At 43.1% G+C, this 115343-nt stretch carries 118 protein-coding genes, 4 pseudogenes and 1 riboswitch (1 of these 123 running past the window's edge); of the genes and pseudogenes, 33 read left to right on the forward strand and 89 right to left on the reverse strand.

Features of this window, described 5'->3' with window-relative positions:
* Positions 1 to 259: 259 nt before the first annotated feature.
* A complete protein-coding gene (locus BLT29_RS04505) occupies positions 260 to 613 on the reverse strand; it encodes a HesB/IscA family protein (protein ID WP_090775140.1) in 354 nt (117 codons plus the stop codon).
* A gap of 197 nt (positions 614 to 810) precedes the next feature.
* Here BLT29_RS04505 and mqnE point away from each other — a divergent pair, with 197 nt between their 5' ends.
* Complete coding sequence (gene mqnE, locus BLT29_RS04510) at positions 811 to 1908, forward strand: aminofutalosine synthase MqnE (RefSeq protein ID WP_090775141.1); 1098 nt, start codon at positions 811 to 813, stop codon at positions 1906 to 1908.
* Between the two features lie 34 nt (positions 1909 to 1942).
* Here the strand turns inward: mqnE and dapF are convergent, their stop codons facing one another.
* From dapF to BLT29_RS04525, 3 genes are read right to left on the reverse strand one after another with little or no spacing between them, the layout of a single operon-like run.
* A complete protein-coding gene (dapF, locus tag BLT29_RS04515; RefSeq protein WP_090775142.1) occupies positions 1943 to 2791 on the reverse strand; it encodes a diaminopimelate epimerase in 849 nt (282 codons plus the stop codon).
* Between the two features lie 7 nt (positions 2792 to 2798).
* On the reverse strand, positions 2799 to 3038 hold the full coding sequence (locus BLT29_RS04520; RefSeq protein ID WP_090775143.1) for a hypothetical protein: 240 nt from the start codon (positions 3036 to 3038) through the stop codon (positions 2799 to 2801).
* A 24-nt stretch (positions 3039 to 3062) separates the two neighbouring features.
* Positions 3063 to 3299 carry a YuzB family protein gene (locus tag BLT29_RS04525; protein ID WP_090775144.1) on the reverse strand — a complete coding sequence of 79 codons (237 nt, stop codon included), beginning with the start codon at positions 3297 to 3299 and terminating at the stop codon, positions 3063 to 3065.
* Between the two features lie 278 nt (positions 3300 to 3577).
* Between BLT29_RS04525 and BLT29_RS04530 the strand changes: the two genes are divergently transcribed.
* Positions 3578 to 4645, forward strand: coding sequence for an NAD(P)/FAD-dependent oxidoreductase (locus BLT29_RS04530; protein ID WP_090775145.1), 1068 nt, complete (start codon positions 3578 to 3580; stop codon positions 4643 to 4645).
* A gap of 6 nt (positions 4646 to 4651) precedes the next feature.
* On the opposite strand, the gene BLT29_RS04535 is transcribed toward BLT29_RS04530, so the two are convergent.
* On the reverse strand, positions 4652 to 4960 hold the full coding sequence (locus BLT29_RS04535) for a DUF1462 family protein (RefSeq protein WP_090775146.1): 309 nt from the start codon (positions 4958 to 4960) through the stop codon (positions 4652 to 4654).
* 137 nt (positions 4961 to 5097) lie between these two features.
* Here BLT29_RS04535 and BLT29_RS04540 point away from each other — a divergent pair, with 137 nt between their 5' ends.
* The gene (locus tag BLT29_RS04540) at positions 5098 to 5337 is read left to right on the forward strand and encodes a NifU family protein (RefSeq protein ID WP_090775147.1); all 240 of its coding nucleotides are present in this window, start codon (positions 5098 to 5100) and stop codon (positions 5335 to 5337) included.
* Between the two features lie 54 nt (positions 5338 to 5391).
* Here the strand turns inward: BLT29_RS04540 and BLT29_RS04545 are convergent, their stop codons facing one another.
* Together BLT29_RS04545 and yutH are read right to left on the reverse strand one after the other, a co-directional pair.
* Positions 5392 to 5964 (reverse strand): DUF2238 domain-containing protein, encoded by a 573-nt coding sequence (locus BLT29_RS04545; RefSeq protein WP_141769847.1) that lies wholly within the window; start codon positions 5962 to 5964, stop codon positions 5392 to 5394.
* 57 nt (positions 5965 to 6021) lie between these two features.
* Complete coding sequence (gene yutH, locus BLT29_RS04550) at positions 6022 to 7062, reverse strand: spore coat putative kinase YutH (protein ID WP_176763804.1); 1041 nt, start codon at positions 7060 to 7062, stop codon at positions 6022 to 6024.
* 112 nt (positions 7063 to 7174) lie between these two features.
* Between yutH and BLT29_RS04555 the strand changes: the two genes are divergently transcribed.
* Entirely contained in the window at positions 7175 to 7663 is a 489-nt protein-coding gene (locus BLT29_RS04555) for a phosphatidylglycerophosphatase A family protein (RefSeq protein ID WP_090775150.1), read from the forward strand.
* 91 nt (positions 7664 to 7754) lie between these two features.
* Here the strand turns inward: BLT29_RS04555 and BLT29_RS04560 are convergent, their stop codons facing one another.
* The 10 genes from BLT29_RS04560 to BLT29_RS04600 form a co-directional block, all read right to left on the reverse strand.
* The gene (locus BLT29_RS04560) at positions 7755 to 8891 is read right to left on the reverse strand and encodes a dicarboxylate/amino acid:cation symporter (RefSeq protein WP_090775151.1); all 1137 of its coding nucleotides are present in this window, start codon (positions 8889 to 8891) and stop codon (positions 7755 to 7757) included.
* Between the two features lie 52 nt (positions 8892 to 8943).
* The gene (locus BLT29_RS13285) at positions 8944 to 9102 is read right to left on the reverse strand and encodes a hypothetical protein (RefSeq protein WP_176763805.1); all 159 of its coding nucleotides are present in this window, start codon (positions 9100 to 9102) and stop codon (positions 8944 to 8946) included.
* A 127-nt stretch (positions 9103 to 9229) separates the two neighbouring features.
* Positions 9230 to 10627, reverse strand: a complete 1398-nt coding sequence (gene sufB / locus BLT29_RS04565) for a Fe-S cluster assembly protein SufB (RefSeq protein WP_090775152.1) — start codon at positions 10625 to 10627, stop codon at positions 9230 to 9232.
* 49 nt (positions 10628 to 10676) lie between these two features.
* Positions 10677 to 11111, reverse strand: a complete 435-nt coding sequence (sufU, locus tag BLT29_RS04570) for a Fe-S cluster assembly sulfur transfer protein SufU (protein WP_090775153.1) — start codon at positions 11109 to 11111, stop codon at positions 10677 to 10679.
* Positions 11098 to 12321 carry a cysteine desulfurase gene (locus tag BLT29_RS04575; protein WP_090775154.1) on the reverse strand — a complete coding sequence of 408 codons (1224 nt, stop codon included), beginning with the start codon at positions 12319 to 12321 and terminating at the stop codon, positions 11098 to 11100. The genes sufU and BLT29_RS04575 overlap by 14 nt, the downstream gene beginning before the upstream one ends.
* Positions 12318 to 13628: a Fe-S cluster assembly protein SufD gene (sufD, locus tag BLT29_RS04580; protein WP_090775155.1), complete on the reverse strand. Its 1311-nt coding sequence runs from the start codon at positions 13626 to 13628 to the stop codon at positions 12318 to 12320. The genes BLT29_RS04575 and sufD overlap by 4 nt, the downstream gene beginning before the upstream one ends.
* Positions 13629 to 13666: 38 nt before the next feature.
* Complete coding sequence (gene sufC, locus BLT29_RS04585; RefSeq protein WP_090775156.1) at positions 13667 to 14446, reverse strand: Fe-S cluster assembly ATPase SufC; 780 nt, start codon at positions 14444 to 14446, stop codon at positions 13667 to 13669.
* A 204-nt stretch (positions 14447 to 14650) separates the two neighbouring features.
* The gene (locus tag BLT29_RS04590; protein WP_090775157.1) at positions 14651 to 15973 is read right to left on the reverse strand and encodes a CitMHS family transporter; all 1323 of its coding nucleotides are present in this window, start codon (positions 15971 to 15973) and stop codon (positions 14651 to 14653) included.
* A gap of 133 nt (positions 15974 to 16106) precedes the next feature.
* Complete coding sequence (locus BLT29_RS04595; protein ID WP_090775158.1) at positions 16107 to 16667, reverse strand: GNAT family N-acetyltransferase; 561 nt, start codon at positions 16665 to 16667, stop codon at positions 16107 to 16109.
* A gap of 567 nt (positions 16668 to 17234) precedes the next feature.
* On the reverse strand, positions 17235 to 18128 hold the full coding sequence (locus tag BLT29_RS04600) for a LysR family transcriptional regulator (protein ID WP_090775159.1): 894 nt from the start codon (positions 18126 to 18128) through the stop codon (positions 17235 to 17237).
* Positions 18129 to 18245: 117 nt separating this feature from the next.
* On the opposite strand from BLT29_RS04600, the gene hpaI reads away from it, so the two are divergent.
* The 6 genes from hpaI to BLT29_RS04630 are packed head-to-tail and all read left to right on the forward strand — an operon-like array spanning position 18246 to position 25134.
* A complete protein-coding gene (hpaI, locus tag BLT29_RS04605) occupies positions 18246 to 19169 on the forward strand; it encodes a 2,4-dihydroxyhept-2-ene-1,7-dioic acid aldolase (protein ID WP_090775160.1) in 924 nt (307 codons plus the stop codon).
* Positions 19170 to 19187: 18 nt separating this feature from the next.
* On the forward strand, positions 19188 to 20705 hold the full coding sequence (hpaE, locus tag BLT29_RS04610; protein WP_090775161.1) for a 5-carboxymethyl-2-hydroxymuconate semialdehyde dehydrogenase: 1518 nt from the start codon (positions 19188 to 19190) through the stop codon (positions 20703 to 20705).
* An 11-nt stretch (positions 20706 to 20716) separates the two neighbouring features.
* Positions 20717 to 22195, forward strand: coding sequence for a 4-hydroxyphenylacetate 3-monooxygenase, oxygenase component (gene hpaB, locus BLT29_RS04615; protein WP_090775162.1), 1479 nt, complete (start codon positions 20717 to 20719; stop codon positions 22193 to 22195).
* Complete coding sequence (gene hpaD / locus BLT29_RS04620) at positions 22195 to 23178, forward strand: 3,4-dihydroxyphenylacetate 2,3-dioxygenase (RefSeq protein WP_090775371.1); 984 nt, start codon at positions 22195 to 22197, stop codon at positions 23176 to 23178. Before hpaB ends, hpaD begins: the two co-directional genes overlap by 1 nt.
* 36 nt (positions 23179 to 23214) lie before the next feature.
* A complete protein-coding gene (locus tag BLT29_RS04625) occupies positions 23215 to 24663 on the forward strand; it encodes an aldehyde dehydrogenase family protein (protein ID WP_090775163.1) in 1449 nt (482 codons plus the stop codon).
* A gap of 15 nt (positions 24664 to 24678) precedes the next feature.
* Positions 24679 to 25134 carry a flavin reductase family protein gene (locus BLT29_RS04630; RefSeq protein ID WP_090775164.1) on the forward strand — a complete coding sequence of 152 codons (456 nt, stop codon included), beginning with the start codon at positions 24679 to 24681 and terminating at the stop codon, positions 25132 to 25134.
* A gap of 100 nt (positions 25135 to 25234) precedes the next feature.
* Here BLT29_RS04630 and BLT29_RS04635 read toward each other — a convergent pair whose 3' ends face one another.
* The 13 genes from BLT29_RS04635 to BLT29_RS04695 all read right to left on the reverse strand — a co-directional run bounded on the left by BLT29_RS04635 (position 25235) and on the right by BLT29_RS04695 (position 38009).
* Positions 25235 to 25792: a MepB family protein gene (locus BLT29_RS04635; RefSeq protein WP_090775165.1), complete on the reverse strand. Its 558-nt coding sequence runs from the start codon at positions 25790 to 25792 to the stop codon at positions 25235 to 25237.
* Positions 25793 to 25804: 12 nt separating this feature from the next.
* Positions 25805 to 26197, reverse strand: coding sequence for a 5-carboxymethyl-2-hydroxymuconate Delta-isomerase (locus BLT29_RS04640; protein WP_090775166.1), 393 nt, complete (start codon positions 26195 to 26197; stop codon positions 25805 to 25807).
* Positions 26198 to 26209: 12 nt separating this feature from the next.
* Positions 26210 to 26971, reverse strand: a complete 762-nt coding sequence (locus BLT29_RS04645; RefSeq protein WP_090775167.1) for a fumarylacetoacetate hydrolase family protein — start codon at positions 26969 to 26971, stop codon at positions 26210 to 26212.
* The gene (locus tag BLT29_RS04650) at positions 26971 to 27732 is read right to left on the reverse strand and encodes a fumarylacetoacetate hydrolase family protein (RefSeq protein ID WP_090775168.1); all 762 of its coding nucleotides are present in this window, start codon (positions 27730 to 27732) and stop codon (positions 26971 to 26973) included. The genes BLT29_RS04645 and BLT29_RS04650 overlap by 1 nt, the downstream gene beginning before the upstream one ends.
* Before the next feature lie 82 nt (positions 27733 to 27814).
* A complete protein-coding gene (locus BLT29_RS04655; RefSeq protein WP_090775169.1) occupies positions 27815 to 28633 on the reverse strand; it encodes a MetQ/NlpA family ABC transporter substrate-binding protein in 819 nt (272 codons plus the stop codon).
* 12 nt (positions 28634 to 28645) lie between these two features.
* On the reverse strand, positions 28646 to 29302 hold the full coding sequence (locus tag BLT29_RS04660; RefSeq protein WP_090775170.1) for a methionine ABC transporter permease: 657 nt from the start codon (positions 29300 to 29302) through the stop codon (positions 28646 to 28648).
* Positions 29295 to 30320 (reverse strand): methionine ABC transporter ATP-binding protein, encoded by a 1026-nt coding sequence (locus BLT29_RS04665; RefSeq protein ID WP_090775171.1) that lies wholly within the window; start codon positions 30318 to 30320, stop codon positions 29295 to 29297. The genes BLT29_RS04660 and BLT29_RS04665 overlap by 8 nt, the downstream gene beginning before the upstream one ends.
* A 62-nt stretch (positions 30321 to 30382) precedes the next feature.
* Positions 30383 to 30490: riboswitch (SAM riboswitch) on the reverse strand.
* Positions 30491 to 30563: 73 nt separating this feature from the next.
* On the reverse strand, positions 30564 to 30953 hold the full coding sequence (gene gcvH / locus BLT29_RS04670) for a glycine cleavage system protein GcvH (protein WP_090775172.1): 390 nt from the start codon (positions 30951 to 30953) through the stop codon (positions 30564 to 30566).
* A gap of 115 nt (positions 30954 to 31068) precedes the next feature.
* Positions 31069 to 31437 (reverse strand): arsenate reductase family protein, encoded by a 369-nt coding sequence (locus BLT29_RS04675; protein WP_090775173.1) that lies wholly within the window; start codon positions 31435 to 31437, stop codon positions 31069 to 31071.
* A 25-nt stretch (positions 31438 to 31462) separates the two neighbouring features.
* Positions 31463 to 32422: an alpha/beta hydrolase gene (locus BLT29_RS04680; protein WP_090775174.1), complete on the reverse strand. Its 960-nt coding sequence runs from the start codon at positions 32420 to 32422 to the stop codon at positions 31463 to 31465.
* 173 nt (positions 32423 to 32595) lie between these two features.
* Positions 32596 to 34380, reverse strand: coding sequence for an acyl-CoA dehydrogenase FadE (locus BLT29_RS04685; protein WP_090775175.1), 1785 nt, complete (start codon positions 34378 to 34380; stop codon positions 32596 to 32598).
* Positions 34381 to 34441: 61 nt separating this feature from the next.
* Positions 34442 to 35620, reverse strand: a complete 1179-nt coding sequence (locus BLT29_RS04690) for an acetyl-CoA C-acetyltransferase (protein WP_090775176.1) — start codon at positions 35618 to 35620, stop codon at positions 34442 to 34444.
* A gap of 22 nt (positions 35621 to 35642) precedes the next feature.
* Positions 35643 to 38009: a 3-hydroxyacyl-CoA dehydrogenase/enoyl-CoA hydratase family protein gene (locus BLT29_RS04695; RefSeq protein ID WP_090775177.1), complete on the reverse strand. Its 2367-nt coding sequence runs from the start codon at positions 38007 to 38009 to the stop codon at positions 35643 to 35645.
* A gap of 243 nt (positions 38010 to 38252) precedes the next feature.
* Here BLT29_RS04695 and BLT29_RS04700 point away from each other — a divergent pair, with 243 nt between their 5' ends.
* Positions 38253 to 38534 carry a hypothetical protein gene (locus tag BLT29_RS04700; protein WP_437182624.1) on the forward strand — a complete coding sequence of 94 codons (282 nt, stop codon included), beginning with the start codon at positions 38253 to 38255 and terminating at the stop codon, positions 38532 to 38534.
* A 16-nt stretch (positions 38535 to 38550) separates the two neighbouring features.
* Entirely contained in the window at positions 38551 to 38877 is a 327-nt protein-coding gene (locus BLT29_RS04705) for a spore coat protein (protein ID WP_176763806.1), read from the forward strand.
* A 160-nt stretch (positions 38878 to 39037) separates the two neighbouring features.
* Here BLT29_RS04705 and BLT29_RS04710 read toward each other — a convergent pair whose 3' ends face one another.
* From BLT29_RS04710 to BLT29_RS04730, 5 genes are all read right to left on the reverse strand, one after another.
* Entirely contained in the window at positions 39038 to 39544 is a 507-nt protein-coding gene (locus BLT29_RS04710) for a ferritin (protein ID WP_090775178.1), read from the reverse strand.
* 110 nt (positions 39545 to 39654) lie between these two features.
* The gene (locus BLT29_RS04715) at positions 39655 to 39942 is read right to left on the reverse strand and encodes an RNA polymerase alpha subunit C-terminal domain-containing protein (RefSeq protein WP_090775179.1); all 288 of its coding nucleotides are present in this window, start codon (positions 39940 to 39942) and stop codon (positions 39655 to 39657) included.
* A 2-nt stretch (positions 39943 to 39944) separates the two neighbouring features.
* Positions 39945 to 40355, reverse strand: a complete 411-nt coding sequence (locus tag BLT29_RS04720) for a group-specific protein (protein ID WP_245701085.1) — start codon at positions 40353 to 40355, stop codon at positions 39945 to 39947.
* 15 nt (positions 40356 to 40370) lie between these two features.
* Entirely contained in the window at positions 40371 to 41300 is a 930-nt protein-coding gene (gene glsA, locus BLT29_RS04725) for a glutaminase A (RefSeq protein ID WP_090775180.1), read from the reverse strand.
* A gap of 104 nt (positions 41301 to 41404) precedes the next feature.
* A complete protein-coding gene (locus tag BLT29_RS04730; protein ID WP_090775181.1) occupies positions 41405 to 41908 on the reverse strand; it encodes a helix-turn-helix domain-containing protein in 504 nt (167 codons plus the stop codon).
* A gap of 129 nt (positions 41909 to 42037) precedes the next feature.
* Here BLT29_RS04730 and BLT29_RS04735 point away from each other — a divergent pair, with 129 nt between their 5' ends.
* A complete protein-coding gene (locus BLT29_RS04735) occupies positions 42038 to 42496 on the forward strand; it encodes an NUDIX hydrolase (RefSeq protein ID WP_090775182.1) in 459 nt (152 codons plus the stop codon).
* 20 nt (positions 42497 to 42516) lie between these two features.
* Here the strand turns inward: BLT29_RS04735 and BLT29_RS14010 are convergent, their stop codons facing one another.
* From BLT29_RS14010 to BLT29_RS04750, 3 genes are all read right to left on the reverse strand, one after another.
* The gene (locus BLT29_RS14010; protein WP_367576280.1) at positions 42517 to 43422 is read right to left on the reverse strand and encodes a nucleotidyltransferase family protein; all 906 of its coding nucleotides are present in this window, start codon (positions 43420 to 43422) and stop codon (positions 42517 to 42519) included.
* A gap of 134 nt (positions 43423 to 43556) precedes the next feature.
* Positions 43557 to 46682 carry an MMPL family transporter gene (locus tag BLT29_RS04745; protein ID WP_090775184.1) on the reverse strand — a complete coding sequence of 1042 codons (3126 nt, stop codon included), beginning with the start codon at positions 46680 to 46682 and terminating at the stop codon, positions 43557 to 43559.
* Positions 46683 to 46711: 29 nt separating this feature from the next.
* Positions 46712 to 47272 (reverse strand): TetR/AcrR family transcriptional regulator, encoded by a 561-nt coding sequence (locus tag BLT29_RS04750; RefSeq protein WP_245701087.1) that lies wholly within the window; start codon positions 47270 to 47272, stop codon positions 46712 to 46714.
* A gap of 224 nt (positions 47273 to 47496) precedes the next feature.
* Between BLT29_RS04750 and BLT29_RS04755 the strand changes: the two genes are divergently transcribed.
* On the forward strand, positions 47497 to 50184 hold the full coding sequence (locus BLT29_RS04755; protein WP_176763807.1) for a collagenase: 2688 nt from the start codon (positions 47497 to 47499) through the stop codon (positions 50182 to 50184).
* Positions 50185 to 50308: 124 nt separating this feature from the next.
* Here BLT29_RS04755 and BLT29_RS04760 read toward each other — a convergent pair whose 3' ends face one another.
* Both BLT29_RS04760 and BLT29_RS04765 read right to left on the reverse strand, forming a co-directional pair.
* On the reverse strand, positions 50309 to 50854 hold the full coding sequence (locus BLT29_RS04760) for a putative glycolipid-binding domain-containing protein (RefSeq protein WP_176763808.1): 546 nt from the start codon (positions 50852 to 50854) through the stop codon (positions 50309 to 50311).
* An 81-nt stretch (positions 50855 to 50935) separates the two neighbouring features.
* Positions 50936 to 52756, reverse strand: a complete 1821-nt coding sequence (locus BLT29_RS04765) for a DNA ligase D (protein ID WP_090775187.1) — start codon at positions 52754 to 52756, stop codon at positions 50936 to 50938.
* A gap of 105 nt (positions 52757 to 52861) precedes the next feature.
* Between BLT29_RS04765 and ku the strand changes: the two genes are divergently transcribed.
* Together ku and BLT29_RS04775 are read left to right on the forward strand one after the other, a co-directional pair.
* Entirely contained in the window at positions 52862 to 53680 is an 819-nt protein-coding gene (ku, locus tag BLT29_RS04770) for a non-homologous end joining protein Ku (protein ID WP_090775188.1), read from the forward strand.
* Positions 53681 to 53727: 47 nt separating this feature from the next.
* Positions 53728 to 54063 (forward strand): annotated as a pseudogene (locus tag BLT29_RS04775) (IS3 family transposase); the annotation flags it as partial.
* On the opposite strand, the pseudogene BLT29_RS13620 reads toward BLT29_RS04775, so the two are convergent.
* The 8 genes and pseudogenes from BLT29_RS13620 to BLT29_RS04810 all read right to left on the reverse strand — a co-directional run.
* Positions 54056 to 54213: pseudogene (locus tag BLT29_RS13620) on the reverse strand (IS5/IS1182 family transposase); the annotation flags it as partial. The pseudogenes BLT29_RS04775 and BLT29_RS13620 sit on opposite strands and share 8 nt — an antisense overlap.
* Positions 54214 to 54369: 156 nt before the next feature.
* Positions 54370 to 54840 (reverse strand): hypothetical protein, encoded by a 471-nt coding sequence (locus BLT29_RS04780; RefSeq protein ID WP_090775190.1) that lies wholly within the window; start codon positions 54838 to 54840, stop codon positions 54370 to 54372.
* 35 nt (positions 54841 to 54875) lie between these two features.
* Positions 54876 to 55985 carry an amidase domain-containing protein gene (locus BLT29_RS04785; RefSeq protein WP_090775191.1) on the reverse strand — a complete coding sequence of 370 codons (1110 nt, stop codon included), beginning with the start codon at positions 55983 to 55985 and terminating at the stop codon, positions 54876 to 54878.
* A 376-nt stretch (positions 55986 to 56361) separates the two neighbouring features.
* Positions 56362 to 56547, reverse strand: a complete 186-nt coding sequence (locus tag BLT29_RS13070) for a hypothetical protein (protein WP_141769848.1) — start codon at positions 56545 to 56547, stop codon at positions 56362 to 56364.
* 1069 nt (positions 56548 to 57616) lie between these two features.
* A complete protein-coding gene (locus BLT29_RS04795) occupies positions 57617 to 60577 on the reverse strand; it encodes a type III restriction-modification system endonuclease (protein ID WP_090775192.1) in 2961 nt (986 codons plus the stop codon).
* A 16-nt stretch (positions 60578 to 60593) separates the two neighbouring features.
* On the reverse strand, positions 60594 to 62477 hold the full coding sequence (locus tag BLT29_RS04800) for a site-specific DNA-methyltransferase (protein WP_090775193.1): 1884 nt from the start codon (positions 62475 to 62477) through the stop codon (positions 60594 to 60596).
* Positions 62470 to 62701 (reverse strand): annotated as a pseudogene (locus BLT29_RS04805) (helix-turn-helix domain-containing protein). Before BLT29_RS04805 ends, BLT29_RS04800 begins: the two are co-directional and overlap by 8 nt.
* A 164-nt stretch (positions 62702 to 62865) precedes the next feature.
* Positions 62866 to 63603 (reverse strand): alpha/beta fold hydrolase, encoded by a 738-nt coding sequence (locus tag BLT29_RS04810; protein ID WP_090775194.1) that lies wholly within the window; start codon positions 63601 to 63603, stop codon positions 62866 to 62868.
* A gap of 164 nt (positions 63604 to 63767) precedes the next feature.
* On the opposite strand from BLT29_RS04810, the gene BLT29_RS04815 reads away from it, so the two are divergent.
* Positions 63768 to 64175 carry a hypothetical protein gene (locus tag BLT29_RS04815; RefSeq protein ID WP_090775195.1) on the forward strand — a complete coding sequence of 136 codons (408 nt, stop codon included), beginning with the start codon at positions 63768 to 63770 and terminating at the stop codon, positions 64173 to 64175.
* A 38-nt stretch (positions 64176 to 64213) separates the two neighbouring features.
* Here the strand turns inward: BLT29_RS04815 and BLT29_RS04820 are convergent, their stop codons facing one another.
* The 5 genes from BLT29_RS04820 to BLT29_RS04835 form a co-directional block, all read right to left on the reverse strand.
* Positions 64214 to 65173, reverse strand: coding sequence for a hypothetical protein (locus tag BLT29_RS04820; protein ID WP_090775196.1), 960 nt, complete (start codon positions 65171 to 65173; stop codon positions 64214 to 64216).
* A gap of 49 nt (positions 65174 to 65222) precedes the next feature.
* Positions 65223 to 66035: a hypothetical protein gene (locus BLT29_RS04825; protein ID WP_141769849.1), complete on the reverse strand. Its 813-nt coding sequence runs from the start codon at positions 66033 to 66035 to the stop codon at positions 65223 to 65225.
* Between the two features lie 252 nt (positions 66036 to 66287).
* Positions 66288 to 67325 (reverse strand): hypothetical protein, encoded by a 1038-nt coding sequence (locus tag BLT29_RS04830; RefSeq protein ID WP_090775198.1) that lies wholly within the window; start codon positions 67323 to 67325, stop codon positions 66288 to 66290.
* A 248-nt stretch (positions 67326 to 67573) separates the two neighbouring features.
* Entirely contained in the window at positions 67574 to 67750 is a 177-nt protein-coding gene (locus BLT29_RS13290; protein ID WP_176763809.1) for a hypothetical protein, read from the reverse strand.
* A gap of 133 nt (positions 67751 to 67883) precedes the next feature.
* Positions 67884 to 68339 carry a hypothetical protein gene (locus BLT29_RS04835; RefSeq protein ID WP_090775199.1) on the reverse strand — a complete coding sequence of 152 codons (456 nt, stop codon included), beginning with the start codon at positions 68337 to 68339 and terminating at the stop codon, positions 67884 to 67886.
* Positions 68340 to 68524: 185 nt separating this feature from the next.
* Here BLT29_RS04835 and BLT29_RS04840 point away from each other — a divergent pair, with 185 nt between their 5' ends.
* Complete coding sequence (locus tag BLT29_RS04840; RefSeq protein ID WP_090775200.1) at positions 68525 to 68812, forward strand: DUF7447 family protein; 288 nt, start codon at positions 68525 to 68527, stop codon at positions 68810 to 68812.
* Between the two features lie 75 nt (positions 68813 to 68887).
* Here BLT29_RS04840 and BLT29_RS04845 read toward each other — a convergent pair whose 3' ends face one another.
* The gene (locus tag BLT29_RS04845) at positions 68888 to 69289 is read right to left on the reverse strand and encodes a hypothetical protein (RefSeq protein WP_090775201.1); all 402 of its coding nucleotides are present in this window, start codon (positions 69287 to 69289) and stop codon (positions 68888 to 68890) included.
* A gap of 184 nt (positions 69290 to 69473) precedes the next feature.
* Between BLT29_RS04845 and BLT29_RS04850 the strand changes: the two genes are divergently transcribed.
* From BLT29_RS04850 to BLT29_RS04865, 4 genes are all read left to right on the forward strand, one after another.
* Positions 69474 to 69755 (forward strand): DUF7447 family protein, encoded by a 282-nt coding sequence (locus tag BLT29_RS04850; RefSeq protein ID WP_090775202.1) that lies wholly within the window; start codon positions 69474 to 69476, stop codon positions 69753 to 69755.
* Positions 69756 to 69891: 136 nt separating this feature from the next.
* Entirely contained in the window at positions 69892 to 70197 is a 306-nt protein-coding gene (locus tag BLT29_RS04855) for a DUF7447 family protein (protein WP_090775203.1), read from the forward strand.
* A 137-nt stretch (positions 70198 to 70334) separates the two neighbouring features.
* Positions 70335 to 70622: a DUF7447 family protein gene (locus BLT29_RS04860; RefSeq protein WP_090775204.1), complete on the forward strand. Its 288-nt coding sequence runs from the start codon at positions 70335 to 70337 to the stop codon at positions 70620 to 70622.
* A 43-nt stretch (positions 70623 to 70665) separates the two neighbouring features.
* Positions 70666 to 70893, forward strand: a complete 228-nt coding sequence (locus BLT29_RS04865) for a hypothetical protein (RefSeq protein WP_090775205.1) — start codon at positions 70666 to 70668, stop codon at positions 70891 to 70893.
* Between the two features lie 12 nt (positions 70894 to 70905).
* Here the strand turns inward: BLT29_RS04865 and BLT29_RS04870 are convergent, their stop codons facing one another.
* From BLT29_RS04870 to BLT29_RS04880, 3 genes are all read right to left on the reverse strand, one after another.
* Entirely contained in the window at positions 70906 to 71349 is a 444-nt protein-coding gene (locus BLT29_RS04870; RefSeq protein ID WP_090775206.1) for a hypothetical protein, read from the reverse strand.
* Between the two features lie 135 nt (positions 71350 to 71484).
* Positions 71485 to 71856 (reverse strand): hypothetical protein, encoded by a 372-nt coding sequence (locus BLT29_RS04875; protein ID WP_090775207.1) that lies wholly within the window; start codon positions 71854 to 71856, stop codon positions 71485 to 71487.
* Between the two features lie 141 nt (positions 71857 to 71997).
* Positions 71998 to 72726, reverse strand: a complete 729-nt coding sequence (locus BLT29_RS04880) for an N-6 DNA methylase (protein ID WP_245701090.1) — start codon at positions 72724 to 72726, stop codon at positions 71998 to 72000.
* 174 nt (positions 72727 to 72900) lie between these two features.
* Here BLT29_RS04880 and BLT29_RS04885 point away from each other — a divergent pair, with 174 nt between their 5' ends.
* From BLT29_RS04885 to BLT29_RS13850, 4 genes are all read left to right on the forward strand, one after another.
* Positions 72901 to 73299, forward strand: a complete 399-nt coding sequence (locus tag BLT29_RS04885; protein WP_090775208.1) for a DUF3846 domain-containing protein — start codon at positions 72901 to 72903, stop codon at positions 73297 to 73299.
* Between the two features lie 141 nt (positions 73300 to 73440).
* Positions 73441 to 73815, forward strand: coding sequence for a hypothetical protein (locus tag BLT29_RS04890; protein ID WP_090775209.1), 375 nt, complete (start codon positions 73441 to 73443; stop codon positions 73813 to 73815).
* A gap of 119 nt (positions 73816 to 73934) precedes the next feature.
* A complete protein-coding gene (locus BLT29_RS04895; protein ID WP_090775210.1) occupies positions 73935 to 74336 on the forward strand; it encodes a DUF3846 domain-containing protein in 402 nt (133 codons plus the stop codon).
* A gap of 303 nt (positions 74337 to 74639) precedes the next feature.
* Positions 74640 to 74774 carry a hypothetical protein gene (locus tag BLT29_RS13850; protein WP_281241403.1) on the forward strand — a complete coding sequence of 45 codons (135 nt, stop codon included), beginning with the start codon at positions 74640 to 74642 and terminating at the stop codon, positions 74772 to 74774.
* Between the two features lie 142 nt (positions 74775 to 74916).
* On the opposite strand, the gene BLT29_RS04900 is transcribed toward BLT29_RS13850, so the two are convergent.
* The gene (locus BLT29_RS04900) at positions 74917 to 76056 is read right to left on the reverse strand and encodes an AimR family lysis-lysogeny pheromone receptor (RefSeq protein ID WP_090775211.1); all 1140 of its coding nucleotides are present in this window, start codon (positions 76054 to 76056) and stop codon (positions 74917 to 74919) included.
* A gap of 135 nt (positions 76057 to 76191) precedes the next feature.
* Positions 76192 to 76989, reverse strand: coding sequence for a hypothetical protein (locus tag BLT29_RS04905; protein WP_141769850.1), 798 nt, complete (start codon positions 76987 to 76989; stop codon positions 76192 to 76194).
* Between the two features lie 1290 nt (positions 76990 to 78279).
* On the opposite strand from BLT29_RS04905, the gene BLT29_RS13295 reads away from it, so the two are divergent.
* Positions 78280 to 78453 (forward strand): hypothetical protein, encoded by a 174-nt coding sequence (locus BLT29_RS13295; RefSeq protein WP_176763810.1) that lies wholly within the window; start codon positions 78280 to 78282, stop codon positions 78451 to 78453.
* Between the two features lie 243 nt (positions 78454 to 78696).
* Here BLT29_RS13295 and BLT29_RS04910 read toward each other — a convergent pair whose 3' ends face one another.
* The 12 genes from BLT29_RS04910 to BLT29_RS04960 all read right to left on the reverse strand — a co-directional run bounded on the left by BLT29_RS04910 (position 78697) and on the right by BLT29_RS04960 (position 90000).
* Entirely contained in the window at positions 78697 to 79275 is a 579-nt protein-coding gene (locus BLT29_RS04910) for a YIP1 family protein (RefSeq protein ID WP_090775213.1), read from the reverse strand.
* A gap of 48 nt (positions 79276 to 79323) precedes the next feature.
* Positions 79324 to 79992 (reverse strand): hypothetical protein, encoded by a 669-nt coding sequence (locus tag BLT29_RS04915; protein WP_090775214.1) that lies wholly within the window; start codon positions 79990 to 79992, stop codon positions 79324 to 79326.
* 50 nt (positions 79993 to 80042) lie between these two features.
* On the reverse strand, positions 80043 to 80192 hold the full coding sequence (locus BLT29_RS14015; protein WP_367576281.1) for a DUF4176 domain-containing protein: 150 nt from the start codon (positions 80190 to 80192) through the stop codon (positions 80043 to 80045).
* A 150-nt stretch (positions 80193 to 80342) separates the two neighbouring features.
* Positions 80343 to 80651, reverse strand: a complete 309-nt coding sequence (locus BLT29_RS04920) for a DUF4176 domain-containing protein (RefSeq protein WP_090775215.1) — start codon at positions 80649 to 80651, stop codon at positions 80343 to 80345.
* Positions 80652 to 80778: 127 nt separating this feature from the next.
* Positions 80779 to 81132, reverse strand: a complete 354-nt coding sequence (locus tag BLT29_RS04925; protein WP_090775216.1) for a hypothetical protein — start codon at positions 81130 to 81132, stop codon at positions 80779 to 80781.
* Between the two features lie 40 nt (positions 81133 to 81172).
* Positions 81173 to 82738, reverse strand: a complete 1566-nt coding sequence (locus BLT29_RS04930; protein WP_176763812.1) for a T7SS effector LXG polymorphic toxin — start codon at positions 82736 to 82738, stop codon at positions 81173 to 81175.
* Between the two features lie 14 nt (positions 82739 to 82752).
* A complete protein-coding gene (locus tag BLT29_RS04935) occupies positions 82753 to 83028 on the reverse strand; it encodes a DUF5344 family protein (protein WP_090775218.1) in 276 nt (91 codons plus the stop codon).
* Between the two features lie 12 nt (positions 83029 to 83040).
* Positions 83041 to 83427: a YwqH-like family protein gene (locus BLT29_RS04940; protein ID WP_090775219.1), complete on the reverse strand. Its 387-nt coding sequence runs from the start codon at positions 83425 to 83427 to the stop codon at positions 83041 to 83043.
* 152 nt (positions 83428 to 83579) lie between these two features.
* Positions 83580 to 88064, reverse strand: coding sequence for a type VII secretion protein EssC (gene essC, locus BLT29_RS04945; protein ID WP_090775220.1), 4485 nt, complete (start codon positions 88062 to 88064; stop codon positions 83580 to 83582).
* Entirely contained in the window at positions 88061 to 89386 is a 1326-nt protein-coding gene (gene essB / locus BLT29_RS04950; RefSeq protein ID WP_090775221.1) for a type VII secretion protein EssB, read from the reverse strand. Before essB ends, essC begins: the two co-directional genes overlap by 4 nt.
* Positions 89387 to 89404: 18 nt before the next feature.
* Entirely contained in the window at positions 89405 to 89644 is a 240-nt protein-coding gene (gene yukD, locus BLT29_RS04955; RefSeq protein WP_090775222.1) for an ESX secretion system protein YukD, read from the reverse strand.
* A 62-nt stretch (positions 89645 to 89706) separates the two neighbouring features.
* Positions 89707 to 90000: a WXG100 family type VII secretion target gene (locus BLT29_RS04960; protein ID WP_176763813.1), complete on the reverse strand. Its 294-nt coding sequence runs from the start codon at positions 89998 to 90000 to the stop codon at positions 89707 to 89709.
* A 263-nt stretch (positions 90001 to 90263) separates the two neighbouring features.
* Between BLT29_RS04960 and esaA the strand changes: the two genes are divergently transcribed.
* Together esaA and BLT29_RS04970 are read left to right on the forward strand one after the other, a co-directional pair.
* Complete coding sequence (gene esaA / locus BLT29_RS04965) at positions 90264 to 93254, forward strand: type VII secretion protein EsaA (protein WP_090775224.1); 2991 nt, start codon at positions 90264 to 90266, stop codon at positions 93252 to 93254.
* Positions 93244 to 93705 carry a type VII secretion EssA family protein gene (locus BLT29_RS04970; protein ID WP_090775225.1) on the forward strand — a complete coding sequence of 154 codons (462 nt, stop codon included), beginning with the start codon at positions 93244 to 93246 and terminating at the stop codon, positions 93703 to 93705. The genes esaA and BLT29_RS04970 overlap by 11 nt, the downstream gene beginning before the upstream one ends.
* A gap of 126 nt (positions 93706 to 93831) precedes the next feature.
* On the opposite strand, the gene BLT29_RS04975 is transcribed toward BLT29_RS04970, so the two are convergent.
* Positions 93832 to 94179, reverse strand: coding sequence for a hypothetical protein (locus BLT29_RS04975; protein WP_090775226.1), 348 nt, complete (start codon positions 94177 to 94179; stop codon positions 93832 to 93834).
* Positions 94180 to 94323: 144 nt separating this feature from the next.
* Here BLT29_RS04975 and BLT29_RS13300 point away from each other — a divergent pair.
* Positions 94324 to 94515 (forward strand): annotated as a pseudogene (locus BLT29_RS13300) (type VII secretion EssA family protein); the annotation flags it as partial.
* Between the two features lie 200 nt (positions 94516 to 94715).
* Here the strand turns inward: BLT29_RS13300 and BLT29_RS04980 are convergent.
* Complete coding sequence (locus BLT29_RS04980) at positions 94716 to 95891, reverse strand: AimR family lysis-lysogeny pheromone receptor (RefSeq protein ID WP_090775227.1); 1176 nt, start codon at positions 95889 to 95891, stop codon at positions 94716 to 94718.
* A gap of 183 nt (positions 95892 to 96074) precedes the next feature.
* Between BLT29_RS04980 and BLT29_RS04985 the strand changes: the two genes are divergently transcribed.
* Together BLT29_RS04985 and BLT29_RS04990 are read left to right on the forward strand one after the other, a co-directional pair.
* Positions 96075 to 96905 (forward strand): hypothetical protein, encoded by an 831-nt coding sequence (locus tag BLT29_RS04985; RefSeq protein WP_090775228.1) that lies wholly within the window; start codon positions 96075 to 96077, stop codon positions 96903 to 96905.
* A gap of 115 nt (positions 96906 to 97020) precedes the next feature.
* Positions 97021 to 98310 carry a S41 family peptidase gene (locus tag BLT29_RS04990; protein WP_090775229.1) on the forward strand — a complete coding sequence of 430 codons (1290 nt, stop codon included), beginning with the start codon at positions 97021 to 97023 and terminating at the stop codon, positions 98308 to 98310.
* Positions 98311 to 98511: 201 nt separating this feature from the next.
* Here BLT29_RS04990 and BLT29_RS04995 read toward each other — a convergent pair whose 3' ends face one another.
* The 5 genes from BLT29_RS04995 to BLT29_RS05015 form a co-directional block, all read right to left on the reverse strand.
* Complete coding sequence (locus BLT29_RS04995) at positions 98512 to 98694, reverse strand: hypothetical protein (protein WP_090775230.1); 183 nt, start codon at positions 98692 to 98694, stop codon at positions 98512 to 98514.
* 67 nt (positions 98695 to 98761) lie between these two features.
* Positions 98762 to 99997, reverse strand: coding sequence for an MFS transporter (locus BLT29_RS05000; RefSeq protein ID WP_090775231.1), 1236 nt, complete (start codon positions 99995 to 99997; stop codon positions 98762 to 98764).
* Positions 99994 to 100833, reverse strand: coding sequence for a lysophospholipid acyltransferase family protein (locus tag BLT29_RS05005; protein WP_090775232.1), 840 nt, complete (start codon positions 100831 to 100833; stop codon positions 99994 to 99996). The genes BLT29_RS05000 and BLT29_RS05005 overlap by 4 nt, the downstream gene beginning before the upstream one ends.
* Positions 100812 to 102236 carry a radical SAM/SPASM domain-containing protein gene (locus BLT29_RS05010; protein ID WP_245701092.1) on the reverse strand — a complete coding sequence of 475 codons (1425 nt, stop codon included), beginning with the start codon at positions 102234 to 102236 and terminating at the stop codon, positions 100812 to 100814. Before BLT29_RS05010 ends, BLT29_RS05005 begins: the two co-directional genes overlap by 22 nt.
* 480 nt (positions 102237 to 102716) lie before the next feature.
* Positions 102717 to 103466 (reverse strand): helix-turn-helix transcriptional regulator, encoded by a 750-nt coding sequence (locus tag BLT29_RS05015; RefSeq protein ID WP_090775233.1) that lies wholly within the window; start codon positions 103464 to 103466, stop codon positions 102717 to 102719.
* A 366-nt stretch (positions 103467 to 103832) separates the two neighbouring features.
* Between BLT29_RS05015 and BLT29_RS05020 the strand changes: the two genes are divergently transcribed.
* Positions 103833 to 105008, forward strand: coding sequence for an AimR family lysis-lysogeny pheromone receptor (locus BLT29_RS05020; RefSeq protein ID WP_090775234.1), 1176 nt, complete (start codon positions 103833 to 103835; stop codon positions 105006 to 105008).
* Between the two features lie 269 nt (positions 105009 to 105277).
* Here the strand turns inward: BLT29_RS05020 and BLT29_RS05025 are convergent, their stop codons facing one another.
* The 11 genes from BLT29_RS05025 to BLT29_RS05075 all read right to left on the reverse strand — a co-directional run.
* Positions 105278 to 105568 (reverse strand): peptidoglycan-binding domain-containing protein, encoded by a 291-nt coding sequence (locus BLT29_RS05025; protein WP_090775235.1) that lies wholly within the window; start codon positions 105566 to 105568, stop codon positions 105278 to 105280.
* Between the two features lie 19 nt (positions 105569 to 105587).
* A complete protein-coding gene (locus tag BLT29_RS13625; protein WP_245701094.1) occupies positions 105588 to 106445 on the reverse strand; it encodes an N-acetylmuramoyl-L-alanine amidase in 858 nt (285 codons plus the stop codon).
* A complete protein-coding gene (locus tag BLT29_RS05035) occupies positions 106445 to 106834 on the reverse strand; it encodes a phage holin family protein (protein WP_090775236.1) in 390 nt (129 codons plus the stop codon). Before BLT29_RS05035 ends, BLT29_RS13625 begins: the two co-directional genes overlap by 1 nt.
* A gap of 66 nt (positions 106835 to 106900) precedes the next feature.
* Positions 106901 to 107104: a hypothetical protein gene (locus BLT29_RS05040; protein WP_090775237.1), complete on the reverse strand. Its 204-nt coding sequence runs from the start codon at positions 107102 to 107104 to the stop codon at positions 106901 to 106903.
* A 5-nt stretch (positions 107105 to 107109) separates the two neighbouring features.
* Positions 107110 to 109764, reverse strand: coding sequence for a phage tail spike protein (locus tag BLT29_RS05045; RefSeq protein ID WP_090775238.1), 2655 nt, complete (start codon positions 109762 to 109764; stop codon positions 107110 to 107112).
* 17 nt (positions 109765 to 109781) lie between these two features.
* The gene (locus BLT29_RS05050) at positions 109782 to 110564 is read right to left on the reverse strand and encodes a distal tail protein Dit (RefSeq protein WP_176763815.1); all 783 of its coding nucleotides are present in this window, start codon (positions 110562 to 110564) and stop codon (positions 109782 to 109784) included.
* Positions 110565 to 110568: 4 nt separating this feature from the next.
* Complete coding sequence (locus BLT29_RS05055; protein ID WP_176763816.1) at positions 110569 to 113592, reverse strand: tape measure protein; 3024 nt, start codon at positions 113590 to 113592, stop codon at positions 110569 to 110571.
* A 1-nt stretch (position 113593) separates the two neighbouring features.
* On the reverse strand, positions 113594 to 113830 hold the full coding sequence (locus BLT29_RS13310; protein ID WP_176763817.1) for a hypothetical protein: 237 nt from the start codon (positions 113828 to 113830) through the stop codon (positions 113594 to 113596).
* Between the two features lie 134 nt (positions 113831 to 113964).
* On the reverse strand, positions 113965 to 114327 hold the full coding sequence (locus BLT29_RS05065; RefSeq protein ID WP_090775242.1) for a tail assembly chaperone: 363 nt from the start codon (positions 114325 to 114327) through the stop codon (positions 113965 to 113967).
* A 74-nt stretch (positions 114328 to 114401) separates the two neighbouring features.
* Positions 114402 to 114989 (reverse strand): head fiber protein, encoded by a 588-nt coding sequence (locus BLT29_RS05070; protein ID WP_090775243.1) that lies wholly within the window; start codon positions 114987 to 114989, stop codon positions 114402 to 114404.
* Positions 114986 to 115343 carry the 3' portion of a phage major tail protein, TP901-1 family gene (locus BLT29_RS05075; RefSeq protein WP_090775244.1) on the reverse strand. 221 nt of this gene lie beyond the right edge of the window, so the window shows 358 of its 579 coding nt (coding positions 222–579); the start codon falls outside the window, past its right edge; the stop codon is at positions 114986 to 114988. The genes BLT29_RS05070 and BLT29_RS05075 overlap by 4 nt, the downstream gene beginning before the upstream one ends.

Below are 115343 nucleotides of genomic sequence, written 5' to 3' on the forward strand. Positions count from 1 at the left end.
TTTAACAGAGTGGGCGATTTTTTTGTGTTTTTTTGTTTGAAAAACAGAAAAAGCTGTCCTAAAGGTCATTTTTTACGACCTTTTGGGACAGCCCCTTGTTTATTAGCCGTTTTTTTTACAACATATGTGACCGTTGTTCACTTTGATTCAAGAGCTGTTTTTAGCGCTCGTATTTCCTCTAGTATCACACCTGTCTGCCCGTCTGTCTCACTAAAAACACCTTGCCCACAACTGGACAAGGTGCTCCAAAATCCCTTCCTCAACACTCTTCCGGCGTTCCCTCGTTCGTCGCCGTCCGAAAAGATGAGCCACAACCGCAATTGGCAATCGCATTCGGGTTATCAATTGTAAACCCGCCGCCCATCATGTTTTGCTTATAGTCAATAACAAGGCCATTCACAATCGGTGTACTTTCTTTATCGACCAAGACGCCAAGCCCATCTATTTCCATATACGTATCTTCTTCGTTACGCGTCTCATCAAAACCCATGCTATATGAAAGTCCGGAACAGCCCCCGCCTTTCACGCCGATACGGAGCATCAATTGTTCATTTCCTTCGTCTTCCTTCATCGCTTGAATATGCCCAAGCGCACTTTCTGTAATGGTAATCATTCTTTACACCTCCATCAATTCATTCTCCTTCCAGTATAAACGACTTTCGTCCAGTCACTCAAGCTTTGCGATCGACAAGGATAAAGGAAGTGTTTTAGACAATTCTCTTCTTTTCGCCACAATTTTGTAGTATAATGGATCGGGAGTATTGTCATATAGACAGATGGAATCTTGGAGGAGGAAGGGGACTGCCGAATATGAGTGTACTACTGGCAGATACAGCACTAACAGACATTAAAGACAAAGTTCTCGCCGGTGAGCGTCTGACGATTGCCGACGGTTTAACCTTATATGAAACACCGGATTTACTTGGTGTGGCTCAACTCGCCAACATTGTAAATGAACGTAAAAATGGACAAAACGTCTATTTTATTGAAAACTTATATATCAATCCAACCAATGTATGCGAAGCAAATTGTAGTTTCTGTGGCTTTAAACGCAAGCCTGGTGAAGAAGGCGCCTACACGATGGATGAGGAAGCGTTATTAAAATATATCTCTGATCGTTGGAATGATAACATCCGCGAATTCCACATTGTGGGCGGACACAATCATGAAGTTGGCTTTGATTACTACGTTAATACCGTTAAAATATTGAAAAAGCATTATCCGCATGTCACCGTCAAAGCTTACACCGGTGCTGAAATTGAATTCTTTTCGCGCTTAGCAGGCATTTCAATGAAAGAAGTCATCCAAACGCTCATGGATGCTGGCTTGTCTACATTGACTGGGGGCGGGGCAGAAATTTTAACAGAACGTTATCGGGCAATCATGAGTCCCGACAAAGCGTCAACAGATCAGTGGCTTGAAGCACATGAAACAGCGCACAACCTCGGCTTACGGACGCATTCGACGATGCTATATGGTTCAGTTGAAACAAAAGAAGAGCGACTCATTCATATGGCGCGCGTGCGCGAACTACAAGACCGCACGAATGGTTTTATGGTGTTTATCCCACTCGCGATGCAACCGAAAAATGTGAAAGCTGGCCTCAACCGTCGCACATCGGCTTACGATGACATGCGTACGATTGCCATTGCCCGCTTAATGCTTGATAACTTTGATCACATTAAAGCGTACTGGATTAACATTGGTGTACAACTGACACAAATGGCGCTCACATTCGGTTCAAGTGACATTCATGGCACATTGATTGAAGAACGCATCTCGCACTCGGTCGGGGCACTGACGTCAATGGGGATCACCCGCAAAGAATTGATTCATATGATCAAGAGTGCCGGGAAAATTCCCGTTGAGCGCGACACGTTCTATAACGTTATTAAGAAATATGAGTAAATAAAAAAACACCGCCTGAGCGGTGTTTTTGTAGTTACATATGCGCTTCTCCTGTACAAATATACGCTGCTGGCCCTTGCATATGAACGGTCCCGTCGACCGCCCATGTAATTGTGAGATCTCCACCTGGTAAATGTACGCATACCGGTTCTCCCTGCTTTGTATGACCGTTCAACACACCAGCGACAACGGCCGCACACGCGCCGGTCCCACATGCTTCCGTCATACCCGAACCCCGCTCCCAGACACGGAAACGATATTCAGTTGACGATAACACCTCGACAAACTCGACATTGACCCCGTCTGGAAAGCGTTCATCCGTAGATAGTGCCTTGCCAAACGTTGCGACAGGGGCCGGCTCGACGTCTGGCACGAATAACACTGCGTGTGGATTGCCCATCGAGACAGCGGTGATCCATGCTGTTTCTCCACCAACAGAGATCTCCTCATTCACTACGGATTCCTTTCCCTCTCCAAGCATAGGAATTGCATTGCGCGCGAGCACCGGCGTCCCCATATTGACTGTCACTGTTTCCACAATACGAGTCTCATTGATATGAACAGTGACTGAAACAATTCCACCAAGTGTCTCTATACAAAACTTTTCCGCTGACACGAGGCCATGTTCAAAACTATACTTTGCCACGCAGCGCAAACCATTGCCACAGTTTTTCGCTTCTGATCCATCAAGATTAAAAATGCGCATCCGCACGTCCGCCCGCTCAGATGGACCTATTAAAATGAGGCCATCACTACCGATGCCGGTATTCCGGTTTGACAAGTTGATCGCGAGTGTACGAAGCGATTCCTCTTCTAACACTTCTTCAAACAAATTAACATAAATATAGCTGTTACCGAGCCCATGCATTTTTGTAAACTTCATCTTTTCCTCACTTCCGTAACGGCTCATCTGCCCAAAAGTAATCATCGTCTGCTTCTAAAATCGGGAAAATGGCATGACAACATGGCATGACCCATTCCACTTTCTTTTGTTCCTTCATTCTCTCTAGTTGACGCGAACCAATTTGCGTCAGTACCTGCTCTTGCCCACAATAGGGACAAGCAGACACGTAAATGTCTTTTCCAGATACTTCATAAGGCCATGTATGGCTGAATGGTAAGACGGTCACCACCCATCGCTCCCTCCGCTTCCCTTAAAATAACGGGTTCTCTTCAATATGTTGATAAATATTTTTGACAAGTTCTTCTGGCGTCTCACCTGACACATAATCACCATTTACAAGTGCAAAATAATCACACGCACATGTACCACAATGATTTAGACAACCATACTCAATAATATCAAGATTTGGGTCACGTTCTAGCACTTCCATTGCGTCATGGGCTCCGCTAGCCAAATTACTGACACAAAACTCTATAATTGGTCTCATCTTTCTTTCACCTCAAAAATTATGCTACGCTGTCTGTCGTCTAAAGTCAATCTTTGTCGTCCTCCCCAATCACCAAGCAAATGTTTCCGTAACAAAACGTTCGAAAATGGTTGTGGAACGGTTATGAAATCGGTATAATCAAAACTGACTAGGGTAATTCCCTTTATCAGAAAGCGCTCTTATAAAAACATGCGATTTTCCTATACATTTACACATGCTATTGACATCACTTTTCCTCATCACCTTAAGGGCAATTTTACATAAAAGGAGACTTTTTCATGAAAAAACTCGTCGTTCTCGGTGCTGGCTACGGAGGCATGCGCATTTTACAACGCCTGCTGCCCAATGACCTGCCTAAGGATTGGGAAATTATTTTAATCGATCAATTACCTTATCACTGCTTAAAAACCGAATACTATGCGCTCGCCGCCGGAACCGCTACAGATCAACATTTACGTGTGCCTCTCCCAAAAGACGACCGTCTCACTGTGAAATATGCAACGGTCACAAATATTTCTCTTGCTGATCACATCGTAACGGTTGAAAAGGGGGAACAAATCTCGTTCGACAAACTCGTTATAGGGCTTGGCTGCACGGATAATTTCCATGGCGTTCAAGGTGCTGATCTTTATGCTCATAGCATTCAAACGATGGGTGCGACCCGTAAAACGTATGAATTACTAAGTAACGTCCGACCAGAAGGGACGGTTTCCATCGTTGGTGGCGGACTAAGTGGGGTAGAATTGGCGAGCGAACTGCGCGAAAGCCGCCCTGATTTAACGATTCGTCTTTTTGATCGTGGTGAATCGATTTTGTCTGTGTTTCCTAAAAAACTAAGTGAATATGTACAAAGTTGGTTTATTGAACACGGCGTCGATGTGAAAAACAATGCCAACATTACAAAAGTCGAACCAGGTGCCATTTATAATCACAATGAACGCATTGAAACCGATGCCGTCATTTGGACAGCTGGCGTACAACCAGTTGAGATCGTTCGTGCCCTCGATGTAGAAAAAGATCGATCTGGCCGTGTCATCTTAACCCCACAGCATTTCATACCGGGTCATCCTGATGTCTTTGTTGTCGGCGACTGTGCAAGCTTACCTTATGCCCCAAGCGCACAGCTTGCTGAAGGACAAGCAGAACAAATCGTCACCATTTTAAAGCTTCAATGGAAGGACGACACATTACCGGAAAAGATGCCACAAATTAAACTAAAAGGCGTACTCGGTTCACTTGGCAAAAAGCACGGATTTGGTATGATGGGCGATCGTCCACTCACAGGGCGTGTCCCACGCTTATTAAAAAGTGGCGTGCTTTGGATGTACAAATATCATTCTGGTTGATCCATCTCACAGCGAAAGGGCCGCTATTTTTTCCGTAATCACTTTCAAACTTGGGTTCCCTTCCGCAACTACGTCGCCATTTAACACAACGAGTGGATATATATACTCATCGTTTAAAATCTTCATTGCCCACATCTGATCTTCATCCGTGCTAGGACTGTCAATATCAACATAGCGGAAAACAAGCGGTAGTTCAGGAAACTTTCTCCAGAGGGCCGCCTCTAACCACGTCTTTGTCTCTTGCGATGACGGCATCTGTACACAGCCAGGACAAGGGCGATTGGCACCGTAAACCGTCACAGAGATTCTCTTCATATGGCTCACACCTTTCCTCCACTTAGCGTACACGACCTAAGTGAGTAAGTGCAACTATTACGCTTACAAGTCTTCTGCATGGATTTTTTTGCGCTGGGCGATTATAATGGAAGGAGATAAGAAAGGAGAGATGTCCAATGACCACCGGTGCAGATGTCATCGAACAAGTCCAAGAAGTCCTTGATAAACTTCGTCCATTTTTGCTTCGTGATGGCGGAGACGTAGAACTTGTAGATGTAGAGGACGGCATTGTAAAAGTACGACTGCTTGGCGCATGCGGATCTTGTCCGAGCTCAACGATCACACTAAAAGCAGGTATTGAACGGGCACTACTTGAAGAAGTTCCGGGCATTATTGAGATCGAACAAGTTTTTTAAACACATATATTTAAAGCGCGCTTCTGCTCTGAGAAAGCGCGCTTTTTCTCATCTTTACCGCTCGCACCGTAGTTTTACCCACACCCAGACAGCAATGATCAAGCTACCAAACATATTAAAAATTAAATCCACCATTGTATCAAAGTTATCGTCTTGCAATGTCATGTCAAACCATTCATCGCAAACAAATTCAAAAACTTCCCAAATGACTGCACCAAGAGCACCAAAAGAGAGTACAAACAAACATACAAAGAAAGGTGCTATGCTCACGCCACCCGAACGGTGCGTAAAGTATTTGTACAGATAGAAAGCCACAATAGGCAATAAAACCCCACTCATGAAGTGAAGCCATTTATCCCACCAACCGATCAAGTCGTACCATTCCATAATGGGTCCGAGATATTGTGAACCAAACACGAATGCAAGATAAAAAATCACTAGCCATAAAGGGAGATAAAACCTCGCTAGCCATCCAAGTAATGGTGGCATTAATCCGCTGATGACCCCAGATAAAGCGATGAGCACTTTGTCACCACTGCCATCCATGGCATAATAAATTGCTACAATGCCCATCAGTACCATATATAGTCCGCATACAACCCACATTTTAATCATCTTTGTTTTCATCATAACCCCCCAACAACATACTCTCCTCACTATGCACGTAAACAAGCAAATATACACCTATCTCCTAGGTAACCAGTCTAACTTCGGCAACGTACTTCTCTGCTTCACACGTGCCTCCTCAGCCAATTCTGCAAGTAGCTGTTCATTTCCCTTTTCTGTGTCCAACAATACTTTGAAATCCTCGGCAATGCCTCCCCGCTCTTCCGGTACTTGCGCACGATAATAATCCTCAATAATCTCAAAATAATGTAACGGAAATAATAAGCGCGCGTAGAGCAAATGCCATGTGAAGGGTGTCAATGGTTGCTGTTCTTCATACCCATTCAAAAAAGTAAATATTGGTGCAACTGTATACGATTGTGGATCGTCTTTCCTTGTACTACGAATCCACTCTGCCAAATCTCGTGCTGGATGGTCAAATAAAAAAGATGTTGGCGGTTTAATGACATCTCCACGTTCAGACATATACAACCATGTCCGATCGTTAAAACGATAATGACTAATTGTACCAGCATCTAAAGGAGATCTATATAAATCTAACTGCGCATCCACAGCAAATTGAATGGCATTTTCAGCAAGCCCCATGAAATAAGGATACGTATATAAAAATAATTCATCAATCTCCGTTTGTGGTCCTCTTGAAAATACAGTAACATACCATTCTTCTAGTTGTTCTAAGCGCTTCTCCCATAACGCTGGCCAATCGTTCACTGCAAGGTCTTGAAAGTGACTTGCTCCTTGTTGTCCACGCAAATGCCAGCCACGCAACTCACGTCCTAGATCAGCCACTGATTGGATCTTTGTGCCACGCCATCCACCCCCGTCAACATTTGGCAATGGAAACAAATACACATCTTGACCATCCACAAGTGCAGACAATTGTTCTGTTCGTGTTGGATGTAACGTTAACACAGACGGATCGCCTGCTTGATACATATACGTTGAAAATCTGACCATATCACTTTCTTCACAAATACACTCTTCCTTAGGCATGAGCAAGTACGGCTGATCATTTGCCGTGAAACCTTCATAATCACCTACGTAAAAACGGTCTTCACAGTACAATTTATAGAAGTCATAAACATTACGTTCTAGCAATGATTGTCCCTCCCCGCACAAACCTGTTATGATTAGTGTATGATGACCCATTCGCATAAAATGTATGTTTCTACCGTAGACTAAAAGAAAAATGCACTTGAGGAGGAAATTCATGACTTACGATGCAGTTGAACAAAAAGCACGGACTTGGCTAGATGAACGTGGCGTCAAGCTTGAAGACATCGCAGAACTCGTTTATTTTTTACAAAAAAAGTATCACCCAAACTTGACAATGGACATGTGTTTAGAAAATGTTGACCGCGTTTTGGCAAAGCGTGAAGTACAAAACGCTATCCTCACAGGTATTCAACTAGATGTTTTAACAGAGAAAGGCGTATTAGAAAAACCATTGCAACAGATGCTTGAACAAGATGAAGGGCTATACGGTGTGGATGAAATTATTGCTTTTGCAATTGTAAATGTGTATGGTTCTATTGGTTTTACAAACTATGGATACATTGATAAAGAAAAACCTGGTATCTTGAAACAGTTAAATAGCAAGTCTTCTGGTCAGTGTCATACTTTTCTTGATGACATTGTAGGAGCCATTGCCGCGGCTGCCTCTAGTAGGCTCGCGCACCGAAAAGCAAACGTGGAATAAGTCGGCTATAGACCGATGAACTTACCATATAAAAACGCCTCACAAAGTCTATAAAAACTTCGTGAGGCGTTTTACACATCGTCTCTCTGCCTTACTTATTCACCTTATCCACAATCATTGTGATGGCGCCATCCCCAGTTACATTTGTTGCTGTTCCAAAACTATCTTGCGCCATATAGAGTGCCATCATCAACCCAATTGCCGCCTCGGAGAAACCGAGCATTGACGTTAATACACCGAGCGCCGCCACAATCGCACCACCCGGGACACCAGGAGCTGCAATCATCACAACACCTAACATGACAATGACTGAAAGCATTGCGCCAAACGATGGCACAGAGAGATCACTTAGCACCGTCATGACAGCCATCGATGTAATGACAATTGTAATCATACTACCTGAAAGATGAATGGTCGCACATAGCGGCACTGCGAAATCTGCCACTTCCTCTTTCACACGGTTCTTCTTCACTTGATTCAGTGTTACTGGGATTGTTGCCGCGCTACTCATCGTCCCAACTCCAGTGAAATATGCAGGCAACATCGTCTTCAACGTACGTAACGGTGATTGACCTGCAATGAAACCAGCGGTTGTAAATTGCACACACAACCACAACCAATGTGTTGCCACGACGACAAGCAATACGAGCCCGAAAATCGACAACGTTTCATACACTTTCCCTGCCGCAGTCAATTCGGCAAAAATACCCGCAATATATATAGGTAAAAATGGAATTAATATTTTCATGATGCAACGTTCAATGATCTCTTTCCCTTCATCAAAAAAGGATTTCATCGTCGCACTTTTCGTTTTCGCTATGCCAATACCAAACAAAAATGCCATAGCCACTGCTGTAATAACACCCATAAGAGGCAGGATTTCTATTTCAATAAATGGCTGAAACGTAGCTCCCTCTGTAATAGCGGTCGATTCCGTTGCGACCATCGGCATGATGAATTTTGCAACGAAAAACGCCAGCGTCCCCGCCAGTAAAGTCGACACATATGCTGTCCCTACTGTTACTCCAACCATTTTCCCTTGCGACTTACCTAAACTTGCTACACCTGAAGTAATGAAAAATAAAATAATAAATGGTATGACAAAACCAAGAAATTGACCGAATAGTAACTTGACCGTTACTGCCAGTCTCGTCAAGAAATCTACACCTAATAGCCCAATCCCAACTCCGACTAACATACCTATGAAAAGCTTCACGATCAATTTCATTATTGTCACTCTCCTTTACAGCGTGTGTGTATATGATAACGCTGCGATCATTTTAGTTCATATTATCACGTTTTCCGACTTTTATCGATGTTTTTTTTGCTCCTTCTTTTGCTGAGGCAATCTCTTGTCTCATATCTTCCTCAATCGCACTGTGCTGTCTTATTTTTTTTTTCAATTGTAATTGCTTCATTTTTAGTCTCGTTTTTCTCATTATTATAATCTCCTTCCAACAGCAATATGATAACGCTATCAAAAAACGCTTTAATGAATGAATGATCATTCATTAAAGGTTACAGGGAAGCAGCGCCAAGATTACTTGACACCGCTTCTATCCCCCTTTAACCAATTGAGCCTTCCATTTCAAATTTAATGAGGCGGTTCATTTCCACTGCGTACTCCATTGGCAATTCTTTTGTGAATGGCTCGATGAAGCCCATGACGATCATTTCTGTTGCTTCTTCTTCGGATAAGCCACGGCTCATCAAGTAAAACAGTTGATCTTCTGATACTTTTGATACCGTTGCTTCGTGCTCAAGCGTAATGTTGTTGTTTAAAATCTCGTTGTACGGAATCGTATCCGACGTTGACTCGTTATCCATAATGAGTGTGTCACACTCAATTTTTGACTTCGAACCATCTGACTTCCGACCAAAGTGGCAAATCCCGCGATAAGTTACTTTTCCACCTTGTTTTGAGATTGATTTTGAAATAATCGTTGACGAACAGTTTGGCGCCAAATGCGATACTTTTGCGCCTGCATCTTGGTGCTGCCCTTTACCGGCAATCGCAATCGAAAGGACTGTCCCACGTGCGCCTTCGCCTTTCATAATAACCGCTGGATATTTCATCGTCAGTTTCGAACCGATGTTGCCATCGACCCATTCCATTGTCGCGCCTTTTTCAGCAACCGCACGCTTTGTGACCAGGTTGAAGACGTTTGGTGCCCAGTTTTGGATGGTTGTATAACGACAATATGCGTCATCCTTGACAATGATCTCAACGACCGCACTATGAAGAGAATTCGTCGTATATACAGGTGCTGTACAACCCTCAACATAATGGACCGAGCTGCCTTTATCAGCAATGATGAGTGTTCGCTCAAACTGCCCCATATTCTCAGAGTTAATTCGGAAGTACGCTTGCAGCGGTGTATCGACTTTCACACCTTCAGGTACATAGATGAACGAACCGCCTGACCATACTGCCGAGTTTAACGCAGAAAACTTATTGTCTGATGGCGGGATGACCGTCGCAAAGTGTTCCTTGAAAATCGCTTCGTCTTCTTTCAGCGCTGTATCCGTATCTTTAAACACAACCCCAAGGTCTTCTAAATCCTCTTTCATGTTGTGGTAGACAACTTCAGACTCATATTGCGCTGACACACCAGCAAGATATTTTTGCTCAGCTTCTGGAATTCCAAGCTTATCAAACGTATTCTTGATTTCCTCTGGGACCTCATCCCAAGAACGCTCGGACTTCTCAGAGGCTTTTACGTAGTACGTAATGTCATCAAAATTTAGCTCTGAAAGATCGCCACCCCATTGTGGCATCGGCATTTTATAAAATTGTTCAAGTGATTTCAAACGGAAATCGAGCATCCACTGCGGTTCATCTTTCATGCGCGAGATTTCTTCGACAATCTCTTTTGTCAACCCGCGTGCTGAACGGAAAATAGACACGTCGCGATCCGAAAACCCGTATTTGTATTCCCCGATCTCTGGCATTTTCTTCGCCATAGGAATCCCTCCTTTTATTTTCGTTCATTTATATCTGCAAACACATACCTTATCCTTTGTATAACCCTTGTTCTAATGCTTTCCACGCAAGCGTCGCACACTTAATGCGTGCCGGAAACTTCGTCACACCCGACAACGCTTCGATGTCGCCTAAATCCAGACCACCCGCATCGCCCGCTTTACCTTGCATCATGTCGGAGAAGAAAGCTGAGAGCTTCAGTGCGTCTTCAACCGTCAAGCCTTTCACTGCTTGGGTCATCATCGACGCCGATGCCATGCTAATCGAACAACCTTCTCCTGTAAATACCGCTTTCGTCACTTTCCCATCTTCCACATTCATCTGGACTTGGACGCGATCACCACAAGTCGGATTATTTAAGTTGACACACAATGTATCGCCTGAAAGCTCCCCGCGGTTTCGCGGATTTTTGTAATGGTCCATAATGACTTGACGGTAAAGTGTATCTAAATCATAAGAGGACATCGCTAAAATACTCCTTTACCTTAATGAGTCCTTGGGCTAAAGCATCGACATCTTCTTTCGTGTTATATACGTAGAAACTTGCCCTTGCTGTCGCGGTCACTTCTAACCACTTCATCAATGGTTGGGCACAATGATGCCCTGCCCGGACCGCAATCCCTTCTGCATCCAGGACCGTCGCAACATCATGCGGATGAATATCACCAAGTTGGAATGTGATCACACCGGCGCGTGAGTCAGGACCAAAAATCGTCAGTCCTTCCATCTCCCCGAGCCGCTCAAACGCATAATCGACAAGCATGTGCTCATGTTGTTCGATTGCCTCTAACCCAAGTTCATGGAGGAAGTCAATGGCCGCACCCATTCCAATCGCGCCAGCAATGATCGGCGTGCCACCTTCTAATTTCCACGGTAACTCTTTCCATGTTGAGTCATACAGGTCAACGAAGTCAATCATTTCGCCGCCATATTCAACCGGATCCATTTGCTCAAGTAATGCCCTTTTGCCGTACAAAGCGCCAATCCCTGTCGGTCCCCCAAGTTTGTGCCCAGAAAACGCGAAGAAATCACAATCTAGCGCTTGCACATCGACCGTCATATGCGGTGCACTTTGCGCGCCATCAACGACCATGACCGCGCCATGTTTATGAGCAATCGCTGCGATCTCAGCAATCGGATTAACCGTGCCTAAAACATTTGATACATGCATGACCGCAACAATTTTTGTCTTCTCATTCACCGTATCCTCCACATCACGAAGCGCGATGGTACCGTCCGCTTGTAGAGGGAGATATTTCAGCACTGCCCCCGTCCGCTTTGCAAGTTGCTGCCACGGGATAATGTTGGAATGATGCTCCATTAAGGAAATCACAATTTCATCGCCTGCCTGCACATGCATATCACCATATCCACGGGCAACCATATTTAACGCCGTCGTTGTCCCGCGTGTGAAAATGATCTCCGCTGCCTCACCGGCATTGAGGAACGCACGCACTTTTTCACGTGCCCCCTCGTATTCATCCGTCGCCCGGGTACCGAGCGTATGCACACCGCGGTGTACATTTGAATTGTAACGGCGATAATAATCCTCAATTTTTTCAATGACCGGTAACGGCTTTTGTGCTGTGGCCGCACTGTCTAAATAAACAAGCGGATGCCCGTTGACTTGTTGATCAAGAATTGGAAACAGTTTCTTGACCTCATATGCATTCATCGTTTTGCTTTCCTTTCAATCACGGATCGCATTTGCTTTTGTACCGCTTCAACTGGCAGTTGTGAGACGACCGGCTCTAAGAAACCACGAATGACAAGCCGCTCTGCTTCTTTGCGCGAAAGTCCACGACTCATTAAATAAAACATTTGTAGTGGATCAATCCGCCCAACAGACGCTGCATGTCCAGCGGTGACATCATCTTCGTCAATCAACAGAATCGGGTTCGCATCTCCGCGCGCCCGCTCACCGAGCATTAAAATGCGCTCTGTTTGTTCACCATGAGATTTTGTCGCTGCTTTTTCAATTTTAGAGATCCCATTAAAGATCCCCAGCGCGCGGCCTGTCATGACCCCATGTTTTAAAATATAACCTTCAGATCGTTTCCCGTAATGTTTAATCAACGTTGTGAAGTTTTGCTTTTGATTGCCTGTCCCAACGGAGACCATCTTTGTATCTGCAAAAGAATTGTCGCCTACAAGATACGTAATATTTTCTGAAACAGTATCGCCATCGTTCATTTGTCCAAGCGCCCAATCGACACGTCCGTCTCGTCCAACGTGAGCACGACGGACGATATAAGACGTCGTTTGCTCCGCTAATGTATCAACCGCTCCGAAAGAGACGCGGGCCCCATCGCCAACGTATACTTCCGCGACAACGTTTGCGACCGCCGCTTCTGCACCGTATGCGGCATAGTTTTCTACATAAGTGACGTTACTACCTGTTTCTGCAACAATTAAGACGTGGTTAAACAACCCCGCATTTTCTTGGGAAACAGCGTAAACCGCTTGTAGTGGCAATTCAACTTGGACCCCTTTTGGCACGTAAATAAAGACGCCGCCATTCATCAACGCTGCATGTTGTGCCAGCAGGCGATTCTCGTCTACTGATACCGCTTCGGTAAACAAATACTTCTTCACTAAATCACCGTGTTCACGCACTGCGGTTGCAAAGTCGGTGAAAATCACACCTTTTTCTTTCAAAGCCGCTGCTTGTGTCTCATACACCGTTGCACTATTTTCTTGCACAAGCACATTATTACCTGTTGCTTCTTGATCAACATATTCAAGAATGTCTTGCGATAAATCAGCTATGCGCGCTACTTTTGTCGCTATCGCACGTGTTTGTGTAAACGTCGTAAAGTCCCAGTTATGGATCTTTGTCTTATCTGGTGTCGGAAGTGCGAGGCTTTCCATCTTTTTAAACGCACTCAAGCGCAAATCCGTCAGCCATTTCGGTTCGTTCAGCGCTTTTGACTGCGCAGCAATTTCGCTTGAATCAACCTTCGTATTCGTCTCAACTGACATACATACCATCCTTTGCGTATTTAATCCTTCGTGCGCTCTTATACGTTGACGCGCTCGTCTTCAATGCCTAACTCTTCTTTAATCCAGTCATATCCTTCTGCTTCGAGACGACGCGCAAGATCTGCGCCACCTGATTTTACAATCCGACCTTGCATCATCACATGTACATAGTCTGGTGTAATGTAATCAAGTAACCGTTGATAGTGGGTAATAATTAAGCAACCAAAATCGTCACTGCGCATTTGGTTGACACCTTCAGAGACAACTTTCAATGCGTCAATGTCAAGACCCGAGTCAATCTCATCTAAAATGGCAATCTTCGGCTCAAGCATCAACAGTTGCAAAATTTCATTCCGCTTCTTCTCTCCACCAGAGAAGCCTTCATTTAAGTATCGTTGTGAGAATGATTGATCCATATCAAGGACACCCATCTTCTCGTCCATTTTGCGAATAAACTTCATTAATGATAGCTCGTCGCCTTCTTCGCGATTGGCATTGATTGCTGAACGCATGAAATCGGCATTCGTAATCCCGCTAATTTCGCTTGGATATTGCATTGCAAGAAACAGCCCAGCGCGCGCACGCTCGTCTACTTCCATTTCTAGCACATCTTCGCCGTCCATCGTCACAGAACCACTTGTAATTTCATATTTTGGGTGCCCCATAATCGCCGATGCCAGCGTGGACTTCCCGGTTCCGTTCGGTCCCATAATCGCATGGATTTCGCCACCTTTAATTTCAAGGTTAAAATCCTTTAAAATTTCCTTATCGTCAATCGCAACATGCAAGTTCTCGATCTTTAAGTTTGGTACAGACATGTTATTTCCCTCCATCAATATGAATAGGTCACTCACACACGCGTGAGCCACCTTTTGCGTTCTCAAGACACGCTTTCTTAGCGAATAGATCACCCTTTTTGCCGATCGTGACTTAAAGTAATGATTATCAATCTATTCTCATTCTAATCTTATAACAAATCAAAGGACACTTCAAGGACAGTGCCTATAAAAATCAAATTCCTTTTATAGGGAGACAATCCCAAGTAATAATGCCACACCGAGTAACACAAGACTAAATCCCCACACCCAAAAGAATGAATAACGAATATGTTTGCCCATTTCTGCCCCTGCTAACCCGAGCGCCAGCCATAGTGCCGGGGAAAATGGACTAATAAATGTCCCAATAATATTACCGATAATCATCGCGTACGCACTTGATACACCGTCGACGCCAACACTTGTGACGATTTGATCAACGACGGGTAACAATGCGAAGTAATAGGCATCTGTATTTAAGACGAGTTCAAACGGCACCCCAAACACACCAATGACGATGTGTAAATAAGGCAAAAGAAACCCAGGTAGTACGGCCACCATATCACGTGCCAATGCATCAAGCATCCCACTGCCGCCTAAAATACCTAAAAACGATCCCGCAGCTAAAATAATTGCCGCCATCAACAAGGCATTTGGTGCATGCGCTTTAATCCGCGCCATTTGTGCATCGACATTCGGATAATTGACTACGAGCGCAATCGATAACGCCATCATAAACACAAATCCAGCTGGCACAATACCCCAAACAAGCATCCCAACGAGTGCTAATGTGAGAAGTACATTGAACCACAATAACCGCGGACGTACGAGCAACGCCTTTTCTTCTTGCTGTTGTTCTTCAAATGACAAATCTACTGTGGCGCTCATCTGTGATTGTTCTACACCCAATCGTTTTGCAATCCGTCTCTTTTCTCGTAAGCCAAGTAACACAGCTAAGCCAATCAATAGCAATAACCCAATCACTTGCAACGGGATGAGCGGTCGCCACAACTCAGACGGATCCATCTCTAATACTGCTGCTGTTCTCCCAAGTGGCCCGGCCCATGGCAACATATTCAAGATACTCGCGCTTGTCCCAACAAGTAACAACAATAAATACGGACTCATGTGCAGCCGCTGATAAAGAGGTAATAATGCTGGAATCGTAATTAAAAACGTAGATGCACCCGATCCGTCTAAATGGGCAATCGTTGCTACCAATACGGTCGCCACGGCAACCGCGACAACATTTCCCCGCGACAGCGCAATCATTTTATTGATTAGCGGGTCAAACATGCCGGCATCTTGCATCACACCGAAAAATAAAATTGCAAAAATAAACATGATCACAACCGGGATCACTTTTCCAACCCCGTCACTAAAGAAATCACCGATCTCAACCAAACCGAAACCTGCCACAAGCGCACTTATGACTGGTATCATGACAAGGGCAATAATAGGTGAAACTTTTCCACGTAGTAGTAAAATAACGATCGTAATAATCGTAAATAAGCCGATTAAACTAAGCATCTATGTTTCCTCCTAACCCGATGTAAAGCGCTTACACAAATGGAAATATAATGATACTATAACATAAATGGCCGCGGCGGACACAAAAAATGCTCCCGATAACGAGGCACACACATACTTGTCTCGTCGGCGCTCACTCTCTTAACCAGTTGTCATGCCACCTCCCCATGATCACGGTATGATAATATTTACCATCAGACAAGCACTTATCGTTTTTTAATACGCCTTCCATTTCGAATCCTAATTGTTTGTACAATTGAATCGCGCGATCGTTTGTTTCTAAGACATTCAGTGCCATCTTTTTAATATGGTTCTGATCTGCCCACGTGATTGATTGTTTCAATAAATTTTTCCCAATCCCATACCCCCAAAAATCTTTTAAGACACATACACCAAACGTTACTTTATGAGCGAGTCTCGTTAAATCATTTCCTTCACATCTTGAAAAGCCAACAATTCTCTCATCTACGACTGCTACTAAAAATAAATGGCAGTTGTGGTCACGATCCGTTTGAATGATTTGTGCAAATGCTTGTTCATCTAGCACGCCTTCTCCCGGCGCTCGGTCTAACATTTCTGTCTCACTATCAATTTGTACTCTTAATACCGACAATGCTTGTGCATCCTCTCTCCTTGCACACCTCACCGTATAAGATACCTCCCGTACCTCAAACTGCTGTTCATTAATAACCATTTTTTCGCCTCTCTTTCCTAAGTAGCTCCTTGACGAGCCTCACTCACCGCATGTATACTATAGTTACACAATGCATATCATAACAAAGACCATGGGTGCATAGACACACCCACGGTCAAAGAGTAGGCAGCCGCTTTAAAAGTGGTCGCCCTGCAAGCGGATTCGCTAACCCACCGGCTTGAGCGGGAAACTCTGAGGTGGGTTAGTCGTTTTTCATAAACAACTTGATCGCTTCCAAAATGAAGTACGCTACTTTGAGACAGGGCTCAAGCCACGCTTTGACTTTTTGGAGCATCGGCAACACCTCCCCCGCAGGGAGATATTGACCACCTTGGAGTTCCTTTTCCGAGCTACTGCGCTACCGTCTCTATCATACTTAAGTGCTTCACGTTTCGTCAAATAATTTGATTACTTTTTTAACAAATAGTTACCTTCACAAACCATCATTTTCCTTTCTCCCATTTTGCTTCACCAATAATAAGTGCCCTTCTTCTATATAAAACTTCGGCCACGCGCACATGAAATGTATACACTTCATTCATCACACTCAACCCACACTGTTTTAGCTCAGCATACCGAAACACCTTCTTTAAATCTAGCAATCAACCTTCGCGCTTGCTTCGATAAATACCGCCTTGATAACCAAATAATGGCTGCTTTTGCTTCTAATGTCGTATCTACCAACGAAAATACCTCTACCCCTGGCGGACGAAACGTTTCCAAGGTTGACTTAGGCACAATCGTTGCGCCAACGCCGTTCGCAACAAGCGCCAGCAACAAAGTGACATCCGGACACTCACACACAACATTTGGCTCAAACTGATGCGCCCGACACGCGTCTAGGACCATTTCATATTGGCCCGTTCCATGCACCCGGTGTAACAGTAACAACGGTACCTCCCGTAAGTCTGCCATAGACAAGCTATTACCTGACTGCGGTAGCCTCCATCCTGCCGGAAACACCACGACAAAAGGCTCGTCCGGTAAACGAATATGTGCAAATTCGGACAGTGGCAGCGGCAAACGCACAAGGCCAAGCTCAACAGTACGATTTTTGACGAGTTCACTAATACGATACGAGTCACCATCATGCAAAGAGAAGCGGACATTCGGATACTGCGTGCGAAACTGTTGCATTTGTGCTGGCAAGTAAGCAAAGCATGATTTCACCGTACCAATCGCTAGCGTTCCACTTAACCCTTCGCCGCGATCTCGCACCTCCATCCGAACCTCTTCCATCTCCTGTAACAATCGTTCCGCCTTCGTAAAGAGCACTTCCCCTGCTTGCGTCAATGTCATCGTCCGCCGATGCCGCTCAAATAACGTCACCCCAAGCTCTTGTTCTAGTAACTTTAATTGTTGACTAAGCGGCGGCTGCGCCATATGCAGTTTTTTCGCTGCTTTTGTCACTTGCCCCTCACAAGCAATCGTATAAAAATATTTTAGTTGTTTCATATCCATCTAACTCACCACCCACTATATCTTTTTCGTATCGTTTATATATTAAATCAATATTTATCATATAGCGTAACACATGGTACGTTTAAGAGACAATATATTTAAAAAGGAGTGTACACAATGGATTATACTGCAGCAGCAAAACAACTACGCGGGTCGATCGCCCCAGTCGTCACCCCATTCACAGACAATTACAGCATTGATTTCGACGCCATGACTTCCCTCATCAACTGGCACATCGACCAAGGTAGCCACGGCATTTCTGTTACTGGGACGACAGGCGAACCGAGCTCACTGACGTACGAAGAGCGCACCCGTGTGATGGCGCATGCCGCAAAAACGGTCGCCGGACGGGTTCCATTTGTCCCTGGCACCGGGTCTGTCAATCATGAAGAAACTTTGAATCTCACGAAAATGGCGCAAGAAATAGGTGCCGATGCCGCAATGGTCATCGTTCCTTACTATAATAAACCATCACAACACGCGCTCTATAATCATTTTAAAGCAGTTGCCGCGAGTGTGGACATTCCAATCATCATTTACAACATTCCCGGTCGAACGGCCGTCAACCTTCATGTCGATACACTCGCCCGCTTAAATGAGGATTGTCCCAATATTATTGGTGTCAAAGAGTCGAACAAAGACTTTGAGCACATCAACCGCGTGTTACTAAAATGTGGCCCGGAGTTCAACCTTTATTCGGGCATCGAACTGCTCTGTTATCCAATGCTTGCGATTGGTGGCGCCGGTCACATTAGTGCGACTGCCAATGTGATGCCGGAAAAAGTCGCGGAACTATACGATGCGTGGGTGGCAGGCGATACCGACCGTGCTCGTTCGCTCCATTATGAATTGATGCCTCTAAATGATGTGTTGTTTCAAGACACGAACCCAGCACCACTGAAAGCTGCACTCGGAATGATGGGCAAAATCGCACCCGTGCTCCGTCCCCCGATGGCACTACCTACAACAGCCCTACAAAAAGACATCGCGAATGTCTTAAAAAATTATACAACGATTGAGAACGAGACGATTTCTTCATAACGCCAGGAGGAGATGAAAATGACACACGCGCATGCGCAAACAAACACACCGCTCACACATGACAGCAAAGTCACCGATATCAAACTTTACATTAATGGGCAGTTCGTTGATGCGGCAACGAAAGAAACGTTTGCCAATATCAATCCGTTTACGGAGAAAACAATCAACAACGTCGCATCCGGTGACGCGCCTGACATTGATGCCGCGGTGACCGCTGCCAAAACTGCTTTTCACGGCGAATGGGGTCGGTTAAAACTGACCGAGCGACTCGCGTATGTACACAAAATTGCCGATCTCATTGATGCACATATCGAGGAGATTGCGCCGCTTGAGTCGCTTGATACCGGGTTACCGCTCGCACAAACGAAAAAAATGGTCGCCCGTGCCGCGCAAAATTTCCGTTTCTACGCAGAGATGGTCGCGACGCGCCTGACAGGGGATGCATATCCTGTCGACGACCAATTTTTAAACTACACGATGTACAAACCAGTCGGCGTTGCTGGGCTTATCACCCCGTGGAACGCGCCCTTTATGTTAGAAACATGGAAGATCGCTCCGGCACTCGCGACAGGCAATACCGTCGTGTTAAAACCAGCCGAGTGGTCGCCACTGACAGCGAACAAGCTCGCAGAAATCATTCATCAAGCAAACTTACCAAAAGGCGTCTTTAACGTGGTGCACGGTTATGGCGAAACAGCCGGCGCTGCCCTTGTCGCCCATCCAGATGCCCCCCTCATCTCTTTCACCGGAGAAACGACGACCGGCAGTGAAATTATGAAAAACGGGGCCCCGGCATTGAAACGGTTCTCGATGGAACTGGGCGGGAAATCGCCGTTCATCGTGTTTGCTGATGCCGACCTCAACCGGGCGCTCGATGCTTGTACGTGGGGGATCTTTTCCTTTAATGGTGAACGCTGCACCGCCAACTCACGCCTCTTTTTACACGACAGCATTTACGACACCTTCGTCGCGGAATTAAAGAAGCGCGTACAAAACATCCGCGTTGGTGACCCACTTGATCCAGAAACAGAAGTCGGCCCGCTCATCCACCGTGAACATTTTGAAAATGTCTCTCGCTATCTCGACATTGCTAAAGAAGAAGGTGCTGAAGTCGTGAGCGGTACACTATCACAAGTGGAAAATGGTCACTTCGTTGCACCGACATTATTGCTTAACGCCCACGGTGACATGCGTATCGCAAAAGAAGAAATTTTCGGTCCGGTAATGACTGTTTTCCGCTTCTCTACTGAAGAGGAAGTAATTGAAATGGCCAATGACACGCGCTACGGTCTCGCCGGTTACGTTTGGACGCAAGACGTGAAACGGGCGCACCGCGTCGCGCATGCAGTCGATGCTGGCATGTTGTGGGTCAACGCCCAAAATGTCCGCGATTTACGCATTCCATTTGGTGGTGCGAAACAAAGCGGCATCGGACGTGAAGGTGGGCATTACGCGTTTGAATTTTATACCGAAGTGAAAGCGATCCACGTTGCACTAACAGATCACCCCATTCCAGCATTCGGGAAAAAACGATAGGAGGAACGACCATGGGCGCCAAAACAGGCCAACAATATATCGACCGTTTAAAAGCAGCGAAAAACCATGTGTATGTACACGGAGAGAGAGTGAACGACGTCACGACCCACCCAAATTTTAAAAATGTCGTCCGCTCAATGGCCCATTTATATGACTTACAACACGAACAAGGAGAAACGATGCTGTACACTTCGCCGACATCCAGTGATCCGGTCGGCATGACATTTTTACAACCGACTTCGATTGATGATTTAATCAAACGGCGGACGGCGATTCAAGCGTGGGCGAAAACATCAGGCGGTATGCTCGGCCGTTCGCCTGACTATTTAAATGCTGAAATGATGGCGATGGGCACAAACAATGCTTTATTTGCCGAAGCAGACCCAATGTTTGCCGAAAATACGAAGCGTTACTATGAGTTTGCCCGGGAAAATGACATTAGCTTGACGCATACACTCATTCATCCGCAAGTAAATCGAGCGAAAGCACAGCACGAACAAAAAGACGCCAACGTCGCCCTCCATCTTGTCAAAAAAACGACGGACGGTATCATTGTTGATGGCATTCGCCTTCTCGCCACCCAAGGCGGGATTACAGACGAAATTCTCGTCTTCCCGTCTACCGTGAAAAAAGCGGGCGAATTAGACGATCCATACTCACTTGCATTTGCGATTCCAAACAATACACCAGGGTTAAAATTTTTAAGTCGTGAATCATTTGACCCCGATAAAAGTACATGGGACTATCCACTCTCTTCCCGGTTTGAAGAAGGCGATGCGATCGTTTCATTTGAAAACGTTTTCGTACCATGGGAGCGTGTCTTTGTTTGTGGTCATTCTAGTATTTGTAACCGCACATTCCGTGAAACGAATGCGGTCGTTCATATGTCGCATCAAGTCGTCGCCAAAAACATTGTCAAAACCGAATTTGTCCTCGGCACGGCGTTGTCGATCATGGACGCGATTGGCATTGATGGATTCCAACACGTACAAGATAAAGGCACTGAAATGATGCTTGTGCTTGAAGCGATGAAATCTCACTTATATCGCGCCGAGCACAATGCAAAACGAGATGCTTCTGGCACAATGACACCCGACTTCGAAGCACTGAACGCTGCGCGCAATTGGTACCCGCGCGTCTACCCACGCCTCACGGAAATCATCCGCATTCTTGGTGCTTCCGGCTTGATGGGCATCCCGACTGAAGCAGATTTCTCACATGAAGAAATTGGTCCATTGCTTGAGCGTGGCTTACAAGGCAAGCATGTGACCGGCTCTGAACGGGTGCAATTATTCCGACTCGCTTGGGATTTAACGATGAGCGCTTTCGGTAGCCGTCAAGCCCACTACGAATACTATTTCTTCGGTGATCCGATCCGTATGGGCATGGCTTACTTTGATACTTTCGAAAAAGCCCCGTACAAACAGTACGTCCAAGATTTCTTGAAGGGACGGGAAGCAACGACGCCTACAGGAGGGGACGCGCGATGATTGATTTAGGGATTATTCGCGCCGGGCGCGCTGTCTTGCACGTGACAGACTTAGATGCGTCACGCAAATTTTACGTCGATGGACTTGGGTTTATCGAGACCGAATCAGATGAAACGCATTTATATTTACGCGGCTTGGAAGAACATAACCATCATTCGTTGTTACTAAAAAAAGCCGCCAAGCCAAGTGTGGAAGTAATGAGTTATAAAGTCCGCCATCCTGATGATTTAGAAAAACTTGCGGCGACCTTTTCTGAACAAGGATATGAGACAACATGGTGCGAGCGCGGCAGTCAACACGCCATCGGACGTACGTTACGCGTGCAAGACTTATCCGGGCTGCCGCTTGAATTTTACGCCGAAATGACTGTCGTCGAGCGCATGTTACAGCGCTATGATCTATACAAAGGCGCCCGAATCCAGCGCATTGACCATTTCAACTGCATGGTGCAAAATGTAGAGGCAGCGTACCATTTTTACATGAAGACGTTAGGGTTTGCTTGCTCAGAATACACCGCAACGGACGAAGAGGCAATTTGGGCTGCGTGGCTCCACCAAAAGCCGAGTGTACACGATGTCGCATTTATGAACGGGGTCGGGCCACGCTTACACCACGTTGGTTTTTGGCTCAGCGACCAGCTTAGTTTAATCCATGCCTGTGACGTGCTTGCCTCGATTGGTTATGCAAAAACAATCGAACGCGGGCCCGGAAGACACGGGCTATCCAATGCCTTCTTCCTTTATTTACGTGATCCTGATGGCCATCGCATCGAGCTTTACAACGGTGATTATTTAACAAGCGATCCCGATTTTAAGCCGATTCGTTGGGACTTAGACGACCCACGCCGAGCCACATTTTGGGGACATGCCGCGCCAGACAGCTGGTTTGACGAAGCTTCACCCGTCCAACACGTGGTGACGAAACAAGTCGTCGCTACAGCTGAACCGATTTTAAAGAAGCAAAAACCAACGTTCATGTTGTGATGAGACGCATTTTTTACAATTGGGAGGGTCATGACGATGAACATCCAGCAATACATTGACACGACGCTTCAACCATATATATTAAAAGATTGGGGCGAACAGCGCGATACAAGTGTGCTCACCGCCCCTTACGACGGGCGCACACTCGCGCACATTCCGCGCATGTCGAAAGCAGACGTCGATCAGGCGATTACAGCTGCGGCACAGGCAAAAGAGGCGATGGCCGCTCTTCCTGCCCATCAGCGCGGTGACATATTAGACCGGCTCGTCTCCTTGCTTGAGCAAAAACAAGACATCGCCGCGGCACTGATTTGTGCTGAAACCGCCAAACCAATCCGCACCGCAAAAGAAGAAGTGGCGCGCACGATCCAAACATACCGATTCGCTGCCCATGCTGCGTATAACCAGCGCGGAGAGACGTTGCCAATGGACGCAGCCCCTAATGGGGTTGGACGGATTGGCTTGACGATGCGCGAGCCGCTCGGCATCATTGGTGCGATTACACCGTTTAATTTCCCACTCAATCTTGTCGCGCATAAGATCGGGCCAGCGATTGCTTCTGGAAATACCGTCATTTTAAAACCAGCTTCACAGACACCGTTGTCGGCCTATTTTTTAGGACAATTACTCACGGAAGCAGGACTACCAGCCGGTGCTTTTCATATCGTCACTGGTAGCGGAAAAACCATCGGCGATGCGCTTGTCACAGACGACCGCGTCCAAATGATTACCTTCACTGGCAGTGCCGAAGTCGGAAAAGAAATTCGCGCCAAAGCAGGCTTGAAAAAAGTGACGCTTGAACTCGGCTCCAATTCCGCCCTCATTGTTGACAAGCAAATCGACCCGCACGCGATTGCAAAACGCTGTGCGATTGGTGCCTTTACTTTTCAAGGACAAGTATGTATTTCATTGCAACGCATTTATGTCCACGAAGACCTTTATGATGAATTTGTTGCTGCTTTTATTAACGCCAGCAAATCCCTTGTGACAGGCGATCCGACGCATGACGAGACGGATATATCGGCACTCATTTCAGAAAACGATGCCGCGCGTGTTCATACGTGGATCAACGACGCGCTTGAAGCAGGCGCAACACTTGGGTGTGGCGGGCATCGCGATGGTGCGATCATCGAGCCGACTGTTTTGCTACATGTCCCAAAAGAGACACGTATCTCTTGCGATGAAGTTTTCGGCCCTGTCGTGCTCATTAATCGCATTGCGTCTCTAGAAGAAGGGGTCACCCACGTCAATGATTCACGCTACGGCCTGCAAGCCGGGATTTACACGAATGATATCCATCACGCTTTAAACGCTGCCAAGAAACTACACGTAGGCGGCGTCATGATCAATGACATCCCCACTTACCGTGTTGATCATATGCCTTACGGGGGCGTCAAAGAAAGTGGCACCGGACGCGAAGGCATTACGTATGCGATCGAAGAAATGACAGAACTGAAACTCGTTGTCTTTAACCAACTGAAATGAGAGGGGGGCTTTTCCATGGATGAACAACGTTTCCGCACGGCGATGAGCCGCTTTCCAACCGGTGTGACCGTCATTACAACAAACATTGATGGCATCACGCACGGGATGACCGCAAATGCTTTTATGAGCGTATCACTCAACCCAATGCTCATTGCCGTATCCGTTGCCAACAAAGCGGCCATGCACGCGTATTTAGCGCAGTCTGGGCGCTTTGCCGTGAACTTATTAACGAAACAACAAGCGGATATATCGACCCATTTCGCCGGTGGGCCACAAGTGGACAATATCTCCTTTGAAACGTTTGACCAGCTCCCTATTTTGCGCGATGCGCTTGCTTACATTACTTGTGACGTGCACAACGCCCACCAAGAAGGGGATCACACCATTTATATTGGCGCCGTTCGAGACTTAGTCGTCAATGATGAGCAACCGCTTGCTTATTTTTCTGGGAAGTATTGTGGGGTGATGTAAACAACCCTACATTTCTTCCTAAAAAAGATATGCAAAAAGCCGAGCTGTGCTCGGCTTTTTGTCATTTTACTTGGAGATAACGCCAACCCCACACCAGCTCCTACCCCATTACACGCGAGTTAACCTGACAAATCGTTTCTTTCATTTTCCCCTCTACAAACTCGTCAAAGTAGTCACTTTGCCACTTCTTCGTTCTCTGTGCTTGACTTGCTGTCGGTGTTGTCCATGGGCCATAGACGCGAAAAGCCCGTTTACCCCCAATATGTTGCCGAGAAAATATGCCCTTTTTTATAAGCACTAATTTAGGGAAAAGAAACATCCCACATCTAGCACCTTCATCACTTGCAATGAGCACCCACTCGATGTCATCAGACGCATCGAGTGGCGCAATTTCAAATGCAGGTGTCTCCCTTTTCCATAAGGTGACAAACTGCCCCACTTTTTTTGGTGTGCGTTTCGCTTGACGAAAAAGCGCACGCTGTCCATTCAAATGAAATTGAACAGCGCCGTATTCAGCGCTTTCATGTTCCCTATAAGATTCACTAACTTGAATACCAGCTGGAGTCAATATTTCATTACAAATCCACTCGAATGAATACGGTAACTCCCCTACACTTGCGTCAACAGACCATTTCGGACGCGTATTTGTCAATGTCATCTATTTAATCCCCTAACTTCTACGCTTATACCGCTCATGAATATTATTCTTCTTATAAGTCCCACCTTCCGCAAACTCCACCAACTCCAACGAAAGCGCAAGATAACGTCGTTCAAACACATCGGCAAACGTGTCACACACAACCGCAAACACCGCCTCGCACACTTCTGTTTTCACTTCTTCAGTGCGCCCGGCCCCGATTTTCATAATGACATGTACAAATGCGTCATCTTCTGCGCCATCGACAACGACATAATCGTGCAACATGATCGCGCGCGAACGGATCCCTCCAACGGGAAAAAGGGGCGCGCGATCAATCAATACTTGGTTGATCTTTGCTAACAGCGATCGCATATCGGTTTCGCCTTGCAAATTATCGGTATATTCCACTGTAATATGTGGCATCGTGCGCCTCCTTTACGATCGTCCAACAGCTTGTTTCTCCCTTACAATCGTATTCGCAAGCTTCCCTAACCCTTCGATTTCTGTAATTATCTCATCACCGACTTCCACATTCACCGTCCCTTTCGGCGTCCCGGTCAAAATGACATCTCCTTTAGACAACGTCATAAACGAGCTGATGTGCGCAATTAACTGCGGGATCGTAAACACCATGTCGCGTGTCGATCCTTCTTGCGTTAATACGCCATTCACATACGTACGTAACATCAAATTCATCGGATCAGGCACTTCATCAGCGGTCACGAGCCACGGACCGAGTGGTGTACTATGGTCACGATTCTTCACCCTTAAATTAGGACGGTAATAGTTTTCCAAGTAATCACGAAATGCATAGTCGTTGGCAATCGTATATCCTAACACATACCTGTACGCCTCATTTTCAGCAACATCGCGGGCTGTTTCGCCAATCACAACAGCGAGTTCGCATTCATAGTGCATAAACGTAACATCTTCTGGTCGAACCGTCTTATTGCGATGACCCACAAATGTATTAGGCCCTTTCAAAAAAAGTAACGGCTCTTCTGGCGCTTGAAAAGCAAGCTCGCTCGCATGATCGGCATAATTGAGCCCAAGCGCAAATGTCGTTCTAGGCTCGATGGGCGGTAACCACTCAACATCCATTTCCGTCAACATGCGCCCATCTTGTAACATCACTTGTCCATTCGCCTCTGTTGCTTCATGGCAATCACCTTCGTAACGTACTCGTGCTGTTTTCACTAGAGATGCCCCCTGTCTACGATTATTGCTTGTTCACGCACAACGTTTGTTTCTAATACGCCAATCGGATCAATCTCAATCCGGATACGATCGGCCTTGCGCACAATCGGCGCATCTTGACGCACACCAACGTGCAGGACATCACCTCGTGATAGTGTCATAAAAGCTGTCACGTCCTCAAGCAATTGTGCAACTGAACGGTATAAGTTTGACGTTAGCCATGAACATACAATCTGATCATTGACATACGTCTTCACCTCTACGTCATTAATGTCATCTATCAAAGCGCTGCCTATCACTTGCGGGCCTAAAAAACAAAAACCATCCCGCGCGCGATGTTTCACTGCCGGACGGAAAAAACTTTTGTGCGGCACAGTCACGTCACCAATAATTGTAAAACCAGAAACAACGTCAAGCGCAGATATTTTTTTCACTGCCGTTGCAGTCTGTCCAATGACAATGCCTAGCGTTGCCCCCATTTGTACTTCCGCCACATCCTTCGGTAATAATAACGGTTGGCCATGTTCGTTATACGTATTACGTGGTTTCATATAAAGTACAGGTGCTTCGGGTGGTTGCTTATAAGGAGACTTGAGAAAATCGTCTTTCATTGTTTCTAGCTCAACAAGATCATTTAACAACGTCCCGTATACACGTCCTTTAAGCACAACCTCTTGTAAGGATACATCTCTGTCAGATACGTTCTCTTCGCTTAATAGTTCCATCACAATCACACTCCGTCTTGAACAAAATTTGCGCATATACTATCTCTTTCGCGATCGCCCTCCTTTTTCCCTTCAAAAAAAAACAAGACCCCTCACTTGAGAGATCTTGCTCCGCTACTTAATCGACTGCGATCACGGCACCGGCATACTTTTCATCAATAAACGCTTTGATTTCATCAGAGTCGAGCACCGAAATCAGCGCTTTGACTGCCTCATCATCAGCGCTATCTTTGCGTGTCACGACAATATTGGCGTATGGATTGCTTTCATCGCCCGCTTCTAAATAAATTGCTTCTTCCACTGGAGAAATGCCGGCGCCCATCGCGAAATTCGAATTAATTGCGACGACGTCTGCCTCATTTGATTGATACGCTTGTGGCAACATTTCTGGATTCGGACCAGCATCAATGCGAATATTTTTCGGATTCTCTACAATATCTGCTTCCGTCGCTTCCACAGCAGGAACACCGTCTTTTAATGTAATGAGCCCCGCTTCTTGTAATAACGAAAGAATTCGCCCGTAATCGGAAACAGAATTGCTCATTAGCACCGTTGCCCCGTCAGGAAGCTCATCCAACTTGTCATAGTCTTGTGAGTAAAGACCGATTGGCTCCAAGTGCACTGCGCCTACTTCCACAAAGTCATAGCCGTGGTCAGCAATTTGCTGGTCTAAATATGGACGGTGTTGGAAAAAGTTTGCGTCAATTTCCTCGTCCTGAAGGGCCCGGTTCGGTAAAATGTAATCATCAAACACTTTAATTTCTAAATCAAAACCTTTTTCTTTTAGAAGTGGCTTTGCTTCTTCCAAAATTTCTGCATGGGGCACATTTGATGCACCGACTGTTACTTTTGATCCGTCTTTTTCACCGCTATTTCCACAAGCCACAAGTCCCGTACTCGCTGCGAATACACCTAATCCTAACAACCATTTTTTCATTTTACATTCCCCCTATCGTTTATCTATCTTTCTTGTGAGTGAATCTCCGAGCCACTGAAACAAAAATACAATTAATAAAATCACAACTGTCGCCACAAGCATTACTTCTGTATTCGTTCGTTGAAACCCTTGCTGAAATGCCAGTGTCCCAAGTCCGCCAGCACCGATTGTACCAGCCATTGCCGTGTAACCGACAAGCGCGACCGTCGTCACTGTGATCCCTGAAATTAATGCTGGCAGTGCTTCAGGAATGAGCACCTTCCACACAATATGTGCATGTGATGCCCCCATTGACTGAGCGGCTTCAACGACACCGCGATCGACTTCGCGCAAAGCGAGCTCAACCATTCGTGCATAAAATGGCGCTGCACCAATAATTAAAGCCGGAAGTGCTGCAGAAGCGCCAAACATCGACCCCACAATCATGCGCGTGAAAGGAATTAATAAAATAATTAAAATGATAAACGGGATCGAGCGAAATACATTGACAACTGTTCCGATAACGACATAGGTCAAACGGCTCTCCCAAGCGCCCCCTTTTGCCGTCAAATAAAGCACGAGCCCAAGCGCCAACCCTAACACAAATGTCGCAACACTAGAAGCGATGGTCATATAAACCGTCTCCCACGTTGCCACCCAAACATCTTCCCAAACGACGTTGCTAAGCATGGTTGATCACCTCTACTTCTACCCCACGTTCACGTATATATGCAAGCGTCGCCTCAATCTCCACTTCTTCGCCTGAGAAACGAACAAACAACTTACCGACTGACCCTTGTTGTAACTTGGAAATGTTCCCATGTAAAATCGAAATCTCAATTGGAAAGCGGCGAATCACATCAGTGACGAGTGTTTCTTCTAATGGATTTGCACTAAATGTCAACGACGCAATCACCCCATCGCCTTTTTCAGCTAGTCGCTCCCAGAGCGACTCCTCTTCTTCATCCGTCTTCGCAAGTTCTTTTACAAATAACTTTGTCATCTGCGCTTGGGGACGGCGAAACACATCCATGACAGGACCTTTCTCAACAACCTCTCCTTGATCCATCACCGCAACATGGTCACAAATCTTTTGAATGACATGCATCTCGTGCGTAATAAGCACGATGGTTACCTTCAGTTTCTTATTAATTGCTAGTAATAAGTCTAAAATCGCATCGGTTGTCCTCGGGTCAAGGGCAGATGTCGCCTCATCGCAAAGCAATACGCTCGGTTCATTCGCGAGTGCACGCGCAATGCCGACACGTTGCTTTTGACCACCACTCAACTCTGATGGGTAATGATCCTCGCGACCATCCAAACCGACAAGCCGCAAAAGTTCCTTTACCCTTTCTTGACGTTGTTCCCGCGGTACTCCTGCGACCTCTAATGGTAATGAGATATTTTCCCATACCGTTCGCGACCATAACAAATTAAAATGTTGAAACACCATCCCTATTTTTTGGCGCGCATGACGCAATTGTTTTGCTGATAGTCTCGATAAGATATGACCATCAACCGCTATCTCTCCGGCAGTGGGACGTTCTAACAGATTCAGCAAGCGGATCAATGTACTTTTGCCAGCTCCACTGTAACCAATAATCCCATATATTTGTCCTTCTTCAATCGTTAAATCCAGGTTACGTACAGCCTCAATCGCTCCCGACTTTGTCTGGAACGTTTTACTCACACCTGTTAGTGAGATCATCGTCATTCCTCCCAACAAAAAAATCTTTCTGCATGAGCAGAAAGATTTTATCTATCACTTTCATCTCATCTCTCAGAGTTCTACACTCTGCAGGATTTAGCACCTGCAAACATGACGTTTGTGGTTGCCGGGTTTCGTCGGGCCAGTCCCTCCACCGCTCTTGATAAGAATATTCACTTGTTTTCATCACGTAGCCGTATCATAGCATGATTTAGTTACACCGTCAATCATCATTTTTATGATCTATTCAGCTTCGCTAATCATTTCCTGGTACTCACCAGCAGACATTAAATTTTCCACGTCACTCATATTGCTTGGTTCAACAACAATCATCCATGCTTTCCCATATGGTGATTCATTTACAAATTCTGGTGAGTCTTCGAGCTCTTCATTCACTGCAACGACTTTTCCACTCACTGGTGCGTATAACTCAGAAACCGTTTTGACAGATTCAACACTACCAAATGGCTCATCCGCTTCGATCTCATCACCGACTTCTGGCAACTCTACAAATACAATGTCGCCAAGCTCAGACTGGGCAAAATATGTAATCCCAATGCGGACGTTGTCACCTTCTACTTTCACCCATTCATGTTCCTCTGAATACTTTAGTTCTTCAGGTAAGTTACTCATCCTCATCGCCTCCATCATCATTTCCTTATTAGGGTTGACACTTTTTCCAAAAAACATCACAACACATTCAAGCTCATTTTACCATAATTAAAAATGATCCCCAAATGAGATGCACTTATTTTTCTTTCGCTAACCAAGTGTTTTCATAAACATCTTCTTTGAAACCAAGCGTAACTTGGTTGCCATCTGTCACAAGTGGACGTTTTAATAGCATACCATCAGAAGCAAGCAACGCATACTGTTCTTGTTCAGACATATCGGCAAGTTTATTTTTTAAATCAAGAGCGCGGTATTTCTGTCCACTCGTATTAAAAAAGCGTTTTAGCGCTTCCCCACTATCTTTATGCCATTGTTCAATTTGCGCTGCTGTCGGTGGGGCATTCACGACATCAATGGCTTCGTACGCAACTTCATGATCACTCAGCCATTTTTGCGCCTTCCGACATGTGCTACATTTTGGGTAGTGGTACATTTTTATCGTCATCATTTTTCTCTCCTTCTAAAACTGACTAAAAGTTTTCCTGTAAGAAACGGACAACTTTGTCGGCATATTCATCAGCTAGTTCATTCACTGTCTCTACATGCCCGTCATTCTCCGCAATCCATAATTCATTTTTCCCACCCATTGATGCATGAATCGCTTCACTATCTGTATACGGAATGGCGTCATCATTTTTCCCATGAATGAAGTAAACCGCTTTATTTTCTGCTTGCGTGATCGCATCAATCGGACTTACTTCATCAATATCGGCGCCAATGAGCCTTGGGATCACTTGCATCGTGACAGGCGTAAATGGGATATCTGGCAGATCACTCCAATGCGATAAATTAGACGATAGATACTGGCGTAAATTCGCAAATGGACTGTCGGCGATCACAACATCAACTGTATTCGACTGCGCAACTGCTAGTAAAGCCGAAGCAGCGCCCATTGACCAACCAATCACAGCGACATCTTCCATTCCTTTGTCCTCTTGTGCAAATGAAAAAGCCGACAACAAATCTTGTGACTCATACTGCCCAAGTGTGACCGCATCTCCTTCAGATTCCCCAGAAGCACGGTAATCAAATAACAACAAATGATAGCCTTCTTCTGCTAACCTTTTTGCGAGAGGAAGGATTTGATTCCCTGCTTGCAAACGAGATTGTCCGTAACCGTGTGAAAACACAACTGCTTTGGTCGATTGTATCTCTTGCCCTTCTCGCTGCGCCGGGATCCACCAGCCCTTCAAGGAAATATCATCTGCTTTGCTTTTAAAGCCAATTTCTTCAAACTTGAGTCCATGGTCAGCTGGTGTCTCATCAATCTCTACTCGTTCTGGGTGTGATAAGTTCCAACCAACATATGTTGCAACGCCAACCACTGCTAAGATCGCGAGTACAATAAAAATAACTAACCCTATGATCACTTTCTTCATCCGTCCTATTTTTGGTTTCTTTGATAAAGGTGTTTCTGTTGTTGCTGGCATCAAAATCACCCCTTGGCTTTATTTTATGACGGTCACGACGAAAATTCAATCTTTATGTGAAAAGAAGAAGTCTGCATGCAGACTTCTTCTTGACTGAGGAGAATACTCCTTGCGAGAGGAGTATTTTTATTTATTTTTGCGGCTCTATTTAGAGCCCCAAAATTGTCACCTAATTAAACAACGTATTTCTTCGCTGCAATGACACCTTTTGCAATTTCACGCTTTTTCTCAACGACATTGATTGGTTGATGGCGCGTAAGCTTACGCAACATCGACATCATCGTACGGAGCGTGTCACCTTCTTGCATGTGAATCAACGCTTTCTTCGCGCTTGCTTCAATGCGGTTGACTGCTTCTTGAACGAATACTTCTGTCATGAGAAGCTTTTGTGCTTCTTTTTCAAACGACGTTTTGTTTGCTGCTTTTTCTGTACGTAAAACGACAGATTCCATCGAGTAAATATCACTCACGATGTCAGCGACAACTGCAAGAACCTCTTGCTCTTTCTCAAGCGCTGGGCCGTATTTTTGGGCACCGAGACCGGCGATCATTAAGAACACTTTTTTCATCGTCGACACTAGATACTTTTCTTGCGCAAGTGGCTCGTCACCAGTTTCTTCTGGCATAAACATCATGAGCTCTTCTTGCAAGCTTTGTGCTTGTTCAAGGAACGCAAGCTCACCTTTCATCGCTTTACGCATTAACGTGCCTGGTACGAGCAGACGATTGATTTCGTTTGTTCCTTCGAAAATCCGGTTAATACGAGAGTCGCGGTAAATACGCTCTACTTCGTACTCAGCCATGAAGCCGTATCCGCCGTGGATTTGTACCGCTTCATCAGACACGTAGTCAAGCATTTCTGAACCAGCGAACTTGTTTAGTGAACACTCAATCGCATATTCTGCAATCGACTTCGCGACTTCACGACCGTCTTTTTGTTGTTCTTCACTTAAGCTGCCAAGACGATCTTCGAACAAACCACCTGTACGGTAGATGGAGCTCTCTGATGCGTAAATTTCAGTGGCCATGGAAGCAAGTTTCTCTTGAATTAAACGGAACTCAGAGATTGGCGTTTTGAACTGCTTACGCTCAACAGAATAGGTTGCTGCAAGCTCAAGCGCACGCTTCGCTCCACCGACACAGCCAATTCCAAGCTTGTAACGACCAACGTTTAAAATGTTAAACGCAATAACGTGACCTTTGCCAATTTCACCTAGTACATTTTCTTTCGGCACAAGTGCATCTTCTAAAATCAATGTACGTGTCGATGAGCCTTTAATACCCATCTTCTTTTCTTCTGGGCCCGTGCTCACACCCGGATAATCTTTTTCTACGATGAAAGCAGTGAACTTCTCGCCATCAATTTTCGCGTAAACAACAAACACTTCTGCAAAAGCGGAGTTTGTGATCCATTGCTTTTCACCATTTAATACGTAGTGCGTGCCTTCTTCGTTTAACACGGCTGTTGCTTTGGCACCAAGCGCATCAGAACCTGAACTTGGCTCTGTTAAGGCGTAGGCAGCGATTGTCGTACCATTTGCTAAACCAGGTAAATACTTTTTCTTTTGCTCGTGTGTACCGAAGAACACAATTGGTAAAGAACCGATGCCAACGTGGGCACCATGGCTTAAGCCAAACGCACCGGCACGGTTAAAGTTTTCAGAGATGAGTGATGAACTAATCTTATCAAGGCCTACACCGCCGTACTCTTCTGGTACATCGGCACCAAGCAAGCCAAGCTCACCTGCTGATTTCAATAAACGAACCGTATGATCAAAGTTATGATTTTCAATTTCTTCTAGTACAGGGACCACTTCGTTTACCGCAAACTCTTCTGTTGTCCGGGCGATCATTAAGTGCTCTTCTGTGTAATCTTCCGGTGTAAAGACACGCTCTGCGTCAATGTCTTCTAGCAAAAAGTTACCGCCTTTAATCAAGTCTTTTGTTGTTTCACTCATGACAAAACCTCCTAATATTGGGTTAGATTGATAGAGGGGACGTATGCCCCTCTTTTGACACTTAAACGAGTTCAAACACACCTGCAGCACCCATGCCGCCACCGATACACATCGTGACGACACCAAATTGCTCACCGCGTCGTTTCATTTCATTGAACAATGTGAGTGACAACTTCGCACCTGTACAGCCAAGTGGGTGACCGAGCGCAATCGCACCACCATTGACATTCACTTTGTCATGATCTAAACCGAGCTTACGGATGATCGCCAGTGACTGTGAGGCAAATGCTTCATTGAGCTCAAACAAGCCAATGTCTGCAAGTGATAAACCTGCCAATTGAACCGCTTTTGGAATCGCTTCAATTGGACCGATTCCCATCACTTCTGGTGGTACACCAGCAACGGCAAAGCTACGGAACTTTGCAAGTGGCGCCATGCCGCGGTTAAGCGCTTCTTCTTTTTCCATGACGAGCACACTTGCCGCGCCGTCACTCATTTGTGACGCGTTTCCGGCTGTTACCGTGCCCCCCAATTGGAAAGCTGGCTTTAATTTAGCTAACGTCAGTGGCGTTGTATCGGTACGGACACCTTCATCCGTGTCTACTGTCTTCTCTACAAGCATCACTTTGCCGTCTTCGCCCATCTCTTCTTGCTTCACTGTAAATGGCACAATTTCGTCGGTGAAATTCCCGGCAGCAATCGCCGCAGCTGCACGTTTATGGCTTTCTGCTGCAAACGCATCTTGGTCTTCACGCGAAATGTCATACTGCTTCGCAACCGCCTCAGCCGTAAAACCCATTGACATGTAATACTCCGGTGCATCATCGACAAGTGTTGGGTTCGGCTTAATCACATGTCCACCCATTGGGATCATGCTCATCGACTCCGCGCCACCGGCAATGATCGCTTTTGAGTGACCAAGCATAATGCGCTCTGCACCGTAAGCGATACTTTGCAATCCTGACGCACAATAACGGTTAATCGTTACAGCGGGTACCGTTTCCGGTAAGCCGGCAAGAACACTTAAATTCCGCGCCATGTTCATGCCTTGCTCTGCTTCTGGCATCGCACAACCGATAATGACATCATCAATTTCTTCTGCTGCAATATGCTTCGCTCGCTTCAACGTTTCCTTCACTGTCGCGGCACCTAAATCATCGGAACGTACTGCCGCAAACGATCCTCTATTTGCTTTTCCAACCGGTGTTCTTGCTCCGGCAACAATAACTGCTTCTTTCATGTCTGTCATCCCTCCTTGTTCACTAGTTACGCAACGGCTTGCCTTTTGCAAGCATATGCTGCATCCGTGCTTGTGTTTTCGGTTCCGCAATTAAACGTAAGAAAGCTTCACGTTCTAAGTCGAGTAAATATTGCTCATCAACAAGCGTGCCTTCTTTCACACGGCCGCCAGAAATGACAAAGGCAAGTTCTCCCGCAATCTTTAAATCATGTTCTGACGCATAGCCGCCCCAGCCCATCATTTTTGCACCGAGCATGAGCGTCGCATAACCGGCTTCACCTGTAACTGGGATTTTCTTGCGTGCAGGCGCTTTGTAGCCTTTCGCATGGAGCTCAAGCACTTTTTGCTTCGCTGCATGGTTGACGAATTGATCATTCATAATAATATCGTCACGAGCTAATAAATAACCGTTGTCAATGGCCTCTGGACCTGATGTCGACACTTTCGCTGTCGCAATCGCTTCAAACGTCTCACGCGCTGCTTGATGAATGCTTGTCAACTTATCTGTACCGAAACGCTCTAAGTTGCGCAAGTATAATTCTTTGTTTCCGCCGCCGCCCGGAATTAAACCGACGCCAACTTCTACTAAGCCCATATACGTTTCGTGTGATGCTTGAATGCTTGCGGCTGGTAAGGAAATCTCTGCACCACCACCAAGTGTCATCGCATACGGCGCTACAACGACTGGTACACTTGCATAACGAATGCGGGTTGTGACTTTTTGGAACTGACGAATGACCATATCAAGTTCAAAGAAATTGTCATCTTGCGCTTCCATCAACATCATCATGATGTTGGCACCGACACAGAAGTTCTTGCCTTCATTGCCGATCACAAGACCTTTGTAATTTTTCTCCGCTTCGTCAATTGACTTGTTCAGCATTTGGATGACATCTAAGCCGATCGAATTATTCGGTGATGTAAATTGTAATAAGGCAACATCGTCACCAATGTCGATTAATTTTGCCCCTGTATTTTTAAAGATGACTTTCTCTTTTGCAAGTGTTTTTAATGGAATATACTTGTCGTGCTTGCGGGTTGGCACGTACTCCCCGTGGTGATAGAACGTTCCACCATCATAAAAATGCGTATGCCCTTTCTCAACCATCTCTGTTACCCAAGTTGGAATGACTTCACCCTCAAGTTGCATTTTCGCAAGCGTATCTTTTACGCCGAGCGCATCCCATAACTCGAAAGGACCCATTTCCCAGCCGAAGCCCCAGCGCATCGCTTCATCGACGGCAAGTACGTCATGCGCGATTTCGTATGTTTTTTCCGCTGCATACAAAAGCACAGGTTTTAAAATCGACCATAGTAACTCTCCGGCACGATCTTCGGCAAAGACAACCGTACGCAACTTATCACGCTTCGATTTCACTGCCTTCGACTTTTCAATTGATGCCGCTTTTAACTTTTTACGCGGACCATATTCAAGCGTCGTTGGATCAAGCTCAGAGATTTCTTTTCCTTTTTTCAAGTAAAATCCTTGCCCGCTTTTCGCACCAATCCAACCTTTTTTCGCCATTTCTTTCATAAACGTTGGTGGATCAAACATCGCTTGCTCGTCACCTGTTGTTTCATCATAAACATTTTTAGCTACGTGTAAAAATGTATCGAGCCCAACCACATCAAGCGTCCGGAACGTCGCGCTTTTTGGACGACCAATGAGTGGACCCGTCACAGAGTCAACTTCACCGACGGAATAGCCTTTTTTCACCATTTCATGGACAGTCACAAGTAAACCATACGTACCAATGCGGTTCGCGATAAAGTTCGGTGTATCTTTCGCTTCAACAACACCTTTACCAAGTGTGTTTTCTACGTAATCACGCACAAATGATACAACTTCTACATCTGTCTCTTCTGTTGGAATCACTTCCAGCAACTTCAAATAACGCGGTGGGTTGAAGAAATGCGTCCCTAAGAAATGACGCTTGAAATCTTCACTCCGGCCTTCAGCCATTGCTTTAATGGAAATTCCTGATGTGTTTGAAGTGACAATTGTCCCTGGCTTACGTACTGCGTCAATGCGCGTAAACAACGCTTTTTTCGCATCAAGATTTTCGACAATCACTTCAATAATCCAGTCAACCTCGCCTAATTTGTCAAAGTCATCTTCCAAATTCCCTGTTTCAATGAGCGATATCGTTGATTTTGTCGCAAGTGGTGCTGGCTTTTGCTTTTTTAATTTCGCAATCGCACTGTCAACTAAAGCATTACGAGACTTTGCTTTCGTGACCGTTGCCGCACCTCCACCATTGCCCTCTACATCTTTAGGCACCATGTCTAACAAAAGAACGGGTACACCTGCGTTTGCCAAATGTGCAGCAATGCCTGAACCCATCACGCCTGCCCCGATTACGGCTGCTTTTCGAATATGTCGGGTCATTGTACTCCTCCTCTCGAGAATCAAAAAACGAATGAACACTCATTCATTTTATTTGTAATAAAAAAGCGCTTTCTTTAAGCTCCCCTTAACTATATCGAAAATTGATACCGTTTGCAAGAAAAATTTTTCGTTTTTCTTTTTAAATTATGCTTGTATATATCGCTTTGCCACGCATAAAAATACACCTCCTGCTTTACACTATCACCTGTAGCAACAAGATCACAGAAAGAAGGTGCAAAACAATTGAATGAACAACCTATGCAGAAATCTAACATGAGCGGACAACAAGCACAAACAATGCCTGAGCCCCCAGCGATCATGACAGGGAAAGATTTAAATTACATGAACGACATGCTCGCTTGGAACTTAAATGCAATGAAAAAGGCCCATTTTTTTGCGCGCCACTGTCAAGATGCTGATATTAAACAAGCAATTGAAGACGCAGGACACATGCATCAACACCATTACGAGCAACTACTTACCCACTTACACGGACATACGCAAGACGGGCAATACCACCAATAGAAAGGAGCCAGCGATCATGAGCAAAAAAATTCAAAACCCAGCGATTACGATCCCTGACACATCAAATATGACCGATCGCGATTTCATTACCGACATGTTAACGACGGAAAAATATATTACTGTCTCTTATGCGATTGCTGAGCACGAAGCGAGTCACGCTTCTTTATATGAAACCATCCACCAAATTAGCAACGAATCCAATCAAATGCAACGTCGCCTGTACGAGTGCATGTTTCAAAAGGGCTTGTACCCACTTGAAGCGGCGGATACGAGTAAAATTCAGGAGAGTTATACGCAGCATGTGGGGTATGAGAGCCAGTTTCCCTATGGGCAGGGGAATTAAAAAAGAGACCAGCGTGGGTCTCTTTTTTAAGGAGAAATACTGTATGTTCCTATTACAGCAATAATATATGGAACCTTAAGGGTGGACAGCACACTCCTTTCTGAAAGGAGGTGTTGCTATGAGCGTCTTCCAGTCACTCGTACTAATAAAGATGTGACACCTACGCTTCCTCTTCCGTAAACTCTCGCTGCCCTAACTCTCGCTCATATAAATAAAGGGCATTCGCATCCCCCTGAATTCGCTTCAAATAACCGATATGCGTGTCAAACATGGACTCTTCTTCCACTTGTTCATCTAAAAACCAATTGAGAAACGACATCGTTTGATAATCCCGCTCTTCTCTAACCAAATCGTACAAATCGTAATACTGCCTTGTCACTTCTTTCTCTTGTGCGAGTGCTGCTTCAAACGTGTCCAGTACAGTGTCAAAACCCGTCTTAGGGGCTTCGATCGCACCAAAGATTGCTTTTCTGCCACGGTCATTTAAGAAGGTGTAAATTTTCATGCCGTGAAACCGTTCTTCTTTTGCTTGCTGAATGAAAAAGTCAGCAAAGCCATCGTAATTCAAATCGTGACAATGCGCTGCCATCGCCATATATTCATGCGCAGCTTGGAACTCCAAATTCATTTGTTTGTTCAGTGCCTCGGTGATTTTTTCTGATAACATTTGCACATCATCCTTTCATTTGGAAAATTCCTTTGTACTTCTATAACCATCATACCAGAACAAGCATTTGAATCGCAAACGATCTTATCTGCAACGAACATGCAAACTGTTCACTGCTTAAACGATAAGCCCGCTTCTTGCAACACTGTCCTTAATGTCGGCAAAGACGCTGGACCTAAACCATGGAGTGCTAAAACCTCTTTTTCACTGCAGCTGGCAAGTTGCGTTAAAGTCGTAATCCCATGGTGCTCTAGCGCCCGCCGCGCTGGCGCTGATAATAGAGAAAGAAAGCCCTCTTCCGGTGCGCGCGCCTTCTCACAAATTGGGCAAACAGGACAATCACTACTTTTGAAATACTCATGACCCTTTTGACAAACCCTTTTTTCACGTACAGTCATTTTTAAAACCTCCCCGTTAGATTGAAAGTTTCACTTACAACGACTTGAACGAACTCATCCAGTGTCCCCGTGCAATGATGAATAATTGGCAAATAGTAAAACGTGCTCGCAACTTCAGGAGCCAACGCTTCACCACCTGGTGCATGCAAATAAATCGCTTTCTGTTCTGCAATCGCAAGCCCGAGTTCAACGTGACTCCCCTTGCCAGCCGGCAAAAGAATGATTAGCATATCCGCTAAATGAACGGCCTTCACCTCTTCTTCACCAATTGCCTTTAATTGTGCCATCGTCGTTGCGCGACCATGTTTCGTAAAATCATATGTACAAGAAAGACCTGCGTCTATAAGCGTATCACGTACATATTGGACTTGCGCACGATTGCGAAAGCTAGACGCAATATAAAATGTCACCATACTCGTCTCTCCCTATTAAAACATACTTAGCCCATACTTCTCTGACATCATCTCTAGCAACTTCATTCCGGCAATGCTGTTTCCCTTTTCATCTAGCGCCGGACCACAAACCCCGATCCCAAATTGATGCGGGAGCGCGCCCATAATGCCTCCAGCAACACCACTTTTCGCTGGAATACCGACTTTTATCGCAAACGCACCAGAAGCATTATACATCCCGCATGTGACCATAAATGTTTTACAAATGCGCGCCACACGTGCTGGTAGCAATTGCTCATTCGTCTTTGGATCGCGACCATCTAACGCCAACACACAACCGATACGGGCAAGGTCACGACAATTCATTTCTATCGCACACTGCTTCGTATATAAGTCAATCAATTGTTCAATGTCTTCATCAATGACGTTGTGTTGTCTTAAAAAGAAACATAGTGACCGATTCAAATCAGCAGTCTCATATTCAGACCGCGCAATTTCTTCATTATAATAAATATCATCATTATCCGCTAGTTGCCTGACAAATGCTAGTAAACGTTCCAGGCGTTCGTGAACAGTCCCACCGACAATCCGATGTGTCACCGCTAGGGCCCCGGCATTAATCATTGGGTTTAACGGCTTAGATGGTTTGTTTGTCTCAAGCTTGGCAATGGAATTAAACGGATCACCGGTCGGCTCTTTCCCAACCCGAGAGAACACATCCGCTTCGCCTCTATCCATCAGTACAAGCGCTAGCACCAATACTTTTGAAATGCTTTGTAACGTAAAATTTTCGTGAATATCACCAGCAGACGCGCATGTCCCGTCTGGATAATATACAGCGACCGAAAGTTTATCTGCATCAGCAAGCTGAAGCGCCGGGATATAATCAGCTACTTTCCCTTTTTTGGTATAAGATTTTGCTTGATCGACAAGTTGTTGCAACTCTTCGCTCGATTGACAATTCATCGCTTCTCCTCTTTCTATACAACGGGCGGTCTTCACTCATAGTTTTTCCTTACTGTCGTCATTCATACAAATAATGTAACAATCAACTCGCAAAACATTGCGGATTACCAACGCTCTTTTCTCTGTCGGTTCCATGTGAATACAGACTCAATACAATCATCTAAAAACACAATTGACATGACCCCAAGCACCATCAACAATATCGACACTTGACCCAAATCCAAAATAGCACCTATAACCATCATAATTAAACCGATAGCAAAGCCAACATCAACATCAACACCTATTCCTTCTTTTATGTCCCCTTCACGAACAACTTCACCATGATCCCCCACTTCTGCCAGCGCCGCGTCTTCCTCTTCTTCTTCATCTTCCCAATCCTCCTGTTCACCTTCATGTGCAGCTACTTCCTGCTTTCCCTTTAATAATTCATCCACTGTCACTTGAAACAACTCGCTCAGTGCCATGAGATTAATTAAATCAGGATACCCTTTATCCGTCTCCCATTTATAGATCGCTTGCCGTGACACGTTTAACGACTGGGCCACATCTTCACGCGACAATGCTTGTGATTCTCGCAATGTCTTTAATCTCTCACCTAACTTCATTTTGCTCACCTCTCATATACCTGCATAATACTACATCGCCTCTAAAGCTAGCAATAAACGCTTCGTCTCCTCGCACAAACGGAACGTTTACATGTATACTTAAAGTGACTCACTAGCAGGAGGAAAACGATGAACTACATCAAATGGTTACGCAACAAAGTTGGGACGGAAAAAGTATTTTTAAATTTCGCGTCTGGATGTATTCGCAATGATCGCGGAGAAATTTTGCTACAAAGAAGAAGCGACAAGAAGACATGGGGTTTCCCTGGGGGTGCGATCGAACTCGGTGAATCCGCTGAAGAAGCAGTCATTCGCGAAATAAAAGAAGAAACGGGACTAGATGTGCGCGTACATGCACTCATTGGTGTCTACACAAAATACGATGACCACTACCCTTCAGGCGACAAAGCGCAAACCATCATGATCTTTTTTGACCTTAACATCATTGGTGGCAACTTATGTACAAACAGCCCGGAGACGCTTGAACTACAGTTTTTCGCACCCGATAGCGCCCCACCGCTCGTAAATAAGCAACATGAAGATGCACTGTTGGACGTAAACGGTCATTTGCGCGGCGTGTACCGATGAATGAGCTCCTCACACACGATTTATCGTGGATTTGCACTCAAATGTTCGTGCAACAATAGCCACGTATCGCCCACTTTTTCAAACACATTTGTTGCTCTGCCACTACCAGTTACGTACTCCCCATCTACAAAACCGCTGTAACGATACGTATATAAACAAACAGACTCACATAACCACACCCGATCAACCGCCTCATAATGCTCATCGACAACATGTTGCCAAGCAGCGGTAAAATAAGCACCGATCTCCGCTTTTGTTTCACATGTTTTGTTTGAAAAATAATAAACTGATCGTTCATGCAACAGCTGTGCTACATGACGAAAATCATGGCTGTTTGTCGCGACGATATAGGCATCTAGTGCTTCCGCTGCCGTTTCGTGTACCGTGCGCAACTTTATCCAGTGCGCTAACCAATCTTTTTCAAGTAATCTCTCGTGATATATATTCATTAAAGCGGGAGATTCCTTGAAAAAAGACGTCGGCCGCACGATCAAGTTGACGACATCTTCCAGTCCATGCGGTGCCATTAACTCTAACTCACCTTCTACCAATCGTACCGCAAGTGCCGTTGCTGTTTCGGGAAATTTTGCGACCGCATCCGTGGATGACAAGTACGGTGAAACCCCCTTTACTTCATGCATACGCGCTTGGTTTTTTACTGACCAAATCACATCTTCCATGCGCGCTCGTAATACCGCTTCCAAGGCTTTTTCCTTTTGTTCATCACAATTATTACGATCAAAGTAAATGACGTCGACGTCTCGCAATATCGTCCGCGCATACCCATGCAAAACGTCCCAAATTTTCGCGCGTACAAACCCGGCACATACCCAGCAGTCGGGTAGATTGAGCAATGCTGCTTCTTTTAATACGGCCATCATCCATTCATCTTCGTAAATGAGTTGTTTGATTTGTTGTTCGTTCATTTTCCACAATCCTTCCACTATCAAGTTGCTCCAGTTCTTCTGATCATACTACATACCCCCAACACTTAGCAACATATGTTCGTTTTTATTAGCGTGCAGAAACAGAAAAAAAGCCCCACTAGGAGGCTTATTCCTTATCCTTTTTCACTAAAATCTCTCTTTCGCCCACTCCATCTCACCAATATCTGATCAAGCCTCATCAACCCCGGCAACATGACTGGTAACAGTAACACACTCAGCAATGCCAAACCGACGATGACAAGTGTCGCCACTTGAATGAGTGTAAGGACACCTGATGGATATAGCGCTGCAAATGTGCCACCAAGAATGATCGCCGCAGAAATGACGACACCACCGATGTGTCGCGCCGCTTCTTTCATTGCTGTCAGCGGATCTCCGGGCAACTCATTGTATCGCATCAATAAGAAAATACTATAGTCCACACCGATCGCAACAAGTAAAATGAAACCGAAAAACGGGACATTCCAACTGAGTGCTTCTACACCTAGTAAATACTTGCTCACAATCTCGGTAACTGCTAATGAAGTCATATAGGCAAACGCGAGTAAACCAATAATGAAGATTGGTAACTTCACAGAACGGGTAATGATCACAAGGAAAATCCCGATACCAACAAGCATCAGCACTGCCGTCCGTAAGAAGTCACCACTCGCCACTTCTCGCAAATCTGCATTGATTGCTGATTGTCCACCAACTGCAACAGTCGCCTCATCGAGCACGGTTCCTTGCAATGCGGCGGCTGCCGTCTCATTCACTTCACTAATAACGTCCATCGCTTCAACCGTATACGGATTCGTTTCTAAGATGACCGTTAACTTCGTTGTCTCTCTATTCGGTGACATATAGGCATCTAGACTTGCTTGGAATCGATCTCCAGTTAGCACATCATCAGGAACAAAAAACGTGTGCGTTGCCGCAGAACCACTCAAATCGCCTAAAAACCCTTCCGCATCAGCTAAACCATCGCGCAACTCGTTAAGTCCTTCTGAACCTGCGTGCAAGCCATCTTGCAACGCACCCATCTGTTCACTTAACGTTGTTAACGCCGTTTGTAGCGATGTTTGCCCTTCTTTAATCTGACCTAACCCTGAAGCGAGTTGCGCTGTGTTCGTGGACAACTCTTTTGAACCTGACGCTCCTTCACTTAGTCCAGTTTGTAATGTGGCTGCACCTTCCTTTAATTCCTCAGCGCCATCTTTCATTTTTGTTAAACTGCTGTTCACTTCGGAAAGCGCCGCATTGGCTGTTCGGAATGACGTCATTGCTTCGTTATAGTCTTGTGAAGCTTGCGTAAGCTCACTTGATAATGCGTCAATATGCGCTTTTTTCTCTTTCACAGCAGCCAATGCGTCTTGTATTTGCGCATTGCTCCCGGCATTTGGAACTTGCGCCAACAAATCATTTACAACATCAGACATATCCTCCCAGCCACGCAGTGCAGCAGAAACTGTCTCAGATACAGTCGTAAGTTTCGTACCAAAGCCGCTTAATCCTTGTTCAAGCTCCGTATAACCGGCATGTAGTTCACTTGTTGCCCCTTGTAGCAACGCCAAGTTTTCCTCTAGTGAAGCCAAACCGTCTTTTAGTGTTTGTGCACCTTCCGCACCTTCAGAGATGCCTGCAGCAAGTTGATCGACTGCCTTTCCCACCTCCGTCGCACCAGTTTGCGCTTTTCCTGTACCATCGATCAACGCCTGCACGTGATCAGCGCCATTTTCATCACGATCAGCTAATTTCTTTTCCGCTTCTGATAAACCATCACCAATTTCAAATGCACCTTCTCCAGCATCGTGCAAACCATCTTGCAACTGACCCGTTTGCTCATCAATATACAACCCATTAATTCGCTCACCAGTGGGACGGGTGGCGGAATATACTTCTGACACTCCATCCACTTTACTTAAAGCCTCAGTTAGCTCATCTAGCACGCGCAGGGGCAGCTGTTCATCTAAGCGCTTCTCCGTGTCAATCACCACTGTTGCCGGTGCAGCAAATCCACTTGAAAAGTGATCTTCAATGACGTTAATACCTTGCTTTGACTCATAATGATCAGCCACTTCTAATAAGTCATTGTAATGTACGTCACCACGATATTGCCACAAGAAAGGTACCGTCAACAATGCCACAAGCGCAATCGAAATAACGGGACGCAAAGCCGCATTGTGTGATAAGAACGCCCACATTTTGCTATCGCCATGCCCAGCAAAATGTTTACTCGGCCAAAACATTTTCTTCCCAAGCAGCGCCATGAAAAATGGATTGAGTGTTGTTAGTACGAGGACAAGTACCCCAACACCAATCGCCACCGCTGACATCGCCTGGTACAATGTAAACTCGGCTAATGCTAAACTTACAAAACCAATAAACACCGCCAAACCACTGTATACAACTGTCTTGCCTGATGTCCGGATCGTTGCTTTTGCCGCTTGCCATGCATCATCCGTATGACTCAATTCTTCTTTAAAACGCGTATAAAGCAAAATGTTATAATCGGTTCCAACCCCAAACAAAATCACAATTAAAAACACTTGCGTGAAACTAGAAAATGGAAAGTCAACATGTAACACGGCATTGGCAATGATCGCCAATGACACAATATAAGATACACCGACTGTCAACAACGACACAAGGGGGACAATTGGCGAACGAAACACGAGCACAAGTACGACAATAATAAAAACGACCGCAATCATTTCTGTCTTCTTAATCCCGTCCTCTGTCGTGCTTGCGAAATCCTCTGAGATCACTTTCGCACCGGTTAAATACACATCTACTTGCTCCGGGTCAATCACTTCTCTTAATTGCTCCCGTACTTCTGCAATCGTTCCTTTTGACTCGGCTACCGATAGTTGCGTCAACACCGTTGTTTCATCATCTGCCGTTAGTTGCGCAGCAATGTCTTCGCTATCTAAATGTGTCGTCATTTTCGTAATCCCAAGTAGCTCTTCCTTGTTCTCAAGGTCACGCACAATGCCGTCGACTTCCTCGCGTTGTGCTGCTGTTAACGCTGCGTTATTGCCACTGTGCCAAACAACAACGACATCATATGTTTCATCGTTGTCATCATCCATATGTTGTAATAAATCTCTTGCCACAATGCTTTGCGCTGAATCAGGCAAACGAATGTCACCTTTATCTCGTGAAAGTTGCCCCATATCAGGAAGAGTAAGTACAGACACAACGGAAAGAACGACCCATAATAATAGTAATAATACTCTCCCATTAAAAACGCGCTTCATTTTTTTCTAACCCCCATTAATCAGTACATCTATAAACTAACCGCACGCCAAAGGCTTTCTTCTACTTCTTGTAACAATCGCGGTGACGATTCAATTTCTCCATGCTGAATCGACTGTGCCAAATGAATAAATGCGCCATATACGATGGAAATCACTGCATTTGTCGGCAACGGACGAATCACTTCTTTTGCGACACCATTCTCAACAATGGCCCGCACAAAATCGAGAAATGCTTCGTAGTCAGCGACGCATGAATCATTCAAATGACGAACATTCGCATGCGAAACAATCATCATTAGTGCTGATAAATCTGTTTCTGAAAATCGAACAAGCTGATAAAACAAATGCCTAAACTGCGCCCGTGTCGACGCACTTTCTGGAAAATCTGTTTGCAACGTCTTTGATAACAACTGCACATATCGGCTAAAAATAACATTCAGTAACGATTCTTTGTTCTCAAAATAACGGTAAATCGTTCCCGCACCAACATGTGCCCGTTCCGCAATAAGTGGTACCGTTGTCCCGTCATAACCACGCTCCGCGAATAATATTAGCGCTGCCTCAATGATATCCTTCTCTTTTTCATTCATTTTTGTCACCTCACCTACGATCGGAATGAATATTCATTCCGTGTTCTCGATTTTAACGCATCTCTACATCAGATGCAACCCCTCCTTTCAAAAATATGACACAGCAACCACACTTCTTGCTCAAACTGCATAGCAAAATAACTGATGAACATTTCCTCATGCGCACTCATATAATTTATGACTCACGCTCTTCAGTTATCTCAATAAAAATTTGGAGGCATAAAATGAAAACCATATTAAAACTTTTCACCCTATGTGCACTGCTACTCCACGTACTCATTAATCCGTCAAGTATGGCTCAAGCTGGACCCGAACCAACATCATCCTTACACGGTTGGCCAACCAAACCGGCTGTCACAACGTTAGCAACAAAAGACACGTTGTTATCTGCACACAGTCCACCAGGACGCATAATGCCACAAGACGAGTTGGCACATGATACTCAGACATATGAAGTTCTTCCTTTCCAATCAAGAATGAAACTTGCTGACCTTTCTATCCAGCCCCCTTATGACGAGACATTATCTACCAGTCACATCACCCTCCCTACAGCATCGTATTCAATGGCTTACCTTAACACACTTGGCTATGACGCATTGGTACAATTACTGGTTACAATTCAGTGGTACGACATCCCTGATTTATTTGAGTTTAATTCAGATTCATTTAAATTTTATGAAGATGAATCCCGTGTTCAATTTATTATTGATGCATTAGAAAGCAGAGGACACACGTATACAACAGCCGACTCGCAAGGTATTGACACACTCGTAGAAGTGTTGCGTTCTGGTTTTTATCTAGGGTTTTACTATTCTGATCTTGCTTATCTTAATGAACAAGATTTCCATAACAAGTGTCTACCCGCTTTGAAAGCCATCGCTACAAATCCTGCCTTCTCACTTGGTACAGCTGAACAGGATAAAGTCGTCGACGCCTATGGAAAACTTATTGGGAACGCCTCGAGCAATGACGAAATCGTCACATTGACAACACCTATTTTGCAACAATTCAACGCTAATTTTGTCCCATACGCCAAATCGTATTCTAAAGGAAATGCACTATATAGCTTGCTTAGCGGGATTGATTACGACATTACAAGTTATTTGCGTAGTCATAATCTGCCACCAGCACAATCACCATGGTTCCAACAAATTGACTCATTCCTAAACGAACTACGCACCATCGCTTTGTACGGGGAAGTCACAAACGATACAGACTGGATCATTAACAATGGCATCTACTACATCAGTCGCCTCGGCGAGTTACACACGACTTCCTCCATAGGATTGCAAACCATTACAGAATCATTAGACATTTACCCCTATTTAAGCGAAACGTACTACACAGCAGCACAACAAATCTCTACTGTTTATGATGGCATTGATTACAACGGAAACACGATTGACTATGCACAACTGATAGAAGATGGTAAAGACTACTATTTACCGAAAACAACGGTATTTGATGATGAGTCGATCGTGATGAAAACTGGAGAAGATGTCACAGACGAAAAAATTCTCCGTCTATACTGGGCCTCAAAAGAAGTTAAAGCACAATTTCATCGGGTTGTCGGATCAGATACCCCCGTTCATGACAGCGATCACGATGATACACTTACCATTGTCATTTACAATAGCCCGCAGGAATATCGCATGAACCGTTTATTATACGGATACGACACAAATAATGGCGGTATTTATATTGAAAGAGACGGGACTTTCTTTACGTATGAGCGCACACCAGAGCAAAGTATTTACAGTTTAGAAGATTTGTTCCGACACGAGATGACACACTATCTACAAGGACGGTACCTTATTCCTGAACTATTTGGCCAAGGACCTATTTATGCAAACGAACGTCTTACATGGTTTTCAGAAGGCGGCGCAGAATTCTTTGCAGGGTCAACCCGTACAGACCGTGTCGTGCCTCGAAAGACGATTATCAACAATTTTGCTACGCATCCACGCGATCGATATACGCTTGAACAAACATTATACGCAACTTACGGCACATGGGATTTTTACAACTATGCTTTTGCTTTGCAATCCTATATGTACACCCATCGATTTGACTTATTAGATGAGCTACATCAAACCATTCTTGCAAATAACGCACCTGCTTATGACCATTATCGAGAAACATTGAGTCTCAATAGCGCTGTAAAGTATGCATACCAACAATATATGCAACACCTCATCGACCGTAACAACAACCATATTGACCCTGCCGTGTCAGATGATTATTTACAACCACCTACACCAAAATCACTTGTGTCGGTCCAAAATGAAGTAACAGAAATCCTGCCATTAACAAATGTCGCGCTCACCGAACAAACATCCAATTCTTTTCAAACATTTTTACTGAAAGGAACCTATATCGGGGAAGAAACAGCAGGAGCCGAGCATGATTGGCAACAGCTGAACACTGTGCTTGATCATGCATTAGAAGAATTAGCCAAAAAACCGTGGAATGGCTACAAAACTGTAACCGCTTACTTTACTGATTATACGGTAAATGAACATAACCAAGTGGCGTGTGAGGTCGTCCTCCATGGCGTGGCAAGCAATATCGTCTCTTCCATTGAACCAAACGAATCCATTGACACAGCAACCCCTTTACCGCTCAACACCGGGTTTGTTGGGGGCTTTGATGAAAATAATGAGTTAGACATTTTTGCGATCGACGTGGACTCATCACCCTACGTCTCTATCGATGTTGAGAACACACAAAACATCGGCATGAACTGGGTTGTCTATTCAGAAACAGATCTCACCAATCCCGTTGCCTATGCGACCACATCTGGATTAGACTTGTCCGGCGCTTTCCAAGCTAATCCAGGAACGTATTATCTATATGTATACAGTTACGATTCACGTCCTGGCGAGTACTCTGGGATAACATTAACAGAATAGAAAATTCATTCAGATCAATGATTTGATCGTGTAAATGTAAAACGGCTCCGTAGGACAATACACAAAAGAGCTTGAAGTGTATCATGTCTTCGGAGTCTTTTTAAATCAATCACTACAGTCATCATTATCTCACACAAAACACACCCGGATACTCAACAACAAACCCCCCTTCATCCACCGTAATCATTGTCTCATATGACCTACACTGATAACGAAAATACCGTAAACCCTTCTCTTCACGAATATATTCATAATGCTGTGTCACTTTCTGTATTTCTAAATGAGGGACAGCGATGTACACCATTTCAAATTCCCTACACTGATTTTTTTCCCATGTTAATCTACGAATTGGCAACGAATTAGAAAACGGTGTGATCGAAATGTCAACATCGATTGCGCCTTTTAATGATTTTATCTCTTGACCCTCATCATCAAACCATTTTCCCTCGCCATTACTTTTGAGGACTAACTGTTTCGAGCGGTCGATTTCTAGTTTCACTTCTTTTGTTAACCCGTTTCCATCCAAAGACACTTCGTACACAACAAGAAATGCTTCCTTATCTTGATAAATGATCACTCCCCTCGCAATCATTCCATCTAATTGTGCATCCAAAGTAACATATTCACTGCCGAAGTGCTCCATATGTTTCCATATCCTTTTATGGTTCATAAATACCCTCCCAATCCACATGTATCTCTACTTATATCAAATCATCACTTGTTTACAGTGTCAATAGGCTAGCAAACCTTTTCAGAGTTTTTTCAGCTCGTCCAATACTTTGTTAAAAGCCTGCTTCTCCCCTACCTCTCTAAAGTCGCGAAAAGGATTTCCGACTGTATACATGCGGTCTAATACTGTCGGCATTGTAAACGCCTCTGGACGCAATCGTTCGTTCACTTCGTCCCAATGTAGAGGCGCTGCAATGAGCCCTTTTTCATTCCCTCGCGGTGAGAATGGCGCAATGATTGTTTTCCCTCCTTTATGTTGGACATAATCTAAATACAATTTGTTCCCACGGTTCTTCTTTAACCGCTCTATTGTAAAGCAATCACGGTTCTTCTCCACTAAAAATTTGCATACAAACTGTGTGAAAATCCCCGTTTCCTCATACGTAAATGTATCATATGGTAATGGGATGTATAGCTGTATACCTTTGCCACCAGAAGTTTTCACAAACGACGTCAACTGAAACTGTTCAAAAATGGCTTTGAACTGTAACGCCGCATCAATCGCAAGATGAAATTCGTTTACTGACGGCGGGTCAAGATCAAAGACAATTTCCGTCGGTTTCTCCGTCTTAATTGGTTGGAAAGGAACATGAAACTCGAGTGCCAATTGGTTCCCTAACCAAAGGAGCGTTTCAATATTGTTACAAAGAATGAAGTTGGTTTCATCGTGTAATTCAGTAGACACAAAATGAGGGACATTTTTAGGACTACTTTTTTGGTAAAAGTGTTCTCCTGGTACACCGTGAGGATAACGAATGACTGTTAATAAACGGTCTTGCAAAAAAGGCAACATGTAACCAGCTATCATTTGTAAATATAGCAAATAATTATTTTTTGTTTGACTGATTGCTGGAAATATAGGCTTGTCAGGATGTGTCATTGTCACATCTTTCGGTAGGGGGTTTAACTGCCGCTGCATATGACGCCAGTGACAAGCTTCCGGTAACTGATCAAAGCGAAAAGAATGGAACCTTGGCTCTCTTAACTTTCCATCAAATCCAATACAAGCAATATCTACGCAAATGCACGGCGTTAATTTCCATATTTTGTTTTTTCTCTCTCCATTTGTTTGAATAAACTTGACCAACGTTTTTCGTTCGTCATCTGTCATCCCATGCTTAAAAACGACAATGTCCATCAATTGGTCTTGCTGATACACCGATCCCCCAAAATAACCATTCTCAGCATCATAATCCGTTATAATAACCGTCACATACCGCCAATTTTTCACCTTTAACCACTGCTTCGTTCTCACACCCGTCGCCCATCGGCTCGTTCTTTTTTTTGCCACGATCCCTTCTCCATTATAAGCTTGAATTGTATGCCACAGTGGCTGATACTGTCCTCGGCTCTCAATTGCCTGTAACCGTCGCACGTCCTGATCATCCACTTTTACAGGTAGGTTTAATGCCTGAAATAGTTTTGAAAGCAGTTGTTTCCGTATCACCAAGTCAAGACTCACTTGTGCTTGTCCCTTATAGGTTAATACATCAAATAGGATCAAGTGGCACGGAAAAGATGCTGCATGAGCAGCGATGACATCTTTATCCTTCATCTTACTTCTTCTTTGAACCATGGAGAATTCGCTTTTTTTGCTATTTGATAAATACACCAATTCCCCATCTAATGTGAGTGGTAAAAAAGGTTTAACGTTGTCATGTAACTTATGACAAAAGTCAATAATCTCCGGAAACATGGCGTTTAACTTATGACCATTTCTGGCAATCAACATTGGCTGCTTTTCCCAAACGAACATACACCTAAAGCCGTCGTATTTCGCTTCATACATCCATTCTTTTCCGGTGGGCGCTTCAATCGCTTCTGTTAAAAGCATGGGCTTCATCCAGAACACCTCCTTCACTTTCTCGTTAGTGTTTGGTGATTTCCATTTAACATACATAAAAATGTTTAAACGATCGCATAGTATAAAAAAAAGAGGTGACTCCACATGCATACGGTTTGGAAAGGCAGCATTTCTTTTGGTCTTGTCAATATTCCAGTTAAATTACATGCGGCAACAGAAAATAAAGACATTAAATTAAGACAACTACATAAAACATGTCATACACCTATTAGTTATAAAAAAGTATGTGAAGGGTGTCAGAAAGAAGTGAAAGACGAAGACATCGTGAAAGCATACGAATACGCGAAAAATAAGTTTGTTGTTTTAGATCGCGAAGAGCTTGAAAACTTACGGAAAGAAAATCAAGACAAAACGGTAGAAATAATTGATTTTGTGCAGCTAACTGAAATCGATCCTATTTACTTTGAACGCACCTACTTCTTGTCTCCCGACGCCACCGGTGCCAAAGCATACACATTGTTACGCCACACCCTAGAACAATCGGGAAAAATTGGTGTAGCAAAAATTACAATTCGCTCAAAGGAGCAACTGGCAATTGTTAGAGTCTATCAACATGCGCTTGTGATGGAGACAATCCATTACCCTGACGAAGTCCGCAATGTGCGCGATGTACCAAATATTCCAGAAGAGGATACAGTCGGTCCAAAAGAGTTAAAAACAGCACTTATGCTTGTAGACCAATTAACGACAGCATTCAAACCTGAAAAATACACGGACGATTATCGAACTGCTTTAATGGCACTCATTGAAGCCAAGAAGTCAAATCGTACTGTCACGCCAAATGAAAAACATGCTCCTCCAGATAATGTTACTGATTTAATGTCTGCCCTTCAAGCATCACTAGACAAGACGAAAAAACCTGCACCAAGAAAGCGGGCGAGCAAAGCGAAGAAAAATGCTTGAGATTTTGTGCACAGTAAAATCAATCCTTTTCCTCTAGCAAATCTTCCGTGGCAAAAGCCCTTGCATCCGTTTCAGGTGATTTACGCCAGTTACAATTATTCCATACAGATCGGGGGTCAGAGTTTAAGAACAAACTGATCGACAAAACGCTTCATACGTTTGGCATCGAGCGCTCTTTGAGCATGAAAGGATGCCCGTATGATAATGCCGTTGCAGAAGCGACATTCAAGACGATTAAGACCGAATTTGTGAAGCAATACGTGTTTGATACGCTGAATGATCTCGATAGAGAACAGCGAGATTATGTTCATTGGTTTAACACAAAACGTCTACACAGTACTCTTGGATATAATAGTCCGATTGAGTACAAGATTGCCCTTTAAAAATTTGTCCAATTAGTTGATCATCCAGTTGTTGACCATATCGTTTATCACACGGGCAATATGATTTTCTGGGATAAGATCTGAGAAATCCATAGGAAGATTCAATTGATTTATGTTATACTCTAAGAAAGTAGCCTTTTGGTTGCTCAAAGAAATCGCCTCTTTTCTAATGGTTTTAGGGATAACTCCATTTTAACAGAGTGGGCGATTTTTTTTGTGTTTTTTTGTTTAAAAAACACAAAAAGCTGTCCTAAAGGTCGTTTTTTATGACCTTTTGGGACAGCCCCTTACCTATAAGGCGAAAAGCTATGAGTTTTCAAGATCGTCTAACACCGGAACCACAAAAAATCGCTTTTTAGGAAGCACATCAATAACATCCTCATGTTCTCCATTTTTATCTTCCCAATAAACTTTTAGCTGGACCTTCACTTTCCCATCTTTGAAGATCGATCCTATACTACGCATAAGAGAAGCGTCATCATTTTGCTCTATTAAACGATCTTCATCATAATAATTAAGATCATGAATGACTTCATCATTCTCTATTAGCTCAATCTTCATCAATTGAACTTCATTCCCCAGCTCACCCGTCCAGTGTATCAGGCCTACCCATTCCCCAGCAGGTGAAGTTTTATCTCTGTCATACTCCACTTTCCAATTCCCGTCTTCAGAGACACCGACCCACTTAGGTGATTGATTGATAGAATAAACTATCCAACCGACTATAAAAATGAAAACAACCGCTAAAACCCACACAACCCCTTTTTTACTTGTCATTGATGGCTCCTTTAAAAAAATTTTGTTTGCCTGCACTACTTAAAGTTAATAACTCGGTAGCTTTTAAATTTTTGCCCTTTTATCCGATCTTTGATATTCTTGTTAGAATAGTTGGCCGTATTCGATGAAACGTAGACCGTACCATTGGCTTTTCGGTTTACTATAACAGAATGAAACCACCGACCACTGCTATTTTGAATTTGAATCACATCACCAACCGCTGCATTCTTGATAATGGTGTTCACATTTGAGCTCGTCTGCGCTCTCATCTTTCTGGTCTTTGTCCAGTAAGTATAGAAATCAGTCACACGTATCCAAGAAGTAGACAACTTATCGCGCATATAGCAACTGTTTGCGCTAACACCACAATCATGGTAGTTATCATTATACCAATGCGCTGTCGTTTGAGTAATACCTCTTTTTACAGACTTAGGTTTCTTCTCTGATAATCCGCCTGCATTTACTGCTTGCGACACAAAATTAGTACAATTTTTAGGATACACTCCGAAGTTGTAATTAGGTTTTGCACCATGTTTGTTGGCATAATTAGCCGCCTTAGTACGATTATATCCTCCTTTTGAGGTTGCCTGAACAATCGGATTCATATCTTCCAATAGCCACATTTCCTCTAACTCTTCTTCAAACTCGGCTTCTTCTCGCTGTAGCAACGCGACATCCTCCGCCAATTCTCCCAGCGTCACTTTTGACATCTGTTCAGATACTTCAGTTCCAACTTCTTCAGGCTCATAAAATACTTGCATTTGATCCAACTGATACACGTATTCACCCATATAGTAATCAAGTAATTCATACTGGGGGTGTTTCAAGAGTTCTTCATCTGTGCTCTCCAATTGCTGCAACATCAAATATTCCACAAACTCTGCCGAGCCAACTTCCAACTCAAGCCCCTGTTCATCAAAATAAGCCAACAACATTTGTTCAAGCTCACCTAACGTGTATTCTTCCTCACCATCGGCCAATTCCAAACCATCTTCAAGTTGCTCGTCTGAAGAAATTTCTTCTAGCGTTTCAACTTCTTCAGCATTTGTGTCATCTCCTTGTGCATACGTAGGTGACCCTACTGTTCCGGACAACACTAGCACACTACTTAACCCTAAAATCAGACATGACTTCCCTTTTTTCACTGTTTTACTTCCTCCTTGGACGTTGTTCTATGGTGCAACTATATTATATTGTGCGTTGAGCTGTTTTGTCTATGGGAATGTTTCGACATATATTGTCGAATTAAACTAACTATTATAGTGAATAAACTGGCAACGAAATGATAAACAATTTTCGAACGAATCCGTTCGAAAAAGAGCACAAACCACAAACCCTCCGCGGTTTGTGCTACCAATATGATTATAATAAAAACTCCCTGTCACTCTCCATGGTTTCATCTTCGCTAATTTCTCGGTCTTACGCATCCATACTAATACGGAAAACTTCGACCCAAAGATTCAATTTCTAGTTGCCCAGGTATATGTTTAATAATTGCATCAAAATGATCTTGACTAAGTCCTACTTCGTTGCCTTTTCATCAAAGCCGACAAAGATCACTGGTCCACAAATCGCCAGAATGGACGTATAGCATCCGTGCTGATTGTTAGGGGCTGACCAGGGTAACGCCCGCTTGTTATAGTAAAGCATAATTCTGTCTGTAACAAACAACCAACCTAACTCTCCATCAGCCGGAAACTGAATCAATTCTTTTTGGTTTCCAACGTCGTATCTTCATAGGTTACGACTTCATATTCTGTTCCCTTTGTGCCAGGAAATAATCTCCATACTTCCATATAAAACAGCTCCCTCTTTTTCATCTTACCTATATCATAACGCGTTCAAAAGGAGTTGTACGCCACGATTTTGCGGACAAATTGCGGACAAATTCGTCCGCAAAAAAAGAGCACAAACCATGGACGATTTGTGCTACCAACGTCAAAAACTCTTCATCATTCTCCATTCTGCTTAGACAAATCCTCTTCTATTTCCCTGATAAAAACCTGTACCGTCCTTAGGGCATACCACTGTCTCCTCACAATATGTCTCTCGTCGCTTAGGTCACAAAGATATTATCACCACCTTCCAAACCTACTCACACATCTTGGATGAAGTGGAACAAAAATAATCGCCAGAAGTTAACACCGCGGCGAGCAAACTCTACGCAATGGAGTAGCATTTGAATGCAAAACGGATGCAAAAAAAATCATAAAACCACGTCATTGTACGTTGTTTCCTCAAAACATAAAAACCCCGAAACCGTTGATATATCAACACTTCCGAGGTTTTCATTCCAACAATATAATTCTCTACAAATGGAGACGGTGGGAATTGAACCCTTCCTCTGAAATCCTTTATTATCAAGGGTTTCAGGGGATTCATTTTTGCCCCGTACCAAAATCGTACCAAAAACCCAGAAACAAATTTTTGGTTCAAAAAACCTTATTTTACGTCTCTTGTCTTAGGAGTAGCGATGGGTCTTCCAAAGAGCTTCTCTTTAGCTAATTTAACACTCCAGAAATGAGAAGATTAATCCCCCGCACTGCTTGTCAGTTATACATCCATATCAATTCATAGTACACACAAAAAAGGGCCCCTATTTGGAGCCCATAAATGCTTCTTTCTTCCTTACTATATTGCTTCTCTTTCTTGTTCAATCATCGGGAGAATACCTTTTTCCTTTAGAAATTTATAAAGGAAAACTCTTCCCTCCTGCGTCCATTTCATCGACAGGCGGCAATGCTCTTCATCAATAAAATGGGTCGCGGATGGTGTGTTACTCTACCAAAACTTCCTTAATGATTTGAGCAATTTGCTTATTATTTAGTTGGTCGCGGAAGCAAACAGTGTATCCATCTTTTGACAGCATATCGAAGAAAACACGAGCACATTCCATATTCGCTTCTTCTGTTCCACGCAAATTAGTTTTATCTTCTACATCCTTGGTTTCAACCAAGATGTTAAGTTCTTTTTCTCCTGTAGATCTTCTTACCACATACATAAAGTCTGGGCTGTACGTTCCTCCAGTAATAGTTGGTATTGCTATGCTACTACGTGGAATTTTGCCATATACAATGACTTCTTCAATGTTCGACATCATATTTTTTTGTTCCAATGGGGAATCAAAAGCAAAAGCATCATATAAGTACTTATCACTTGGAGTACCTGGTATAATCTTTGTACCGATACGCCCTTGCGCAATTTCTTCACGTGGAGATCCGTCTTCATATGAAAGTGCAGTTGATCCAATAGGGGTACGACTTTTCGCATAACGGAAGCGCCCTTGTAAATTTTTATGTTTCCATTCTTGGAATTGTTGTATTATCATGCTCACAGAATTTTCATTGATGTGTTCAGAGTTAATATCCCCATTTCTTTTTACATACTCGCACAATGCTTCATGCAATACTTCAATGGAAATATTTGTTCCACACATGATTCTCTTTAAAAACTCATTGTAGGGAATTGGTTTAGAAATTATACCTTGCACACCTGTGCCAGAAACAATCGTCATCTGTGAACCATCATTTTTTACAATATCCCTGGAACTAGTCATAACAACATCCGTAAAAACACTCGGTTTTTCCAGCAATGACAAAACAACTTCTGTCATATCAGAATCTAAATCATCATCATAAAATATCAGGTACCGTTGATTGATTGTTTCCCACAATTCCCGTATTTCATTGTAAACCGCCTTGCGTATTTTTACAGGCTTAGATCTTGCAACATTTCGGTCTTCTACCTTACCTGAAGATAAACCGGTGGCAAAGTCCGGATATTCTGCAAAAAACGCATCTCTTTTGTCCGGTTTTATATTCATTCGCCTGTCGATGTAATGTTTATCGTATAACTTACCAAAAAGCTCATCAGGAGTTAAGGACAGCTTCTTAGCTACTTCGTCCAGACGCTCTTCACTTATAGAAGAAGATTGGGGAAGTTCACCATTTATCTGATCTATCAAGCGCTCAGCAAAATCAGCCTCTGTGAAGTCAACAATATAGTTTAGTTGGAACTGTTCGTTGGAAATTCTATTGCCATTTTCATCAACAGGCAGACGTAATCCACGGCCAACTTCCTGCAACTTACTATTTTCACTTCCACTAGAGCGTAATTTTGCTATGGTAAAAACGTTTGGGTTATCCCATCCTTCTTTCAGCGTCCATTTTGAAAACAAAAATCTTAAAGTATTGTAGCCACCATCAGTCTTCTTAAATGATAGCAATTGCTTTTTGCTATGAAGAATAGCATCTACTTCCTTCGCGATATCCTCATCTGAATCACTATTATCTTGTGCAAAATAGCCTGCATGACAAGCCGAAATATTAATAAGGCTTGCTTTCAGATACTCTTTGTATTCTGCTTCATGCTCGCCTAGGGTACATATTTCCGATTCTATTCGTTCTTTGAGTAACCTCTCGAACGTCTGAAGCAGATATGGTGCTTTATATTTCTCATTCGGGCGATATGATGATATATCGTCAATGAAAAACAATGCCAATGTTTTTATTTTGAAATTACGTCCGCAGAAATTTAATTTTTCAGTTTCAAAGTGACGTTCGAGGGCAAGACGTATCATCTGTTCTTGATAAGAGGACATATATATGCCTACATCCAGTTCTTCGCCTGTTGATTTCTGAATACCATTGGAAAACTCGACTGTTGATGTACTTATGGCTTGAATCGTAATCCCCGCAAAAGCTTCATTAACAATAGAAAGTGGGTCTCCTTTTTTTAGGGTAAAAGTCTTCGTGGCCTTATCTCGTTTTTTATATTGAAAATTAACGGCCTCCCTACTAGCTATAGAAGTGATTTTCACTTTTTCTTCACGCTTGGATACGGGTTCAAAATGTTCCTTTGCCACTCCCTTTATCAGGTTTTGATTAAAGGATTCACAAGCATTCAAATCATAGATTAGGTTTTGATAGTCTTTGACTGTTCCTTTATTCTTTCCTCGCCCAATACTAGTTTCTGGGAAAGTGGCACCAAATCGAATAATACTCTGTGGTTTTAACTCGTCAGCAATAACTTTGAAAGCTTTTTGTTCACGAGAGAACCGATGAGGCTCGTCAATAATTATAACAGGATTCGTTGCACTAATGGCATCAAAAGGTCTGTAGAATCCCTCCACACCATAATCGTAATCATCACGACTTAGCATCCCATTTACCCTAACGGTTAATAACTGCATGTTAACGAGCAACACATATATCTTTTTTGTATTCCGGCAAGAGCCTTTTACAAAGTCACTTACAACACTTGGAAAATAGGAGCGCCCCTTTTTCCTGCTCTTTGGAGCCTCTAGTACACCCACCTCAATTTCTGTACCATAACCGCAAACGTCTGAAAAATGCCTTTTTGCATATTCATCCTTTAAAAATTGCGCAGTTCCTGCTTTTATAGCAAGGGAAGGTACAGCGATAATAAATTTATTGAGTCCATATCGTTTATGAAGCTCATATATTGTATTTGTGTACACATAGGTTTTTCCTGTGCCAGTTTCCATTTTAATATCTAGATTCAAGCAATTCCCGATGGACATATTGCTACGATATTCTACTGGTATGCTTTTTTGAAGCTCTCCAATATTTGACATTAGCCCAGGATCTGAAAGAGAGATTGTCGGGTTTTCATAAACTTGTCTGGGTGCGGTAATGTTCACACCCTCTAGTACCGCACTTATTATGTCTACAGCTTTTTGCTGATGTGGTAGTTCACGTTGTAGGATCAATTCCATAACATACCTCCCCCATTCAGTAGCGGATATCGAAGTTAATACGTAGATTTTTCTCCGTATCCTTCAGTCGTTTCAAATTAATTTTTAAAGCTTCCACCTCTGTCCAAGTAAAACTATAACCAAACAGTACGATATTATCTGGATTAAAGCCACCGTCAGTTTCATACTTCACAACAATTTCTTCAATAGCTTTGTTTGGAAGTTCAGAATCAATAAGATAAAGATGCTTTCCCATATAACAGCCTTTATATCCTGCAAAATCCACTTCCTCCGCATTAGCAGTCAGTCCGTATCCATCCCTAACAAGCCATGTGGTAAGTATAGTAGGCTTCCCAAAATCATTAAGCAGTGTTTTATCAGCGAAAAGTTTGCTTTCGTTAGGGTCAAACTTCTCAATCTTGTCTAGAGTGTTCTGTTGTGGTTCGACAAGAGTAAAGTGCTTAAAGCCAAGGTCTACTGTTGCTTCTGGATATTCTTCTTTTATTTTTCCTGATGCAAGAGAGATTCTTTTACATCCTAATTCATTAATTGAGAGAAAACCACATTGATACGCTTCGCTCTTTTTCTCACATCTTTCAGGCGATTGAATCAGAATATATTTTCGATTCCCGTTATCTTTAGCGTTCAGCTCCATAATTGCTTGTGCTGTTGTAGCAGAACCAGAGAAAAAATCTAGAACAATATCGTCTTCTTTCATTCCTTGTTCAAGAATTAGTTTGATATATTCTACAGGCTTCGGAAAATCAAAGACTTCTTTATTTGAAAATAGCTCTCGTACTTCGCGAGTTCCTTGAGTACTGTATACAGGAAGATCCAGTACTGTACTAAAACCCGTAAAACCACTACTAACATCTTTTAGAAACTTTTTTCTACGAGGTCTACCTGTTGGTTCAGACGGAAATATAACTTCATTGTTTTCAATCAACTCTTTCATTCTGGAACGTTCATATCTCCATCCAGTTTTTGGGCAGGAATATTCCACACCTGTTTCAGGGTGTTTAATTGTATAGTGCAGATTAGGTCTTTGTGATGCAGTTGCTAAACCTGTCATATCAGCACTCATCCAATCTCCTCTTGGGTCATTATCAGGGTTTGTATATTTACTTTTATCTGATGCTTTACCTCTGATTCTCGACGTATCTTGACGACCGTAACACATTAAATAGTCATGATCCTTAGATACACCGTTTTTAGTTCGGCTATCTACCATTTGTCTCTTTTTCCATATAAAGTTCCCTAAGAAACAATCTTCTCCAAAAATGTCATCACATAGCAATTTAAGGTTGGATTGTTCATTATCATCAATTGAAATGAAAATTAAACCGTCATCGGTAAGCAAGTCTCGAGCCAGAAGAAGTCTTGAATACATAAACATCAACCAAGCTGAATGGGAGGCTGACCCGCGCTTTGTCAAATCCAGAATGCGTTGCGCCTGTTCTTCACTTATACTTAGCTTCTCGGAAAGGTCCTCAATAGTAAAAGTGAAATTATCATTATATACAAAACCATCTGACCCTGTGTTATACGGAGGGTCTATGTAGATACATTTAATCCTTGCCGAATACGATTTCAAAAGATGTTTTAATCCATCAAGATTATCACCACTTATGTAGATATTCTCACTTTCCACATTTTCCGGCTTTAAATTATGTTCTTCATCAGATACGACAACTGTTGTGGTATCAACTGATGCTAGCAACCGGGCATAGTTTTTGCCCAAAAATTTAAGTCCATACCCTTCGCCAGTTACTGTAACCTTATCGCTTAAAAACTCCTTAAAACGTTCCATATCAAAAGAACCATCTACATTAAAGCATGAAGGGAAGTTTCCTTTTAATACAGCCATTTCTCTGCTGTTTGGTTTTACGTTTTCATTAGCATTCATAGTGTCTTTAATCATTGCGAACCGTCTCCTCTCCTTTCTCGATTCCATCTGGAATAAACTCCAAAATATCACATATATCACATTCTAAAGCCCCACATATTCTTTGAAGTATTTACATTTTCATTTCTACCAAGCTTTGTAATAGTTACCGAGCTAACACCAGAGAAGCGTTGCAAACCTTTCTTTTTCATGTTTTTATCAATTAACAGTTTCCATAGATTGTTGTAACTGATCGTCAGCTTCTACACCTGCTGCAAAGTATGCATCATTTTAACATGAACATTCTAAAAATAATTATAATATTTAACTTCGCATTAATTTTAATTTGCTTTCATCACATATCTTTATTATAGCACATGTAGTTGCTTTCAGACAAGCGGGGCTGTCCCAAAAGCCTCTTTTTTTAAAGTGATCTCAAAAACGATTGATAAACATGATTATACAAATCCGGCTCGTCCTGCGGTACAAGATGGCCTGCAAAAGGGATTACTGCTACTGATGCACTAGGACATTTCTGCTTATAGTAACAAATTCCTTCTACCTCAGCCATAGATTCTTCCCCTGACATGATGAGCGTTGGGGTTCTGCCTATCTCTGTTGTTATAGGCAGACATGCCATATCCTCAAACGGAAACTCTTCTGGCGCACTCGCCTTTTCTATAAATAATTTCCAATCATTTTGTTGATGTCTCTCTGTTAGCACACGAACCGTCATTTTATCGTTTTGTATTGTAGCTAGTTGTTCTTTTTGTTCTTCCAAACCTTGTATCACTTCTTCTGTTCGTAAAGGATTGACGCCCGAAACGCATAAGGAAGCAACATAGCCTGGAAATTTGTTCGCAAAAATTATCGCAACCATTGCTCCAAACGAGCTCCCAGCAACATGAACTTCCTTCTCTCCAAGATGGTCCAGTGTCTCTTGCAAACTTTGAGCTGTGTGAGCAATTAATTCTGGGAATGTCTTATAATCACTATACGTCGAATATCCATGCCCACACATATCTACCGCTATCACTTTATAATTTGCCGAGAAAAATGTTTGTTGCTCTAAAAAGTCTGTACGTGCCGTTTCCAACCCTGCATGCAAAAATAGTATTGGCGTGCCTTCTCTTTTTCCTGTTATTTCTGTGTGTAATATCATTGTACTCACTCCTTTCCATTTTAAATTTTACCACAAATATGAAAGCGCAACCAATATAACTCACATCTTGTCCAAAATTTGTCCGCCATTTGTCCGCTTACATACCCTTTCAGACGCGTCATAATAAATATGTAAGGTAAATTAAATCAAAGGAGATGTTGAACATGGCAGCAGCAACAATATTATATTTTTACCCCGCCAAACCTAGAACAGACATGCAAATTGATTCTTATGACAAGGACGCATTGGCACGGGAAACAAGACGAGACTCGTTTGGTGGTATCGTAGGAGAGTACAGAGTTACAGAAGGGACGGAAGATACGGAAGGTATTGCATTCTGGTATCCCCTCCTAGAGGACCCCTTCGATTACCTCCCGACGCTCGCTATCTCTCACGATAACAACTTTCCTACCATCCTACAAGGCACGATTCTTTTTACTGGAATTGAGAGAGCCCTATTGGGTAACGCACTAGGACTTACCCAAAACCAAGTCGATCAAATCAAACGTATGGCTTGGTCGAACACAATTAAATTAGGAGACCAAGAAATTCCGTGGATTAAATTAGATTAAAACCAAACCGCTGATACGCAATGCGTATCAGCGGTTTGCTAGTCTTGTCGATGTGATGTCCGCTCCATAACTGACGACAAAACTCGTCCATCATGCGAAAATATCTGAACCTCACGCCCCTCACCACTGTGCTCTTTTAAATAGGTTTCAATTACAGCCCTTAACAGAATCGTTGCATTTATTTTGGACCCAGGTCTAAAATCATATAAAGATGCGTTAAACATATGCCCTACAATTACCATCACCACAGCTACTAGAAGAAAACCATCGAAAGCTTTTGACATAGGCTTATCAACATCTAACCCCGCAATAAAATCTTTTTTCGTTGTTACCTTGCGACCTGTATCCCTCAATAGTTGTTTCAATTCTTCTTCTGGTAACATGGCCATTTGAACTTCAATTTGGAAATCGGCTATTACTGAAGTTGTAAAGAAAGCAAAAACCGCGAGGGGAATACCAACAACCATACCCGGCATTATTTTTCCCAAAAAACCACGCCATGTACTCTTTTCTCCCCTCTCAACTTCTAACTCTACATATGGGAACGCGCGTTCTTTTATATCCTCAATACTTAAGGAATTATCTCTCACCCATTTATTCCATCTTTTTCTTCCCCGTTCGAAAATATGTTCAGGAAAGGAACTATCATGAGAGACTTTGATCTTGTTTTTTAATGCGCGTTGATACACATGATTGATCTTTTTTTCAATAAATCCTCGCGCAATTTTTAGTGGGATTATCACAAGTGCCCCAATCACAATCAGCTTTATTCCTATGTGGAAATTGTAAATAACGTTGTTATGAAGCGAGGGCCATAACCAAAATCCGATCACAACATAACCGATTATCAACAGTACGAACGCGGAAGAAAGTATGCCCCACTTCTCTCTCTGCGCCTGTTCATCAGAAAGTTCTGGGGCCTTAATATACAATTTATAGAAGCCGGTTTCTTTTCTTATGTCATCTCGCAACTTCCTTACTCCATGCTCAAAATCCATATAAATCATCCTTTTACGTATTGGTCACGCTATTCACTATGAAAAAATACTAAACATCGATGAAATTAGCGTCTTTTTCAGCTAAGTATATAAAAACAGCCTTCCTTAACAACACAAGCCTGTGCATTTCAGACGTAGAATGATTAATCAACGCTAGGACACAATTAATACCTATTCCTAACAACATTAGGGGCCCAAATATCAACACAAAGACTAGCACAAAAGCGGAAAGAAGAAAACTAAGAATTTCTGGTTTATCCGAAATCAATTCTTTTATCCCATCGAATAAAAAAACAACGAGCGCAATAGAGACGGCAATTAAAGCATGGGGGGTCGTTTTTGATAAATAAGTAGGGATAGACTGTTTTTCTTTTCTTTTTATTTTCCTTTCTAGGTACGGGAGGGCGTGTTCACGTATAATCCGCTCGTTTATTTTTGGGTTTTTCAACATCTCGCGAAATTCTTTTTCAGCCAATTCATATTTAAAATGATCTAAACTAAATTTATTTTCTACGAGATCATATGCTTTACGAGCTTGCTTATCAATATATCGTTTTGCCACACTCCATGGAATTGCAAGTAGTACAAGGGTAGCTGTTCCCCAATAGACCACCGTCAAAATTGGATCATCCTTACCTCTCAGAAGAAAATCTATGATAGAGGAAACAAATTTTTGACCATCGTTAAATAGCGAAAAAACCACAAAAACATGATATGCAATGAGTAAACAAATTACAAAAAAACGTTCTGCCCGTAAATCCATCCTTTTTTGTTCACAAAGTTCTGGGCAACGGACATACAACGTGGTAAACTTTGTCCTCTCGTGAATACGCCTTAATACTTTATCGACTTCTTTCTTCACATCCACACTAACCCCTACCTTTTTCTCTGTATATATCTTTTTGCTATCCTAAAACATTCTGCCACAAATGAAAGCCCAACCAAAATGAACCAAGTACACCAACTTTCGTTTATTTACTTGGTTCTCCAGAAAACTCTTTCTCTATCCGTAAAAATAACTAATGACATACCTCTCTATTAGACGGTTCTCTTCATTTCAAAACTAATGAAGAAATACAGTCAAGTGACGATAACAGTTCAAGCAACACAAATACTACCCCGTCTTTCCATATTTAGAACTGTTCTCTTTCAAATATGAATAAATAGCCCGCTTCGCTAGCAACATCCCGTTTACTTTAGCGCCACGCCTAAGTTCAAAAACAAACCAATGCAAAGCTTTCCCTGTGATTGCTCCAGCAATTATTATCACAAAACCAGACTTGGTTGCTTCTATCAAATTTTCCGTGATATCTAGTTTAGATATCAGTTCTTCTCTTGTTATCTTTTTTCCAGTAGCTTCTTCCCAAAAATCCAGCGCTTCTTCTTGATTTGGCATCGTTGCAACTGTAAAAGCAGAATTAAATTGAAGCATAGCTCCATTGAAAAGCATACTAAGCATAGCGATAGAAAAACCCACTACTATTGCAGGTATCAATTTGTCCAAAAATGTACGCCAAGAACGCTTTTCCTCTTCCTTTATTTCCGTTTCTACACACGGAAGAACGCAACCCTTAATATCTTCAGAACTTAAACCTTTGTCTTTAACCCATTCATCAAATACATCTTTACTAAACCGGAAGCGAAGGTTGGCAACAGGTGGATTCCCATAGAATAGAATGTACCTTAACAATGCGATTACATACACCAATGGATAGTATAAAACTCGCCACTTAAAGAACTTCCGTTTTTTCAGAGACAGGAGAAAGTTAATAAATTCAGTACGCCATCCTTCATCCCTTTTTTCTTTTTCACCCTTCTTAAGCTCAACATCATTGTATGCATTGTTAACAAAATCCCTTATAAAATTTATCACAACTACGAGAGGAAACAACAACATCGATAATAGGAATAACACTAACAGGAAATTGGAGACTTCAGGAAAAGAAGAGCTAAGATTATTGAAGGCCTCCTTCAAAAAAGGTACAAACCAAAATAAAGAAATAAGAAACAGCACCACCGTAGCACCATAAACGAACCATTTCTCTTTTTTTGCTTGCTTATCCAGATTGTCGGAACGAATATATATCGCCCCAAAGCCTGCTTCCTTGTTTATTTTATCCCGCAACTCTCTTATCTCACGTTCAAAATCCACTTTATCACTCTCCCCTATTTTTCTTCATTTACTCTCTTTCATCACAAAACAACAGTAAGCATACTTTTAGAACACAATTCGATTTTACCAAACTCCAATTCTCTTTTCTATATGAATGTTTAGACAAATAGAGTCAAATTAACCTAAAATAATTGTTATGTTTGACTTTTGATTACATATGGTGTCTTTATGTGCCAAAATAAGTCATTAAAAAGTAGTACAAACCGCGGTTTGTACTACTCGTCGAATTATACCCAAGGCTCAACTTCAAATGCGTGCACAACCGCCATAAAAATCCACCACACCCCTACGGCAAACCAAATTACACTCCACTTTTTCCTTTCCAACTTATTCAGTAAAATCCCGTTCAAAACTGCCAGTATGGCTGTCATCATCGCAACCACCGCTATAACAGTATTCACCATATCAGTTCCCCCTCTTTTTTATCTTACATATTCATTATGCCGCATCCAAAAGGGGATGTCCGCGGCAATACCGCGGACATATTGTGGACAAATTCGTCCACAAAAAAGAGCACGGCTTGTGCCACCAATATGATTACAACAAAAACTCTTTGTCGTTCTCCATGATTTCATCTTCGCTGATTTCCCGTTCTTCCATACTAAAATACGGAACACTTCGACCCAAAGATTCAATTGCTATTTGTCCAGGTATATGCTTGATAATTGCATCAAAGTGATCTTGACTAAGTCCTACTTCGTTGCCTTTTTCATCAAAGCCGACAAAAATTACTGGTCCACATATTGCTAGAAACGGACGTAACGCATCCGTGCTGATTGTTGGGGGCTGATCAGGGTTGTCAGGAAGCAAATCTGAATATAACGCGCGCTTGTTATAGTAAAGCATAACGCCATCTGTAACAAACAACCAACCTAACTCCCCATCAGCCGGAAGCTGAATTAACTCTTTTTTAGTTTCCAACGTCGTATCTTCATAGGTTACGACTTCATATTCTGTCCTCTTTGCGTCAGGACATAATCTCCATGCTTCCATAAAAATAGCCCCCTCTTTTTCATCTTACATATATCATAACGCGTCTCAAAGGAGCTGTACGCGGCGAAACAGCGGACAAATTCGTCCGCAATTCCCCGGCAAATCGTCCGCCTTTTCGCCGCGTGCGCACCCTTTGAAACACGACATAATTAATATATACCAACCAAACAAAGGAGATGTTACACATGTTAACAATTACTGAAATGAAGGCACGGAATGCGGCGGCAGGGTATTATTGGTTTAGCCGTGGAAACATGCGCCTCTTCAAAACAAAAATCGAAACACGACCAACTAAAGACGGCTACTTCATCACTTCTGATCAACCTGGAAATACAGACCGTCGTTTTTCAATTCAACTCTTCGACCTATCTACATCTGACGTCTACACGATTGGAGCGTTTCAGGAGTTTGCAACCCTAGCAGATGCGAAAGCTGCATTGAAAACATTGTTGAAAGCCAAACGTTGTGCATGATTAAAAGTCTGCCCCGACTGGGGGCAGACTCTTTTCGTCTATTCTTTTAGATTACTTCCCCATCTATAACGACCGTCATTCATCAGCGTAAATTGTAGCAAATGCCTTCATTTTGAATTCTCCATCACCCGCATAAGTACATTTTGTCGTCTGCATCTCTCCCACAAGCTCTAAAGAAGACGCCCCCAGTGGCACATGCACCTGCCAAAAATCGCAGTGCCTACCTGGATAATCGGAGAGGAACACAAACACAAATCTTTGTCCTTCTTTTAGTGCCACATATGCAGAGAATACCTCTTCCCCCCAAGCACAAACCTTCTCACGCAACTCACTTTCTGATTGACCCCAGAACTCCTGATGACGCTCCACACACAACAACTTAATCCTATTAAACAAATCTGCCTGGAGTTTTTCCTTCAATTTTTCCCGCATACGTACCACTTTCTCTTCTCTCCCTCGACACATAGAAAGATTCATTTCATGCACTCCTCTTTTTCATCTTACATATATCATAACGCGCCCAAAAGGCGTTGTACGCGGCGAAACAGCGGCGGTTTTGTGGACAGAGTCGTACGCGATTTGTCCGCCTTTTCGCCGCGTACATACCCTTTGAGACACGACATAATTAATATATACCAACCAAACAAAGGAGCTGTTACACATGTTAACAATCGCAGAAATGAAAGAACTGAATGAAGAGGCAGGGTTTTACTTTTTTAGCCCTGGGGCAATGCGATTCTTCAACTCCGAAATGGAGACACAAACAACAACTCGTGAAGGTTATTTCATCACTAGTGAGCACCGTGGAGATGACATTCGCCGATTCACCATTCGACTCTTCGATCTGGAAACGTCCGACGTGCACACGGTAGGAGCGTTCATGGAATTTGCAACACTAGAAGACGCGATCGATGCAATGATAGAAGTCGCTCGCTGTTCATGATTAAGCGTCTGCCCCACTTGGGGCGGACTTTTTTGCAGCATTTTCGTCCGCAATTTGTCCGCCTTTCTGTCGCGTACATACCCTTTGAAACACGGCATAATGAATATATACCAAGCAAACAAAGGAGATGTTACACATGTTAACAATCGCAGAAATGAAGCAACAACACGAAGCAGCAGGATATCGCTTTTTTGATGAATGGGCAATGAATTTTTACAACCGAGAAATCGAAACACAAAAATTAACCATGGTTCACGAAGATAAAGGCTTGTTTATCAGCAGTGAGTGCCGTGAGGATGACGAGGTTCGTCGTTACACCATTCGACTGTTCGACTTTGCTTCACGTGATGTACATGAGATCGGAGAATTTCGAGGATATGAAACGCTGGAAGATGCACAAGTTGCATTGAAAGAACTTCTGAAAACCCACCGTTCAATCTGATTAAGAATCCGTCCCAAGTGGGGCGGACTTTTTTGTGGACCAATTCGTCCGCAAATCGTCCGCCTTTTCGCCGCTTACATCGCCTATCATACGCGGCATAATAAATATATAAATTAATTCAACGGGAGCTGGTAAATATGGCAACATTAACGTTTGCAGAGATGAAAAAGCTGAATGAAAGCATCGGGCAAGATTGGTTTAGCGAAGGGGCAGCGGAGTTTTTCAACACAGAATATGAAACTAGACATGCATCGGAAGGTTTCTTCATAACTTCTGAGCATAATGGTGATGGAATTCGTCGCTTCTCCATCCGATCATTTGACTTGAAAACTTACAAAGTTAAAACCATAGGAAGGTTCATGGAGTTTGAGACTTTAAAAGATGCAAGAAAGAGACTGAATAAGATATTGCGAATTTACCGCTAAGCCCCGATGTATCGGGGTTTTCTTCACGAAAGGAGCGTGTATCATGGATAGAGAAGAACTACAAAAATTCCTAATGGAAAACCTTCTCACTAAACGGGAAGCAATGAAAGTTACTAGGCAAAAAGACTCTACATTTAAACAAGCCGTGAGAGATAAGCGTTTAAAGCCATTTTTTCGAAAAGGCACTGGCAGAAGCCAAGTGAATCTTTATTTAAAAGAAGATGCCGAAGCATACTGCAAACGTGCTGATAAAAGAAGAAGGTGCCCGTAGACACCTTCTTCTTTATAGAAACATCTCATCTCCCGCAATGATTTCTTCTCCCATTATTTCATCACCATATACATCTTCTTTCGTCTCGATCCGTGGAATGGTTCGATCATTAATTTGAGTTGTGTTTGATCCAATCAAACTCTTGATGATGTAGTCGATTTGATTTTGGTCAAGTCCTCCCTCTAAACCTAACCCCCTATTATCAAACCCCACAAAAATCACAGAACCATAATAGAATTGCCTTGAATCGCTCGCACAAACATCAATTGTTGGCATTCCTTCTTCTTTAGACTCATCATAGAAAAACATAATGCTAACATCAATAAACCGCCAACCTAAAGTACCATCCGAATTAACACCCACCATCTTCTTTTTTTCTTTCAAAGTTGTGTATTCATACTCAATGATTTCAAATTCCGTATTTTTCTCACCTGGAAATAAACGCAATGCTTTCATAATGAACGTCTCCCTTGATTTAATTTGCCTTACATATATATCATATCGCGCCTGAAAGGGTATGCACGCGGCGATACCGCGGACATTCTGCGGACAAACTTGTGTCCGTAAGTTTTCACTCACGGACACCCTCTACTATTTATCTAACCAAATGTAAGGAATAAGTTGACCCTCTCGCCGGACAACTTTCTTTCCGATCCTTTGTCTTATTTTATTGATATGATCTTCATGAAGACCTTTGATATTACCTACACTATCCTTAGCAGTAAAAACATGAATTCCATGTTGTGCGTAAGAATAACGTGATGTTCCAACTCCAATTGCTGGAAATTCGTCACAACATGAAGTCATAGGATCAAACCATAAGTCTATATCCTCTGTAACCGACATCCTTTCAACACCCCCACCAACTAACTTATTGATTAATTCCCATGTCAATCTTTCAAAACTGCAAAACTCATATTCCGTCTTCCCTTCACCAGGAAAAATTTTCAGTATTTTTTCCATATACACAACTCCTTTGATCTGATTGGCCTTACATATATATCATACCGCGTCCAAAAGGTGATGCACGCGGCGTTACCGCGGACATTCTGCGGACAAAAAAATAGCACAAACCTCAAATTGTGGTTTGTACTATTAGAACTCTTATTTCGCGGCATCCGTCAATATCTGCTTTGCTATCGAGCGCAAGTGTTCAGGAATTCCTTTAGTTTCGGTAAGTGGCTTATAACGGTTTCTTTTATTTGTCCACTTAACTTGAAAGTAATCAGCAATTTCCTCTGTATAAGGCATTAGGTTGAGCGACGAAAACTGTAAAGGATCGTCACTGTCGTTCTGAACAAAAAATACTCCCTTTGCGTCTGTTCGTTTCAGCACATCGACCTGGACTATCACCGCATTCATGCCTCTGATCAGCGCGTTAAAAAGTAGAAACGGCATCGCACGATCTGACAATTCCTCTGCGTGGTACAGGTACCACGATGGGCGGTAGTGGTCATGCTGCTTCCTATTATGATTCCAAGCCTTGATCATGATTCCACCCGTTCCAGCGCAAGGCTCGTAAAAGGTGCCGCCTGCGGATGGAGCCACTAATTTTGTTAGCAGTTCAGCCACTGAATCAGGCGTAAAGTCTTGTTTCTTCTTTCTGTCTGAGTGCTCATTCTGATAATACTTATGAAACCAGTCGTAGCTCATATCATAGTGTGCCTCTGTTAGAAAGTCCTTGAACAGGGACTCGCGTTGGGTGCGGTTATACAAGATTTCCATTAGCGCACTCGGCGCTTTATAAGCGTCGTCTACGCCTAGAAGTGTGTTGATTAATACTGTTTCTTTTTGGATTGCTTGTGTGTCCATCCGATTTGTGATTCTTGACATGTAAACATCCCCCTTTCCTTACTATTATGTTGCACCACAGAGGGGATGTACGCGGCGATCGCGCGGCAGTTTTGCGGATGATTTGTCCACAATTTGTCCGCCGTTCCGCCGCGTACATCCCCTTTTGGTCGCGGCATAATAAATATATAAGTTAAATCAAAGGAGCTGTTACACATGGGGAAAAAAGTATTACTACTTACGCCTGGAGAACACAAAACGGAATTTGAGATCAAGCCTTACGAGGGCTTAACATTACAAGCACAACAAAACTTTGTAGGAGGGATGCTTGCCGCCATGCCAATCACCCCAAACACTGACCTTTGGTACAATGACGAGTTTCTACTACTAGACATGCCGCCAACGATCGTTGTCTCTTACGGAAATAGCGAACCTACCACGATCTGTGGTCCAGTCTTTTTCTCTAGTCATAATGGCAAAGGTGTATCGAAAGGGTTAAACCAAGATCAAATGAACCACATTATCAAAATGATCAACTCAAACATCGTGCAACTTAGTGAGCAGGTTCCACCGTTTAAAACACGAATTATTCCGTGGCTCCAGCTTGGTCAGTAGCGTATGTACGGGTGTAGCCTGAGTCTGGTTACACCCAGATACGGAAATTTTGTCCGCAAATTGTCCGCTGTATCGCCGCGTACAACCCCTTTCGTACGCGTCATAATAAGTATATAAGTTAAATCAAAGGAGCTGTTACACATGTTTGTCGAAAAACTTTACTGGACTCATCACGAGTGCGAAGGATCTGCGCATACAAAAACCGAGAAAATACAATTATTAGGCTGCTATTGGGACGATAGGATTTTCACTTTAGATGACGAGTCTGAACATATCGAACATACGAGAGTGGGCTACAACGATCCGTTGATCAAAAGGAAAGAGGTTTGTCGCATGATCAATAAACATACCTCCTTCAACATAACCAATGATACAAAACATTTTGTCTATGAAACTTCTCCTTACGAAGAGAGTTGCATACTTACTGTATTTCAAGATATTTTTGGTGCACCACAATATGAGCATCTTCACTTTGACTCATTGGACAAGATGGTCGATTTCTCGCACGAGGCTTGAACCATTCGCGTCAGGGTTGTTGTGTCCTGGCGCCTTTTTTGTCCGCAAATTGTCCGCGTACATCCCCTTTTGGACGCGTCATAATAAGTATATAAGTTAAATCAAAGGAGTTGCTAAACATGGTAAGAGCATTTTTATTACTTACGCCGGACACTCACAAAGTTGAAGTTTCAGCCGTCACTTATAATAATTTCGATTTAAAAACCAGACAAAAATTAGTTGGTGATCACCTTGACTTCATGTCGATCACACAAGAAATTGATCTATGGTACAACAAAGAGTTGAATACGGAACCAACGATTTGCGTTTCCCATGGAAAGCACGATTCTAGGATTATTCACGGACCAGCTTTTTTTGCGGCTTGTGATCACGAAGAGAAAATGTTGGGGCTCACCGCTGGACAAATCATGGACCTTTTTCTGATAATAAATGAAGATTCGGCGCAACTCACTGAACCATTTCCACCGTTTAAAAAAAGGTCCATCCCCATGCTTTCTACTCCACTGCTTCATGTCAAGTAAATACGATGTGTGTAACCAGATATTATCATTAACTATACAGGGGGAATGAACCATGGGGCGTATATATGGAACCTATAATTGCGGATGCGCGGGCAGCATTAACACGAAAAGAAGCAACGCTACTTTCGAACGGAAATGCAGTCTGTGCAACTTGCTGGACGAACAAGAAAAGAGAAAAAAGCGCGATAAAAAATAGACGATTGACCAATTTTTGTACAGATCGTACAATAAGATAAGATTTCATAATTGCGTCAGGTTTATGGACTGACGCCTTTTTACTCAACTAAAGGAAGGGTTGTACATATGAGAGATGACACACAACGATTTGCATTTGAATTTTGTTACATTCCACCAGACAAGAAAGCAAAAGTCATAGCAATTGAAGATTTACGATTTGAAAAAATGCGTAAAGAATACTTAAATGGTAGACTAAAGTAAAAACAGGGGGCGTTAAGCCCCTTTACTACTTGCGTCATACGGAAGCCCTGGATTTCCTGGGTCTAGCACTTCCGAACTAACCGCCGCTAACCCCAACACAACCACCAACAATACCAAAGTCCTTTTCATTTTTCTCACCCTTTCACCCGAATCTCGGAAATTGGATTTCTTGTTTTACAAATGGTCGTAAGTAAGACTGATTTTCTACCTCAAAACGATCCAACGCTTCCCACAAAACTGCTTCTTTCCCTGTCGCAATGCCCCTATACCACGTTAAACAAGCACTTTGATTTCCTTCTGCCTCTAACTGGCTTATCATCTCAAGCGCCTTGTCCACTTCGCAACGCACAATATATTGGTGCACTTGCTCGCAAGGTGCAATGCCTGTTAAGTCAAACTGTTCACCGCAAATATTTCGTGCAAAAGGATAATATTCGTTTTCTAATCGCTCGGCATAGGCGACTAATCCTGCTTTTTTTGCGTAAAATATGGCTTGTTCATAGTGGGGTAATGCTTCTTTTCTATCCAGTCCACACAATGTTGCCAATCCAAGTCCGTGAAGAGCAGGCGCAAGCATTGCTTCTGGAGTTGCAGGATTATCAACGACCTCTGTAAATACTTCCCTCGCTTTTTTAAAATCGCCCTTCACACGAAGCAAGCCTGTCCCCATTGATAGTGAAGCGCGGCTTAATAAAACGCTTTTCATAAAACTTGGCTCGATCTTTACGAGTTTGCCTGGCATGTGATCGACAAGGGAAATCGTGTTCTCAAGACAGCCAAGCTGCTCATGGGCATGTACCTCTAGTAGTTCCAAACGTACTTTAAGCACTTCTGATTCTACGTGGCCGACTAGATCACGGGCTTTGCTGATAACGCCTTTGTATGATAGTTTGCGCTGAATAACTTCTAACAATAATCTATAAACTGTCGTCCACTCTTCTAAGTACACATTACTTTTGTGCTGTTCCAACAACTGCTTCAAAATGTCCACTTGTTGGAATGCTACAGCATATTCAAATGCATCCTGAATATGACTATGACTTTCTAATGCAAGCGCATACTCGTTCATGAATTGCGCCACCCGATCTGGTGTCACCTTTTTAACTGCTAACATCACCTGTTCGAAGGTGAGCAGACTGGAATACTTGTTTTGGTCAACGTCTGTCCCTCTTGCTAAGTGTCGCATCAGTGCAGGAGACCACGCATCAGGATTCTCCCACAACTCCATCTTTCGTAACAGCTTTTCCGTCTCTTCTGCGATTGCATCAACTGTTGACTGCATTCTACCCCTCCCTAAACGTCTTTTTATTCTTTATTCGACGGGAAAGTGGCTATTCCTTCCTTTTTCGTCCGACAAATATCGCGATATATGAAAAGAGCTTGACACCTTTGGTTGGCATCAAGCTCTTCTCCGCACCTACTTATCCATCAATAACCCCAGAACCTTCTTCATGATTTCTTCTTTCTCATCAACCCCAGCAGAATTCGGAATCTCCTTGATTGCAAGTTGAATCTCAAATTGATTTCCTTCATCAGCCAAAAAGTCGGCAATCTTCTTCAAACGCTTACTCAAAACGTCCCCACGGTAAGCGCCTGACAACTCTATTGCGTGACTATTCTCTGATAAATCGTGAAGGTTCTCTCCACTCTCCACGACTTCATCAACCGCCTCTATCGTTGCAGCAACTTCACTACCCGCACCAGATATAACCGCACTCATTGCCTGCCTCTTCGTCTCTTCTTCAATCTCACGGACTACCTGGTCAATTTCTAATCGGTTTTTCTCCGCCCACTTCCTTAATTTATCGCGTAACACGTATACTTTGGGTTTGCTAGCACCGAGCGCTTCTGCTAATTTTGCGCGCTGTTTTTTATACCGCTTTTCATAAACTCCCCACATCAAGTAAAACTGTTGTTTCGTGTCAATTTGCATAAAAGTCTCATAGTCTGGCACTTGGCTTTTGTATTCTTTCAGTAAAGAAAGAGGAATAACAGATTGTTTATATCGTTTCAACTCACGTGGAACGTTGAGTTTCTGGAGCAGCGCATAATATGGTCCTTCACGCATACCCATTTTCTCGCATATATCTTTATTTTTATAGAGCGCGCGCCAACGCTCCAGCAATTCCTTTTGTTCTTGTTCCGACCGCTTTTTAAATTCTTCTGATGGCAGCACATCGTTCATGTTATACACCTTCACTTCGCTTGGTTTCATATATTCTTTCTTTTCTTGAGAAAACAACTCGTTTTTTGTCGCAAAATATTACTTCGACAGGCATACATGGTAATCCTGTTGAATCTCGTTTAAAAGTGATAAAATTATAAGAAACACCCCAAAAATTTTCATTGGAGAAGATGCACATGCGCTCAAAAACTAGACTAATCGATCTTACTGGAAAACAGTTTGAACAATGGTTGGTTATAAAAGAGGCGCCTCGTCGTAAGAATATACGTTATTGGCTATGTAAGTGTTCATGTGGTACAACAAAAGCAGTCGCTCAAAGAACACTTATAAATGGAACGAGCAAATCTTGTGGCTGTTATGCAAAAAAGTCTGGGAAGAAATTAGGGAGAAAATGTTTGGACCTCACCGGACAAACTTTTGGTTCTTTAACTGTTTTAAAGAAAGTTGACCTGCAACGTTGGAGCAAATATTGGTTATGCAAATGCAGTTGTGGCAAGGAATTAACTATTTCACACCAAAAACTTGTCAACAACTACAGTGAATCTTGCAACTGCTATCAACAAAGAGGATGGAAAAGAATAGACCTTACCGGACGCACCTACGGTCAATTCATCGTCTTAAAAGAAGCCGCGGCACGCTATGGAAAGAGGCATTGGCTGTGTCAGTGTACTACATGTGGAACAACAAGAGAAGTTAACCAATCACGTTTAACAACAGGCACAATCAAATCCTGCCCATGCTCCCAAGACTTAGACTTAACCGGGCACACATACGGCCATTTAACCGTATTAAAGAAGTCAGCAATACGGAAACAGAGTCGTTATTGGTTATGCCAATGCTCATGTGGAAACATTATAGAAGCAAGACAATGGCGTCTAACTAATAGAAACATCAGGTCTTGTGGCTGCAGAAGAAAATCAGACTTGCGTAATCATCAATACGGTCAATTAACTGTGTTAGAAGAAGCTGAATCGCGTTACGGGAAACGGTTTTGGTTATGTCAATGCAGTTGCGGCACAACGAAAGTGATTGCACAGCGCTATTTGACAGCAGGAAGAGCTCGGTCATGCGGTTGTAATAAGAAACGAAAAGCTCTCTTAAAAGAAAACATCAGTCATGTAGACAAGACCGGCACAGAACTAGCAGAACACACATATGGCAGACTTACTGTCATCAAGGAAGGGCCTAGACGTTATGGCGAACGGCACTGGCTGTGCAGATGCTCCTGCGGGAAAGAAAGAGAAATTAGAGAGTACTCTCTTAAAAAAGGACTTACTAAGTCGTGTGGGTGCCTAGCTAAAGGGAAACGGAAGAAAAATTATGTACTCCTTCCCGGACAGCAGTTTAATGACTGGACCGTTCTTGAAGAGTCACCACGAAAAAACAAGTATCGTTACTGGCGATGCAAGTGCGCATGCGGGACAGAAAAGGATGTCGCACAAAGGTCACTTACTAGTGGGGCTAGTAAGTCATGTGGCTGTCAGTCAAAACTAACGAAAAACCGTGGCAAAGACCTTACTGGGCAACACATCCACGCTTGGACAGTGATAGAGGAAGCACCTAGACGGCATAAACTGCGCTACTGGAGGTGCCGATGCTTATGTGGAACAGAAAAAGACATCGCACAACATTCGCTGGTTACCGGTCAGAGTAAGTCGTGTGGTTGTCGATCAAAAAGAGACAGTTAAAAGCGGCTGGGGGTTATGAACCCCAGTCGCTTTTTTGAATAAAACTTACCTAGTACATCGTATTCAGGAAGAAAATAAACACAAACAGAAGAATAAACAAAGGTGTCATTACAATAGCTAATGCCCCCAAAGCCTTCCATACAGAAAATTTATGGGCCACAGCTATTGTATGAAGATGAATTACAATAATCCACGGCAATATCACTAAATAATATAGGCCGCCCAATAGCATAGAAATCAATTCGTTAACCCCAGCTATTAACATAATAGGTATAAATATCACACCAGTAACAATAGCGGGTTTACAATAACCATTGATAAAAGCGAGACCCAAATCACGCTCTCGTCCTTTTCCCCCTAACCAAGAACCAACCCACTTTAAAGCTTTTGGATATAGATACAGGGTAGCTGGTCCTGAAACGAGCCCCCCTACAAAAGCCCTCCCTATCTCAGCTTCAAAGGTCATGGAATCCACCCTCGGCACAATATAGTTCACCATCATTCCTAGCGTAGCTAACAAAATAACAGCAATTGCACGATCCCGGGAGTCTGCTTTTGCTAACTCCTGTCTTGTAACTAGACGCGGACTCACCCATACACGCCACCACGAATCCCAATTCTTGTTCATAGTATACCCTTCTCTCTTAAACTGCGAGATGAGTCAAAATACTAATTACTACGTCCTAAGCCTAAACTTCAAATCCTTCACCGGCTCTTCAGCGATCAGCCTAAAATAATACTCCCCTTTAACTGCGGGGATCTCTATCGTGCCCCGAACGCTATAGGTGATTTCTTTTGACCATACTACATCACCGCTTTTCTTGCTGTACAGCTCGGCAATGACGGTCCCTTCGCCAATTTGTACTTCATATCCTGCTTGCATTACTGCATTTGGATCATCAACAGGAACACCCAAGTAAAAATCACTATTATACTCTCCACGCAACATCCCGACAGACAACTCAAAATTATTTCCGACTTGGGTCTGTTTCATGTTAAGTACAAAATAGCCATTTGGAGAATAGTATGAAGCGTATAAGATTAAGGGCACAAGAACCACCATGTTAAGAAACATCGCCCCAAACACGCCCCCTACTGTTTTGAGGTTGAAACGACTTTTCGATGCATTTACCCAACCACGGTAAACCATCTTTGCAATCACATGCTCGATTCTAATAAAAATTGGAAATACAAGTGCCCAAGTCAAAATAAAATGCCACGGAAACCCCGCTGCCACAAACAATGCGCCTAAACCCACATAAATTATGAACAACATTATGTATATAAAAGTATATACCTTATGATCCACTATCGGTTTACCGAATAAAAATTTAAAAATCGCCATTATGTCTTCACCTCTTGTTATTAATCACACCTGTACTAGACAAGTATTAATCAAAACGTTCTTTTAGAATCTCCCTGATGGGGGTATGGCAACATATCAAAAATAACTTCCTTATCCCCCTCCCTTTCAACCTTCCGAGCATATATCATCACTTTTGCATCCACAACATCTGTAATGACAACGCTCCCAATAGGTAGCAACTCATCACCGATATCAGTAACTTGTTAGCACTCTCATCTTGTGTACACCCATACAAAAGGACATAATTCATTTGCACAAACGTGATGAACTATGCCCTCTTGTCACACTTGTTAACTTAAACTAAAGGTAGATATACGACTAGTTTCATATCACTTCTCTTTAAAAACTTGCTTTAAACGTTCACGTAAAATCTTCTCACCTGTCGTCTCAAGACCTTTGAAATACACTTCCTTAATGTTGTCCTGTTGAAAGAAAACATTTGTCTTGTCTGACATGTGTCCTTGAGGGTACGGACAACCTACGTAATCATATGACAACTCATCATCCTGATCTATCTTTCGTTGTTTCCGTCCATAGATCATCACTGCTTGATTCACTAGATCGATCCCTACTACTGTACCGATTGGGAGTAACTCTTCACCTTTATCAATTTTAATCTCGTTAATCTCATTAGACATACAAAACGCCTCCTAAAAATCTTTCTGTAAGTCAGTACTCGCAAGTACATAATACCGCGTGTACATACATTTTACCACAACAACGTCGTATAAACCGTTCAAAAGCTATTTAACTCTATCATCCCGTTCACTCTTTATCTCCCATCATACGTGTTACGTTTTCCTGTAACTTCGGGAATACTCTTCTAAACATAAAGACCCCCCATAATAAAAATACAAATAGCATTGAAAAAGCAATCAAAGTCACAACAATGTTCATTACTAAATCAAGATCAGACGCCACCCAATTAAGAACAGCAAGAATTGTAAAACCTATTACCGGTATTATCAAAGCTGCCATTGCCATGATACTCTGCAGAATAAGTGTCACATAAATCCATTTTTTCCCTATCCCCTTAGCTTGCTTCGTCTTTTCCACAAGGAAAGGTATGTTTCTCCAAATTTGAGACAATGTCTCCTTGTATTTCCTAAAAAAATTCATGAGGTGTGTGCTCCTTCACTTGACATGATTTTCTGACCCATCACTCTTTTTTCTTATCACCCTCATCGCTCTCCCTGTCTTCAAACATAAAGCTTGCACTTAAGCCTACTATAGCATGGAGACCAATTTTTGTCTCTCGACCAATTTGCCATTCACCACCAATACTACCAGCCGATCCACCAATCGATATCTTAAGATCCTTATCAGTGAACGGAACCGGAATTATCACACCTACAGATCCTTCTGCAAGCGCTGCTTTAGCCGCAAAACCAAATGAATCGTCAACTACGCCCGCAAAGCCTTTTAGTTTAAGCAAGTCTCCTGCACCATGGACGCCAGTGCCTTCAAACCATTTAGCGTCCTCACCTAGCACCAAACGACCATTACCTTTTACAAGAGCGGCTTCCAGTGATGCACCAGGTGCATACATGTCAAATGGCAACACGCTGACTTTGTTCAAACCAGCTTGCCCTGAAAAACTTCCCATGGCAATCGAAGCATCAAGTCCTACTACGCTAGTATCAACATTGAGACTGGTATGCAATGCGTCAAATTCACCATGCCCACCAATTAGCCTCGGATCTCCCCACTGCGACTCATTCCAGCCAGTCCATTCATAATCATAACGCCCAGCGCCTGACGGCATCGACACGTTGCCATTTATTCTATTCTCATCACCCGCCAAGTAACGCGCATTTGAACTACGCCCCTCAGTAACTGAATTAGGCGGCAAGCAACCATAAATTTCTCCATCATCATTGAGTAAAAGTCCGTTGTATCGAGCTGTTATTGGCAACATATCAACCATATAGTAATACAACTGGTAATCATCATAGTTCTTAATATCCATGACACTGCGCGGTCTTCCATTGTAATTATAATCCATCGGGAATGCATGTGCATACATTTCTGCACCTGGTTTTAGCTCTTTTAGCTTCTTCGCCACAATCTCATCCGCATGTACGCCTTGTTCCTCAAAAAATGTCTTTGCCGCCTTGATGCTAGAAGACGCCAGCGGTGATCCAGCTTTTGACCATTCAGTCATTTTGGATGTGACCGCGCCTACTTTCTTCAACTGCGAGCGTGTACCCTTTAACATATTGGTATTTGTTTTATCCACACCGTTTAATTTCTGCACGACGCTATCTGCGTGTTTTCTTGCTAGACCTACAGAGTTTCTGAAACCCGTTTCGCTTACCTTACCGGCATTCATAATGTGATCAATTGATGCAGAGATTTTATTTGCTTTTGCGATTGTGCTGTCCGCCGATGTTTCTAACTTATTTAAGCCTTTTGGAATATGTACCTTCCAAAATTCCTCTCGTACCAATCCATCCGCGTTTTCAAAGTTTCGGATGTTTTGTATGGCCTTTTCTATGACTTTCGTCTGCGACTGAATGTATTGTCTAAATACATGGAGCGACGGCACTTGAACGTGACGGAAATGATTCCGAAGTGCTTCTGGTCCTTGCCCTTCAAATCCGCCAACGTTCACAACGCGGTGCACCTTTTGCTCGCACTGTTCTAGTACTTTGTCAGCGGTTTCTAACTTCCCCACCACTGTATCAAACGCACCTATCACTCCGCTCACACTAAGTACTTTCAATTTGGGTGACCCCCTTATCCGCTTTTGATTTTTCCTGAGATTTGTTCGTCTTTCTCTGCGTATGAATCCACTAATTTTTGGCAGTTGTTACTTATTAACTCTAATGCTGTCATATAAGAGGTCATATACTCATCAAATTGCGCATTGTCTTCAATTAATACATCTAACATGGTTAAATTATATCCGGAAACTGTATATCGCTTCTTCATCTTGGCGCCACTTGCGACTGATGCGACTTCCTTTAGTGTCCCTTTTACTAAGGAAGTTTCTACTTTAACCCTTGTGCTCATTTACCTCACCCCTTAGCTCTTTTTCAACTCCGATACAAGATTCTTTTTACTGCTAATGCTAGTCATGTAGCCCGATCCTTCCGTCGCAAGACTCACCATTTTCTGGTCAATTAAAAAGATCATACTACCAATACAAGCAACTAGTTTTTTGTAATCCGACATGACAGAGGCTCGTCGTTCACGATGCTTAGCTGTTTCCTTTCCACGCGTTACCTCATGATTTAGTTCAGGATTCGAGACAAGGTGCTTTTCCCCGTCTGCTTCGTCTTTTACTTTAGTTAAACCTTCTCTTGCTTTTCCTAATTCTTCGAGCTGTTTCTGGACAACAGTTAACCGGCTTTGCAAAGAAACAATGTCCATTTGTAGTCGTTCAATCCTCATTGCATTCATATCACTCATCGTGCGTCCCCCTTATCTGTAAATAATATCCGCACAATTTTATTCATACTACCAGTATATTAGTGCACTTTGCTAGCGTCAAGACAAGTTGTTGAAATTATTTACTATGTGTGGGCGTCAAAAACATACTGTGACGCCCACACCATCATGAATCACACATACATAGGTTCCTCTTCCTTCAACACCTCTGGAATCTTGATTTTAGTAGCCGTACCGTTAATCATGTGGTAACCGAAAGTCGGTTCTAGTTTCTCTGAGCTTCGGAAAGCCGTCGTCACCATATCTTGATCCGCAAGTCTCATGACAAAAATGTGCTGTCGCACTTCTTTTAACTCTGATACAAGCGCGCTTCCACCGTATGCGATCTCCTTGTTATTCGCTGCGGCAATAAGATGGAAGCCAAGGTGACCTGCGGTTTTCATCATTGTTAAAAACTTGCCTTCTAAATCCAAATATGCCTTCTCCTGTAACATTTCTTGGAATAAGACAAAATGATCCACCGCAAATAAAAATGGTCGGAAGGATGGCATCTGCTCACCACGGTCTAATGCTTGCTGGTAACTGTCAGCCCGTGTTTTTAGTAACGACTCCAATTCTTCTATCGTTCGTTCTAGTTGATCTGACGTTGAGATATACTCTGTTTTCTCATGACCACTAAAACATGCAAGCGGACGGTCATACCCATCAAACAAGACGATCTTTTCTACGTCTGTTTCTACATAAGACGTGAGAAGTAACTTCAATACGTTTGATTTTCCACGTTGCGGTTCGCCAACGACAAGAAGGTGCGCTCCTGCATTTTGACTGACATAAACAGGCTTCACCGTGTCTTCGTTCAAACCAATTGGAATGCGGTTTGCTTCTTTTGTCGGAACCCGCTTTTGGAAATCGACCAGTGTCAAACGTGTTGGTAACATCGCAATTTCTTCTGGCAATGTGAGACCGTCATACTTCTTATTCAATGCTTGAATATGTTCTTTCACATTTTCAAGCACTTCATAATCATTCTTCCCTTCGGCAGGAAGGTAAGCTTGGGCAAACCAGTTTTTCTCTTTTCTTACAATCATCCGACCTGGGATTTGTTCAACCACAAACGGCGGTTTCCCCACAAAGTTTGTCAAGTCAGTATCATCTAGCATGTAATGACAAATTTTTGTTTGCATGTTATTTAAGATTGCGGCACGAATCGCGGTCGAGCCACTTGCTGTCGCAAACAAATACACCCCTCGCGATTGTCCGTCTCGCGCAAATTGAATCAAAGGTGCAATATAATCTTCAAATTCCTCCAAGATAATATCGAAGTTGTCAATCACAAGGAAGATAGATGGCAGCGACTCATCGCTCATCTCGTTGTACATGGCGATGTTGCTAACTTCTTTTTCAAGGAACAATTCATTCCGGCGGTCAATCTCACTTCTCATCAAATCCATTAACTTCTCAATCTTACGCGCTTCATCCACTTTGATATAATCTCCCGTGTGCGCAAGCTGACGAAGTGGTAATAACGCTCCGTTACCGAAATCTAGAATATAGTAGTGTGCCTGTTCTGGACTGGTGGCGTCTGCCATTGACATTAGTAGCGTCATCAATGTCATTGACTTCCCAAAGCCGCCCGCGCCGTAGATCATCACATTTCCGCTTTTACCCCACTCATAATAAATCGGGAATTGGCGTTGATATTCAGGATCATCGACAAGACCAAGCGGGAACTTTTTCTCACCCTCACTCACAACCGGACGACTCATGCGCTCTTCCAGTGGTTCAAGCCAAGGGCTTTTAGCTGGGGTAATTTGCATCGCTTCAGTCACACTTGCGATTTCCGTGACAACCGCCTCAATTTCCGTGACATTTTTCTCACCAGCCTCATCAGTGTTTACGCTAGAAACGAGCACCAACCCTAAATCAGTCACATAAGACACATCTTCTTCCCCTTGATGCGTGGCTCTTAAATACTCGGCGCCACTCCATCCGGACTGAAAAAGGTCGTACTGTTCGTTATTCCCAACTTGTAAGTACCCGCGTCCAGTTTCTTTGATGTCGGCAGCGTCGTCATTTTTTAAAACCTCTCTTGAATCCGAAGCGTCCTGCACTTTTAACGCCACTTTAAACCTTGAGTTACTCCAAATTTGGTCGTCAACGACGCCACTTGGTTTTTGCGTCGCAAGCAATAAGTGCACACCCAGGCTTCGCCCAATCCGTGCTGCTGAAATAAGCTCTTTAATAAAGTCTGGTTCCTCTGCTTTTAACTCCGCAAACTCATCTGAAATAATAAACAGGTGCGGCATCGGCTCTGTCGCCTCGCCCTTATTGTACAGATTCATGTAGTTATGGATGTGATTGACTTTATGTTGGTCAAATAACCGTTGACGCTTGTGCAACTCACTTTTAATTGAAGCAAGTGCCCGAAGACTAAAGTTTTCACTATCCTCAATGTTCGTGATGACTCCAAGAAGGTGCGGCATGTTTTCAAATGGTTGTGCCATTCCTCCACCTTTGTAGTCAATTAAAAGGAAAGCAACTTCATGCGGATGATAATTCACAGCTAACGATAAAATGTACGTCTGTAAAAACTCCGATTTACCAGAGCCCGTTGTTCCTGCAAGCAAACCGTGAGGACCGTGCGCTTTTTCATGTGCGTTTAATTCAATGATCTCACCCTTTGCTTTAAAACCAACCGGTGTTGCAAGCGATTTGGAGCTATCATTTCTTTCCCAACGTGTTTGAATGGCTAAATCTTCTACACGAGCCGCGCCTTCAAACAATTCCATAAAGGAGACCATGTCTGGGATCGAGCGAATCATGCCGCGCTGATGGTTAAGTGAAGCGAGCATACGCGCAAAAGGTTCATTTGTGACTTCCTCATGCTCATCAAAACGGAAACGTTTATGTTCCGCTTCACCTTCTCGTATAACAATTTCACCTTCATTTTTGTTAATGACCTTTACAATCGTATGCACATGTTCTGATAAGTTTTCAGCTACATCGCTTAAAAAGATCACCGAAAAACCAAGCTCTTGGTCTTTCCCTTCTAAATACTCCATGATGGCATGTTCTGAAATGAGCGCACGATTTTCAATGAAAAAGATCAAATGCGGCGAGAATCGGATTTTTTTATTTTTATTCCTGTCTTCTTGCCTAGAAAGGTGCCGCTCACGAATAGCTTGATAGAGTGGTTTTAACAACTGCTCACTTGCTTTTTCATTGTAAATAAATCCTTTTGCGTGGGTACTAGGCAACGTGAAGTGCGGCAACCAACTCATCCAGTCCCACTCTCTTCGTCTCTCTTCATCTAACACCGCAACGAACCTTACATCATGGTAACTATGGAAAAATGCTAGCTGACCAATCATTTGTGCAACTTCTTGTTGCACGGTCTCTGGTTTTCCTACAAATCCATAAGCGCCACTTTTTACGCTTAAACGTAACGGCGCATCTTTTAACTCATTGTACGCTTTTCTTAACTTCTCCGAGTCTTCAAGCAGTGCATCCCGGTCACGCTCTGACATTTCGTCTCCTGGATTACTCAAAGTAAAGCTCACTGGCACCGACGAGCGTCCAACCCGTACTTCAAGAAAGTCCTCGTGCTCCATCGTCTTTTCCCAAACGCGATGACTCACGCGGGCCGTTTGGTACTTCATTTGTTTGAAAGTAGGTAAATGGTAGGTGAGCGCATGCTTTTGTTCTTCGAGGAGCTTTTGTAGTTCATCCCTTTTTTCCTCTAAATATTCGGTATAACGTCTTTGTCGCTTCTCTTCTTTTTCTCTCCGTATTCTTTTTTCTCTAAAAAACCATGCTACCCCAACAATGGCGGTCGCTAACATCATCGGGATGATCATTAACATAAACCATCCGCGTGGGATGAAAAAGGCAAAAGCCCCCATAAATAAAATAATAAACAGTGGCGGCAACAAAATCATCCAGAGGGGGCGTTGGTGGTCGTCCTGTTCTTCACTCGGCATCGAAAATCCTACTTCGTCGTCCGGTTCACGGTAAATGATTCGCGGTGTCCGTCGATACATCGGGTATTTTTCTTGCATGAGCGATGTCGGCAATGCCATTTGTGATAAGCTCGTTTCATACGGTTCTGTACTTGTAATCGTCAATACGTCGTCTTCAATAATTGAAAAGGATAGGCGACCAATCAACAACACATCGCCGGTTTCTAACGGTGTAGGTGCCACGACCTTTGTTCCATTTAAATAAATTTGGTCACCCAACGTTGGATGAAACACCCATTGGTCATTTTTTCGAAGCAACATGCACGATGTTTGCGCTGTTTCTGGTAACACCACATCTGCTTGTGCATCATTTGAGATTGAGACTGTCCGGTCACCGCCAAGAAAGTACTTTTTCAATGTCGGCTGTTCGTTCGTGAATAAGAAAGTCATTGTTTTTGTTCCAACTTCTATTTCACATTTTCTATCCGGTTGTAATAGACGGCACCACTTTTGCTCGAATGTAAGTACACACCGCCCATCCTTATGTTGATGTGCTTCCAGCTCTGTTTCTAAATCATCAATCCGCGTTTCGGCATGCTTCCCCGCCCCAATGACAGATGGACGACCACGAAGCGCCACTTTTTGCACATGGTCATCATAAAACAACCATAGCGTTGGAGACGCTTTGTCCTTGATCATTCAGCATCCCCTCCGTCTTCCTTATCCTTTTCTTCTTTTTCTTTATTTTTCTCTTCTTCCTCATTCTTCTCAGCATCTTCCACGGCTGGTTCATCTTGTACCTGTTTATCTTGTGCTTGTCCGTCTTTTTCCTCTGTAGAAGCAGGATACGACTCATACATTTTCTTCAGCTCTTCGGAATAGCTTTTGATACTGTCATCAATTTCTTTTAGCAATGCTTCACGTTCTGCATGTGATAAACTTTTATCTCTTTCCACTTCTCTACGATACTTGCTGTTGGCATACACAACCCATTCTTGTTGCTGCAAGCCACGAGCGATCTCTACAGCCTCTTTGTTATTGCCTCGGCCAATCGCAATCCAGTAATCATAATAAATATCCCCTACCTTTGGGGTGATTGATTCACGAATGTTCTCTAAGCGATCTTCAGCTAAATTTTCTATTGCAATATAGGATTGCGCCAATTGATATTTGACCGAACGTGGCATGTCATCTGCATGAAAAGACTCTAGTACATCAACCACTGTGCTGTAGTCATTGTTAAAATAGGCCATCGAACTTTCCTGAAACGCTTGTTGCTTAGGGTTTTCAACTTGCAGAATATAAACGGCAAAAAAGATTAACGGCACAAGCAACGCAGATACACCGATGAGCGCCCACTTTTGTACGCGCCATCTTTTATGTGATACTTTATGTAACGTTTTTTCTTCTTCTTCATGTTGCTTAATCCACGCTTGTATGAGTTCTTGTAAACCTTCTATGGTTTCTTCCTTGATGAGCGCTTCTGCACGTTTGCTCAATTTGAGTGTGTCACGATAATTTAGGTATTCATTAAAATGATGGGCCCCGTCAACCAATACGAGTAAGGTTGTTCTTAATTCGACAAACAATTTGTTTATATCTTTTTCATAAATAGGGAGGCTATCTCTGACACCATAATGTATAAATGTGACACCAAGCCCTTTATCTACTAATATATTCTCTGGTGAAACCATTAGATGAAGTCGGTCGTGTTCATGCTGTGCCACTTTGTGGATCACATTATTTGCAATTAATAGTCGCGCATACGCATCTTTTTCCTTAAAGATTTTGTATCGGTCAAGCGGCACTTTCGGTTTTACAATGACTTGCAATTCGTCTTCGTGTGGTTGTAACTCGCGTTCGACAAACGCATCGCAGCTATCTAATATACCGGCTTCAAGCACATCCGTTAACTTCACTTCTGCCTTTTGAAATGCGACAGTATACGTATCCTCTTCCCTGTCATACCTTAGTTGCGCGCCTGTCTGTTCTTCTAAGTAAAATTTTTTTCTTTCTGACACGTCTCCAACTTCCTTTCCCTACAATATGACCAAATGATCACCATTTGTTACGCCGTGATCCGCAAGCACTTGATCTCCTCCGATGACCTGAGACTTATTTTTTACCCTTATCCATCTTCCCTCGCGGCACGTCGCCGTTAATCCTTCTACCTCCCAGACAATATCGACAAACTTTGTTGCGGTATATTGGTCAGAAAGGCGTAAGTTGATTTGCTTTTCTGTGTAGTTATTCAAATCAACTGTCACTTGAATGTACACGCTTCAACCACCTTCCTCAAAGGAAAGCGCAACCACATATTTTTGCGATTGCGCTTAGCAGATTAGTAACCTATTTGTCCACGAACGCGCTCGTCGTGTTCTTGCATTTCTTGAGCAATTTTTCTTGTTTGACCTGCAATTTGATTTAACAACTCCGCAGTCTTTTCAAGATATTGCTTTTTGTCTTGCCATTGCAATACAAACCCGTCTGACGCTTCACCTTTCCAGCTTGACTGTAATGCTTGCAAGCGCTTCGTGATTTGAGCTGACTCTGTCCGTAGACGCTCCGCGCTATTATCAAACGCAGTCGCTTCTGATTTTAATTCCTCAAATGTTATAGTAACTTGTCCTGCCATCTTAAATCCCCCCATTTATGAAAACGTTGTAGTATCATACATTTTAAATTATACATAACCAAAACACTGGTGGTCAACCCCTTTTATTGTACAAATTACTGTTTTCATGTAAGAATTTCCTCTCTTGCCAACGCGCTTTGCGCCTTGCCGTCCATACATTCACACGGAACATCTGAAATTTACGATTTTCTTTGACATTTTTTTCTGTTAAACTTGTAATTGGAACGCTATACCCAAATAAAAAAGAGGAGGATACATAGACCGTGAGGAACAAAAGGAACATCATTACTTTACTGATCGCAATTGCATTGATCATCGGCGCACCGCTCGTGTTTTTTAATTACATCGGTTCGGAACCAATGTTTCGGCCGAAAAATACGACAGATAAAATCGCCATTGTGAATGAAGACGATGGGTATAAAAAAAGTGAGGACTCAGAAACAACGAGACTAGGGGAAGATTTAATCCTGACCATTGATGATCAAGGTTCTGAGTATGAATGGCCTGTCGTGAGTCGTTCAGAAGCACAACAAGGTTTAGAGGCAAAAGACTATGATGCCGTCATCTACATCCCTACTTCTTTTTCAAGTAGCCTAATGTCTTTTAAAGAGGCGATACCACAAGAAGCAAATATTCGTTACGAGATGCACCCTAACTTAAATGCGAAAAACCAAGAACGTGTACAAAAAGAACTTGAAGCTGCACAGCAACGACTAAACAGTCAAGTGTCAGCAATGTACTGGCGCTATGTGAGTAGCGAAGTTTTCGGCGTACAACAAAACTTTGACGAAGTACTAGAAAAAGAGAAAAAGTTCCTAGATGAAATTTATGGCTTCTACGCACCAAGCTCAAAAGAACTGACAGCAGAAATAGATAGACAGCGTGAACGCATTAACCTACTATTTGTCAACTCAGGTGAGGCAACGAGTTTATCTGACGGTTCGAAAGCAGGCATTGAAGAAGCACAACAAATGTTTGAAAAGCTCACAGAGAACATTGACGCGTATCTCAAGCATCAAGAGCAACTCACCACCACACTACTTAAGACAGACAGTGAAAATGATGTCCTCATCAACAAATCTGCGACTGAGTTTCAGTCATTGTTACAAGAAGGAAAGGAAAATGTACGCCAAGGACAAACACCTTTCCAACCTCGATTAGATAACACTGGGAATGATGTCTTGGCGTATTTCCAACTCTGGGATCAGAACACAACTAACTTTGGACAGAACATGAATGACTTCGGTAGAAGATCAGAAACCCAGTTTATGCAGATCGATGAAGAGGTCGATCAACTAACCAACTATGGTTACAACGCCATTGAAATGTATAATCGGAACGTCAATTCTGTTAATTTTGTCTCAGCACGTACCGAAGTGAAAGCGCTTCGGGAACAACTTACTGAGGGTTCTGGTGGCAACGAGTTAGAACCTCCTGGGAGACCGGAAGGTGAACTGGAAGGGCTAAGTGAAGATTTCCTAAGTGAAGCCAAGTCTTATGTCAACAATTTAAAACAGTTGCTTGTCACATTAAAGCCTGAAGAGAAAGTCGATCCTGATCCCCCACCGACTGATCCTGTCCCACCTCCAGTTGATGAGGATGAATCAGAATCAGAGACAAAATCAAGTGAAGAGGATCCGCCGGAAGCAAGCGATCCAGCGAAAGATGATCAAACAGATCAGACAGAAGACACAAGCACACCTAAAGAAGCGTGGCAAAAAGCGACAGACTTGTTACGTGACTTAGAAACAGAACTAAATGAACGTCGCACAAATATTGACGAACATAGTAAAGTCATCACCGAGTTTTACGAGTATATTGAACAACTCTTAAGTCACATTGCTATACTTGAGGCACATGCCGGACAAGATGGACGTACACTTATAGAAGAGATTACGCAACTTGAGAAATGGATTGTCGCAAGAGACCCACATAAAATGATCTCTCCTTTACCCATTGATCAACCAATAGAGAGTCGTGATATACGTGCCTTGACACAATATTATGGTTCACTTACTCGCCTTGCGCTCTGGTTAGATTTGTATTTGTCAGATGAGGTCAATGACGAGAAAGCGAATGCGAGCGTTGAAAGATATTTAAAGGCAGAAGAATTAAGAGACAGACTTACGAGATCAAAAGAAAACGTCTCGTCCTTTATGGAGCGCGCCCAAGAAATTGAGCAAATGAAGAAATTCTCTCAAGAAGCACAAACTGAATTTGATCAGTTTGTGACAGACACAACTGACGTCCTTGGAACGCTTGAAAAAGACATTGCCGAGCAACAACAATTTGTTCTTACAGAACTTAACAACACCTTGGAAAAGGCAAATAAAGTGAACGACCAATTACAAAACGGGCGTTTGACGCTAGAAGTCGAGCCAGGACCAATTGAAGGGTTAGACGGCACTTTAGTACAAACGAACCAACAATCATCATTGAGTGAAGTTGAGCAACTTAGACATTCTGTCAAGTCTCTAGGAGAACACCAAGACGATTTAATCGGTTCAACTGAAGATATGTTTACGCAAGTGTCTAGTGTCCAAAGCAAGTCAGATGATTTAAATGACCGCTGGAAAAACAGTGTCGGTACAACAAATCTCGTATACGACGACATGAACGACATTCTTAACAACGCGATCAACGGTGGACACCATAACGATTACGTGTATAAATATTTGTCAAACCCAGTTCATGTTGCAGGTGAACAAGTAGAAGGGCCGACAGAAACCGTCACACCACCTGTCGTCATGCTCGTTATTGTATTAATCGTCAGCTTGCTCATAGGCTATTTGGCACACCACTTTGGTTACCTGCCTGTGGCAGCGCATCTATCACTATACGCAATCCTGTCTATCATCACAGGTCTTGTCATCAGCATGTACGGGCTAAACATTTACAAAATGAATGACATGCAAACAATCCAGTGGACTATAGTTACAGTTCTGCTTATGCTTGCGACCTCTGGTGTTGTGCGTTTGCTTCTAATGATTGGACCATGGATGGGTTGGCTAGGGAGTGTCTTGATTACCTTTGTGTTTGTGAGTCCATTGCTTGATACGGCACTGCCGAATTTCCATACACAAAATCCAATTGCGGAACTGTATTTGTCTATTCAGCACAGCACTCAGTCCTTGTTTGTTCCAGGTGTACTCGTATTATCTACGGTGACATTGCTTGCGGTGATGATACCAATTGTTCAACACATCAAGGCAAACAAGCTCACACGTAGCGAGGAAGAAGATCATGACATGTAAACGACTGCTTATTGCTTGTAGTAGTGTCAGCATCCTACTGATGATCTTCTCCCCTACCTCCCTTGCAGAGGAATCCCGTACCGATCCAGCACAATATCGGGAGCACAATGTAGAGTTAGACGCGAATAGAAATTTTAAAAAAGCCGAGAGAGAAGAAGTGGAGATCACGGAAGAAGTGGATCAATTACAGTTTACTGATCCACGCGGGGAACTTTACCAGGAAGTTGTCGATGCCGTATCTTTATCATTAGAAGAAAGCCCGTTCTCGACAACGCAAGTAGTCAGTGAGATGCATCTCTTCCAAGAAGTTAACGCTCTTTCTGAAGAAGTATCCGCCGAGAACGGTACCGCTACAAGTTGGTTTGTATGGGCTTTAGGTGGGATGGTTGTTGCCCTGCTTGTGTTCTTGTTTGGGTACGTCATTCCAAAGTGGTTTATTCCTGCAAAATAGCAAAATAGATCCCCATTTGCTCACTCATGAAAGTGACCAAATGGGGATTTCTCCATAGTTTGGCGAATCAATCCTCAAGACGTCTCAAGTGAATGTTGAAAGGCACGCTTAGGCGATGGGATTTCTTCATTGAAGCAGACTGATTTTTTCGGATGTAAGCGTCATATCCGACTGCACCCTTCTTAACGCTTCATCTATCTTCCTTTTCTTATCCTCCACTTGCCTTTTTAGCCCTCCGTAGGCATCTTTCATGCCTTCTTCAAAACGATCAGCCTTGTGTCCTCTACAATGGTTAGGATCCATGCTGATTTGTTGCATAACATTGACTTCATAGTCAGACAACAGTTTGTCTAGCGTCCTGCTTGCTTCTTCTAATCTTCCCTCTTTTTCCCCCAGAGCGGCAAGTTCCTTGTTTAAGTCGGCAACCTCTCGCGCTTTATGCTGAAGTTCTTCTCTCATGGCGTCCTCGTTCATATCATTATCCTCTCCCTTGACGCATGTATACATTGCGTTAAAATCATTTATGTACATTTTAATAGCAACACGCTTAAGATGTCAAAGACAGCGCTTTATGTTGTACACTTACAATAAGATAGACAACTATATGGAGAAGATACCGTCACGACAGCAACCGTGGCTAATCATATTGGTCTGTTTAACGAAGCAACCACTTTATCTCAAAAAGCAATTGATGATGAGGCATCATCTGTCGCTTGGCTCCCTTGGGCGCTAGGTAGTATTGTGACCGGACTCCTTGTGACATTGTTTGTATATATCTTGCCTAAAGGGTTTAGCCAGCCTGAACAATAAAATTTGCGAACCACCTGTCGTCCGTGGCAGGTGGTTTTCATATTAAAAAACTGCCCCAAACGGAACAGCCGTTTTGCTTTAATTTGTCGTGACGGGAACTCCTCCTCCAGTCACCTGTACATCTCCACTAGTGCCCATTCCAACCGTTAAACATATTGCCATCACAACTACACACAAAACACGTTTCATCGACTTCCCTCCTATAAATTAAGGGTGGCTAACTCTCTTTTTACAAGCGGCAACATATACGCTTGATTTTCTTTTTCAAACTGCCCTAGTGCCAAACGCAATAAGTCTTTGTTTTTCAGTGCCTTAGCCTTGTAAAACATTAAAAATGCGTCGCACCCTTTTTCTTTTTCCAACTTGTTAATGATATGAAGGGCTTTCTCTCGTTCATCCCGAACAATGTATTGATGCGCCGCCTCATCAAGTGCGATGCCTTCCACATCAATTCTTTCTCCATATATATTACGCGCAAAAGGGTAATATTCCTTCTCTAGCTTTTCACAATAGCTCGTCAACCCTGCACGTTTTGCGTAAAAAATTGCCGTTTCAAAGTGTTCAAAGCAAGTATCTTTTTGATACACGACACCCCTCGTAGACTTAGACAATGTTGCCAACCCGAGTCCATGATGACACGGAACAAGCATAGAATCAGGCGTAGCGCCGTTTACAGTTACAGCCAAATAACGACCTTCTGCCTTTTCTGGCTCACCTTGCGCAAAAAGTAGTGCGTTCGCTTTTGATAACAACATAATGCTAATAATCACGCTTTTTCTGAAGCTCTCATCAATATCAGCAACATGACTCTTGGATAGACCTTCCGATGCCAAGACTCTATCCACTAAACCAATCTTGCTACACTCTTCTAGTTCTAGTAATTCTAATCGTATCTTCAAAATCGGTTGTTGAACAATGCCTATTAGTTCCCTTGCTTTTTGGATAATCTCTCTAGGTGCAGATTTCTTTTCAACCACATGGTCTAAAAACAATTGATACACTGGCAACCATTCTCTAAAAACTGGATCACCTTGATACCGTTCTAACAACCGTCTTAAAACTTCACCCTGTTGAAAAAGAGCGGCGTACTCTAGTGCATCTTTCCTATGATCATAATCCCATACAGACAGTGCATAGACATTCATTAGTTGCACAACCCGTTCTGGTGCAAAACTTTGTACCGCTAGTACCACTTGTTCAAATGAAATGGATTTTTGCAATTTAGCCAAATCGCGTATTGCTTCCTCTGTCCAAGCATCGCCTTGATACCACAAGTCTCTCTCTTCTAAAACTTTTCGTGTCTCCTTTTGGATAAGGGGTGTAATGATCTCGTCACGTGGACGAGGACTAAATTTGACCCCCTCTTGTTTTAACAAGTAAACCACCTCCTACACAAAATTTTCGACGTAAAAACATTTATCCCTTCAAAAAAATGGATGAAGACGTTTTTTTCGTCCGACAATGTTCGCATTTCCTCCGCAATAAAAACGTTTCACTTTATGAATGATGCACGTTACAATAAATTTAGCATAAAAATTCCATATAAGGGTGTGATCATATTGACCGAAAAAGAAATGATCGTTGACGACGTTAAAGAGGTGTGGGCCACCATCAGATCGGCTTTTACTGAAACTGAACGGGTAAAAATAAATAGGAATCATGCAGGCGACCAACAAGCGAAAGATCAACAATTACAACGATGCATAGATGAGATGGATCGCTATGAACAGATGCTGTTATCCTCCATATCGGCAAAGTTTTACCTTGACCATATACCACAAAATATTAAGGATCGCGACCGTTATCTTGATCACTTAGGACATGCCGTGTGTGATGCCTTTCTGGATATTAACCCCAACGCACCAATCGAATTATTTCATACACTGTGGCGCGAAAGAAAACAAATTAAACGTTTATATTGGCACATCGGTAGTGATAACCGTGGGCATGCAAGCACTACGCTTCATGGGAAAGAACCAATTGCATACTATGATAATAATAGAATTTACATTCAAGAAGGGAACGAATATGTAGAGAAACGCTATAGGGAAGCAGACATATATCCCCCCACCCTTCACAACATCATCAACATTTCAAAAGCAATCAATAGATATACAAAAGAAGAAACCATCAGCAACGAGACCACACACTTTGCGGTTGTTACTACCTCCTGCCCTATTACGGAAATGAAGTCATATCGATTGATCGTCATTGAGCACATTTTCAAAAGTCCCAAATGGGCTCATCATCACTTTGAAGCGCCGAATAGGTTAAATGATTTTATTGAAAGTTACTATGCCCTATATCAGAAGACTGGACAAGGCGAACCCTTATGGACTCACGAGGAGTATGTACAACGAAAATTGCAGTGGGATGAGAAAGCAAAGTAACGGTTTGAACACCCATCTGTCATAACAGTGGCAGATGGGCTATTTCTCCCTAAAATGTAAGCGCTTCATGTTATAATTAAGGAAATTATATCTTGAATATAAAGGAGAGCGAAAAATGAAAAATATATTTAATGACATTGTAACTATCATGCATAACGATTATTCCGGTCATCTCGACAAAAAGGGTTGTGATAATCCTGACTATTTCAGAGAGGGTATTGATAATCTTGCAAAACATAACCAATTAACAGCAGAAACATTTACTTCCATTGTCCAAGATTACTTACTCGATTTCCAAGATAAACACATCTTTTTCATATGCTCACAAACCAAAAACCCAACAGACCGTGGCTTTCGAGTTAGATGTTATAACGACAAACTTTATGTGATCGAAGCCACATCAGAGAAAAACATCACAATAGGCGATGCTTTTACATCTTTGGAAGGCCAGTCAATTTCAGACTTGAGAAGGGATCATGTGCGCCTCCTTGCACCAGAAATTCATCAAGAGCGTGAAAATTGGGCGCCGATTCTTTCTCTTTATCGTTCAGGTGAATATGAGGACGAGCAAGGTAATGCTCACTCCTTTACATTTTCAAGCTATGAAAAAACGCCTCCTACTTCATCGTATCGGGTAGAAGCTGTACCAGATAATATTGCACGTATTACCATGACAGACTTTAATAATCCAGACGCCATCGTTAAAATGATGACAGACAATCAGAAAATATTGGACTCAAGCGATAACTGGATTATTGACGTGCGTAAAAACGCTGGGGGCAGTGATGCAAGTTTCCACCCACTGTTGCAGTACATAATGCCTAAAGAAGGTATTGATCTGTCTAGCATTGGCGAGGAGCAACTTTTTAACTGCACCGAAGAAAGTGCTAAACGAATTCAACGAGACGTAAAACAGGCAATGGAGGTAACAAAAGACGAGCAAGCACTCCTGTTCCTTCGCGCATTTTACAGTCAGTGGGACAAACACAAAGGAAAAGGGTTTGTTAAATTTAATTGGCACGAGGAACAACTCCCATCTTCTTTTATCAAAGGGCAAGAGCGCCCACGCAATATTGTCGTGTTGACCGATACTTATTGTGGTAGCGCCGGTGATTCCTTCGTTGAATGCTGTAAGCAGTCAAACAAAGTTACTGTCATTGGTCGCCCCACTATGGGATTAAATGACTACGCCAACCTGGCTGTAAAACGCTGGAATGGGGGTTTCCAGTTGTACTATCCAACATCCCGTCTCTCTAGTATTAATCAAGGCAAAGGTATGACGGGCGTTGGCATTGCACCTGATATTTATATTCCATGGTCACCTGAACACTTGAAAATTGACGTCGATATGGACAGAGCCATGATGTATATTAAAGATACAAATTTTAGCGGGGCTCAAAGTTGAGCTCTGCCAGGATATTACATTGATAGATGAGGTGATTTGAAATCACCCCCTCTATGTGCATAAATCTGTTGATAAGTTGTGTATAAGATGCTAACTAGTTGGAGCTCTCACTAAAAGCTAAGAGGATGTCCCAAAAGGTCATTGGGCATCCTCCCTTGTTATGACAACCGGCTCATTTTCGTAATGAGAAAATATTCATTTCTACTTAAAACAGTCCGAGGTCCAACAATTTTTACACGTGAGTTGGAAAGAACGTAAGCATCCACAACTAAAAAATACTTTCCCTCCTTTACTTCCTTCACCCTCGACCAAAGCAGCTGCACTTACCTCAAAATGAATATCAAAATCAGCTGCAACAAAAGATAATACTTCTTTCTTGCTCATCAAACTCACCTCCCTTCTCTTACTATGTAGCTATGAATTGGAGTACACTATAATCAAACAAAACTTATCACGCTTGATGAAAAACTCCTCTCTGCTCCACTTGAAGCCTCTTCTTCTCTTTTTTCACCCGCCACCAACCAATAGTAGCAGCGACAAATGATATACTAGCCGCAAAAGCAAGTAAGAGACGACCATCGAAGATAACAAGAAGAACACCTGCTAGTAGCGCACCAATCGGCTGTGCCATCGTCATTCCAGATGACAGCATCCCCATTGCACTTCCAAGCATATATTTAGGTGTTGTTTTTTGAACTTCTGTCTGAAAAATAATTGACAGAGGCACAGATAACAAACCAAAAAACCCGCACAAAATGATACTAACCCACACTGAATCGATGAAAAAACCAGCTGCAGTCACTGCAATCGATGACGCTAGATACAACATCAGTGATCTGTCAAAGTTTAACCATTTCGAACGATACGTCAGCGCTGTACCAAGAAAAGTACCAATTCCAATCGCAGTAAAACTGATACCTAATGCTGCGGAACCATTCACCTTTAAATCAGCATAAAGATGAGGCAACAACACATCCATAATCATAATAAACGCCATATTTGTGAACACACCGGCCGCCATCGCTGCTAAAAGCCAACGTTGTGTGTTAAAATGAGTAAACGTTTCTCTCAAAGCACTTGCTGCACCTTTTTGCTCGTTTTTTACTTTTGGCAAGTGCGCTGTTAACTTCAAAAAAATGTAACAAATCATTGGCATGATGGCAATCGATAGCGCCACACCAAATGCTAGAGCGTGCCCGCCTACAACAAGTAAAACACCAGCGACACTCGTTCCAAGTAAACGCATAAGTTGTGCCACACCACTTAACAAGCTGTTCACTGATTGCAATTGCTCTGCTTTTGTTAACAACGGCATTAATGTTTGTTCTAATGGACCCAATACTGCATTCGATAGCCCCATTAATAAGAGCACCGTTATATATAATCCAAAACCGTAGCCACTGACTGGTATTTCTGCTAAAACTAATCCAAAGAAACAGGCCAAAGAAAATAAATTCCATATACTCGCCGCCACTCCTAGTGACATTTTATTCAGACGGTCAATCACTACACCAGCAACCGGCGCTAATAAAATGCCAGGAATGTAACGAACCGCCATCAGTGCGCCAAACACCGCTGGAGATTCAGTCACATTCGTAAAATACCAAGCCATTGCTAAAAACACCATGCTCCCTTGGAGCATTTGTGATCCTTCAGAAGTCACTAGTAGGGCTGTTGTTTTATTCATCTCAATAACTTCGCCTCCCCTATCATTTCATGCAGAAAGTTCCATCCAAACCATTGATCTGGATATAAATGTACAAGTTCTTCAATCCAACTAAATAAAGGAAAAATAATACTTCCTTCTTCTTTATATACTAATGTTGGACCAAGATGCAAGCGGTAACAATCGTCATGATATGTCATAGCAACCGGAAGAACTGGGCATTTACAAAGACGACTAAGATTTTCAACTCCAAGAGGCACGCGAATTGACGTTTCTAAAAAGCTCAAATGACGAAACCGTTTGTCTCCAGAAGATGTCACGTCGGGATAAATCACTGGATAATGACTACTTTGATAACCTCGCATGAGCTTTCTTAAAATCCACCTGTCTGGCAATTTGAGAAATCTCGTTCGATCATTCGGTAAAATCTTCTCTATCGAATCTTGTACACCTTCACCTTCTTCATTGCCCGTAGCAAGAACCATTGAATCCTGTCTGATAAAATGACCTAGTACATGCGGAACCAGCATATGCAAACCAAAGTGAGGAATCGCAACAATACAAGGATTCTGTAAAGAATAGGATAATTCACCTGGAACTTCAAGAAATGATTCATCCAACCCTCGTATTTTTAGCAGTCTTAAAAACCAAGCCCAGTGAAACGGACGGTGTGCAACAAATGAACGAAAGTTGTTCAGCATTACAGTATCATTGCGCACAAAGTCAGCATAATGAGAAGGTACTGGCATCTTCTCCGAAGGATAACATAAGGTATACAAATCCTGTTTACTAGATGCCACCAATTTTTCTGGATGATTACCTAACTCTATAAAATCTAAACTTTCGATTTTCCCCAAATTTCTTCACCTACCTTATAACATTCTGGCATTGCATCATAACGATCCAAGCGCGTTCGTTGTGCATAGCAACGACATGTCTGCATACTACAGTTTCCATGGAATATGCAACCTTTACATGCATGCAAATCATCAATATCCCATCCACCGCGATAAAAGTCCCATTTTTCACTGTGCCACGCCTTCAGTACTCCACCCTCGTCTCTCACATTTCCAATGATCTGTGACTGATCTCCAATCGATTCTGTACAAGGATAAATACTCCCATCAGCACCAATAGCTAAAAGATACATTCCTTGGGAACCGACGTTGGCAGGCAAATCAAATTCACCGCTCGACTCTTTTTTTCCAGGATAATAATAAGGTTCAAACAATATTTTCATTGAAGGGTTCTCTTCTTGCAATTGTCGAACCTGTTTTTCGAACTCAGCTAATTCATCTAACGTGAATAAAAAATAATCTGGATTTTCTCCAGCTCGCCCTGACACAGATGCGGGATGAAAACTGATACCTGGAACTCCGCTTTCCTTGCAGACTTTTACAACTTCACGAACACCGCCGGCATGTACACAATCCGGTACTAATACGGATTCTACTACCACTGGAAATTTATCATCACAAAATCGTTTCATTGTCTGAATCACACGACGATACGATCCTTTTCCTCGCATTTCATCGTGAAAATGCTCATCCCCATCTAAAGATAAATGAATATGAAATCCTTTTTTCTTTTTCTCTTTCAGCGTTACTAAAGAATTATACACGGCGTTGGTAACTTTATGCCCGTTTGTGAAAAACTCAAAGAAACACCTTAACGTTCCTGCATGCTCAATCAGCTCACACACGTCTTTTCTCGTCGTTGTCTCTCCCCCAGAAAAAGCAACTTCAATCGCGCCCAAACGATCCAATTCAGTAAAAAGGCTCTTCATTTCTGCAGTCGTCAAATCATCTGATGTATCCATAAATGGAGAGGATTCACGTAAACAATGCTTACATTTCAAATTACAGCGCATCGTGCTTGTCACATTCACCTTCGTTGGAAAAGTCATCGGTGCATATTTAAAAGACGAGGGTGGAGATAACTGTAAATTAGAGAGAGGACGATCAACTGTCATCATTTGATCTGTCACAAACAATGTCTCGCCATCGATTAAATCATTTATAAAACCATCGTACTCTTCACGAACAGGAGTTTCTCCCAATTCAATAGCACGGCGATAATAATACTCCCAGGCATCTTCATATACGCGGGAGGTTGTTAAATACACCAACAAATCAAAAGTTGCTTCTGAAACAAATTCTGTTTGTCGTGTGCGTGCGGTATAAAAAAATCGTGCTTCTGAACCAAGATAAAGATGTTCGTCTCGTAATATCACATCGTCTTTTAAAACCATATATTTCATGTGAGCACCTCGTTTCAGTGAGTATATTTCATAACAATTCCTACTATTATCACCCTTGTAGTAGGATGTCACTTCCCAACCAATAAAAACTGATAATAAGGAAGGGTCAAGCCTTCTTAAATGATTAAGAAAGCTCAACCACAAATACCGTTTTACTGGCGCGGTGGTGCAGGATGGCGCGTTGGTACAGGCACATTCTTGCAACCACAATTGTTAAATGATGGACGAGTTCCATCAATGATAGACTTGTTCTTGCGCATGGTCTTCACCCCTCTCTAGGAATTCTCATTCCTCTTTTATTATCCTAGATATTTTCTAGGAGATTATATTGTTTCATCCCTAAACGGGATGTAACAAACATTATTAACTAAATATAAACACAATTCACCTTTTGCGGCATTTATTTTTACTTGAAACTAAAAATCTCTTGTTAATAAAAATCATATCAAAGTATCCGCTTGCTGCAAAGGACTAACTTTTCTAATCCTTTTTGTCGTTATGACACGTATTCTGTTGAAGAATATTAGCCTTATGAGCAGTTGCTGCGGCCTCTTTAATATTGTCCGCCCCCATTTTAGTTAATATATTCCTAATATGACTTTTCACTGTATGCTCGGAGGTGTACATTGTTTTCGCGATCTCTCTTCGTTTGTATCCTTTATGGATATTTTGTAACACCTCTATTTCTTTACTTGTGAGCATAGATGTCAACTGACGAAAAAGAGCACATTCCTCTTCTACTCTATCTATTGCGCCGCGCAACTCACGAATCACTTGATGAATGATTACTTCGGGATTTGATTTTCCTTCAACCATATTTTCTAAAAATAAACTGTATACAACTATCCACTCCTGTAACACAGCTTTGTTTCTATGCTGATCCAAGAGAGCCTTGAGTACATTCTCTTGGTGTAAAACAGCGGCATACTCAAAGGCATCTTTAATATCATCATCATCTTGTACAGCAAGAGAATACTCATTCATTAATGAGATCGCCCGTTCAGGAACAAAAATTTTGACTGCCAACACCACTTGCTCAAAGGTGAGAAATTGATATTGCTTTCCTGACAGCGCTGCTAACTCTTTCATAACCTCAGATGTCCAACCTTCACTCTGGTCCCATAATTTTTTTTGTTTCAAAAACCTCTTTGTTTCTCTGGTAATAAAACGAACTGTTGTTTCAGGAGTGAAATATGTGGGCAAAAGCCCCATGTGCTTTTCTTTTGGCATCACTTATCGTCCCTTCGTTTTTAATTTATTCCTCTCGAGGGAAAATTCGACGCTATTAGTTTTGATTCCTCCTTATCCCTTCTGAAAACTCACTTTTTTATCGACAATTTTCGCTTGTTGTGTTGATTTAAGAAAATAATCCTTGTTATATCAACGTTTAATCCATCTTTGCAGAAAATGACAATCAAAGACATAATTAGGCAAAACCTCTTATTGAACCCTTTTTCCGCATCATGTTATGATTAAAATGATTAAATGGATTTATTGTTGGTTTCTAGCTCATGCATTTTTCTAAATAATGGATCAAAGCAACGTTTTTGAATTTAAATCATTGCGTTACGTCAAATCATCGTGGGGGATCGCATTATGCAAAACGAAAATCAAAAAGCAACCGCAGCTATGGACACTAACACCACGACTACTCAAGCGTTAACGCCAGAAATGGAAACACACCTGCAAAGGTTGAAATGTTGGCGACGAGAACAAAAATTCACGGAAGAAGTCATGCATGGATTAGCGGCTAGTGATGGTGCCGAGCGCATAAGGCTCTATTTTGAGCAAGTTATATACACAGTGAGAAATGCGGCTCCGGAACATCTCGTGTCATTCATGAACGCCTATGTAAGAGGGCTAAAAGACGGCGTGCAAGTCCCCGATTCATTAGAGTATGCTGTTTTGTTTCAACAAATCGACTTGTTAAAGGAAATACTTGATCAGTACGAAGGGAAACCATTTTGGCAAGATTGGATGAAGGTGTATCGTTTTTTGCTTTCTGTAATAGAAGGGAAACTCACACATGAAGAAGTACTGAAACAATCTCAAGTTTTAAAAAGTGAAGTGCGTGACCAGAGCTTACATGTTCGATTAGATTTAGTAGCGGTTACCGCTCACAGGAACTTGAGGAATTATGAAAAAATAAATGTGCTACTTCAACACCTTTCAAAACGATTGGATGTTCTAGAGTTCAGTTTTATGAAAAGCGCGTTGAAAAGTCGAATGGAACTAGCTGAAGCAAGAACTTTACTCTTTTCAACTGGAGACGTTTCAAAAGCTGAGAAGAAGTTTTCCCGTGTGATTATGAATAATGCCACACCAAGTGCGCTAGTTATTGCTGCCTACCAAGATCGCGGACTATCCATGTTAAATCAATCTCTGGTTGAGCAATCTAAGAATTGTCTGCAGTCTTTTAAAATAGCGATGTCTCGTGCTAAACAGTTCGGATTAGAAAAGGATTATGAACAAACAAAAAGGGAATATCTCCCGTTTGTGCGGAATTTACATGGTCAAAAGTTTGATGCCTCAGACGCCCCTTTAAAAGAACAAGCGCACCAACTTATTGTTCGCGGGGAGAATGAAAGGGCGCTGTATCTCATTGAAGACTTATCAGCACGCGGAATGGGGGAGGTTTTCCTATCCTTTTATAAAGCGAAAGCGTTGAAAGATACAGAATTGATGTCTCAGGTTCGAGACCAGTTTAAAGATGAAAACTTCGCTTATATGGTACCAATTGTTGATCGAGAAATTCGGTCGTTGGATAACTAGCTTAAAAGGGAGGAAAAGAGCTTATGAAGAAAGCCTGTTGTGGTATCATCATTATATTGTTCCTTGGTATTTTTTCTACACAAGGGTCGGAAGTTTCACCTACTGGGGGCGGGGATAGAAACGATCCATACTCACACGTCCCATCAAATGCTCCCTCCAAGTAATATTTACAACTGTAAACTTTTAGCGCTGGGTGCTATATCCCCAGCGTTTTTGTTTTGCAACAAAAAAAGAGCTGGCACCTTAAAGCACCAGCTCTTATGAACAATCTACGCAAATTGAAGGGATTGAACCCCACGCAACATTGCGGCTCGTGTTGCCGGACCATAGATACCATCTACCTTGAGACCATGGTCGCGTTGAAATCTGCGGATAGCATTTGCAGTTTTCGTGCCATACCACCCGTCAGCACCTCTTTGGTTTGCTTTCTTATCTGGCGGATAACCCAACGATACTAACGCCCGTTGGACTCGAAGCACATTTGCACCCCTATGCATCGGTCTTTTTACTTTTAAAGTCACGTTTGGTAAGTCTGGACGTGACCACAAAAATCTACTCATCTTATGTCCCCCTCGTATCCTATAATAGTTCTAACAGTTTTTTGCGCGTCTGCGGTCCATAAATGCCGTCTTCCCTAATCCCATAATGCATGCTTTGAAATCGGCGAACAGCATTTGCAGTCTTGGGCCCGTACACGCCGTCTATCCCATTATGGCGCGCACCCCTATCCGGGTAAAACCGCAAAGACGCGAGTGCTTGCTGCACACGGCGAACACCAGAGCCTTTTGGATAGGGTCGCACTGCACGAAAGATTGAATTAGGTAGGCTTGCTTTTCCTGTTGATGCTTTAGACTTTTTCTTGGACCTGGGCTTGGCCGCCTTTTTACCAAAGTGCGCCAAAATCCCTTCTGCAATGGCTTCCCCCTGTGCTCGTAGCTTCGAATCGTCCCGCAACACTTTAATGTCGGTGCGTGAATCCATAAACCCAGCTTCGGTTAATACAGCGTGCATTCTCGTCTCCCTGGTAATGTGAAAGTTTGCCTTTTTAAGACCACGATCACGAAGCCCCATCGCTTTTACAATACACTTGTGAATCTCCTTAGCCAACCGCTCAGTGCTAGGATAGTTACCGTTCTGCGTATAGGTTTCAGTGCCGCCATGGTCGCCCCAAACTCCTTCTCGCACGGCGTTATGATGCACCGACACATATACATCTGCGCCCCAACTATTGGCGCGGTCTGTACGTGTTTTTAACGGCACGTCTGTCTTTCCGCTTGCATCATCCAACCGTAAAACTTGCGCGCCGCTTGCTTCTAACACTGCAATTGCAGACAAAACGACCTTATTATTAAAATCCCACTCGAACTCGTTGTCGGGCGAGCGTTTACCTGGTGTACTGTTATTTCCTCCATGACCTGCGCAAATCGCTACTTTCATCAGTCGTTTCCCCCTTCGTCTTTCATCACTTTAAGTTTGTCTGCTAATTTCTTTGGTACGACAACATTCATCTGCGCCAAATTTTCTAGGATGGACAGTCCCTCGCTTACGATATAAAAGATCACCGTTGCATACGTAATCGCTCCGTTCATATCTAAGATCGTGTCTACCACATTTGCTAATACAACAACAACCAGCACCAACATTTTATTGGCGTATCCTATCAGGCTTTTACGGCTCCATAGATTCCCAGCCTTGATCGCTTTTACAACCCCAGTAATGATGTCCAACGCCATGACCACTAGCAATAAATCGAGGAACTTCACGTTTCCAAACAAATACATTTTAGCTACTTCCAAAGAACCTAGATTGATCAATAATTGCTCCATTTCATCAGCTCCTTCACATAAAAAATAAGACCTCTACTGGTCTTGGATAAATATTTTATTCGGTTGTCACTTAGTCTCGGCACCACCCCCCTTATGTGCTTCCTTCAATTCTTTCTTCACTTCCTCAAACGCACGAATGTAAGTCTCTGCCTGTGTTTGTAGCTCTGCAATCTCCAATTCTCTTTGCGCGAGACGTGTAGCCAGTTGCTCGCACATGCGGTTCTTTTTGGTGAGTTCTAATTGCAGCTCTTCTTTAGTTAGCTCCTTCATCCCGCTCATCCTCTCTGTAGTAACGCTTCCAGATGGTCAATCCGCTTCTGTTGAAATTTTAACGCGCCTGCCACGATGGAGATGTACTTGCCGAGCACCACTGAGTCCTTTGTCGCGCTTAATATTTCATTAGGGCTCTCTTCTGCAATCACGCCAAGGTTTACATCCGTTTCGCTTAGATTGTCATTAATCTTATAACGGAACTTTTTAAGTGTAATTCGATCAAATACCTTCTGAATATCTGCCACATCAACTTTTTCAATGCCCTCTTTATACTTCCTAGATGACAGGTTATGTGTCTGCACAAAGTGCCCGTGATGGCAATAGATGCGCCACCATTGCGCGCCGTTGGTACCTAAATAACCCGTTTTACTTATCTGTGTATGGATGCGCGGCTCTCGTGCTGTTCCACCTGTGTTATTTACACTATCGAAGGTAACAAAGTTACGGGTCATGTTCGCACCTACGCCACGGGTCGGAAATCTGTGTTGTTGCGCTCGCCACTCTGCATTTTTTTCCGCTTCTACATGCAAAAATCCAGCGCTATAGAGCACCATATGCTCATTCCGATTTGCGCCGACATAGCCCATATTTCTACGGCTCTCATCAAAGAAACGTACAACGGCCGGATCAGCTCCGGCACCTCCAAAACTTTGCACGCCAATTAAGATTCTGTGCCTTCCTGCGGAATCAAAGGATTTTAACCCATCTGCATCTATTTGCACTGCTCGCCGACCACTCATCGCACGGACACGTATCTTTGAAGCATCTAATGCGCCCGTCGTGATTTTAGATGCATCTACACTTGCTATCTGTGCATGCGTAATCGTTGATTCCGCAATCCAAGACCGATCTACTTTTAAACTACCAATGTGAGCAGTCTTGATTGCCCCTTTATCAATCTGGGCTTCTTTGATGATTGCCTCTCCAAGGTGCGCATTCGCGATTGCGCCATTTTGAATTGCCGTTGTACCAACCGTAATCGAGTTGGCAGCTAGATGTTTAGCGGTAATCTCGTTTTCAGCTAACATTTCCCCATTCAGCGCGTTTTCTGCAATGATAGCCGCTGACTTGGATAATTCCCGTAATTGGGCGGCAACTGCTTCACCAAACAAAATGTCTTCGGAAATAATTCTTCGTGTTGTGCCTGTCACTTCCTCTGAAAATGGGGAGTATCTTGCATGATAATTGAAAGCCCGTACTCGAAAGTAGTATTGCTTGTTTACCTCACCAAAATAGCTGAAACTATTACCGATCCCGCGCCAAACAAGTGTCTCGGGCGAAGGCACAAAGTCCTTCACTTCGGATGCATATACCTCATACCCCGCCACGTATGTTGCAAGATAATCATAGTCCCATGACACCTGCACTGCCGAAAACAAGCCGTTAGCTTCCACAATTGGTACAGTCGGTACAATATCTGGGTATCGACTAGGACTAATTGGTTCACTACCTGTATCCCAGTGACGGCGCTTGTCTGCTAGTTCTGCTACAATTTTATCTACCTGATCGAAGGGATCGTGCACTGATAAGAATTGCCCCATCTCTACTTGCGCTGTTCCTTCAACATCCAATAAGTCGTATTCCAATGAGATCACTCGTGTTTGTGCTTCAATCGGGCGCGAAAAGTTACGATCCACAACCCTTGCCGTGTCACCCAATTGCACTTTCTCATGCCCATATCCAGCGATGGTTTCTAAAAGTTGTACCGATAATTGATAGTTGATCTCTGGCTTACTGGCTTCCTGTAATCTCTCCCACGTCGCTTTTAGCAACTCGGCAGGGTCTTCTATATCACCGTTTTGCCACACGGCTTCTCGGTGTAGCAGTTTCCCGCCGTGTTCACGACCATACTTTTGTAACGCTCGTGTATCGCCTACCCACCGCTGCCCTTTCGGCTTATCGGTCGGGTCTCCTTTACTCTCTTTCCACTCGATCCCTGCAAAATCTATGTACCTGCTATAACCTCCTGTTTCGTTGCCATCTTCATCCTCAGTTGGTAAAGAGGCACCTCGTCCATAAAGAGCCGTAATGGGGTAAGAAATGACGGTTCGTTTGACCTCTTCCACGTTATGGCCGATTTCAAATCTTTTCCCATTATCAACACCACGGCGAGCAAGGATGCGGATTTCTCGTTTCACAATTTTATTACCGTCAAAAATCACCGTGTCTTTGAACTCTCCGCCCCATGTGTTCAGTATTTTCCATATGGCGTCTACCGACGAAATATAGTAAAAGTTTGTGGTTGATTCCCCTAGTTCAACCTCCACCGTTCCAATCCAGCGAGTCCCCTGTAAAGCTGCGTCTAAAGCTCTTTTTGCTGTTTGATCCACAAACCGTCGTTCTACTACGATGTGTTCGGCTAACTCCATAAAAGCTGGTTGGCAAGTAGCTGTGACGCTTGCACCGTCTACACCATTTTCTTCATCCAATTCTTTTATGACAAACAAACGCAATTCTTCCTCTTTATCCTGAAATACAACTTGGTTTTCTTCCACTACATGTGCCGCAACTTCTGACGCGGCATCTAAAGTAAACGAGAAGGGGCGATCTGGCAGTCGGTTGACTTCTTCTCGATATAAGGCTGACACCAGACCTGTTTCCGGCGAGAGTGTCGCCAACAATTGATCTTTTTGATCCAAGATGTATAACGTCGCCATTGCTTCCCCTCCCCTCTTTAGTAATATGTCTCCGTATAGATCATTGTTGTGTTATGGCTAGCCTGTAGTTGATTCATTCCTTGCGTTAGCTGGAACCAATTAGATTCCAGTGATAGGAATGTTAAGCGCGGTGTACCATTTAAAATGATATTTCTCGTCTTATAATCAATCGTTAACACGTCCCCACGTCCAAACACATAATCCAAAACGATCTTTCCACCTGCATCATTTTCAAGTATAAAGCGCTCCGATTCCTCCGTGAATGTGGTACGACTCGTCCAACTTGTCGGTGCATTCCCTTTTACCACGTATTCCCCTAAAGACGTTGTTACTGATATTTCATGCTTGCTTTTGTATTTAGCAGGATCATTACAGATAAAAGTCAATGTACCGATAAGATCATTGCTGCTTTCTTCTTCAAGTTCTCCGTTCTGTAGCGTTGCATAAAAATAAGCATCCTCATCGCTAAAGCGAAGCGGCTTCTTTTGTCCAAGTAACAGTGCATTCAACTGATTTAGTCGGTCTCTAAACCCTTCATTCGTGCCATCCGCCAGCTTAAATTTCACCTGAATTTCTCTGGGCGCATATGTAAAAGCCCCTTCCCGCACACCATGGCAAGAAGGGACTTCTTGTGTTCGTATTCTCTTTTCTATTATATCGCGACCATCTACGGTGAGTGTAATGAAGCTCCCGTGTTGATCGGTCAGTTCCTCGTCTAAATTATGGTCGTTAAAGATGGTTTGTATCGAACCAGAGGTGCGTTTCGCGCTTCCTGCTGTAGTATCCGCAAATCTGTACATGTCGTCACCTCCCTCTCGGTTTTGGTCTATGCATGCCGCGCTGTTGAGACTTCGTGATGTCATCGACAAAAGTTTGGAATTCGTTGTTTCCTATTCTAATCGTGACATAGGCAGGTTGTCTTTGATCGAGACTCAACTCACTGACCACGTTATGTTGTAGCTCAGCAGAGGTCTGTCTATTAATACCGTTTATTTGTCTTGCGATTCCGTCTGGATCAAGGCTTGGTATTGCCGCTTCCCCTAATGTTGCCGCGGATCTCTCAACAAAGTGAGTCATAGATTCCATTCCAATTCCAAGACCTTCACCGACAAACTCACCTATTCCCATCATTACACGAGAAGGTGATCTCACTTGCAAGGCTCGCCGCATTGTGCTTGCAACGTTGTTTGCGATCCGTCTCGCCGTCGCATATACACCTCCGGCTCGTGCATTGAGTCCAGCTTGAAAACCGCTCATCGCATATACACCAGCGCTCATCATTTGTGCGCGAATGCTACGTGCTGCGCTCACCATCAAACGTAAATATTTCCGTAGCGTCGCAAGAGATTTTAGCATCCCCAATGTGACCGCCTGCGTCACTCTCATCATTCCTTGTTTTACCACTGTACTCATCATTGTCACTTGCTGTTTAAAAGTACTAACCATTGCTTTAAGGGACGTCTCAACTTTTCGGCGTGTTTTATCCATCTCTTGCCCCGTGTTTCTGCTCACATTGCCCATGCCACTAGATAAACTATTTGACATTGAATCAAAACTGCTTGAAACGGCACTATCCATCGCACTAGCGTCGGCAGAAACGCCTGATGACATAGACGCAAAATCACTCGTAACATCACCTGTCAACGCTCCCGTATCTCCTGTAATCGCACCTGTCATAGATGAAAAATCGCCTGCAATACCACTTGTCATCGCACTCACATCGCCAGTTGCAGAACCAGCCATGTTACTCATATTTCCCATTACGCCAGACGTCATGGCAGATGCATCTCCTACTACTGATGCGTTCATGTTTGCGGCATCGAGTGTTGCACCTGAGTTCATGTTGCTAAATGCTCCTAACACATTACCACTCATACCATCCATAATGGAGCTTGATTGCCCAGACATCATGTCAAAATTACCCGTAATTCCCGCCGTCATATCATTCACGTTGCTTTGAGCCGATTGACTCATGTCTGCTGTTTTCGCGCCTGTATTTTCTGCCATGCCGTTAATCGACTCTGACGCTTCTGCGGTTGCTTCTTTCGTGCCTAGGCCTAATATATCGAGAAACCCATTCCAAAGCCCTTTTATACCATCGACAATAGGCGCAATCATGTTTCTAAACCACTCAAACTGGTTATACATCCATACCAATCCTGCAACCACCGCGCCGACCACACCTAGAAAGATCAAGAGTGGGATAGATATTGGTGCAAATGCTAGTGTTGAAGTTGTACCAAAAATAGTCGATGCAACGGCTGCGGTCGTCATTGACGCCCTAAAGACAGCCATTACTGCAATAATCCCCCTGTAGACCGCTGTTAGTGCCTTTACAACTCCAGTGACAACGCCCACCACCAAAGCATAGGCTTTAAATGCTGCAACACCCATCAACACAACCGCGGCTAGCTGCATAATCCATTGGTTATTTTGTAATAAAGCAGCCGCCCATTGAAGAAAGGATGCGATTGCTGAAACAACCATCGCAACAAGCGGAACCATCGCCGCTACAGCCACACCCAAGATTGTAATGAAATTCATGAATAGTGGTTGCACGACTGCAAACACCTGTTGAAAAATTGATTGGATACTTGCCCAAATTGTCATGACGTTGTTTCTAAAATCCTCGTTGTTTTGCCAAAGGTTATATATGATCACACCAAGCCCTAAAAGCGCGGCCGATATAATGATAATCGGTATGTTTACTCCCATAAAAGAGGAGCCTAAAAATTTTGTGACCTTTGAAGCTCCTTCGCTAGCAGTCGTTGTAATCGTAAGGGCTTTCTTTAACGCGACCAGGGCAGACCATAACGTATTAACAACTGCAACGGTCGCAATAAACGCGCCAAATGCCCCTACTACAGCAAAGATCATTGGAATCCACGGCTCTATTGCAGCTTTTACGCTCATAAGTTTTTCAACGATTATTGGTATTTGCTCGGCAATCCACGTCAACACACCTTCAAATTGTGATCCAAATCCCGCAACCATGGTGCGCATATCGGGAAGCCCGTTATTCACCAGCATCTCGTCAATAGACTGAATAATATTCATCGTTCCCCGTGTGACAGCGGCTGACATATTGTCAAATACATTGCCCCAACTAGCACCAGCTTCTTTCGCGGCTCCGGCTATCTGCACAACGCCGTTTGTACCTTCCATCATCGCTTCAGTCACAACATCGATAAAATCCTCGGCAGAAATCTTTCCAGCAGATAAATCTTTTGACACGGATTCCACATCTCTATTGGTTGCTTTTGCATACATACCGACCGCATCGATCCCAACGTCAAACAAGCGGTTGAGTTGATCCATATGTACTTTTCCTGTTGTTGTCATCTTGGCCAAAGCGTCCGTTACGTTTGAGAATTGTTCATTTGAACCGTCTCCGTAGAATGCCACGGCATCGCCCCAAGCCTCGACGTAACCAGTCGCTTTGTCTATTTCCACGCCTCGTGTGACAAAGTTTTGCACGCTTTTTGCGGCTACGTCTAAGCCATAACCCGTACCTTTTACGATGCTGTTTGTCTTGTCTAGGGCTTTACTAACTTCTTCTGTATTACCCGTAATTGCTGTCATTGTGCGGTCAAACTGCTCCATTGTGTCGATACGACCAAATGCACTTTGAATCGAATTCTTCACCATTTGAAATCCTTTTGTTGCTAAAGCAACGAGACCAAGCGCCGCCACGAGCTTTCCAACGGTGATGCCTGCACCAGCAGTCGATTTCTCAAACCCTCGGGTCGCTCTCTCTGCTTCTCTAAAACCCTTCGTAAAATCGGAAGTGTTCGCCCGTAGGAATGCTTCAACACTGTATTGTGCCATGCTATCCCTCCCTTCCTTGGTTTGCCATAGATGCGGCCGTTGCCATTCGTGCATAAGTTGGTTTGAGTTTGTGAGACTCCATTTTCTCAAGCTCTCTTAACCGCTTCTTGTAGTCGTAAAATTTATTAAATCTGTCGTAGACAGGACGCGTTTTTCCTCCTGTTTCCTTTGTCGCTCCTGCCTGCACGTGCAACCATGCTTGTAAGTGCATGTCATATTCTTGATCGATGCGCCGCAACTGGTACGCCTTCATCAAGAGTTGATATTCATATAGTGTCAGCGTTTCAACTTGTGCAAGTGACTCAAAGTTTAAGTATCGCAAGCAATTAATGATGATGTCTTCATACGTTTCATCAGATGACTTGTCTAAAATTAGTCGATCTTGGCTGTTTTCTTGAAATGCTTCACCGTGTCCGCCGTGAGGGGCGATGTCTCTAATAACTTTCCCACTTCTTCAAACAGGCCGTCTAACCCATTGTTTTCTTCCGCATAGTCTACGATGGCCTGTTCAATCTCACTTGGGGACGGTTTGTCTTTGCGATGATGCAACGCCGACATAAAGAAATTTTGTAGCACCGTGGGGTTTTTCTGAATGATGTAGCTATAGCCTAAGTTAATGCCAAGCCCAAATTTTATGCCCTTCTGATCCTCAACTGCATAATACTTATCCATTTGGTTTATGAAGCTCATTCCTGCGACGATCTCATAGTCTTTATCTGCAATTTTAAATTTCATGGTGTAATTCCCCCTGTCCTTGGTTCATATAATTGTAAAAGGCGTAGGAGATACCTACGCCAACATGCCGTTTGCTACTTTTCTTCCTTATCATCTCCTGGAGGTCCCGGCGGTCCTGGTGGTCCTGGATCGCCTGTCGGGCCTTTATTTCCGGTTGGACCTTTATCTCCGACCGGCCCTTTGTCTCCCGTCGGACCTTTATCTCCGTTCGGACCCTTATCTCCGTTCGGTCCTTTGTCTCCGGTTGGTCCTTTGTCTCCCGTCGGGCCCTTATCGCCCGTTGGTCCTTTGTCTCCTTGTGGTCCCTTGGCTCCAGACGTTGCAGATGCGGCACGAATAATTGTTGCAGTCTTTCCTTTCGCAACCGCTGCTGTCACATAGCCGATTCCTCCAGACTTCGCTACTACCGCAACCCCGCCTTCTCCAACTTGTACATCACTGCCAGCCGGAATGTCTTCTCCTGCTTCAATTACCCAAGAGGACTGATTACTAATTTCCACGGAAACCTTTGCATCTTTTTTCAAAGATCGCGTTGAATGATAGTCGGGGTTCCCACCTGCTTCTGTTAGCTTCACTGCTGTTTTTCCATCTGTCACCGTTCGTGATAAAAACCGGTGTTTCGGAATGTCTTCTGTCACTAATGCAATAAATCGTGCACTCATGCTCGCACCGCTCCTTCCTCTATTTGTTCTCCTGTTTCATCCACCGCCACCGTATCACTAAACGCATATTTTACCGCTTCCAATTGTGCATCCGTTAAGGTGGCGAAACCAAATTGCGGCTCAAATTCGACTATAAAGTTTGAAGATACCGCCGCTTCATCCTCCGCGCTTGAGCTTGGTTCCCAACTGTCTAACAAACCCTGCGCATATACGGCAGGATATTTTCCATCTTCTCTTTTTAAATCGGGATCGACGGTTACTTCCCAAAGCTCCAACTTTTCTCCCTCGATAGCTGCCTTCTGCAACATGTCAAACACGGGGTCTTTTTTAGATTGGATCGCTTCGATGCTAACC

Origin of the sequence: Shouchella lonarensis (genome assembly GCF_900096965.1) — a bacterium.
GTDB lineage: Bacteria > Bacillota > Bacilli > Bacillales > Bacillaceae_D > Shouchella > Shouchella lonarensis.

What these genes read in the sequence shown, in the direction of transcription:
- BLT29_RS04505 (WP_090775140.1), bottom strand. Translation starts at nt 613, where the DNA reads ATGATTACCATTACAGAAAGTGCGCTTGGGCATATTCAAGCGATGAAG.
- mqnE (WP_090775141.1), top strand. Translation starts at nt 811, where the DNA reads ATGAGTGTACTACTGGCAGATACAGCACTAACAGACATTAAAGACAAA.
- dapF (WP_090775142.1), bottom strand. Translation starts at nt 2,791, where the DNA reads ATGAAGTTTACAAAAATGCATGGGCTCGGTAACAGCTATATTTATGTT.
- BLT29_RS04525 (WP_090775144.1), bottom strand. Translation starts at nt 3,299, where the DNA reads ATGAGACCAATTATAGAGTTTTGTGTCAGTAATTTGGCTAGCGGAGCC.
- BLT29_RS04530 (WP_090775145.1), top strand. Translation starts at nt 3,578, where the DNA reads ATGAAAAAACTCGTCGTTCTCGGTGCTGGCTACGGAGGCATGCGCATT.
- BLT29_RS04535 (WP_090775146.1), bottom strand. Translation starts at nt 4,960, where the DNA reads ATGAAGAGAATCTCTGTGACGGTTTACGGTGCCAATCGCCCTTGTCCT.
- BLT29_RS04540 (WP_090775147.1), top strand. Translation starts at nt 5,098, where the DNA reads ATGACCACCGGTGCAGATGTCATCGAACAAGTCCAAGAAGTCCTTGAT.
- BLT29_RS04545 (WP_141769847.1), bottom strand. Translation starts at nt 5,964, where the DNA reads ATGAAAACAAAGATGATTAAAATGTGGGTTGTATGCGGACTATATATG.
- BLT29_RS04555 (WP_090775150.1), top strand. Translation starts at nt 7,175, where the DNA reads ATGACTTACGATGCAGTTGAACAAAAAGCACGGACTTGGCTAGATGAA.
- BLT29_RS04560 (WP_090775151.1), bottom strand. Translation starts at nt 8,891, where the DNA reads ATGAAATTGATCGTGAAGCTTTTCATAGGTATGTTAGTCGGAGTTGGG.
- BLT29_RS13285 (WP_176763805.1), bottom strand. Translation starts at nt 9,102, where the DNA reads ATGAGAAAAACGAGACTAAAAATGAAGCAATTACAATTGAAAAAAAAA.
- sufB (WP_090775152.1), bottom strand. Translation starts at nt 10,627, where the DNA reads ATGGCGAAGAAAATGCCAGAGATCGGGGAATACAAATACGGGTTTTCG.
- sufU (WP_090775153.1), bottom strand. Translation starts at nt 11,111, where the DNA reads ATGTCCTCTTATGATTTAGATACACTTTACCGTCAAGTCATTATGGAC.
- BLT29_RS04575 (WP_090775154.1), bottom strand. Translation starts at nt 12,321, where the DNA reads ATGAATGCATATGAGGTCAAGAAACTGTTTCCAATTCTTGATCAACAA.
- sufD (WP_090775155.1), bottom strand. Translation starts at nt 13,628, where the DNA reads ATGTCAGTTGAGACGAATACGAAGGTTGATTCAAGCGAAATTGCTGCG.
- sufC (WP_090775156.1), bottom strand. Translation starts at nt 14,446, where the DNA reads ATGTCTGTACCAAACTTAAAGATCGAGAACTTGCATGTTGCGATTGAC.
- BLT29_RS04590 (WP_090775157.1), bottom strand. Translation starts at nt 15,973, where the DNA reads ATGCTTAGTTTAATCGGCTTATTTACGATTATTACGATCGTTATTTTA.
- BLT29_RS04595 (WP_090775158.1), bottom strand. Translation starts at nt 16,667, where the DNA reads ATGGTTATTAATGAACAGCAGTTTGAGGTACGGGAGGTATCTTATACG.
- BLT29_RS04600 (WP_090775159.1), bottom strand. Translation starts at nt 18,128, where the DNA reads ATGGATATGAAACAACTAAAATATTTTTATACGATTGCTTGTGAGGGG.
- hpaI (WP_090775160.1), top strand. Translation starts at nt 18,246, where the DNA reads ATGGATTATACTGCAGCAGCAAAACAACTACGCGGGTCGATCGCCCCA.
- hpaE (WP_090775161.1), top strand. Translation starts at nt 19,188, where the DNA reads ATGACACACGCGCATGCGCAAACAAACACACCGCTCACACATGACAGC.
- hpaB (WP_090775162.1), top strand. Translation starts at nt 20,717, where the DNA reads ATGGGCGCCAAAACAGGCCAACAATATATCGACCGTTTAAAAGCAGCG.
- BLT29_RS04625 (WP_090775163.1), top strand. Translation starts at nt 23,215, where the DNA reads ATGAACATCCAGCAATACATTGACACGACGCTTCAACCATATATATTA.
- BLT29_RS04630 (WP_090775164.1), top strand. Translation starts at nt 24,679, where the DNA reads ATGGATGAACAACGTTTCCGCACGGCGATGAGCCGCTTTCCAACCGGT.
- BLT29_RS04635 (WP_090775165.1), bottom strand. Translation starts at nt 25,792, where the DNA reads ATGACATTGACAAATACGCGTCCGAAATGGTCTGTTGACGCAAGTGTA.
- BLT29_RS04640 (WP_090775166.1), bottom strand. Translation starts at nt 26,197, where the DNA reads ATGCCACATATTACAGTGGAATATACCGATAATTTGCAAGGCGAAACC.
- BLT29_RS04650 (WP_090775168.1), bottom strand. Translation starts at nt 27,732, where the DNA reads ATGCGCAAATTTTGTTCAAGACGGAGTGTGATTGTGATGGAACTATTA.
- BLT29_RS04655 (WP_090775169.1), bottom strand. Translation starts at nt 28,633, where the DNA reads ATGAAAAAATGGTTGTTAGGATTAGGTGTATTCGCAGCGAGTACGGGA.
- BLT29_RS04660 (WP_090775170.1), bottom strand. Translation starts at nt 29,302, where the DNA reads ATGCTTAGCAACGTCGTTTGGGAAGATGTTTGGGTGGCAACGTGGGAG.
- BLT29_RS04665 (WP_090775171.1), bottom strand. Translation starts at nt 30,320, where the DNA reads ATGATCTCACTAACAGGTGTGAGTAAAACGTTCCAGACAAAGTCGGGA.
- gcvH (WP_090775172.1), bottom strand. Translation starts at nt 30,953, where the DNA reads ATGAGTAACTTACCTGAAGAACTAAAGTATTCAGAGGAACATGAATGG.
- BLT29_RS04675 (WP_090775173.1), bottom strand. Translation starts at nt 31,437, where the DNA reads ATGACGATAAAAATGTACCACTACCCAAAATGTAGCACATGTCGGAAG.
- BLT29_RS04680 (WP_090775174.1), bottom strand. Translation starts at nt 32,422, where the DNA reads ATGCCAGCAACAACAGAAACACCTTTATCAAAGAAACCAAAAATAGGA.
- BLT29_RS04685 (WP_090775175.1), bottom strand. Translation starts at nt 34,380, where the DNA reads ATGAGTGAAACAACAAAAGACTTGATTAAAGGCGGTAACTTTTTGCTA.
- BLT29_RS04690 (WP_090775176.1), bottom strand. Translation starts at nt 35,620, where the DNA reads ATGAAAGAAGCAGTTATTGTTGCCGGAGCAAGAACACCGGTTGGAAAA.
- BLT29_RS04695 (WP_090775177.1), bottom strand. Translation starts at nt 38,009, where the DNA reads ATGACCCGACATATTCGAAAAGCAGCCGTAATCGGGGCAGGCGTGATG.
- BLT29_RS04705 (WP_176763806.1), top strand. Translation starts at nt 38,551, where the DNA reads ATGAGCAAAAAAATTCAAAACCCAGCGATTACGATCCCTGACACATCA.
- BLT29_RS04710 (WP_090775178.1), bottom strand. Translation starts at nt 39,544, where the DNA reads ATGTTATCAGAAAAAATCACCGAGGCACTGAACAAACAAATGAATTTG.
- BLT29_RS04715 (WP_090775179.1), bottom strand. Translation starts at nt 39,942, where the DNA reads ATGACTGTACGTGAAAAAAGGGTTTGTCAAAAGGGTCATGAGTATTTC.
- BLT29_RS04720 (WP_245701085.1), bottom strand. Translation starts at nt 40,355, where the DNA reads ATGGTGACATTTTATATTGCGTCTAGCTTTCGCAATCGTGCGCAAGTC.
- glsA (WP_090775180.1), bottom strand. Translation starts at nt 41,300, where the DNA reads ATGAATTGTCAATCGAGCGAAGAGTTGCAACAACTTGTCGATCAAGCA.
- BLT29_RS04730 (WP_090775181.1), bottom strand. Translation starts at nt 41,908, where the DNA reads ATGAAGTTAGGTGAGAGATTAAAGACATTGCGAGAATCACAAGCATTG.
- BLT29_RS04735 (WP_090775182.1), top strand. Translation starts at nt 42,038, where the DNA reads ATGAACTACATCAAATGGTTACGCAACAAAGTTGGGACGGAAAAAGTA.
- BLT29_RS14010 (WP_367576280.1), bottom strand. Translation starts at nt 43,422, where the DNA reads ATGAACGAACAACAAATCAAACAACTCATTTACGAAGATGAATGGATG.
- BLT29_RS04745 (WP_090775184.1), bottom strand. Translation starts at nt 46,682, where the DNA reads ATGAAGCGCGTTTTTAATGGGAGAGTATTATTACTATTATTATGGGTC.
- BLT29_RS04750 (WP_245701087.1), bottom strand. Translation starts at nt 47,272, where the DNA reads ATGAATGAAAAAGAGAAGGATATCATTGAGGCAGCGCTAATATTATTC.
- BLT29_RS04755 (WP_176763807.1), top strand. Translation starts at nt 47,497, where the DNA reads ATGAAAACCATATTAAAACTTTTCACCCTATGTGCACTGCTACTCCAC.
- BLT29_RS04760 (WP_176763808.1), bottom strand. Translation starts at nt 50,854, where the DNA reads ATGAACCATAAAAGGATATGGAAACATATGGAGCACTTCGGCAGTGAA.
- BLT29_RS04765 (WP_090775187.1), bottom strand. Translation starts at nt 52,756, where the DNA reads ATGAAGCCCATGCTTTTAACAGAAGCGATTGAAGCGCCCACCGGAAAA.
- ku (WP_090775188.1), top strand. Translation starts at nt 52,862, where the DNA reads ATGCATACGGTTTGGAAAGGCAGCATTTCTTTTGGTCTTGTCAATATT.
- BLT29_RS04780 (WP_090775190.1), bottom strand. Translation starts at nt 54,840, where the DNA reads ATGACAAGTAAAAAAGGGGTTGTGTGGGTTTTAGCGGTTGTTTTCATT.
- BLT29_RS04795 (WP_090775192.1), bottom strand. Translation starts at nt 60,577, where the DNA reads ATGGAATTGATCCTACAACGTGAACTACCACATCAGCAAAAAGCTGTA.
- BLT29_RS04800 (WP_090775193.1), bottom strand. Translation starts at nt 62,477, where the DNA reads ATGATTAAAGACACTATGAATGCTAATGAAAACGTAAAACCAAACAGC.
- BLT29_RS04810 (WP_090775194.1), bottom strand. Translation starts at nt 63,603, where the DNA reads ATGATATTACACACAGAAATAACAGGAAAAAGAGAAGGCACGCCAATA.
- BLT29_RS04815 (WP_090775195.1), top strand. Translation starts at nt 63,768, where the DNA reads ATGGCAGCAGCAACAATATTATATTTTTACCCCGCCAAACCTAGAACA.
- BLT29_RS04820 (WP_090775196.1), bottom strand. Translation starts at nt 65,173, where the DNA reads ATGGATTTTGAGCATGGAGTAAGGAAGTTGCGAGATGACATAAGAAAA.
- BLT29_RS13290 (WP_176763809.1), bottom strand. Translation starts at nt 67,750, where the DNA reads ATGGTGAATACTGTTATAGCGGTGGTTGCGATGATGACAGCCATACTG.
- BLT29_RS04835 (WP_090775199.1), bottom strand. Translation starts at nt 68,339, where the DNA reads ATGGAAGCATGGAGATTATGTCCTGACGCAAAGAGGACAGAATATGAA.
- BLT29_RS04840 (WP_090775200.1), top strand. Translation starts at nt 68,525, where the DNA reads ATGTTAACAATTACTGAAATGAAGGCACGGAATGCGGCGGCAGGGTAT.
- BLT29_RS04845 (WP_090775201.1), bottom strand. Translation starts at nt 69,289, where the DNA reads ATGAATCTTTCTATGTGTCGAGGGAGAGAAGAGAAAGTGGTACGTATG.
- BLT29_RS04850 (WP_090775202.1), top strand. Translation starts at nt 69,474, where the DNA reads ATGTTAACAATCGCAGAAATGAAAGAACTGAATGAAGAGGCAGGGTTT.
- BLT29_RS04855 (WP_090775203.1), top strand. Translation starts at nt 69,892, where the DNA reads ATGTTAACAATCGCAGAAATGAAGCAACAACACGAAGCAGCAGGATAT.
- BLT29_RS04860 (WP_090775204.1), top strand. Translation starts at nt 70,335, where the DNA reads ATGGCAACATTAACGTTTGCAGAGATGAAAAAGCTGAATGAAAGCATC.
- BLT29_RS04865 (WP_090775205.1), top strand. Translation starts at nt 70,666, where the DNA reads ATGGATAGAGAAGAACTACAAAAATTCCTAATGGAAAACCTTCTCACT.
- BLT29_RS04870 (WP_090775206.1), bottom strand. Translation starts at nt 71,349, where the DNA reads ATGAAAGCATTGCGTTTATTTCCAGGTGAGAAAAATACGGAATTTGAA.
- BLT29_RS04875 (WP_090775207.1), bottom strand. Translation starts at nt 71,856, where the DNA reads ATGGAAAAAATACTGAAAATTTTTCCTGGTGAAGGGAAGACGGAATAT.
- BLT29_RS04880 (WP_245701090.1), bottom strand. Translation starts at nt 72,726, where the DNA reads ATGTCAAGAATCACAAATCGGATGGACACACAAGCAATCCAAAAAGAA.
- BLT29_RS04885 (WP_090775208.1), top strand. Translation starts at nt 72,901, where the DNA reads ATGGGGAAAAAAGTATTACTACTTACGCCTGGAGAACACAAAACGGAA.
- BLT29_RS04890 (WP_090775209.1), top strand. Translation starts at nt 73,441, where the DNA reads ATGTTTGTCGAAAAACTTTACTGGACTCATCACGAGTGCGAAGGATCT.
- BLT29_RS04895 (WP_090775210.1), top strand. Translation starts at nt 73,935, where the DNA reads ATGGTAAGAGCATTTTTATTACTTACGCCGGACACTCACAAAGTTGAA.
- BLT29_RS13850 (WP_281241403.1), top strand. Translation starts at nt 74,640, where the DNA reads ATGAGAGATGACACACAACGATTTGCATTTGAATTTTGTTACATTCCA.
- BLT29_RS04900 (WP_090775211.1), bottom strand. Translation starts at nt 76,056, where the DNA reads ATGCAGTCAACAGTTGATGCAATCGCAGAAGAGACGGAAAAGCTGTTA.
- BLT29_RS04905 (WP_141769850.1), bottom strand. Translation starts at nt 76,989, where the DNA reads ATGAAACCAAGCGAAGTGAAGGTGTATAACATGAACGATGTGCTGCCA.
- BLT29_RS13295 (WP_176763810.1), top strand. Translation starts at nt 78,280, where the DNA reads ATGTACTCCTTCCCGGACAGCAGTTTAATGACTGGACCGTTCTTGAAG.
- BLT29_RS04910 (WP_090775213.1), bottom strand. Translation starts at nt 79,275, where the DNA reads ATGAACAAGAATTGGGATTCGTGGTGGCGTGTATGGGTGAGTCCGCGT.
- BLT29_RS04915 (WP_090775214.1), bottom strand. Translation starts at nt 79,992, where the DNA reads ATGGCGATTTTTAAATTTTTATTCGGTAAACCGATAGTGGATCATAAG.
- BLT29_RS04920 (WP_090775215.1), bottom strand. Translation starts at nt 80,651, where the DNA reads ATGTCTAATGAGATTAACGAGATTAAAATTGATAAAGGTGAAGAGTTA.
- BLT29_RS04925 (WP_090775216.1), bottom strand. Translation starts at nt 81,132, where the DNA reads ATGAATTTTTTTAGGAAATACAAGGAGACATTGTCTCAAATTTGGAGA.
- BLT29_RS04935 (WP_090775218.1), bottom strand. Translation starts at nt 83,028, where the DNA reads ATGAGCACAAGGGTTAAAGTAGAAACTTCCTTAGTAAAAGGGACACTA.
- BLT29_RS04940 (WP_090775219.1), bottom strand. Translation starts at nt 83,427, where the DNA reads ATGAGTGATATGAATGCAATGAGGATTGAACGACTACAAATGGACATT.
- essC (WP_090775220.1), bottom strand. Translation starts at nt 88,064, where the DNA reads ATGATCAAGGACAAAGCGTCTCCAACGCTATGGTTGTTTTATGATGAC.
- BLT29_RS04960 (WP_176763813.1), bottom strand. Translation starts at nt 90,000, where the DNA reads ATGGCAGGACAAGTTACTATAACATTTGAGGAATTAAAATCAGAAGCG.
- BLT29_RS04970 (WP_090775225.1), top strand. Translation starts at nt 93,244, where the DNA reads ATGACATGTAAACGACTGCTTATTGCTTGTAGTAGTGTCAGCATCCTA.
- BLT29_RS04975 (WP_090775226.1), bottom strand. Translation starts at nt 94,179, where the DNA reads ATGAACGAGGACGCCATGAGAGAAGAACTTCAGCATAAAGCGCGAGAG.
- BLT29_RS04990 (WP_090775229.1), top strand. Translation starts at nt 97,021, where the DNA reads ATGAAAAATATATTTAATGACATTGTAACTATCATGCATAACGATTAT.
- BLT29_RS04995 (WP_090775230.1), bottom strand. Translation starts at nt 98,694, where the DNA reads ATGAGCAAGAAAGAAGTATTATCTTTTGTTGCAGCTGATTTTGATATT.
- BLT29_RS05000 (WP_090775231.1), bottom strand. Translation starts at nt 99,997, where the DNA reads ATGAATAAAACAACAGCCCTACTAGTGACTTCTGAAGGATCACAAATG.
- BLT29_RS05010 (WP_245701092.1), bottom strand. Translation starts at nt 102,236, where the DNA reads ATGAAATATATGGTTTTAAAAGACGATGTGATATTACGAGACGAACAT.
- BLT29_RS05015 (WP_090775233.1), bottom strand. Translation starts at nt 103,466, where the DNA reads ATGCCAAAAGAAAAGCACATGGGGCTTTTGCCCACATATTTCACTCCT.
- BLT29_RS05020 (WP_090775234.1), top strand. Translation starts at nt 103,833, where the DNA reads ATGCAAAACGAAAATCAAAAAGCAACCGCAGCTATGGACACTAACACC.
- BLT29_RS05025 (WP_090775235.1), bottom strand. Translation starts at nt 105,568, where the DNA reads ATGAGTAGATTTTTGTGGTCACGTCCAGACTTACCAAACGTGACTTTA.
- BLT29_RS13625 (WP_245701094.1), bottom strand. Translation starts at nt 106,445, where the DNA reads ATGAAAGTAGCGATTTGCGCAGGTCATGGAGGAAATAACAGTACACCA.
- BLT29_RS05035 (WP_090775236.1), bottom strand. Translation starts at nt 106,834, where the DNA reads ATGGAGCAATTATTGATCAATCTAGGTTCTTTGGAAGTAGCTAAAATG.
- BLT29_RS05040 (WP_090775237.1), bottom strand. Translation starts at nt 107,104, where the DNA reads ATGAAGGAGCTAACTAAAGAAGAGCTGCAATTAGAACTCACCAAAAAG.
- BLT29_RS05045 (WP_090775238.1), bottom strand. Translation starts at nt 109,764, where the DNA reads ATGGCGACGTTATACATCTTGGATCAAAAAGATCAATTGTTGGCGACA.
- BLT29_RS05050 (WP_176763815.1), bottom strand. Translation starts at nt 110,564, where the DNA reads ATGTACAGATTTGCGGATACTACAGCAGGAAGCGCGAAACGCACCTCT.
- BLT29_RS05055 (WP_176763816.1), bottom strand. Translation starts at nt 113,592, where the DNA reads ATGGCACAATACAGTGTTGAAGCATTCCTACGGGCGAACACTTCCGAT.
- BLT29_RS05065 (WP_090775242.1), bottom strand. Translation starts at nt 114,327, where the DNA reads ATGAAATTTAAAATTGCAGATAAAGACTATGAGATCGTCGCAGGAATG.
- BLT29_RS05070 (WP_090775243.1), bottom strand. Translation starts at nt 114,989, where the DNA reads ATGAGTGCACGATTTATTGCATTAGTGACAGAAGACATTCCGAAACAC.